Annotated in this window: 107 protein-coding genes and 1 pseudogene (1 of these 108 cut by a window edge); 58 read left to right on the top strand and 50 right to left on the bottom strand. The window is 57.0% G+C overall.

The genetic code is table 11. The features are described 5' to 3' along the window. From ACTRW9_RS01800 to ACTRW9_RS01760, 9 genes are all read right to left on the bottom strand, one after another. On the bottom strand, positions 1–1,270 hold the 5' portion of the coding sequence (locus tag ACTRW9_RS01800) for a FliI/YscN family ATPase (protein ID WP_442428073.1). It extends 74 nt beyond the left edge of the window; only the first 1,270 of its 1,344 coding nucleotides appear in the window; it begins with the start codon at positions 1,268–1,270; the stop codon falls past the left edge of the window. Positions 1,271–1,276: 6 nt separating this feature from the next. Continuing rightward, positions 1,277–2,239 carry a FliH/SctL family protein gene (locus ACTRW9_RS01795; protein ID WP_442428072.1) on the bottom strand — a complete coding sequence of 321 codons (963 nt, stop codon included), beginning with the start codon at positions 2,237–2,239 and terminating at the stop codon, positions 1,277–1,279. Continuing rightward, positions 2,232–3,263: a flagellar motor switch protein FliG gene (gene fliG, locus ACTRW9_RS01790; protein WP_442426683.1), complete on the bottom strand. Its 1,032-nt coding sequence runs from the start codon at positions 3,261–3,263 to the stop codon at positions 2,232–2,234. Before fliG ends, ACTRW9_RS01795 begins: the two co-directional genes overlap by 8 nt. A gap of 6 nt (positions 3,264–3,269) precedes the next feature. Continuing rightward, positions 3,270–4,856: a flagellar basal-body MS-ring/collar protein FliF gene (gene fliF / locus ACTRW9_RS01785; protein ID WP_442428071.1), complete on the bottom strand. Its 1,587-nt coding sequence runs from the start codon at positions 4,854–4,856 to the stop codon at positions 3,270–3,272. A 227-nt stretch (positions 4,857–5,083) separates the two neighbouring features. Then, complete coding sequence (flgC, locus tag ACTRW9_RS01780; protein WP_442426681.1) at positions 5,084–5,521, bottom strand: flagellar basal body rod protein FlgC; 438 nt, start codon at positions 5,519–5,521, stop codon at positions 5,084–5,086. A 677-nt stretch (positions 5,522–6,198) separates the two neighbouring features. Further along, positions 6,199–7,782 (bottom strand): hypothetical protein, encoded by a 1,584-nt coding sequence (locus ACTRW9_RS01775; RefSeq protein ID WP_442428070.1) that lies wholly within the window; start codon positions 7,780–7,782, stop codon positions 6,199–6,201. Positions 7,783–7,902: 120 nt separating this feature from the next. Next, on the bottom strand, positions 7,903–9,291 hold the full coding sequence (locus ACTRW9_RS01770; protein WP_442428069.1) for a sigma-54-dependent transcriptional regulator: 1,389 nt from the start codon (positions 9,289–9,291) through the stop codon (positions 7,903–7,905). After that, positions 9,288–10,553 carry a two-component system sensor histidine kinase NtrB gene (locus ACTRW9_RS01765; RefSeq protein ID WP_442428068.1) on the bottom strand — a complete coding sequence of 422 codons (1,266 nt, stop codon included), beginning with the start codon at positions 10,551–10,553 and terminating at the stop codon, positions 9,288–9,290. The genes ACTRW9_RS01770 and ACTRW9_RS01765 overlap by 4 nt, the downstream gene beginning before the upstream one ends. A gap of 57 nt (positions 10,554–10,610) precedes the next feature. Further along, on the bottom strand, positions 10,611–13,106 hold the full coding sequence (locus ACTRW9_RS01760) for a tetratricopeptide repeat protein (protein WP_442428067.1): 2,496 nt from the start codon (positions 13,104–13,106) through the stop codon (positions 10,611–10,613). A gap of 263 nt (positions 13,107–13,369) precedes the next feature. On the opposite strand from ACTRW9_RS01760, the gene ACTRW9_RS01755 reads away from it, so the two are divergent. Both ACTRW9_RS01755 and ACTRW9_RS01750 read left to right on the top strand, forming a co-directional pair. Next, entirely contained in the window at positions 13,370–14,446 is a 1,077-nt protein-coding gene (locus ACTRW9_RS01755) for a sensor domain-containing diguanylate cyclase (RefSeq protein WP_442428066.1), read from the top strand. Between the two features lies 1 nt (position 14,447). Continuing rightward, positions 14,448–15,311: an HDOD domain-containing protein gene (locus ACTRW9_RS01750; RefSeq protein ID WP_442428065.1), complete on the top strand. Its 864-nt coding sequence runs from the start codon at positions 14,448–14,450 to the stop codon at positions 15,309–15,311. On the opposite strand, the gene ACTRW9_RS01745 is transcribed toward ACTRW9_RS01750, so the two are convergent. The 3 genes and pseudogenes from ACTRW9_RS01745 to ACTRW9_RS01735 form a co-directional block, all read right to left on the bottom strand. Further along, entirely contained in the window at positions 15,295–16,752 is a 1,458-nt protein-coding gene (locus ACTRW9_RS01745) for a nicotinate phosphoribosyltransferase (protein WP_442428487.1), read from the bottom strand. The two genes, ACTRW9_RS01750 and ACTRW9_RS01745, sit on opposite strands and share 17 nt — an antisense overlap. Then, a pseudogene (locus ACTRW9_RS01740) lies at positions 16,729–17,286 on the bottom strand (nicotinamidase); the annotation flags it as partial. The pseudogene ACTRW9_RS01740 and the gene ACTRW9_RS01745, both read right to left, overlap by 24 nt. Positions 17,287–17,387: 101 nt before the next feature. Next, positions 17,388–19,253, bottom strand: coding sequence for a M20/M25/M40 family metallo-hydrolase (locus ACTRW9_RS01735; protein WP_442428064.1), 1,866 nt, complete (start codon positions 19,251–19,253; stop codon positions 17,388–17,390). Positions 19,254–19,379: 126 nt separating this feature from the next. On the opposite strand from ACTRW9_RS01735, the gene ACTRW9_RS01730 reads away from it, so the two are divergent. The 4 genes from ACTRW9_RS01730 to ACTRW9_RS01715 are packed head-to-tail and all read left to right on the top strand — an operon-like array spanning position 19,380 to position 22,517. Beyond that, on the top strand, positions 19,380–19,667 hold the full coding sequence (locus ACTRW9_RS01730) for a hypothetical protein (RefSeq protein ID WP_442428063.1): 288 nt from the start codon (positions 19,380–19,382) through the stop codon (positions 19,665–19,667). A 45-nt stretch (positions 19,668–19,712) separates the two neighbouring features. After that, a complete protein-coding gene (locus tag ACTRW9_RS01725) occupies positions 19,713–20,957 on the top strand; it encodes an O-antigen ligase family protein (protein ID WP_442428062.1) in 1,245 nt (414 codons plus the stop codon). After that, entirely contained in the window at positions 20,950–21,705 is a 756-nt protein-coding gene (locus ACTRW9_RS01720) for a glycosyltransferase family 2 protein (RefSeq protein WP_442428061.1), read from the top strand. Before ACTRW9_RS01725 ends, ACTRW9_RS01720 begins: the two co-directional genes overlap by 8 nt. Next, positions 21,702–22,517, top strand: coding sequence for a glycosyltransferase family 2 protein (locus ACTRW9_RS01715; protein WP_442428060.1), 816 nt, complete (start codon positions 21,702–21,704; stop codon positions 22,515–22,517). Before ACTRW9_RS01720 ends, ACTRW9_RS01715 begins: the two co-directional genes overlap by 4 nt. Before the next feature lie 146 nt (positions 22,518–22,663). On the opposite strand, the gene ACTRW9_RS01710 is transcribed toward ACTRW9_RS01715, so the two are convergent. Beyond that, positions 22,664–22,894, bottom strand: coding sequence for a CDGSH iron-sulfur domain-containing protein (locus ACTRW9_RS01710; protein WP_442426666.1), 231 nt, complete (start codon positions 22,892–22,894; stop codon positions 22,664–22,666). 115 nt (positions 22,895–23,009) lie between these two features. On the opposite strand from ACTRW9_RS01710, the gene ACTRW9_RS01705 reads away from it, so the two are divergent. Both ACTRW9_RS01705 and ACTRW9_RS01700 read left to right on the top strand, forming a co-directional pair. Beyond that, complete coding sequence (locus ACTRW9_RS01705) at positions 23,010–24,371, top strand: TIGR01777 family oxidoreductase (RefSeq protein WP_442428059.1); 1,362 nt, start codon at positions 23,010–23,012, stop codon at positions 24,369–24,371. Between the two features lie 101 nt (positions 24,372–24,472). After that, complete coding sequence (locus tag ACTRW9_RS01700) at positions 24,473–25,612, top strand: lipocalin-like domain-containing protein (RefSeq protein WP_442428058.1); 1,140 nt, start codon at positions 24,473–24,475, stop codon at positions 25,610–25,612. A gap of 6 nt (positions 25,613–25,618) precedes the next feature. Here the strand turns inward: ACTRW9_RS01700 and ACTRW9_RS01695 are convergent, their stop codons facing one another. Then, the gene (locus ACTRW9_RS01695) at positions 25,619–26,389 is read right to left on the bottom strand and encodes a dimethylarginine dimethylaminohydrolase family protein (RefSeq protein ID WP_442428057.1); all 771 of its coding nucleotides are present in this window, start codon (positions 26,387–26,389) and stop codon (positions 25,619–25,621) included. A gap of 37 nt (positions 26,390–26,426) precedes the next feature. Beyond that, positions 26,427–26,900, bottom strand: a complete 474-nt coding sequence (locus tag ACTRW9_RS01690; RefSeq protein ID WP_442426662.1) for a gamma-glutamylcyclotransferase family protein — start codon at positions 26,898–26,900, stop codon at positions 26,427–26,429. A 275-nt stretch (positions 26,901–27,175) separates the two neighbouring features. On the opposite strand from ACTRW9_RS01690, the gene trxA reads away from it, so the two are divergent. Then, positions 27,176–27,508, top strand: a complete 333-nt coding sequence (gene trxA, locus ACTRW9_RS01685; protein ID WP_005008235.1) for a thioredoxin — start codon at positions 27,176–27,178, stop codon at positions 27,506–27,508. A 55-nt stretch (positions 27,509–27,563) separates the two neighbouring features. Here trxA and bioB read toward each other — a convergent pair whose 3' ends face one another. The 3 genes from bioB to aroA form a co-directional block, all read right to left on the bottom strand. After that, positions 27,564–28,568: a biotin synthase BioB gene (bioB, locus tag ACTRW9_RS01680; protein ID WP_442426661.1), complete on the bottom strand. Its 1,005-nt coding sequence runs from the start codon at positions 28,566–28,568 to the stop codon at positions 27,564–27,566. A gap of 96 nt (positions 28,569–28,664) precedes the next feature. Further along, positions 28,665–30,758, bottom strand: coding sequence for a thioredoxin domain-containing protein (locus tag ACTRW9_RS01675; protein ID WP_442428056.1), 2,094 nt, complete (start codon positions 30,756–30,758; stop codon positions 28,665–28,667). Further along, positions 30,751–32,010 carry a 3-phosphoshikimate 1-carboxyvinyltransferase gene (gene aroA / locus ACTRW9_RS01670; RefSeq protein WP_442426659.1) on the bottom strand — a complete coding sequence of 420 codons (1,260 nt, stop codon included), beginning with the start codon at positions 32,008–32,010 and terminating at the stop codon, positions 30,751–30,753. Before aroA ends, ACTRW9_RS01675 begins: the two co-directional genes overlap by 8 nt. Before the next feature lie 200 nt (positions 32,011–32,210). Here aroA and ACTRW9_RS01665 point away from each other — a divergent pair, with 200 nt between their 5' ends. The 4 genes from ACTRW9_RS01665 (at position 32,211) to ACTRW9_RS01650 (ending at position 35,761) form a co-directional block, all read left to right on the top strand. Then, complete coding sequence (locus ACTRW9_RS01665) at positions 32,211–32,501, top strand: hypothetical protein (protein WP_442426658.1); 291 nt, start codon at positions 32,211–32,213, stop codon at positions 32,499–32,501. 40 nt (positions 32,502–32,541) lie between these two features. Further along, positions 32,542–33,099, top strand: a complete 558-nt coding sequence (locus ACTRW9_RS01660) for a DUF4149 domain-containing protein (protein ID WP_442426657.1) — start codon at positions 32,542–32,544, stop codon at positions 33,097–33,099. Positions 33,100–33,219: 120 nt separating this feature from the next. Continuing rightward, positions 33,220–34,116: a formylglycine-generating enzyme family protein gene (locus ACTRW9_RS01655; protein ID WP_442428055.1), complete on the top strand. Its 897-nt coding sequence runs from the start codon at positions 33,220–33,222 to the stop codon at positions 34,114–34,116. Then, complete coding sequence (locus ACTRW9_RS01650) at positions 34,097–35,761, top strand: FAD-dependent thymidylate synthase (RefSeq protein ID WP_442428054.1); 1,665 nt, start codon at positions 34,097–34,099, stop codon at positions 35,759–35,761. The genes ACTRW9_RS01655 and ACTRW9_RS01650 overlap by 20 nt, the downstream gene beginning before the upstream one ends. 4 nt (positions 35,762–35,765) lie before the next feature. On the opposite strand, the gene ACTRW9_RS01645 is transcribed toward ACTRW9_RS01650, so the two are convergent. The 3 genes from ACTRW9_RS01645 to ACTRW9_RS01635 form a co-directional block, all read right to left on the bottom strand. Beyond that, positions 35,766–36,830 (bottom strand): ADP-ribosylglycohydrolase family protein, encoded by a 1,065-nt coding sequence (locus ACTRW9_RS01645; RefSeq protein ID WP_442428053.1) that lies wholly within the window; start codon positions 36,828–36,830, stop codon positions 35,766–35,768. 34 nt (positions 36,831–36,864) lie between these two features. Continuing rightward, the gene (locus ACTRW9_RS01640; RefSeq protein WP_442428052.1) at positions 36,865–37,308 is read right to left on the bottom strand and encodes a hypothetical protein; all 444 of its coding nucleotides are present in this window, start codon (positions 37,306–37,308) and stop codon (positions 36,865–36,867) included. Positions 37,309–37,435: 127 nt separating this feature from the next. Next, a complete protein-coding gene (locus tag ACTRW9_RS01635; RefSeq protein WP_442428051.1) occupies positions 37,436–38,794 on the bottom strand; it encodes a sensor domain-containing diguanylate cyclase in 1,359 nt (452 codons plus the stop codon). Between the two features lie 489 nt (positions 38,795–39,283). Here ACTRW9_RS01635 and ACTRW9_RS01630 point away from each other — a divergent pair, with 489 nt between their 5' ends. Then, on the top strand, positions 39,284–40,840 hold the full coding sequence (locus ACTRW9_RS01630; protein WP_442426651.1) for a Re/Si-specific NAD(P)(+) transhydrogenase subunit alpha: 1,557 nt from the start codon (positions 39,284–39,286) through the stop codon (positions 40,838–40,840). An 11-nt stretch (positions 40,841–40,851) separates the two neighbouring features. Further along, positions 40,852–42,252, top strand: coding sequence for a Re/Si-specific NAD(P)(+) transhydrogenase subunit beta (pntB, locus tag ACTRW9_RS01625; protein WP_442426650.1), 1,401 nt, complete (start codon positions 40,852–40,854; stop codon positions 42,250–42,252). 36 nt (positions 42,253–42,288) lie between these two features. On the opposite strand, the gene ACTRW9_RS01620 is transcribed toward pntB, so the two are convergent. Next, positions 42,289–43,143, bottom strand: coding sequence for a hypothetical protein (locus tag ACTRW9_RS01620; RefSeq protein ID WP_442428050.1), 855 nt, complete (start codon positions 43,141–43,143; stop codon positions 42,289–42,291). Positions 43,144–43,203: 60 nt separating this feature from the next. Here ACTRW9_RS01620 and ACTRW9_RS01615 point away from each other — a divergent pair, with 60 nt between their 5' ends. Together ACTRW9_RS01615 and ACTRW9_RS01610 are read left to right on the top strand one after the other, a co-directional pair. After that, the gene (locus ACTRW9_RS01615; RefSeq protein ID WP_442426648.1) at positions 43,204–43,512 is read left to right on the top strand and encodes a hypothetical protein; all 309 of its coding nucleotides are present in this window, start codon (positions 43,204–43,206) and stop codon (positions 43,510–43,512) included. A 3-nt stretch (positions 43,513–43,515) separates the two neighbouring features. Next, positions 43,516–44,226: a formylglycine-generating enzyme family protein gene (locus ACTRW9_RS01610; RefSeq protein WP_442428049.1), complete on the top strand. Its 711-nt coding sequence runs from the start codon at positions 43,516–43,518 to the stop codon at positions 44,224–44,226. Between the two features lie 10 nt (positions 44,227–44,236). On the opposite strand, the gene msrP is transcribed toward ACTRW9_RS01610, so the two are convergent. Genes msrP through priA form a run of 4 tightly spaced genes read right to left on the bottom strand, consistent with a single transcriptional unit; the run spans position 44,237 to position 48,662 of the window. Beyond that, positions 44,237–45,208, bottom strand: a complete 972-nt coding sequence (gene msrP, locus ACTRW9_RS01605; RefSeq protein ID WP_442428048.1) for a protein-methionine-sulfoxide reductase catalytic subunit MsrP — start codon at positions 45,206–45,208, stop codon at positions 44,237–44,239. Positions 45,209–45,223: 15 nt separating this feature from the next. After that, positions 45,224–45,547, bottom strand: coding sequence for a divalent-cation tolerance protein CutA (gene cutA / locus ACTRW9_RS01600; RefSeq protein ID WP_442428047.1), 324 nt, complete (start codon positions 45,545–45,547; stop codon positions 45,224–45,226). Positions 45,548–45,557: 10 nt separating this feature from the next. Continuing rightward, positions 45,558–46,139, bottom strand: a complete 582-nt coding sequence (locus ACTRW9_RS01595; protein ID WP_442426644.1) for a YqaA family protein — start codon at positions 46,137–46,139, stop codon at positions 45,558–45,560. Positions 46,140–46,196: 57 nt separating this feature from the next. Further along, positions 46,197–48,662 (bottom strand): primosomal protein N', encoded by a 2,466-nt coding sequence (gene priA / locus ACTRW9_RS01590; protein WP_442428046.1) that lies wholly within the window; start codon positions 48,660–48,662, stop codon positions 46,197–46,199. 210 nt (positions 48,663–48,872) lie between these two features. Between priA and ACTRW9_RS01585 the strand changes: the two genes are divergently transcribed. Next, positions 48,873–49,061 (top strand): hypothetical protein, encoded by a 189-nt coding sequence (locus ACTRW9_RS01585; protein ID WP_442428045.1) that lies wholly within the window; start codon positions 48,873–48,875, stop codon positions 49,059–49,061. Positions 49,062–49,129: 68 nt separating this feature from the next. Here the strand turns inward: ACTRW9_RS01585 and ACTRW9_RS01580 are convergent, their stop codons facing one another. The 4 genes from ACTRW9_RS01580 to ACTRW9_RS01565 all read right to left on the bottom strand — a co-directional run bounded on the left by ACTRW9_RS01580 (position 49,130) and on the right by ACTRW9_RS01565 (position 52,134). Next, the gene (locus ACTRW9_RS01580; protein ID WP_442426642.1) at positions 49,130–50,146 is read right to left on the bottom strand and encodes a peptidylprolyl isomerase; all 1,017 of its coding nucleotides are present in this window, start codon (positions 50,144–50,146) and stop codon (positions 49,130–49,132) included. Between the two features lie 127 nt (positions 50,147–50,273). Continuing rightward, complete coding sequence (locus ACTRW9_RS01575; RefSeq protein WP_442426641.1) at positions 50,274–51,071, bottom strand: formylglycine-generating enzyme family protein; 798 nt, start codon at positions 51,069–51,071, stop codon at positions 50,274–50,276. After that, the gene (locus tag ACTRW9_RS01570; RefSeq protein ID WP_442428044.1) at positions 51,068–51,292 is read right to left on the bottom strand and encodes a hypothetical protein; all 225 of its coding nucleotides are present in this window, start codon (positions 51,290–51,292) and stop codon (positions 51,068–51,070) included. The genes ACTRW9_RS01575 and ACTRW9_RS01570 overlap by 4 nt, the downstream gene beginning before the upstream one ends. A gap of 230 nt (positions 51,293–51,522) precedes the next feature. Continuing rightward, positions 51,523–52,134 carry a Maf family protein gene (locus ACTRW9_RS01565; RefSeq protein ID WP_442428043.1) on the bottom strand — a complete coding sequence of 204 codons (612 nt, stop codon included), beginning with the start codon at positions 52,132–52,134 and terminating at the stop codon, positions 51,523–51,525. Between the two features lie 122 nt (positions 52,135–52,256). Between ACTRW9_RS01565 and ACTRW9_RS01560 the strand changes: the two genes are divergently transcribed. Further along, a complete protein-coding gene (locus ACTRW9_RS01560) occupies positions 52,257–52,661 on the top strand; it encodes a peptidylprolyl isomerase (RefSeq protein WP_442428042.1) in 405 nt (134 codons plus the stop codon). A 22-nt stretch (positions 52,662–52,683) separates the two neighbouring features. On the opposite strand, the gene ACTRW9_RS01555 is transcribed toward ACTRW9_RS01560, so the two are convergent. The 4 genes from ACTRW9_RS01555 to ACTRW9_RS01540 form a co-directional block, all read right to left on the bottom strand. Then, positions 52,684–53,751, bottom strand: a complete 1,068-nt coding sequence (locus ACTRW9_RS01555; protein ID WP_442428041.1) for a radical SAM protein — start codon at positions 53,749–53,751, stop codon at positions 52,684–52,686. 163 nt (positions 53,752–53,914) lie between these two features. Then, positions 53,915–54,196, bottom strand: coding sequence for a hypothetical protein (locus ACTRW9_RS01550; protein ID WP_442426637.1), 282 nt, complete (start codon positions 54,194–54,196; stop codon positions 53,915–53,917). Between the two features lie 70 nt (positions 54,197–54,266). Beyond that, positions 54,267–55,214 carry a bile acid:sodium symporter family protein gene (locus tag ACTRW9_RS01545; RefSeq protein WP_442428486.1) on the bottom strand — a complete coding sequence of 316 codons (948 nt, stop codon included), beginning with the start codon at positions 55,212–55,214 and terminating at the stop codon, positions 54,267–54,269. Between the two features lie 126 nt (positions 55,215–55,340). After that, positions 55,341–55,994: a class I SAM-dependent methyltransferase gene (locus tag ACTRW9_RS01540; RefSeq protein ID WP_442426636.1), complete on the bottom strand. Its 654-nt coding sequence runs from the start codon at positions 55,992–55,994 to the stop codon at positions 55,341–55,343. Between the two features lie 164 nt (positions 55,995–56,158). On the opposite strand from ACTRW9_RS01540, the gene ACTRW9_RS01535 reads away from it, so the two are divergent. The 9 genes from ACTRW9_RS01535 (at position 56,159) to ACTRW9_RS01495 (ending at position 63,326) form a co-directional block, all read left to right on the top strand. Next, positions 56,159–56,695: a DUF1566 domain-containing protein gene (locus ACTRW9_RS01535; RefSeq protein WP_442426635.1), complete on the top strand. Its 537-nt coding sequence runs from the start codon at positions 56,159–56,161 to the stop codon at positions 56,693–56,695. A 230-nt stretch (positions 56,696–56,925) separates the two neighbouring features. After that, a complete protein-coding gene (locus ACTRW9_RS01530) occupies positions 56,926–57,450 on the top strand; it encodes a DUF1264 domain-containing protein (protein WP_442428040.1) in 525 nt (174 codons plus the stop codon). 110 nt (positions 57,451–57,560) lie between these two features. Continuing rightward, on the top strand, positions 57,561–58,001 hold the full coding sequence (locus ACTRW9_RS01525) for a c-type cytochrome (RefSeq protein WP_442428039.1): 441 nt from the start codon (positions 57,561–57,563) through the stop codon (positions 57,999–58,001). Between the two features lie 48 nt (positions 58,002–58,049). Next, entirely contained in the window at positions 58,050–59,462 is a 1,413-nt protein-coding gene (locus ACTRW9_RS01520) for an MBL fold metallo-hydrolase (protein WP_442428038.1), read from the top strand. Positions 59,463–59,493: 31 nt separating this feature from the next. Beyond that, positions 59,494–60,498 (top strand): cytochrome-c peroxidase, encoded by a 1,005-nt coding sequence (locus ACTRW9_RS01515; RefSeq protein ID WP_442428037.1) that lies wholly within the window; start codon positions 59,494–59,496, stop codon positions 60,496–60,498. Between the two features lie 43 nt (positions 60,499–60,541). Then, a complete protein-coding gene (locus ACTRW9_RS01510) occupies positions 60,542–61,021 on the top strand; it encodes a c-type cytochrome (RefSeq protein ID WP_442428036.1) in 480 nt (159 codons plus the stop codon). After that, positions 61,018–61,584 (top strand): c-type cytochrome, encoded by a 567-nt coding sequence (locus ACTRW9_RS01505; RefSeq protein WP_442426629.1) that lies wholly within the window; start codon positions 61,018–61,020, stop codon positions 61,582–61,584. The genes ACTRW9_RS01510 and ACTRW9_RS01505 overlap by 4 nt, the downstream gene beginning before the upstream one ends. A gap of 145 nt (positions 61,585–61,729) precedes the next feature. Next, the gene (locus ACTRW9_RS01500; protein WP_442428035.1) at positions 61,730–62,746 is read left to right on the top strand and encodes a c-type cytochrome; all 1,017 of its coding nucleotides are present in this window, start codon (positions 61,730–61,732) and stop codon (positions 62,744–62,746) included. A 76-nt stretch (positions 62,747–62,822) separates the two neighbouring features. Next, a complete protein-coding gene (locus ACTRW9_RS01495) occupies positions 62,823–63,326 on the top strand; it encodes a c-type cytochrome (RefSeq protein WP_442428034.1) in 504 nt (167 codons plus the stop codon). Positions 63,327–63,330: 4 nt separating this feature from the next. Here ACTRW9_RS01495 and ACTRW9_RS01490 read toward each other — a convergent pair whose 3' ends face one another. From ACTRW9_RS01490 to ACTRW9_RS01480, 3 genes are all read right to left on the bottom strand, one after another. Then, positions 63,331–63,987, bottom strand: a complete 657-nt coding sequence (locus tag ACTRW9_RS01490) for a hypothetical protein (RefSeq protein ID WP_442426626.1) — start codon at positions 63,985–63,987, stop codon at positions 63,331–63,333. 11 nt (positions 63,988–63,998) lie between these two features. Continuing rightward, entirely contained in the window at positions 63,999–65,672 is a 1,674-nt protein-coding gene (ettA, locus tag ACTRW9_RS01485; RefSeq protein WP_442428033.1) for an energy-dependent translational throttle protein EttA, read from the bottom strand. Positions 65,673–65,761: 89 nt separating this feature from the next. Next, on the bottom strand, positions 65,762–66,424 hold the full coding sequence (locus tag ACTRW9_RS01480; RefSeq protein WP_442428032.1) for a class I SAM-dependent methyltransferase: 663 nt from the start codon (positions 66,422–66,424) through the stop codon (positions 65,762–65,764). Positions 66,425–66,649: 225 nt separating this feature from the next. Between ACTRW9_RS01480 and efp the strand changes: the two genes are divergently transcribed. The 12 genes from efp to ACTRW9_RS01420 all read left to right on the top strand — a co-directional run bounded on the left by efp (position 66,650) and on the right by ACTRW9_RS01420 (position 78,313). Next, entirely contained in the window at positions 66,650–67,225 is a 576-nt protein-coding gene (gene efp, locus ACTRW9_RS01475) for an elongation factor P (protein WP_442428031.1), read from the top strand. Between the two features lie 271 nt (positions 67,226–67,496). Then, positions 67,497–68,231 (top strand): protein TolQ, encoded by a 735-nt coding sequence (tolQ, locus tag ACTRW9_RS01470; RefSeq protein ID WP_442426622.1) that lies wholly within the window; start codon positions 67,497–67,499, stop codon positions 68,229–68,231. An 18-nt stretch (positions 68,232–68,249) separates the two neighbouring features. Beyond that, positions 68,250–68,651 (top strand): ExbD/TolR family protein, encoded by a 402-nt coding sequence (locus ACTRW9_RS01465; protein ID WP_237099306.1) that lies wholly within the window; start codon positions 68,250–68,252, stop codon positions 68,649–68,651. Beyond that, positions 68,648–70,045: an energy transducer TonB gene (locus ACTRW9_RS01460; RefSeq protein ID WP_442428030.1), complete on the top strand. Its 1,398-nt coding sequence runs from the start codon at positions 68,648–68,650 to the stop codon at positions 70,043–70,045. Before ACTRW9_RS01465 ends, ACTRW9_RS01460 begins: the two co-directional genes overlap by 4 nt. A gap of 1 nt (position 70,046) precedes the next feature. Next, positions 70,047–71,396: a hypothetical protein gene (locus ACTRW9_RS01455; RefSeq protein WP_442426620.1), complete on the top strand. Its 1,350-nt coding sequence runs from the start codon at positions 70,047–70,049 to the stop codon at positions 71,394–71,396. 321 nt (positions 71,397–71,717) lie between these two features. Then, positions 71,718–72,488 carry a peptidoglycan-associated lipoprotein Pal gene (pal, locus tag ACTRW9_RS01450; protein ID WP_442428029.1) on the top strand — a complete coding sequence of 257 codons (771 nt, stop codon included), beginning with the start codon at positions 71,718–71,720 and terminating at the stop codon, positions 72,486–72,488. Positions 72,489–72,653: 165 nt separating this feature from the next. After that, the gene (locus tag ACTRW9_RS01445; protein ID WP_442428028.1) at positions 72,654–74,129 is read left to right on the top strand and encodes a hypothetical protein; all 1,476 of its coding nucleotides are present in this window, start codon (positions 72,654–72,656) and stop codon (positions 74,127–74,129) included. Between the two features lie 57 nt (positions 74,130–74,186). Further along, a complete protein-coding gene (gene radA, locus ACTRW9_RS01440) occupies positions 74,187–75,557 on the top strand; it encodes a DNA repair protein RadA (protein ID WP_442428027.1) in 1,371 nt (456 codons plus the stop codon). Positions 75,558–75,597: 40 nt separating this feature from the next. After that, positions 75,598–76,287, top strand: coding sequence for a 2-C-methyl-D-erythritol 4-phosphate cytidylyltransferase (ispD, locus tag ACTRW9_RS01435; RefSeq protein WP_442428026.1), 690 nt, complete (start codon positions 75,598–75,600; stop codon positions 76,285–76,287). Between the two features lie 20 nt (positions 76,288–76,307). Beyond that, on the top strand, positions 76,308–76,553 hold the full coding sequence (locus ACTRW9_RS01430) for a DUF1232 domain-containing protein (protein WP_442426615.1): 246 nt from the start codon (positions 76,308–76,310) through the stop codon (positions 76,551–76,553). A gap of 115 nt (positions 76,554–76,668) precedes the next feature. Next, on the top strand, positions 76,669–77,106 hold the full coding sequence (locus tag ACTRW9_RS01425; protein WP_442428025.1) for a peroxiredoxin: 438 nt from the start codon (positions 76,669–76,671) through the stop codon (positions 77,104–77,106). Between the two features lie 106 nt (positions 77,107–77,212). Beyond that, on the top strand, positions 77,213–78,313 hold the full coding sequence (locus ACTRW9_RS01420) for a deoxyhypusine synthase family protein (RefSeq protein ID WP_442426613.1): 1,101 nt from the start codon (positions 77,213–77,215) through the stop codon (positions 78,311–78,313). Between the two features lie 6 nt (positions 78,314–78,319). Here ACTRW9_RS01420 and ACTRW9_RS01415 read toward each other — a convergent pair whose 3' ends face one another. From ACTRW9_RS01415 to ACTRW9_RS01400, 4 genes are all read right to left on the bottom strand, one after another. Next, entirely contained in the window at positions 78,320–78,646 is a 327-nt protein-coding gene (locus ACTRW9_RS01415; protein ID WP_442428024.1) for a putative quinol monooxygenase, read from the bottom strand. Positions 78,647–78,677: 31 nt separating this feature from the next. Then, complete coding sequence (locus ACTRW9_RS01410) at positions 78,678–79,814, bottom strand: cation diffusion facilitator family transporter (protein WP_442428023.1); 1,137 nt, start codon at positions 79,812–79,814, stop codon at positions 78,678–78,680. Continuing rightward, positions 79,811–80,926 (bottom strand): A/G-specific adenine glycosylase, encoded by a 1,116-nt coding sequence (gene mutY, locus ACTRW9_RS01405; protein WP_442428022.1) that lies wholly within the window; start codon positions 80,924–80,926, stop codon positions 79,811–79,813. The genes ACTRW9_RS01410 and mutY overlap by 4 nt, the downstream gene beginning before the upstream one ends. Positions 80,927–80,989: 63 nt before the next feature. Continuing rightward, positions 80,990–81,628, bottom strand: a complete 639-nt coding sequence (locus ACTRW9_RS01400; RefSeq protein WP_442428021.1) for a radical SAM protein — start codon at positions 81,626–81,628, stop codon at positions 80,990–80,992. Positions 81,629–81,785: 157 nt separating this feature from the next. On the opposite strand from ACTRW9_RS01400, the gene ACTRW9_RS01395 reads away from it, so the two are divergent. Next, positions 81,786–82,760, top strand: a complete 975-nt coding sequence (locus ACTRW9_RS01395; RefSeq protein ID WP_442428020.1) for a 2-hydroxyacid dehydrogenase — start codon at positions 81,786–81,788, stop codon at positions 82,758–82,760. 3 nt (positions 82,761–82,763) lie between these two features. Here the strand turns inward: ACTRW9_RS01395 and ACTRW9_RS01390 are convergent, their stop codons facing one another. From ACTRW9_RS01390 to ACTRW9_RS01365, 6 genes are all read right to left on the bottom strand, one after another. After that, entirely contained in the window at positions 82,764–83,762 is a 999-nt protein-coding gene (locus ACTRW9_RS01390) for a GHMP family kinase ATP-binding protein (RefSeq protein WP_442428019.1), read from the bottom strand. A 31-nt stretch (positions 83,763–83,793) separates the two neighbouring features. Beyond that, entirely contained in the window at positions 83,794–84,429 is a 636-nt protein-coding gene (locus ACTRW9_RS01385) for an MlaC/ttg2D family ABC transporter substrate-binding protein (RefSeq protein WP_442428018.1), read from the bottom strand. 26 nt (positions 84,430–84,455) lie between these two features. Beyond that, positions 84,456–84,896, bottom strand: a complete 441-nt coding sequence (gene mlaD / locus ACTRW9_RS01380) for an outer membrane lipid asymmetry maintenance protein MlaD (protein ID WP_442426605.1) — start codon at positions 84,894–84,896, stop codon at positions 84,456–84,458. Positions 84,897–84,966: 70 nt separating this feature from the next. Next, the gene (locus tag ACTRW9_RS01375; protein ID WP_442428017.1) at positions 84,967–85,713 is read right to left on the bottom strand and encodes an ABC transporter ATP-binding protein; all 747 of its coding nucleotides are present in this window, start codon (positions 85,711–85,713) and stop codon (positions 84,967–84,969) included. 4 nt (positions 85,714–85,717) lie between these two features. Continuing rightward, complete coding sequence (locus tag ACTRW9_RS01370; protein WP_442428016.1) at positions 85,718–86,497, bottom strand: MlaE family ABC transporter permease; 780 nt, start codon at positions 86,495–86,497, stop codon at positions 85,718–85,720. A 164-nt stretch (positions 86,498–86,661) separates the two neighbouring features. Further along, positions 86,662–87,348: a hypothetical protein gene (locus ACTRW9_RS01365; RefSeq protein WP_442428015.1), complete on the bottom strand. Its 687-nt coding sequence runs from the start codon at positions 87,346–87,348 to the stop codon at positions 86,662–86,664. Between the two features lie 290 nt (positions 87,349–87,638). Between ACTRW9_RS01365 and ACTRW9_RS01360 the strand changes: the two genes are divergently transcribed. The 6 genes from ACTRW9_RS01360 to ACTRW9_RS01335 all read left to right on the top strand — a co-directional run bounded on the left by ACTRW9_RS01360 (position 87,639) and on the right by ACTRW9_RS01335 (position 95,378). After that, on the top strand, positions 87,639–90,737 hold the full coding sequence (locus ACTRW9_RS01360) for an FG-GAP-like repeat-containing protein (protein ID WP_442428014.1): 3,099 nt from the start codon (positions 87,639–87,641) through the stop codon (positions 90,735–90,737). An 89-nt stretch (positions 90,738–90,826) separates the two neighbouring features. Then, on the top strand, positions 90,827–92,284 hold the full coding sequence (locus ACTRW9_RS01355) for a cryptochrome/photolyase family protein (protein ID WP_442428013.1): 1,458 nt from the start codon (positions 90,827–90,829) through the stop codon (positions 92,282–92,284). Positions 92,285–92,603: 319 nt separating this feature from the next. Beyond that, the gene (locus tag ACTRW9_RS01350) at positions 92,604–93,308 is read left to right on the top strand and encodes a hypothetical protein (RefSeq protein WP_442428012.1); all 705 of its coding nucleotides are present in this window, start codon (positions 92,604–92,606) and stop codon (positions 93,306–93,308) included. 61 nt (positions 93,309–93,369) lie between these two features. Continuing rightward, the gene (locus tag ACTRW9_RS01345) at positions 93,370–93,759 is read left to right on the top strand and encodes a hypothetical protein (protein ID WP_442428011.1); all 390 of its coding nucleotides are present in this window, start codon (positions 93,370–93,372) and stop codon (positions 93,757–93,759) included. A gap of 32 nt (positions 93,760–93,791) precedes the next feature. Next, on the top strand, positions 93,792–94,724 hold the full coding sequence (locus tag ACTRW9_RS01340) for a MerR family transcriptional regulator (RefSeq protein WP_442428010.1): 933 nt from the start codon (positions 93,792–93,794) through the stop codon (positions 94,722–94,724). 138 nt (positions 94,725–94,862) lie between these two features. After that, on the top strand, positions 94,863–95,378 hold the full coding sequence (locus tag ACTRW9_RS01335; protein ID WP_442428009.1) for a hypothetical protein: 516 nt from the start codon (positions 94,863–94,865) through the stop codon (positions 95,376–95,378). Between the two features lie 95 nt (positions 95,379–95,473). Here ACTRW9_RS01335 and ACTRW9_RS01330 read toward each other — a convergent pair whose 3' ends face one another. Continuing rightward, positions 95,474–95,902, bottom strand: a complete 429-nt coding sequence (locus ACTRW9_RS01330) for a hypothetical protein (RefSeq protein WP_442426595.1) — start codon at positions 95,900–95,902, stop codon at positions 95,474–95,476. Positions 95,903–96,344: 442 nt separating this feature from the next. Here ACTRW9_RS01330 and ACTRW9_RS01325 point away from each other — a divergent pair, with 442 nt between their 5' ends. From ACTRW9_RS01325 to ACTRW9_RS01315, 3 genes are all read left to right on the top strand, one after another. After that, positions 96,345–96,815: a hypothetical protein gene (locus ACTRW9_RS01325; protein WP_442428008.1), complete on the top strand. Its 471-nt coding sequence runs from the start codon at positions 96,345–96,347 to the stop codon at positions 96,813–96,815. Between the two features lie 127 nt (positions 96,816–96,942). Continuing rightward, positions 96,943–97,485: a DUF2059 domain-containing protein gene (locus ACTRW9_RS01320; protein WP_442428007.1), complete on the top strand. Its 543-nt coding sequence runs from the start codon at positions 96,943–96,945 to the stop codon at positions 97,483–97,485. Between the two features lie 55 nt (positions 97,486–97,540). Then, the gene (locus tag ACTRW9_RS01315; RefSeq protein ID WP_442428006.1) at positions 97,541–97,876 is read left to right on the top strand and encodes a hypothetical protein; all 336 of its coding nucleotides are present in this window, start codon (positions 97,541–97,543) and stop codon (positions 97,874–97,876) included. Between the two features lie 55 nt (positions 97,877–97,931). Here the strand turns inward: ACTRW9_RS01315 and ACTRW9_RS01310 are convergent, their stop codons facing one another. Continuing rightward, positions 97,932–99,578 carry an ArnT family glycosyltransferase gene (locus ACTRW9_RS01310; protein WP_442428005.1) on the bottom strand — a complete coding sequence of 549 codons (1,647 nt, stop codon included), beginning with the start codon at positions 99,576–99,578 and terminating at the stop codon, positions 97,932–97,934. 316 nt (positions 99,579–99,894) lie between these two features. Between ACTRW9_RS01310 and ACTRW9_RS01305 the strand changes: the two genes are divergently transcribed. Genes ACTRW9_RS01305 through ACTRW9_RS01280 form a run of 6 tightly spaced genes read left to right on the top strand, consistent with a single transcriptional unit; the run spans position 99,895 to position 106,899 of the window. After that, on the top strand, positions 99,895–101,025 hold the full coding sequence (locus tag ACTRW9_RS01305; protein ID WP_442428004.1) for a VOC family protein: 1,131 nt from the start codon (positions 99,895–99,897) through the stop codon (positions 101,023–101,025). Beyond that, the gene (locus ACTRW9_RS01300) at positions 101,022–101,873 is read left to right on the top strand and encodes a fumarylacetoacetate hydrolase family protein (protein ID WP_442428003.1); all 852 of its coding nucleotides are present in this window, start codon (positions 101,022–101,024) and stop codon (positions 101,871–101,873) included. Before ACTRW9_RS01305 ends, ACTRW9_RS01300 begins: the two co-directional genes overlap by 4 nt. A gap of 6 nt (positions 101,874–101,879) precedes the next feature. Further along, positions 101,880–103,049, top strand: coding sequence for a homogentisate 1,2-dioxygenase (locus ACTRW9_RS01295; RefSeq protein WP_442428002.1), 1,170 nt, complete (start codon positions 101,880–101,882; stop codon positions 103,047–103,049). Then, positions 103,046–103,690 (top strand): flavin reductase family protein, encoded by a 645-nt coding sequence (locus ACTRW9_RS01290; RefSeq protein ID WP_442428001.1) that lies wholly within the window; start codon positions 103,046–103,048, stop codon positions 103,688–103,690. Before ACTRW9_RS01295 ends, ACTRW9_RS01290 begins: the two co-directional genes overlap by 4 nt. Positions 103,691–103,715: 25 nt before the next feature. Further along, a complete protein-coding gene (locus ACTRW9_RS01285) occupies positions 103,716–104,894 on the top strand; it encodes a thiolase family protein (RefSeq protein ID WP_442428000.1) in 1,179 nt (392 codons plus the stop codon). 34 nt (positions 104,895–104,928) lie between these two features. Further along, complete coding sequence (locus tag ACTRW9_RS01280; protein WP_442427999.1) at positions 104,929–106,899, top strand: acetoacetate--CoA ligase; 1,971 nt, start codon at positions 104,929–104,931, stop codon at positions 106,897–106,899. A gap of 92 nt (positions 106,900–106,991) precedes the next feature. On the opposite strand, the gene ACTRW9_RS01275 is transcribed toward ACTRW9_RS01280, so the two are convergent. Next, positions 106,992–107,819, bottom strand: coding sequence for a hypothetical protein (locus ACTRW9_RS01275; RefSeq protein WP_442427998.1), 828 nt, complete (start codon positions 107,817–107,819; stop codon positions 106,992–106,994). 625 nt (positions 107,820–108,444) lie between these two features. Here ACTRW9_RS01275 and ACTRW9_RS01270 point away from each other — a divergent pair. Further along, positions 108,445–111,144: an ATP-binding protein gene (locus ACTRW9_RS01270; protein WP_442427997.1), complete on the top strand. Its 2,700-nt coding sequence runs from the start codon at positions 108,445–108,447 to the stop codon at positions 111,142–111,144. A gap of 253 nt (positions 111,145–111,397) precedes the next feature. Next, entirely contained in the window at positions 111,398–113,815 is a 2,418-nt protein-coding gene (locus ACTRW9_RS01265) for an ATP-binding protein (RefSeq protein ID WP_442427996.1), read from the top strand. Positions 113,816–113,963: the final 148 nt, after the last annotated feature.

Here is a 113,963-nt window from a genome sequence, read left to right as displayed (position 1 = left end):
ACTCGGTCATGCCCTGCCGCAGGTACTGGTTGAAGGCGTCGATTTTCTGAATGGCGCGATCGATTTTTGGGTTGCTTCCCTGCGCGTAGGCCCCAATGTTGATCAGCTCTTCCGCCTCGCGGTAGGTGGCGAGGATGTCCTTGAACTGCATCGATAACTGGTAATGTTCCGGTGTCACCACCTCGATCATCATGCGGCTGATGCTTTCCAGGATGTCGATCGCCGGATAATGATTGTGCGAAGACAAACGGCGCGACAGCACGATGTGACCGTCGAGAATGGCGCGGACGGCGTCGGATACCGGTTCGTTGAGATCGTCTCCCTCCACCAGCACGGTATAGAGGGCGGTGATCGACCCTGCGGCGGCGGAGGTGCCCGCACGTTCCAGAAGACGCGGCAGGAGCGAGAACACGGACGGGGTGAACCCCCGGGTGGTTGGCGGTTCGCCGACGGACAGGCCGATTTCCCGCTGCGCCAGGGCAAAGCGGGTCAGCGAATCCATCATCAGCAGCACGTCGTTCCCTTCGTCGCGAAAGTATTCCGCAATCGTGGTGGCCAGGTACGCGCCACGGATACGCACCAGCGGTGGCTGGTCTGAAGCGACGGCAACCACAACGGAACGTTTCATTCCTTCCGTCCCCAGGTTTTCCTCGATGAATTCTTTAACCTCACGGCCGCGCTCGCCTATGAGGCCGATGACGTTGATCTCCGCGCTGGTGTTGCGCGCGATCATTCCCAGGAGAACCGATTTGCCGACGCCGGTTCCGGCCATGATGCCCACACGCTGCCCCTTGCCGAGGGTGAGCAGGCCGTTGATCGCGCCGATACCGACATCCAGGGGCTCCGCAATACGGGTGCGGTCGAGCGGATTCACAGGTTTTCCCTGCACGGGATATTCCTTGCCCATCGGGATGGGCCCGAGACCGTCAATGGGGTTTCCGGTGCCGTCGATCACGCGGCCCAACAGGTGTTCGGAGACGTTGAAAGCGGGGGCTTCTTCCTTGGCGACGATCACGCTGCCGGGTTCGATGCCGGCCATGTCGCCCAGAGTCATCAGCAGTATTTTGTTGTCGCGGAAACCGACCACCTCCGCGTCCACGGAATTTTTGTTCTGGCGGGAATGGATGGTGCACAGTGCGCCCAGGGACACCGCGGGTCCGTTGCCTTCCACGATCAATCCGGTGATGCGCACGACGCGGCCCTGCTTGCGAACCATTGACACACTGTCGATGAAGCTGTCGTATTTTTGTAGATCGATGGTGTCGGGCATGGGGTATCAGCTCCCGTTTTTGGGATCGGTCTCGTTTTCGTCACCGGAATCGCGGGGTTCTTCCGTGGGTCCTTCTTCCGGTGCGGAGGCGGACGGGTCCATTTGTTCGTTCCCCCCGGTTTCCTTTTTTTCCTCATCGGATTCCGCGGTTGCGGGTTCCGGCTGGATGGATGGTTCCGGGTAGTCCTGCAACTCTTCAGGAAGTGGGGGTGCGCGATGCAGGAGTTTGTCGATTTCCGCCTTCAGGCGATCGATGTCCGCTTCCACGCTGCCGAAATTCGATTCCACCCGGCATCCGCCACGTGGTACGGAAGCATGGCCCTCCACCCGCACGTTGCGAATGTCGGGGAACAGGCGGTCGAGTTCGGGGGTGTAATTCTCCGCGTGTTCGCGGTCGCGTGGGTTGACTTTGATGACCAGCGTTTCGCGGTCGAGAATGGAGCCGACGGCGAGGCGGATGATGTCGCGCACGCTGTCCTCCCGGCTGGCAAGGTCGGTTTCGATGATTTTTTTTGCGATGCCGACCACCATGTTCACCATCTCGCGTTCCAGCTTGGCATACATGGAACTGCGGAACTTCCCAAGCTCTTCCACGCCTTCGGTGAGCGTCTCCAGAAACGGGGTGAATTCCTTGCGCGCCGCTTCCTCGCCCGCTCTGTAGCCTTCCTCGTAACCGGTTTTGTGCCCTTCCTCCCGCGCCTGGGCCTTGACTTCCTCCGCCTTGGCCTTGATTCGTTCGAAGGCGTCGGCGAACACCTCCTGCACACTCTGTTTGGCTTTTTCGATGTTGTGTTCGTCGAAGTTGCGGGATTTTTCCAGGTCGAACTTGAAGCCCCGCGGCAGGTCGCGCCGCACTCCAAAATCCTGGAATTGGAACGGAGCGTTCCCGGAAGTGGCGGGCGCATCGGGATCCTTGCCGGACCCTTCGACGTCTTCCTTTGAACGGAATGGTTTGAACGTTTCAGACAAGTTCTTCCGCGCCTCCACCGATGGCCAGTTTGCCTTCTTCCTCCAACCGCTTGATCACCTGCACCACCTTCTGCTGGGAGCGTTCCACTTCGCTGACTTTCGTCGGGCCCAGGGCATCGAGGTCTTCCTTCAGCATGTTGGCGGCACGGTCGGACATGTTGGAATAAATTTTGTCTTTCACTTCGTCGCTGGCGGTTTTGAGCGACATCAGCAGGTCCTCGGACTGCACTTCCTTGAGCACCATCTGCAGGCCGTTGTCGTCCAGCTTGAGGATGTCTTCGTACGTGAAACGCAGGTTGCGAATTTCGTTCGCCAGATCGGGGTCGATCTCGTCCAGGTTCGACAGCAGGGAGGTTTCCGTCGCGCGGTCGAGTTCACTGATCACCGTCACGGCCGTGTCGAGGCCGCCCATCTTGCTTCCGGATATCGCTCCGGAAGTGCGGAACTCGGACTGCAGCGCTTCATCGAGATCGCGGATGACCTGCGGCGACACGCGCTCCAGCGTGGCCAGGCGGTAAATGACCTCGGTGCGGAACTCTTCCTTCATTTCCTTCAGCGTGGAGCTCGCCAGGGCGGAGTCCATGTGCGCCATGACGATCGCCGCGGTCTGCGGATGCTCGTTGGACAGAAACTGCGCGATGGCCTTCGGCTCCAGCATGCGGATGGTGTCCAGTCCGCCGCCCAGGTCCTCGCCGGGCAGGGTGACGTTGTTCAGGATTTCCGTGGCCTTGTCGGCGGGCAGGGCCTGCAACAGCGTGCTCTTGAGAAAATCCAGACCGGACACACCCAGACCACCGCCGATGCCGGAGGTGATGTTGGTGAAAAACTCACGCGTGATCTGGTCGACCGTGGAGGTTTCCACGTCGCTCACAGCCGAGATGTAGTTGCCGATGCTTTGGATCTCGCGCTCGTCCATCTGCGCGAGGATCTTTGCGGCCTGTTCCTCGCCCATCGCCATGAGAAAGATGGCGGCCTTTTCGGGACCGGTCAGTTTCTGGTTGGTTTTGGGATTCATTGTGCCCATGGGTCTCTATGCTCCAGCGCTTCGTTCTCTCATCCATTTGCGAATCACGGACGCGGCGTAACGGGGATCGCGCCCGACCAGTTCTTCCACCGATTTGCGCATCTCGATGTTCTCCTGCGCCATCTGCGCCATGCGCCGTTCTTCTTCCTGCTTCAGGATCTCTTCGGGAGTGGGGCCTTCATCGATTTCTTCCACCACTTCCACGCTGGTGGTGATCCACCGCACCATCGGCAGGAGGACGCGCATGACAAGCAGTACCAACAGTATAGCACCGATCACGTATTCAGCGATTTTGAGGGCCAGCTCGAACTTCTGGGCCGAGACGACTTCCTCGCTCTGCAGGAAGCGGGTGGATTTGTCGAACTGCACGTTTTCCAACTGGATCTGGTCGCCCCGGGCTTCGTCATACCCAACCGCGGTGCGCACCAGTTGCAGTAATTTGGCCATCTCCTCCTGAGACCGGGCCTGGTATTCCGGCGGGTCGCCGACCATCTTGCCGTCCACCATCACGCTGACCGACAGCTTCTGGATTTCGCCCGTGGTCTCCTGCACGTGCTTGACCACCTTGTTGATCTCGTAATTGAGCGTCGATTTCTCGTTGTTGCGTTTCGAGCCCGTGCCCGTCGCCTGCTGGTTGTCGGTGCCCGGTGTCAGTGACTGCACCCCGGCGAGGCCGCCCGGAGGTGCCGCGCCGATCACCTGCTCGGTGGTGTTCTGCTCACTGCGGATCACCTGCGAATCGGGATCGAAAATCTCTTCCGTGCGCTCGACCTTGTCGAAGTTGATCTCCGCCGCGACCTTGGCGATGACCTTGCCCGGCCCCAGCGCGTCTTCCAGCATGCTGACGATGCTCGTCTCCAGTTCCTTTTCGACGTGACGCTTGTGCTTGTAATTGGATGCGGTCAACAGGGCCGCCTCGGACACTTCCTTGCCGCCCGACAGCATGTTGCCTTCGAGATCGACCACCACCACGTCGGCCACCTGCAATCCCTCGACACTGGCGGAGACGAGATGCACGATGCCCTGTACCTGCGTTTCAGACAGGTTCTGCCCGGATTTCAGTTTCACCATCACCGACGCCTTGCCGCGCGGTTTTTCCTTGGAAAAGACGTCCGTCTTCGGCAGCACCAGGTGCACGCGGGCGTGTTCCACCGCGGAGAGCGAAGTGATGGTGCGGACCAGCTCGCCCTGGAGCGCGCGCTGGAAGTTGAGTTTCTGCACGAACTCCGTCATGCCGAGCGGTGTGTCCTCGAACAGCTCGAGTCCCACCTCCGCGCCCGTCGGCAGGCCCTGGCTGGCCAGGTCGAGCCGCACTTCATGCACGCGGTTGGAAGGGATGCGGATGTTGTGTCCCTGGTTCGACAACTCGTAAGGGATGTTCTGCGTCTTGAGTTCCTCCACCACCGCCGCCGCGTCTTTCTCCGACAGGTTGGCGTACAGCAGTTGGTAGTCCGGTGCCTGCGCCCAGAACAGCATGGCGACCACCGCCGCGCCCATGCCGGCCAGCAGGCCCAGCGCCGCGACTTTCTGCACCGCCGGCAGTTCGTTGAACCGCCGTCCGAGATTTGTTAAGAATTCGAGAAACGCTTCCATGATCTTGTCCCGTCAATGGTTGTCGTTGTGTGCGTCATAAATTGAGATTACTTTTTAATTCCTTTTCCCCTTGTTGCTTTTTTCTTCCTGCCCTTTTCAAGGGGAGGATTGAGCAGGGGTTGCTCATGATCCCGTCCTCTTTGTTTCATTCCCCTCTATCTTTGCGCCTACCGACCTTCTTTCGCCTTCAACGCGTCAGCCCGTTTGCCGCGGGCCACGCCCGCCGCCTACCGGCCGAGATCGATCGCCCTCAGCGCCATGGTCTTCGCCGAGTTCATCGCCTGGATGTTGGCCTCGAAAGAGCGCGTGGCGTTCATCAGGTTCACCATCTCTTCCATCAGGTTGATGTTCGGCATGGCCACGTAACCCTGCTCGTTGGCGTCCGGGTGTTTCGGCTGGAACACCATCTGCGGTTCACTCTGGTCCTCAACGATCTCCGCGACCTGCGCCTGGCGGATGCTGTCGAACATCTGCTGGTGCAGGGTGGCGGCGAAGTCCTCGTTCATCGGGACGGCGGACACCACCACATCCTTGCGCTTGTAGGGGCCGCCTTCCGGCGTGCGGGTGGTCTCGATGTTCGCCAGGTTGCTGGCGATGGCGTCCATGCGCTGGCGCTGGACGTTCAGCCCGGAGGCGCTGACCTGGATCGACGTCAAAAAATCCATCGTGCGAATCCTTTACAGAATAAGGGTTTCCGGCCCGTCGGCCGCGATTTGGCGGGGACGGGCAATGTTTACAGGGATTTAAAGCAAGTTTGGTGCCAAACGCGCGGATTATCAACGATTTGGCCGGATTCGGCGGGCGGGGCGGAAAGGCTTTTAAAACAAAGGGGTTGGGGGCGTGGGGGAGGGGAGGGGAGCGGCGGCGCGGGGGAAAATCAGCCCGGATTTCCCCACCCGGCAAATCTTGCTGTCATCTTTTTGGCGACGGGCAAAAGATGCAGGGGGACCCCAGATGAACCCAGACCGGGCCCCGCCCGAAAGAAATAGAGAGGAACCACAGATGAAAACTGATGCATACAGATAAAACTTCCTCTCCCCTCGCGGGAGAGGACTGAGGTGAGGGGGAATAAATAATTCCTCCTCTTTTCAAGGGAAGGATTGAGGAGGGGCTACTGGTAACCTCCCCTGTATCCCCTCCTTGAAAAGGAGGGGAGGAAGTCGGGACACCCCCTTCTCCGAAGGGGGCCGGGGGGCTTTTTCCTTAGCGTGTCATTCTGAGCGTAAGCGAAGAATCTATGTTGTATTTTTAAGGATAGAGGGGAACAAAAAAGCGGCTACAGTGGCCGCCTAACCCAAATGCCCAACAGGGGCCACTGTCAGGCGAATACCACCACTGTGCATTAAAAGGGTTTTATCCCGTACCAAGTGGAATGCCATTTCCCGCATTTAATTGGGAAAGTAAAAATATCAAAATCTTCTCCTCTTTTGGGTAAGTATTCTCGTTTGAATAGCCATCTTATGGCCTTTTCCAATGAATTTGACTCCTTTATTTTATTTATCAAATGCCACAATTTAATAATTGGAATCTCTTTATCTTGCGCATCAGAATAGCCAATCCAATTTTGTGAACCTACGGCCACAAAAAAAGAATAACTTGAATCAATTTCTAGAATAGTTTGGATTAGCCTTGTATCACCTGCGTTATATAGTTCTAGGATTTTTTTTGCCTGAGAAACAGCAGTTTTAAGTTCATCAGTTCTTTCATCTACTTCCCTAATTTCTGCTGGTTCGATAAACCATTTTAATTCTAAACAAAGACAAAATTTCGTTTTTCTATCAATAATAGCAATATCTAAGTTGGTTCCTTCTATTTTGCCATCCTTAAAATCTAGATTTAGAAAGGATAAAAAGGCTTTAATTTCTTCTTTAAGAATTGATTCCTTTTGGTTTTTTAAGTCGGAATAAATTTTTCGTTGTTTGGGAATCTGGTTTAATAGAACACATAAATTTCTTTCGCAATCTGTGTTTATCCATATAAATGGCGCAAGAGCATAACAACCATTAGCCATGTCCACGAGAGGCTGTGTTGCGATATCAGGGTCTCGAATTCCAGCTGAACCAAATGTTATAAGTTTTAAAATTTCGTTTATTTTATTGACGTCTAAAGACGTATATCTTTTTAATCGATATAAAAGCTCGTCTTTCTGAGGCAACCAAACTGAAGATCTATATCCAAACTCAGCCATATTGTTTGAGGCTAAGTGTAACCTGGCAACAAACCAAGCAGACATCATTACCTGAATGGTTGTAAAAACTTTTTTGTATTCTTTTAAGCTGAATTGGTCAAATTCCCAGGATTCTGGTAGATGATGAATTTGGGAAAATACTGGTGATAGCCTTTCAGATAATTTTGAAACAAGTTTCGGGTTGAAGTTAACCTTAAATGAAGTAGCTTTTTTTGTTGTGTTTTGTAAAATTAATTCCGTAATATCTGGGTTTGCAGGCCATTCATAACTTTCCAACTTTCCTTCTTTAGTTATAAGCCTGTTATAGGCTTCATATTCATCCCCTCTGTCAGACATGTTGTTAATTTTTAATTCATCCCCCTCTATGTCTATTTCGATTGACCCTCTATGCCAAAGAGGGAAAATCGAATTAAAGTGGTAATAGTCCTGTTTTGAAAAATTGAGCCAATCCCAAGCAAGTTGATAATGATCATGTATCATGACTTTCTTAATGCGTCTTGGGCTTCCTTCGCAATCTTTATAGCAAGTTCTTAAGGGATAGGTTAGGGCGTTTAAGCTTAAATCTGCAAAAACCTTTCGGTCTTCTTCTTGTGAAGTTTTAAGGAAATTAAACAAATACAAGTCTTCATTTACCGAAAGTAAAGTCCAAGCTGCTTGCCCAAAATTTTCTTTTTTAAGGAAGTTTGTATTAAAAGAAGAATCAATCTCTTCCTCTATTTGTATTATTTGTCCTGGCAATTTGTGCTCTAAAATTAAGGTTGGATAAAGGGCTGGTGTTTTAGAAAGTTTAGGCGAGCAAGGAGGGTTTTGGCAATTAAGAGTTATCCTATTTTTAAACCCAAAACCAAAATTTGGGAGTTAAATCGAACTTTTATATTCAGTAAGCTTGTTGCGGAGGGTGCGGATGGAGATGCCGAGTTGCTCGGCGGCTTTGGTCTTGTTGCCTTCGGTTTCTTCCAGCGTCCTCAAAATCAGTTCCCGCTCCATCTCCTGGAGCGTGCCCCGGAAATTCCCCAAAGGACTCGACCCGTTCGCATTGGCGGGCTGGGCGGCGGTCGCGGCGTCGTCGTCCATGAACAGGTTGGAGGGCTGGATGGTGTCGGCGTTGCACAGTAGAACCGCGCGTTCCATGATGTTCTCGAACTCGCGCACGTTCCCCTGCCATTGATATTTCTGTAACAGTTTTTTCGTCTCGTCGGCCACGCCGGTGATGGCCTTGTTGTTCCTCTGCCCGTGCTTCTTTGCGAAATGGTCGGCCAGCACCGGGATGTCTTCCTTGCGCTCGCGCAAGGGCGGCAGTTTGAGCGGGATGACGTTCAGCCGGTAATACAGGTCCTCACGGAACTTCTGCTCGGCGATCAGCGCCTTCGGGTCGCGGTTGGTCGTGGCGATGACGCGCACGTTGACCGGGATGGGTTCCTTGCCGCCGACCTTGTCCACCTCGTGCTCCTGCAGAACGCGCAGGAGTTTCGCCTGCAGGGGAAGGGACATCTCGGTGACTTCGTCCAGCAGCAGCGTGCCGCCGTTGGCGAGCTCGAACTTGCCCTGCTTGGCGGTGATGGCGCCGGTGAACGATCCCTTTTCGTGCCCGAACAGTTCCGACTCCAGCAGTCCTTCCGGCAGGGCGGCGCAGTTGACGGCGAGGAACGGTTTGTCCGCGCGCGGACTGCACTGGTGGATGTAGCGCGCGAACAGTTCCTTGCCGGTGCCGGTCTCGCCGGAGATGAGCACCGTCGACTGGCTGTACGCCACGTTCTCGGCGAAGGTCAGCAATTCCTGCATGGTTTTGTTCTGCGTCACGATCTGGCGCGGGTCGATGGGCTCCGCGTCGTCGCCGCTCTCGGCGGCCGCATCCGAAGGCGCCGCGCTCGCGGCGGTGTCCGTCTGCAGGGCGCGGGTGACGGTGGAGACCAGCACGTCGGCGGAAAACGGTTTCAAGAGGTAATCGAAGGCGCCCTGCTTCATGCTTTCGACGGCGTTGTCGATGGTGCCGTAGGCGGTCATCATGATGACGCGCGTTTCGGGTTTGATTTCCTTGATGGCTTTCAGCAGTTCCGCGCCGGTCATCTTCGGCATCTTGACGTCGGAGATGACGAGGTCGAAGTCCTCGATCTCGACCAGGCCCAGCGCCTCCTTGCCGTTCTCGGCGGTTTTGAGGTCGTGCCCCTCGCGCTTGAGCGCGGCGGTGAGCGCGGCGCGCATGTCCGGTTCGTCGTCGACGATCAGGATGTGGCGTTTCGCTTTCATGATGCGGGCGTGTCCGAGCCGGGGAGGTTGATGGCGAAGGTGGTGCCGCGGCCGGGCTGGCTGTCCACGTCGATGGTGCCGTGGTGCGCCTTGATGATGTTGTGCGCGATGGCGAGGCCCAGGCCGGTGCCTTTTTCCTTGGTGCTGAAAAACGGGTTGAAGATGTGTTTCTGGTCCGACTGCGCGATGCCGACGCCGGTGTCGGCGATGGTGGTGCGGATGAAGTGACGGTGGAACGTCTCACCCGCGGGCGCGTCGCCGCGTTCGGTCTTGATGGTCAGCGTGCCGCCGACGGGCATGGCCTGTACGGCGTTGCGCAGGAAGTTGAGAAACACCTGCTTGAGCAGGTGCTCGTCCGCGTTGGCGGTCATCGTTCCCGCGCCGAAATCGCACACCACATTCACGTTGTCCGGCACCTGCAACTGCGATGGGTCGGCAAGCAGGGTTTCCAGTAACGGGTTGAGGTCGCACTGACTGCGCGACGGTTCCGGCGACTTGGCGAACAGGAGCAGGCTGGAGATGGTGCGGTCCATGTTGCGCACGCCGTTGATGATGTGGTCGGCGGGCGCGCGTTTTTCCTCGTCGTCGCCGAGGTCTTTTTTGAGGAGCGATGCGAACAGCTCGATGCTGGCGAGGGGGTTGCGGATTTCGTGGGCGATGCCCGCGGCCATCTCGCCCATCGCGCGCAGGCGGTCGTTGCGTTCGGCTTCCTCTTCTAGGCGTTTGAGTTCGGTGATGTCTTCGACCAGCAGCATGGTGCCGATGCGTGTGCCCTGTGCGTCGAGCACGGGAGAGGCGGCGGTGCGCAGACGCAGGTCGCGACCGTCGGTGGTCAGCACCGATTCCTGGAACACCGGCTGGGCGTCGGGCTGGTCTGCCGCGCGGGCGATCAGTTGCGCGAAGGGATCGACGTCGAACACCTCGCCCAGCGTTTTGCGGTGGACCGCGTTTTCCCTGAGGCCGGTGATGCGCTCGGCGGTTTTGTTGAAGGTGGTGATGCGTTGCGCGTCGTCCACCACGATGACGCCGGTGGTGAGGCTTTGCAGGATGTTGTCCAGGTAACTGCGGACCGCTTCCTTTTCCTTGAGGTTCTGTTCGAGTTCGGCGTTTTTCTTTTCCAGTTCGAGGTCGAGCGCGCGCACGTGAGCCTGCAGTTTCTCGTAGGACTCCTGCAGGTGCTGGGTGGTTTCGGTGAACGCCTGAAACGCGGCCTGAAGGGTTTCGAGATCCGGCACCTGCCGGTCCTGGGAATCATCCGTCATGGGCCACTCGAGAGGAAGTTTGCGTACGGCTTGCAAGGTCTTATTCATTATAGAAGATCACAACAGGTCTTTTAAACGATTTTCCCAGTCCATGACCTTGAGGCGGATCTCCGCCGCGTCCTGCACCAGGCTTGGTCCGTTGTCCTTCGTCTTGATCATCTCCTGCAACTCCGCCTGCGCCTGCTTGGGTTGCGACAAATGTTCCAGGTTGTCGGCGATGAGGAAATCCGCGTAGCTGCGGAGCGAGTGATCCGGGAAGCGCTTGCGTCCCGACTCCAGCATGTTGAGCGATTCCGAGTAGCGGCGCTGGAGGTGGTACACGATGCCCAGCTTGTAGTAGGTGGACTGGATGAACTCCGGCGGGTTGCGCAGGGTGCGGTCGGAGTGGTCGATCACCTTGCGGTAGGCGTTGCCCGCGCGGGTGAAGTCGTCCGATTCCATCCAGATTTCCGCCAGGCGGTACCAGGCCAGCGCGACGCGGCCGTTGCCGCGGGCGATGATGGATTCATACGTCTGCACCGCCTTGTCGATGCGTTTCTGTCCGCGGTAAGCCTGCGCGAGGAGCATCATCGCATCCGGCACCTCGGGGCTGTTCGGGTAATTGTTGAGGAACGTCTTGCTGACCAGTTCCGCATCCTGGAAGCGGTTCTGGGCGAGATGGATTTCGCCGAGGTTCAGAAACAGCCGGTCAGAATACAGACCCTGCACGTCCTTCAGTTTCACCTCCTCGAAAAACTTCAACGCCTCCACGTGCATGCCGATGGCCTGGTAGGCTTCGCCTATCTGGAGCTGGGTTTTCAGGTCATCGACGTCCCCGATGCCGAACGTCAGGAAATCGTTGTACGCATAGAGGATGGGCAGGTGGCCGCCCTGTTTGGAATACTGGTCGATCAGGTGGCTCATCGCGCGGTGGATGGCGCTTTTCGCGGTGCGGTAATAACGCGACGGCTTGTCGCGGTCGAGCAGGCGCTTGAATTCCTGGATGGCCTGCAGGAAGCGTTGTTCCTGGAAGAGGGCGGAGCCGCGGCTCAGCAACACTTCCGAGCGCACGTTGCGCGCTTCCGTTCCCGCAAAGATGGCGTTATAGGTTTCATAAGGTTTGAAGTACGACGGGTTGTCCATCACCAGGTCCGGCACGTCCAGACCCGGGTAGCGGATGCCGATGTCCGCCATGCGGATTTTGGCGTAGAGCGCGCGCGGGCCTTCGGGGTCGATTTTCATCGACCGCTCGAACACGGAATAGGCGGCCATCCCGTTTTTCTCCAGCAGGTAGGAATCGCCGATGCGGTTGAGCGCCTCGTGCGATTTCAACGTTTCCGGTTGCAGGTTGACCAGTTGAAAATAATACTGGCGTGCCTTTCCGTATTGCTGGCGGGAAAAATACAACTCGCCGATGGTGAAATTGAGTTCCGGTTCGTTGTTCAACTCTTTCGGCCAGCGTTCGACCGCGTCTTCGAATACCTGGAGAGCCTTGTCGTATTCCTTGCGGTCGTAATACGCCTGGGCGATCTGGTACACGCTGGCGCGGGCCTTGGGGTCTGCGGCCTGGTCTTTCAGGATGACGCGGAACGCACGGTATGCCTCGTCGAGGCGGCCTTCCTTGAACATCATGCGCGCGAGGCCCAGCTTGCGAGCATCGTTGTAACGGCTGCGCGGGTTGCGCTCGATGCCCTGTTCGTAATGCGTTTTGGCTTCGAGAATGAAATCGAGATCGTCGTAAATGGTCGCCAGCTTGTACAGGGCGTGGTCGTAGAATTTGGAGTCCGGGTATTTGCGGATGGCAAACCGGTAGGCGTCGATGACGGCCTCAAAATTCGGTTCCTGTTTCTGTATGGCCAGTTTCCATTCCGCCTCCGCGACCAGGTAAGCGGCGTTGGCGGCATAGGGGCTGCCTCCAAAATTCCGGATATACCCGCGAAGCGCGACGGACGCTTCCCTGTAATTCTGTTGCTGGAACAGGTTGAGCGCGAGGGTGTATTCGTTCCACCCGTGACGGAGTTTGTCCTCGCTTTCCGTCTGAACGGTTTTCTCGATTTCATTCAACGTCAGGCCTTTAACCCGTGGCGCTTTTTGACCCTCTTTCTTGGGAGCAGGAATGAGTTCCTTTTTTGACTTGAGAATTTTGAGGGGTGCTTTTTTGGCCAGATCGAAGACGATCCGGGGCGGATTGTTTTCGGAAAAGTGAATGAACTGCGTATTGGCCTGATGAAAATGAAGGGTGATCTTGACGATGCCTTCCAACTCGCGGGTTTCGATGCGTGTCAGGTTGACGTCTTTGAATGCCTGCGGTTTGATTCGCGGATGCAGAACCGCACCGCGCAGAAAGATTCCAATGCGTTTGTTGCCGAGATCGGGGATGACCCGGTATTCGGCAGGACGATTGAGCAGGATGACCACCCGCGTTTTGTCCGGGTGGGGACCCAGCTGGATGTCCTGGATTTTGATGGGACCGGACGGACTTTGTGCGTGTGCGAAATTCGCCAAAACGAAAATCAGGCACACCCCCAGCCCGAGAATCTGGCATCCGGTTTTGAATGAAGTTCTGCTCACCATATAAAAACACTCCGGTTGGCAACGCAGTTCATGAAGAGCAAAAATGATACCGAATGAATTCCATTATATCCCAGACTCCTTTAACCCATTATAATAAAAGGAAAAACTTTTGGTGTGTTGCTTGGGCGAAACAGTTGATGTCCTGTTGAAAATGGCGCGGTTGCTTGTCGTATATATGTTATCGTCAGAAAATTGACGTCAGTTGAGTGTGTTTATAGGTTTGACTTGAATTTTCTGACCGAATCTAAGATAACTTAAAGTCTATGGACCCGATCGATCAGAGCCAACTGAAAGAGACCCGGCAGGTCCTGGAACTGGTGAAAAACCAGAAAGCCATGCTGGGCGAGTCTCTGGTCAGCCTCGACCTGTTTCTATACCTTCATAAAAGCATCAGTCTCCTGCACCTGGATGACATCAAACCCGTCCTCCTGGAAAAGCTGCCGCACATCCTCGCCGTCCGTTACTTTTCGTTGTTCCTTTATAATCCGTCGCAGATGGAATTGACCCTGGCCTGCAGCAATCATCTCGACATGGAAAAACCGCTGAGCTTCAGCGTTTCCGAGTCGGGAGTCATGCAGGATGCCCTGAACCAGAAGCGGTACATCTTTGAATCGGACTTCACCACCTCAAAGTATTTCAAGGGCAGAAAAAATTCCCTGTTCAAAAACAATTTTTTCCTGTGCGTGCCCTTGATGATCGAAAACAAGATCATCGGGGTCATCAACATCAATGACAGCGACAAGGGGTTCCTGTCGGTGTCGGACATGGATTACATTCTGAACGTTTTGGAATTTGTCGCCCTGTCCGTGAGCAACGCCCTGTTGCACGAAAAGACGGAGATGCTGTCCATCACCGACGGCCTGACGCAGTTGAACGATCACCGGCAAATGCTGCACATTTTAGGCAAGGAGTTCGACCGTTCCCAGCGGTACCAGTCCTCGCTTTCCCTGTTAATGATGGACATAGATAATTTCAAAAGGATCAACGACACCTACGGGCACCAGAAGGGAGACGAGGTTCTGGTGGCATTGGCGACGGTGATGAACCGGCTGTGCCGGTCCAACGACACCGCAGCGCGGTATGGCGGGGAGGAGTTCGCGGTCATTCTGCCCGAGACGGACAAACAGGGCGCGATGGTCATTGCGGAACGCATTCGACAGGAAATGGCAAAGATCGCTTTTGATGTGGAAAACAAGGAATTTGGTGTGACGGTCAGTGGCGGTATCGCGGAGTTGAATTTGTCCACCATGGAGTCTGTTTCGGATCTGATTCACGCTGCGGACCGGGCCCTGTACAGGGCCAAGGAAGAGGGGCGGGACCGCGTTATTCTTGGAGATTGAGGTGTCTGTCACCCTGCTCGATGCATACAAAGATTTTCCCAGTCTGCCCAGCCATCCGGAGCAGATTGCAAAGGTCATCGACGTGCTCGGAAAAACGTCGTCGGCGGATTACGATCTCCTGCACCTGATTCAGTATGATCCCGCCATCGCCGCCCGCATTCTGGCGGTCGCCAATCTGCCCGTGTACGGGTACGAGCGCCGCGTCGAGTCCCTGCAACAGGCGGCGGGCCTGCTTTCTCCCAGCCTGGTGACCAGCGTCATCCTCACCACCCCGGTGTTTGAAATGTTCCGCGACGCCGATCACACGTATCACCGGAAATTCGATCACCTGCAACTTTGGGCGCATGGCGCGGTGACGGGCACTCTGGCGGCGCTTCTGGCGAACAAACTGGGTACGCTGGAAGAAGACGTGTGCCTGACGCTGGGGTTGCTGCACGACCTGGGAAAGATGGCGCTCATCATCAACCATCCCAGGGAGGTGCTGGAGGCCCTGGACCGGGCAAGGAAGGATTCCCTCCCATTTTCTCAGGCGCTTAAGAACGTCGCCGGATGCACACCCCAGGAAGTGGCGGGACGGCTGGCGGAGGAATGGCATTATCCAGCCAGCCTGATCGAATACATTCAGTCCCTGGAAAACGGCAAGGCCGCCCGGGAGACCGGTCCCGTAGCCATCGTGCGGCTGGCAAACCGGCTGGCGGAAGACTGGGGATACGGCGATGGGCTGCACCTGCCGGAAAACGAACCGCTTGACCCGTTGGTGGCGGCGCTTGGTATATCGCTTTCGGATCTTTCGCAATGGAAGGCGGACATGCAGTCCCGGGCGGAAAATCGAGCCCGACGGATCCTCTCTAAAACGCTTTCCTGAAAAAATCCGCTATCGTGCGGAACACGGAACCGTTCAACCCCAGACTGGAGACATGTGTTTGGCGGTCCACCTTCTGGGTCAATGCCTTTAAATTTTCGGAGATGGAAACCGGGTACGAAGGGTCCGCTCTGTCCAAAGATCGAAGCGGTTCAGGCAGGGCCATCAATTGCGCCTGCGCATGGGCGCGCAGGGTTTGCAGGGAGACGGGTGGATGCAGGCGGCGCCCGCCGCGCATCATGGGTGTGATCAGGGTTTCGCCTTCCAATTCTTCATTGGCCAGACCCAGTTGATCGCTTGCAAACCGACCTCCGGCATCCCGTAACCGGAACACCTGCTTGGCGCCGGGCAGGGTGGCTTTTCCCTTGGACCGCTTGCGCCGCGGCTTGCCGTCGTACTCCTGCAACTTGTAGGCGCATTCCAGAAACGGTGCGTCGTCGGAAACGACCAGCTTCGTGCCGATGCCGAATCCCTCCACCGGAATGTCGTGTGCCACGTATTCGGCAATGGCGTTTTCGTCGAGATTGCCGCTGACGAATATCTTGATGTGTTCCAGTCCCGCTTCATCCAGCCGCCTGCGCACTTCGCGCGCCTGTGCCTGCATGTCGCCGCTGTCGAGGCGCACTCCCTGAATGCGTATCCCTTTCTTTTCAAGTTTGCGGGAAAGCCTGATGACCGATTCAGTGGCCTCAAAAACGTCATACGTATCGAGCAGAAGAGTGGTGTTCTGCGGCCATGAACGACAGAACTCATAAAACGCCGCTTCCTCGCTGTCATGCGCCTGCACATAGGAATGCGCCATCGTGCCGTAAACCGGAATGCGGTCGGTGGCTTCAGCGAGCACGGTGGCGGTTCCGGCGAATCCGGCGAGGAACGATGACCGTGCCGCCAGCCATCCCGCTTCGGCGCCGTGGGCGCGTCGAAGACCGAAATCGACAAGGCGCCCCCGACCTTGTGCCGCCAGAACGCACCGCGCCGCCTTGCTGGCGACCAGAATGGAATAATGAAGCAGGTTGATAACGCGTGTTTCCACAAACTGCGCCTCCGGTAAAGGCGCGGTGATTCGCAGGACCGGTTCGTTGGCGAAGAACACCGTGCCTTCGGGCATGGCGTCCACATCTCCCGTGAAGCGAAACGTCCTCAACGAGTCCAGAAGCTCCTGGGGAAAACGCCCGCTTCGCTTCAGCACATCCAGTTCCTGCGGAGAAAAATGCAGGGCTTCCAGGTAACGCAGGACCGGCTCCACTCCCGCACACATCAGGAAGTTGCGGTGAGGCGGCAGGTCCCGCACAAAAAATTCGAACACCGCCTGCCGGGTCATCCCCTGGTCGATATAACTTTTAACCATGGTGAACTGGTAGAGATCGGTGAGAAGCGCGCTGGCCTGGGCGGGATCGAGACAGGTGTCATTCACCGTTGCGAAACGGCAACCGAGCTCCCGCATTTCGTTCAACGCGCGCGCTTCGTCCTCCGGGTTCACGTTGACGGCGCGGATGGCGTCCTCCAGCAAAACCACCTCGAAAGTGTTTTTCACCGCATCGCGCACGGTGTTGAGCACGCAATAGTCGGTGGCGAGTCCGCCGACGAACAGACGGCGCACGCCCAGGGATTTCAGTTCGGAATCGAGACCTGTTCCCTGAAAAGCGGAGTAGGCGTCGGCTTCTTCGGTTTGGGCTTTACTGATGACAACGGTGTCCGCAAGGTTCAGTTCGGCGGCGAAATCCGCACCCTCGGTGTCCTGGATGCAGTGCGGCGGCCAGGGGCCCCCCTGCTCTTCAAAGGAACAGTGCATTTCCGGATGCCAGTCCCGGCTGGCAAAGATCGGAAGGGATGCGGCGCGGAAAGAATCGGCGTACCGGTTGAGGGGTGCGATGACCCGGTCGCCATGGGGCACGGCCAGGCTGCCGCCGGGCAGAAAGTCGTTTTGCAGATCGACGATCAGCAGGGCGTCTCCGGATTGTGGCGTCAGGTCCTTCATGCAGGCACCCGAAGTGGAATGATGGTTCCATTCTAACGCACCCGCATGCAGGATCAACCCGACGCTGAGGTTGTGGGTGTAAAAAGAGGGGGGAGTTCGTATCAGCCCGTGCGGGCGAGGGCGGCTTCGCAATATAATAGAAAATGCACGATCGACCGCGCACAGCCGTTCAGATCGGCGACGCTGAGACTTTCACCGGGTTCGTGCATGCGGCATTCCTGATCGTAGGGCGCGATGACCAGTGGCGGAATGCCGTCCAGGGCTTTCATCAATTTGGCAACGAAGGGGATGGACCCGCCGCAGCCGAACAGGCAGGGTTTCACTCCATAACCGGCTTCCAGCGACTCCAGCATGAGGGTGAACGCCGGGTGCTCGATTCCCGTACTCCATGGAGATCCGCCTTTGTCATCCCCGAACTGCAGTTGCACTCCTGCTGGTGCGTTGGCCTGGAGGTGGGCCTTTACGTCTTCCGCCGTCTCGGTTTCGTTGTTGCCCGGCGCAAGACGAATTTCCACCATGGCTTTCGCCGCGTTGTCTGCAAACCGGCGGGTGGTGCCGTCGTTTTCGGCGTGCAGGGATTCGGAGGTGATCCGTTCTATGGGGCCTTCCGGCGCCATGTAAAGGTGTACGGGTCCGGCGGTGAGGCGGCCATTGCCGTCGATCAACCCGTCGATCATGCGCGCCAGTTGAATCTCCGCTACCGGGAACGGACCGCCGGAGACACCGGAATGCGGATCCTTGAGAGCAGCCTGCACAATGAGGTTCAGAGCCAGCGTTCCGGAGGCCGGGGCCTCGGCTTCTTCCACGGTGATTTTCAGGTTGAACGGGTTGAGCCGGTCCAACACCTCGGCAACAGCAGACCGGAAGGCGTTCGAGTCGAGCTGGCCTTTCAGGTGAAACGTCAGTCGTGCCGCTGCCGTCCCAAGCACCACCCCGCCCGCCACGCGGTGCCCCGGCCGCACATTGGCGTACGAGGTCCGCAGTTGGGCCTGGATCATGGCCGCCTGGTTTTCTTCCACGGTCAGCTTCACCTGGGGCAGGAGTCCGGCCATGCGGCGCTGGGTTTCGACGGTTAGAGGCACTGCCTCGTACCCTTTGCGTTCGTCGGGGGTGACGGGTATGTCGCGCCGGGCGATGGCATTGACGGCCAGTGAATGGTCCTCGTGCACGAGCGTTGCCAGGGTTTTGTAAAGGGCCGTCTGCGCGTCGAGGCCGCTTTCGTTTTCGGTCTGTGCGGTGACGTGCGTCTGTGAAATGCCGCGCAGGGAAGTGGTCAGGCCCGGTACCCCCGTCGCCGGATTGGTGACATCGGTGATGATCACGCAGTTCGCGTCGGTAAAAAAGTCCCGGTTCTGCAAAATCTGCTCGATCAGTGAGTAGGATCCGGACTCTTCTTCCGTCTCGAAGATGATTTTTAAATTGCAGGGGAGTTTCGCCAGCGTGTCTTTCGATGGGTTACGGGGATCGAATCCGATGGATTGCAGGGTGGCGTCCACCGCCATGCCAATGCCGATGACGCCGCTCAGGTCGTCGGCGGCGCCGCGCCCGAAGGCCCGGGTGCGGTCTTCGTTCCAGCGCAATTCCGTTGGCGGCACACCGTCCCATTTCAGGAAACGACCGTCGTCCATGTACGGTTGTTTGTCCAGGTGCGCGTACATGAGCACGGTGGGTTTGCCTTCCCCGGATGTGAGTGACGCCATGAGGATGGGCGTGGCACGCTGGGGACCTCTGGGCGGGGTGTTGATGTGCACGTAATCGAAGCCGATGTCGCGCAGGTAGCGTTCCGCCACCTCTAAAATTTCCTGCATGTCGGTCGGTTCGGTGCGATCGCCCTCGAATTCGTTGACGTTGAAACTGCGGCTGTCGATGCGCACCATCTCACGCATGACGTCCATGTGACGTGAAAACAGTTCGGTGTCCGTGTCGATGCGTCGCCGGGCGTCCCGGCTCCATTCCGCAAGATCCATGGCTGATATTTGGGATTCGGGTTCGTGAGGTGTTGACAACGTCGATTTCTTTACAAAAACTGACCCATCATATAATATAAAATCCGGTTAGCGGCAAATGGATTTGCCGTTTTTCAGGGGGTCCGCATGTCCCAGCGTGTTCTCAATTTTTTCCGTTTGATCCGTATTATAAAGGAACGAGGCAATTGGCCGCTCATTCGCCGGTCACGTCGGCAGTTGCTTGATTTTGTTCTGTGCCGGAACGACATACACCGCAAGCCCCTGTGGGCGGTTCCATTTTACTGGTTGGACTTGTTGAAAGGACTGGACATGCTGGTGTGGCGGCTGGAAACGTTCGGTTTCCTCTTCCAGAACGGAACGACTCCCGAAGAGCGGGCCCGCCTGAACCAGAACCTGAATGCCTCACATCCCTGATTCGCATTGTCTCCTTTTAAATAAACGCTGGAGACCAGGAGTGCCATGATTTCCCAGGCTCGGCCTGTCGACGCCCCGGTTTCCCTGCGAGCCTCACGCGCTCACAAAGCCGGTCTCTGGTTGACCGTTCTCACCGGCGCTGTCATTCCGGTGAGCACGTCCCTGACAGAAATCCTCACCACACTGGTGCTGGTGCTGTGGTTCGTTGCGGGTCACCACAAAACGTTTTGGACCCGTATGCGGTCGCACCCGGTGGCACGCTCGGCGGTGATATTGTACCTGATGCTCATCCTCGGGGTGCTGTACACTTCGGCGGATCTGCGTGACGCTTTCGGTATCCTGGGCAAGTACCGGGAACTGATTTTGATCGTGGCGTACCTTTCTTTTCTTGATAATGATAAAACCCGCCGCATGTGCCTTGTGGCATTCGGTGCGGCGATGGTGCTCACGCTGATGGGATCGTTTTTCCAGTACTACATCGCGTCTCCTTCCACGGATCCCAACCTGAGGGTCGGGTTGCCATTCAAAAACAGCATCACGCACAGCCTGTTGATGGCGGTTTTTGCTTTCGGCCTGATGGTGCATGTGTTTTCCCGCCGGGAAAACCGCAACAGAATTATTGCACTTTCCGTTTTGTTGGCAGTGGTTGTGTTCAACCTGTTTTTCATGGTGGACGGACGTACCGGGTACGTGTTGTTTTATCTTCTGGGATTCCTGTTCCTGTTTCAGAAATTCAAACTGCGTTATGCGATGATGGGTGTTGCGGTTTTGGTCGCATTTCATTTTACGCTCAGTTCGGTTTCTCCTTTGTACCAGACTCAATGGGATTTCCTGACGCGCGGCATCGCCAAGTACATGGATCGGGGCGATGCGGCTTCCTCCATCGGTATGCGCATCGAGTTTTCAACAAACAGCTATGAGATCATGATGGAACGCCCCTTGTTCGGTCACGGTACCGGGAGTTTCCGCCAACGGTACGCGGACCACGCTGCAACAAACCAGCTGGAGCGCGTCACCGACAATCCCCACAACGAATACCTCATGCTTGGCGTGCAGACCGGGTGGATGGGCATCGGTCTGTTTTTGTATTTCATTTTCACATTGTGGCGGTATTCGTTTTCGCTCGATCCGTATCACCGCAGCCTGGCGCAGGGACTGGCGGTGATGGTGACCTTCGGGGCTCTGGCCAATTCGCTTTTGATGGACCACACCGAAGGCATGCTGATTGGATGGCTGGCGGCGGTGCTGTACGCCCCGCTTGTGCACGACTCAAAAACAGAAAATGCTTAGCGTCATTCTCATCACCAAAAACGAAGCCGTGCGTATTCGGCAGTGCCTGGAGTCGGTGAAGTGGGCCGATGAAATCGTGGTGCTGGATTCGGGAAGCACCGACGGCACGCCGGACATCTGCCGCGAATACACCGACCAGGTGCACGATGTGGACTGGCCGGGATTCGGCCCGCAGAAAAACCGCGCCCTGGACATGGCAACAGGTGACTGGGTCCTCTCTGTAGACGCCGACGAGGTGGTGACCGATGCGCTCCGCGATGAAATCGAGCGGACATTGCGCAATCCCAAATACAATGGGTATAAGATCCCGCGCTCCTCGCATTATGTGGGGCGGCGCATCCGGCATAGCGGATGGACACCCGATTACGTGGTGCGGCTGATGAAGAAAGGCTCCGGCGCGTTCACCAATTCCCTGGTGCACGAAAAACTGGAAATCGCAGGCAAGGTGGGCCGGTTTAAAAATCCGCTCATCCATTACAGCTTCGACACCTTCGAGGACGTGCTCGACAAAATGAACCGTTACTCGACCTACAACGCGCAGATGCTGTACGAACAGGACCGCAACTCCAGCCTGGTGGAAGCTGTTGCGCGCGGCATGTGGGCGTTTTTCCGCGCTTATATTTTGAAGAGGGGATTCCTCGACGGCAGGCAGGGATTCCAGCTGGCGGTGTCGAACGCGGAAGGAACGTATTACAAGTATGTCAAACTCATGGAACTGTATCGAAATAAGAAGAGTGAGGAACCGTGACGGCGCTCAGCATCATATTGAGTACGTACAACCGTCCCGACGCGCTGGAGCGCGTGCTGACCAGCCTCGAAGCGCAAACCGACCGCGACTTCGAGGTCATTGTGGCGGATGACGGTTCGACGGAAAACACGCGCGCGCTGGTGGAAACGTTTTCACAAAGGAACACGCTGGTGCTCAAACATGTTTGGCACGAGGACAGGGGATTCCGCGCCGGTGCCATCCGCAACAAGGCGGTGGCGGCATGTGAGGGCGAACGGCTGGTGTTTCTCGACGGCGACTGCATGGTGTTCCCGGATTTCGTCGAGCACTATATTCAACTGATGGAGCCGGGATACTTTCTGGCGGGCAACCGCGTTCTTCTTGATGAATCGCTCACCCAGCGCGCGCTCGATAAGAAACTGCCTCTGCACAAATGGAGTCTTTTGAAGTGGATTTCAGTGCGGCTTCGGGGAGAGGTGAACCGGTTGGTTCCTTTTCTGCGTCTGCCGCTGGGCCCATTGCGCAAACTGTCGCGGAACAAGTGGCAGGGAGTCAAAACCTGCAACCTCGGCGTGTGGAGGCAGGATTTCGTGGAGATCAATGGCTTCGACGAGCACTACCAGGGCTGGGGGTATGAGGACTCGGATCTCGTCATCCGCCTGCTCAACAAAGGCATTGTGCGCAAGGAAGGTCGTTTTGCCCTGCCGGTCCTGCACCTGTGGCATCCGCTTGGAAAGTCACGCGAGACAGAGGAAAACTGGAAACGGCTGGAGGCGGTCATGCAGTCCAACACCACGCGTATCGACAACGGCCTGAGCAATCACCTTGCTTGACGGAAAAAGGCTGCCCACAAAGTTCAATTGGGAGGCCGGGCCCATTTATTGACTACCCTGTTCATAAAACGGGATGTTTTTTCTGCAGGAAAGGCCGCTCATCAGAGCGGCCTTTTTGATTGGTCAGTGGATTAAACTCATGACAATCAGCAGTTTTTGTGCGCCCCATCGCAGATGGGGGAGGTCTTGGTGAGACCGCAATCGCAGATGGTCAACCTGCGGGGCCGTTCCAGAGTTACTTCCACCGGACTTTTACCGGTTTCCTTCCGGTCGTGCGAGCCGTCACAGTACGGTTTATTTTCCGACTCGCCGCAAGTACAATAGTACTTGGTTCCCGGGGTCTCATTCACATAAAAAGGCTTGTTCTGGTACGCCATGCAAGTCTCCTGTTTGGTTTAATCGGTTTTCATCTGCTTCAAGTTCCGTAAGGGGATTCGGCCGGTCGCCTTCCTTTTAGATGGAAACAACGGCGGAAGGGTTTGGAATTTTTTCATGAAAATTCTCGTCACCGGTGCTACCGGGTTTGTCGGTCAACAACTGCTTCCCTTACTGAAAAACGCGGGCCACGAGATATCCGTTTTGACTCGCGATCCGGAAGGCGCGGTGGTGCGTCTGCCGGTCCTCTGCCGCCGTTACAAATGGGACCCTGCTCTCCTCGAGCCACCGAAGGAAGCACTGGAAGGTGTGGACGCGGTCATTCATCTCGCGGGGGAAAACATCGCCACGCGCTGGACCGATTCGAAAAAAATGGAACTGGAGCGCTCGCGCGTGCTTTCGACTCGTCAACTGGTCAAGGCGATGGAAGAGATGGATTCGCGGCCCGGTATTTTCATTTCCTGCTCGGGCATCGGTTATTACGGCGACCGCAAAAGCCTGGAACTGGACGAATCACAGACGCCCGGCAACAGCGTGCTCGCCGAGGTGTGCAAGAATTGGGAAGCGGAAGCGTTGAAAGCCGAGACGCTGGGGGTACGCACCGTGGTGTTGCGCATCGCCACCGTCCTGGGCACCGACGGCGGTGCAATGCGGTTCATGCTACCCGCCTTCCGCATGTGTGTGGGCGGCCGTGCCGGGAACGGCCGGCAGTGGATGAGCTGGATTCACGTCCGCGACCTGGCGCGTCTCATGCTCCACGCGCTCGACACCGACACCCTGCGCGGACCGGTGAACGCGTGCAGCCCGGAACCCGTCACCAACGCCGAGTTCACCCGCACGCTGGCGAAAGCGGTGGGACGCCCCGCCTTCATCCCCGCGCCCGCGTTTGCACTCAGGCTGGTATTGGGGGAGATGTCCGAGGTGCTCCTCGCCTCTCAGAAGGCTATGCCCAAAAAGGCGCAGTCGTGCGGATTCCAATTCGACTACCCGGACGTGGAATCGGCGCTCACCCAACTGGCCGATGTGCGAACGCACGAAATGCGGATGGAACAGTGGGTTCCAAAACCGATTGATACCATTTTCGAATTTTACAGCGACGCCAAAAACCTGGAAATATTGACCCCGCCCTTCCTGAATTTTTCCGTCACGGGTCAGTCGACCCGGGAGATGGAGGAAGGCACACGTATCAACTACCGTTTGAAACTGTACGGTATTCCCTTCCGCTGGCAGTCGATCATCATGGACTGGTCTCCAAACAACCGCTTTTCCGATATCCAGGTGGTGGGGCCCTACTGGCTGTGGCACCACACGCACGATTTTATCGAACAGGACGGCGGTACATTGATCCGCGACCGTGCTATCTATCGCGTCCCCATGTGGACGCCGGGTGATCTGTTCATCTACCCCATTGTGCGGCGTGACCTGGAAAAAATTTTTTCCTTCCGCTGGAAGAAAACCTGCGACCTGTTTGGGGAATGACCTGACTTCCTGTGGCACCTCTTGACGCAGACCGGCGATGCCGCACGTGTGTGACCTGTGGTACACTCCCCTCACTTTAATTCTTGATAATCCGATTTCCCATGCGTCCGTATTTGTTTTTCATTTTTTCAACCGCGTTTGTATTTTTATTGGCGGCGGGATCCGTTCATGCGCAACCCGATGCCCGGCAAAGCGTTAAACATCCGCTCACCGGATACGCGTTTTCGTTTCCACGTGACTTTTATTCGCACAACAACTACCAGGTGGAGTGGTGGTATTTTACCGGCAATCTTAAAGACGCCGCCGGACGCGAGTATGGTTACCAGTGCTCGTTCTTCCGCGTTTCGCTTGCCGGCATGAAGGCTCTCCAGCAGTATCAGGATACGCCGTCCGAATGGAGCAACGAACATATTTACTTTGCCCACATGACGGTGGTCGATTTGAAGAACGGCAAATTTCATTTTTACGAACGTATCAACCGTTCCGGTCTGGGGCTCGCCGGTGCAGCGGAGGATCGGCTGGAGGTGTGGAACGAAAACTGGAAGCTGACCGGAGCAGGCAACATGCGCAAGCTCACTGCGAAGGAAGAGGGCAACGGATTCGATTTGCAACTGGCTCCGGAAAAAGCCCCCGTCATCCACGGCACCGGTGACGACAAGCCGAAATGGGACATTCCGGAGAAAGCGCCGAACTACTACTCCTTCACACGTTTGAAAACCAAAGGCACGGTTTTCATCGACGGACAGCCGGTGGAAGTGACAGGGACGAGCTGGATGGACCACGTGTTTGCGGAGCGGTTGCTTGTGCCGAAGCAGGCGGGGTGGGACTGGTTTTTGCTCAAGCTGGACAACGGAGCCGAGGTCATGCTGTTCAGAATCCGCCTGCAGGACGGAAAATACGATCCCCGTTCCGGGGGCACGCTGGTGAGGGCCGACGGCACGCAGGTGCACCTGCCCTCTGAAAAACAATCGGTAAACGTGTTGAAGACATGGACCAGCCCGAAGTCAGACGTGACTTATCCCGCCGCGTGGAAAATTGATTTACCTGAACGCAACATTGCATTGAAGGTGATTCCGGACATGGCGTCGCAGGAATTGTTCCTGCTCCGGTCTGTCTCCAACTCGTACTGGGAAGGCAGCGTGACGGTGGAAGGCACCTACGATGGCAAGTCGGTGAGGGGCAAGGGCTACGTGGGACTGGTGGGTTACGGCGGAAACCTCTCCGCCACGTTCGGTCCATGAGCCTCGTCAGGTTCTTTTCGGAATCAAGATGCTCAGGCAGGTGAGGCCGCCGTCGGCCTTTTCGAACTCGCTCACCGGCATGGCGCGCACTTCCAATCCACGCTGTTCCACAAGCGCCCGTGTCCCGGGATTTCCTTTCGGCATCAACACGGTTCCATTGATGGTGAGGCAGTTGGCGGCATTGGACTCTCCGCGTGCGACTTCGATACGGGAATGGTTTTCGAATGGAGCGGGGTCGACGTGTTCCGGATCGATCAGCAACAACTCACCCGTCAGGCAACTGACCGCGCTTTTCAGGTGCAGCGCGCCGTCAACAGCGACCGGAACCACCGGGCGCTGGGTGAATTTCGCGATGGCCTCGACGGCGAGGGGATTGGTGCGCGTGGACTGGCCGACAAAAATGGTGGAACCCACCTGCAGCACATCCCCCCCATCGACGAATACCGGTGGCTCCAAAATCTCAATTTTGCGGTGCCGCTCCAGGACGGTTTTGAGATGAAGGGTTTCGCCCCGGCGGCTGGTCGCGTTCATCGAGGTCAGCAGGGCCACGTCATCGAGAACGATGGCGTTGTCCTCAATGAACGTGCTGTCGGGAAACGCGTCCAGGGGTTCCAGCGCCTCCACCTGCACACCCAGGCTGATCAATGTTTGTACGTAAAACCCGTGCTGGCGCAGGGCGAGCCGGAAGTCGATGGGAATCCGCTTTTCCCTGCGTGAAAGGGCCCGCAGGAACGTGGCGGCGGGAGGCCGCACCAGGGCGGTCAAAGGTGTGTTCATGGCGGTTGCGTTTTCAGAACCCTGAATGTTCTACGGGTCAATCCACTGTCGGTGTGTTCATGAGGCGCGACAGGTACAGCATGGTCAGGTTCTTTTTGCATTCGCGGAAACTCTTGAGCATCGCCTTGGAAGGCATGAGGTCGTCATTGGTCCGTTCGTTCTGCGCGATGTAAACAATCCCGTCCACGAGGGTGAAATCGTGCTTGGTCAGGCGCATCTTCTTTCGCAGGTATTCGTTTGGGTAAAGGTAAATTTCGTCCAGTTTGGGCAGAAACGACTCGTCCATTTCGTACATGATGCCTTCCATCATCCCCAGGTTGCTTGGCGCGGGGACGACATTGGCCATGCCCAGTTTTTCCACACCCTGGTTGTCGACCGGGATTTTGTTGAAAGCCAGTTTGTGAGCAGAGAGGGTGACACAGAAGGATGCGTTGGCCTCCAGGCCGTGCTCCTTGAAGACCCGCGGATTCATCAGTTCGTCGTAAGCAAACCAGTTGATGTAGTTTGGCATGGCAGGGTTCCGATTTCGGTTCGCGTTCAAAAAAGCGCCGGTTTGGAATCCAAACCGGCCGGATTGCATCTAAAAAGTCAAAAAGCAAATGGCAGAATACCCCCAATCATACGGGAAAATCGGCCTTGAAAAAAGGTGGTAAATTTATTTAAATAGGAATCCATCACAAAGAGTCAGGGTTGACTCCCATTAACGACTTACCAGCAAATTCCCGATTCGCCGCCATCGATTGTGTTTCGGGGATTCAACTTTGGTAAAGAAAAAAGGAGCTTGTTATGGCAGGCGGAAAAGTTGTTACGGTTTCGGATGACGAATTCGACCGTTCCATCCTTCAGTCGGACAAACCGGCTGTGATCGATTTCTGGGCGGAGTGGTGTCAGCCCTGCAAAATGCTGGCACCCACGGTGGAAGAGCTGGCTGGTGAGTATGACGGGAAGGTTGTGGTTGGCAAACTGAATGTGGATGACAACCCGCAAACAGCGACCAAGTACGGCATCCGCGGCATTCCCACGCTGCTGTTCTTCAAGGATGGACAGGTGGTTCAGCAGTTGGTTGGAGTGAAGTCCAAAGCCGAAATTCAAAAAGTGATCGACGAAACCCTCGCCTGAGTTTGACCCTGGCGGGGTGAAGGTCGAAGACAGATAGAGCGGGCTCGCCCCTGTTTCAGGGACGGGCCCCTTCTGTTTCCAGGACCGGGTGCAGGCCGAGGCGCTCGATCATTTCCATGTCGCGTTTCGGGTCCTGTCCCTTGGTGGTGAGGTAGTCGCCACCGAGAATGCCGTTGGCGCCGGCGGCGAACAGTTTTTCCTGGTGGTCGGTGAAAACCTCCTCGCGGCCGCCGCAGACGAACAAATCCATTTCCGGCATCACGAGTCTCAAGAGCGCGATGGTGCGGAGCGCATCGTACTCGTCCAGAACCTCCATGCCTTCCATTGCCGTGCCTTCCAGAGGTTTCAGGAAATTGATCGGGAACGACTGCGTTTTGAGTGCCTCGATGTCGAACGCCAGTTCCACGCGCTGGGCGAATGTCTCGCCCATGCCGAAGATGCCGCCGACACAGACCGGCAATCCCACCTCCTGCGCGTTGCGCACGGCGCTGACTTCATCTTCATAGGTGTGTGTGCTCACGATGTTTTCGAAATGGCTGCGCGCCGTCTCCAGGTTGTGGTGCACGCGGTCGAGTCCCGCGTCCTTCAACTCCTGCAGGTTTTCCTTGCTCATGAGTCCCAGCGAACAGCAGGTCTCGAGGCGCGTTTCCGCCTTGATGCGGCGAAGCGCTTCCTTGAGCGTGGCCATTTCTTTCGGATCGGTCATCGCCGTGCCGGAGACGACGATGGAAAACTCGTTGGAGCCAAAGGCTTCGGCCTTCTTGGCGTTGGCGACGATCTGGTCGACGTCCATCAGGCCGTATTCCGGCGACTCGGTCTCGAATTTCGAAGACTGGGCGCAGAAGCCGCAATCTTCCGGACAGCGGCCGGACTTGGCGTTGACGATGGAGCAGATCTTGACCGCGTTGCCTTTGAAATGGTCGCGGATGCGGTTCGTGCCTTCAAACAGGTAATCCAGCTCCTCCCGGTTGAGGCTTTCCAGTTCCAGCGCGTCTTTTCGGGTGATGCCCTTGCCGGACAACACGTTATCTATCAATGTATCGATGAATGCCGTTCTCATGGAACACCAGTTTTGTTGGATGAAGGGTTTATCTGGAAAAACAACCCAAAATACTAGCACAGCGCCGGGCAAAGGCAAACGGAAAAGGGGGTTGCTTCAATCGCGCACCTGCCGGTAATCGTCCACAAGGTTTTTGAGTTCCGTTACTTGCGTGACCGGCGGCAGGCACGAGCCGTGCTGGCAGACGTGGGCGGTGGTTTGGCCCTGCAGGGGTTCCTTGCCGGCCAGCAGAGGCACCCGCTGGGCGTCGGCGTCGCCGTCCAGCGCAAACGCGAACACCGTGTTGGGAAAAAACCGCCGGCGCATGAACGGCCAGAAGGCTTCCATTCCCTTGTCCGAGTTCACCCCGCGAACCGCCACCTGTTTGCAGCCGCCCAGGTAAAGGTGCAGGGCCTGCATCATGAACGAGGAGTTGATGCCGTATTCGGTGACCTCGTCGGAGAAGGCGAGGAAGATTTTTTCAGCGCGGCGTTCGTAGTCCACGTTCTGGGTGAGCGCGGCGAGTTTCAACAACGCCATGGCGGCACTGCTGTTGCCGGAAGGCTCGACGCCGTCGTAACCGGACACCTGGCGGACGATCAACTCCTCCGCGTCGCTTGCGGTTTCGTAATACGCGCCTTCGTTGCCGAATTTTTCCTCCACCGTTTTCATCAAGGCCTCGGCCTTTTCGATGTAATCCGGGTTGTACGTGGCTTCATACAGGTCACAGCAGGCGAGCGCGACGGAGGTGTAGTCGCACAGGTATCCGTCGTAGCGTGCCTCGCCCTCGCGCCAGCGGCGGAGCAGTTTGCCTTCCGGCGTGCGCAGGTTGTTCCAGATGAAGTGGAGCGCTTTTTCGGCTTTGGCGATGCGGTCGGCGTCGTCCAGCACCCGTCCCACCTGCGCCATGGCGCGGATCATGAGTCCGTTCCACGACGTTAAGATCTTGTCGTCGAGGAGCGGCCGGATGCGTTGGCTTCGCACCGCCAGCAGTTTTTCCCGCGCTTCGGCGATTCTGGTCTCAACATGGTCCAGCGGCAGGCCGAGGTCTTTGGCGATCTGTTCCGGCGGGCGTTTGACGTGCAGGATGTTCTTGCCTTCCCAGTTGCCGTTGGGCAGGACGTTGTAATAGGGGATGGCGATGCTCGCCGTCTCGCGGCCCAGCACCTTTTCAATTTCCTCCTGCGTCCACACGTAGAACTTGCCTTCGACGCCTTCGCTGTCCGCATCCTCCGCGCTGTAAAATGCCCCTTCCGCCGAGGTCATGTCGCGGTCGATGTATTGCAACACGTCGTTGGCGTAGTCGGCGAATTCCCGCTTGCCGGTCACCTGGTAAGTCTCGATGAGTGCGGTGACGAACAGGGCGTTGTCGTAAAGCATTTTTTCGAAATGCGGCACCAGCCATTGGTGATCGGTGCTGTAGCGGGCGAGGCCGCCGCCGATCTGGTCGTAGATGCCGCCGTGTTTCATGGCGCGCAGGGTGTTCTCCACCATCTCCAGGCTCAGTGCATCGCCGGTGCGGTGGTGATGACGCAACAGCAAGGACAGGCCCATGGAGGGCGGAAACTTGTTCTGCTGCTGAAACAGAAATCCGTGGTGGAGCCGGTCGTAGGACTGCGAGTAGAACTCGCGGGTTTTGTTTTCGCCGTGAAAGCCGAGGTCATCCGCCGTGGCTTCGGTGCTCTGCTCCTGTTTGGAGACGTCCTTGAGGTAATTGATGAGCGCGGTGCTCTGCTTCTCCACTTTCTCAGGTTCCTCGCGCCAGGTTTTGTCGAGAAAGGTGAGCACTTCCAGGAACGACGGCAGGCCGTAGCGTCCGACGGAGGGATAGTACGTACCGCCGTAAAACGGAATGCCGTCCGGCGTGACGAACACGTTCAGCGGCCAGCCGCCCTGCTGGCCGAAGGCCTGCACGGATTTCATGTAAATGCTGTCCACGTCCGGGCGCTCTTCGCGGTCCACCTTGATGGGAACGAAATGCGCGTTCAGGTATTCCGCGATTTCCGGGTCTTCGAACGATTCCCGTTCCATCACGTGGCACCAGTGGCAGGTGGCGTAGCCGATGCTGACCAGAAGCGGCTTGTTGGCTTTTTTTGCCAGCTCGAACGCCTCCGGTCCCCAGGGATGCCAGTCCACGGGATTGTGTGCGTGCTGAAGGAGGTACGGGCTTTTTTCGTGAATCAGTTTGTTGGTGTATTTGTGTTCAGTCATAAAAAATCTGGAAGCGTTCGAAAAAATCGGGAAACGATTTGTCGACGCATTTCGGGTTCTTGATCCGGATGCCGGGGATGCGGAGCCCGGCGACGGCGAAGCTCATCGCCATCCGGTGGTCGTTGTAGGTTTCAATGGCCGCCGGTTTCAACTCTCCGGGCTCGATGGAGATGAAATCGTCACCGGCCTCGACCTGTGCGCCCAGCCGCGTCAACTCCGTTTCCAGCGCCTGAATGCGGTCGGTTTCCTTGATGCGCAGATTGGCGATGCCGGTGACGGTGGTTTTGCCTTCGGCGAACAGCGCAACGACCGCCAAGGTCTGCACCACATCCGGCATGCTATTCATATTGATGGTGATTCCGCGAAGAGGTTTTCCCGTGACGGTGATTTTTTCATCGCCGATCTCCACTTCACACCCCATCTGTTCCAGCACGCGGGGGAACTGGATGTCGCCCTGCACGCTTCCGGGGTTGATGTGGGTGACGGTCACAGCCCCTCCCGTAACCGCCGCCGCAGCAAAGAAATAGGACGCGCTGGAGGCGTCGCCCTCCACCCGGTAAGTCTGCGCCCGGTAGCGCTGGCCCGCCGCGATGCGGAAGCGTTGATACGACTCATTGCGCACACTCACGCCGAAGGTCTTCATGATGTCGAGGGTGATGTCCACGTACGGCTTGGAAGTGAGCTCGCCTTCGATCTCGATGGTGGTGTCGTTCTGGAAATAGGGGGCGCAGATGAGGATCGACGTCAGGTACTGACTGCTCTTGTCTCCGGGTAGAGACAACGTGCCGCCACGTGGCGACCCTCCTTCAATGAGAAGCGGAGGGCACTGGTTGTTGCGCACGGATTCGGCGCGAATTCCCATTTGCCTTAAAGCTTGAAGAAGATCTTCAATGGGACGTTCCTGCATGCGTTCGTCCCCGGTGAGGCGGGTCTGCCCCGGTGCGAGCGTGGAGAAGGTCGTCAAAAAACGCATGGTGGTGCCCGCATTTCCGATAAAAATTTCATCTTTCGGCGTACGCAAGGTACCGCTTGTGCCGTTCACCGTCACGGCCTCTTTTTCTTCGTTGCAGGCGATGCCGAACTGCTCCAGGGCCTGTCTCATGTAACGCGTGTCGTCACTGAACAAGGGACGCTCCAGGCGCACCGTGCCCTCTGCCAGCGCGGCCAGCAGAAAAGCCCTGTTGGTGTAGCTTTTCGACGAGGGGGCCTCTACGGTCCCGCGGGCCACTTTGATCGGTTTGATTTCAATCAATTATTTTCTCCAGAGTCTTTACGGGCAGGTCCGAACAATGCGGCCAACTATATCACAAAGGCCGGCTGTCTCCCATGTTCCGACACGGGGGAGGCCGTCTTGTATCGAAAATGGGGTTTTGCTATGATTGCCCTACAGCTAGGCATAACAGGTAAAATCAGATAGGTTTTTTGCGTTAATCAAGGCTGTGGAGTTCGCCCATGCAATGGCTCAAATTCACTTACTGGAAAGAATGGTGGTTCAAAAAACCTGAAACCGAAAGAAAACGTCTCAAATCTTTTATTCCTCTGGTACTCTATACCTTCGGTTTCGTTTACTTTGTGATTTACCTGTCCATCCTCAATTCGGTGAACCGCTACAAGACCGGCGACACCGTCAAAAGCTGGTTCGGGGGCGACAGGCCGGAGCTGGTGAAATTGAAGGAAGAGCAGGAGCGGGAAATCGAAAAAAGTTACAAAGCCCTGCGCAAGCAGGTCTCCGGCGGCCGCTGATGGCGGCTCCCGGATTCATGACAGCAACCCCCTGGTTTCGATGAAACGACTCATTTATTTTGCAAACTGGTTGTACCTGTTTTCCCTTTCCCTTTGGGTTGGTGGCATGTTCCTGCTTGGCATTTTGGCCGAGATCGTGGTCCGCGTGAAATTGAAGGAACAACCGCAGATGGCGAGCAACGTCATGAATGGCCTGATGGATATTTTCAATGTCCATATCATATACTGGTGCATGGGCCTCATGATCGGTGCGGTTTTGATCCGTTTTTTTGCGGACCGTCTTGGTTGGGGAGGCTACGTGGAACCTGTGGTCACCAAAAGGCGTTATACCAGGCAGGTGTTTTTGGCGATCATGGTGGTTCTGGCGATTTACATCGGCAGTGTTTTGCGCCCCGAGATGCATGCGATGGACCAGAAGAAAAAAGCCAACCCGGAAAATATCCAACTGCAACGCCAATTCGACACTTATCACAGCCGGCTGACCTGGCTGTACACCGTCAACATGATTCTCGGCCTGGGACTGTTTTGGATTCATGGCAAGGAAATGGCCCGATTCCGGGAATCCGGCCAACCTGTGCCCCCGGCTTCCGCGTCCTGAAACCCGGTACGCTGCTTGATCCCGTGAGTGAAAACATATTTGAAGTTGAAGTGGATGGTTAAGCGGACTCAAAGATTTTGCCGTTTAGTGATCTTTGTGTCACTGTTGATTTGGGTTTGGGTGTCTTGCGCAGCGGCCGCTTCCGTGGACCATGAGGAAGAGTTGGCAACGCAGGAAGCGCTCAAGATGTATTCAGACATGGTGGAAATCCCCGCCAGCACCTTCCGCATGGGATTGGGATTTCATAAAATCACCGACATGCTGGAAATGTGCTGGCAGGTGGATGACCGTTGCAACCGCTGGTGGTTCAAGGATGAGTACCCGGACCACATGGTGTACCTGGATAAGTACTGGATCGACATTTACGAGGTCACGAACCAGAAGTACCTGGAGTTTGTGGAGGCCACCGGGCATCGGCCGGCCCTGGATGACACCTGCGAAACCAAAGCCTGCTGGGAAGGCAACCTGTGGAAAGGGAAGGGCTTTCCCAAGGAGATCAAAAACCAGCCGGTCACCCAGGTCAGCTGGCACGATGCAAAGGAATACTGTGAGTGGCGTGGCAAACGGCTGCCCACTGAGGCGGAATGGGAGAAAGCGGCACGCGGGCCGATGGGGAACCTGTATCCCTGGGGCAACGACCTGCCTCCGGGAAAAGCCACTTATCGCAGAAAGTGGCGTGGCATTCACACCATGACCGATGTCGGGTCCTACCCCAACGGCGTTTCCGTATACGGCGTCCACGACATGGCGGGCAACGTGTGGGAATGGGTGGCGGACTGGTATGACCGCAAGTATTACAAAAAAAGAGTTCGCAACAATCCCCAGGGACCCGAGCGGGGGGTCTTTAAAGTGATGCGCGGCGGTTCCTGGGTGAACTACGAGGACACCCTGCACAGCGCTTTCCGCCGCTGGGGCCGTCCTTACGTTCGGTTCAACGACACCGGGTTTCGCTGCGCCAAAGATCCCATCCCAATACCGTCCACGTCGGGACAAAATAATGAAGCCAAAACGGACTGACGACCTCACCGAAGCCGAACGCGACATTCTTCGCCGCTATGTCACCGATGTGGATGCCCGTGTTTTCTCCCTCCAAAACCTGAACCCGGAAGTCATCGGGGCGGCGCTGGCCCGTTACAGCCGGGCCCCCACCGGGCTCAAGGAAACCGTGGCACGGGAATTCCTCAATCCCGACGGCACTCCGAACGACGTCAAGGGAAGCGAGATGGTGGACCGCGTCGTCAACAAGTTCGGCGACGATTCGGTGGCGGAACTGGCGGTGGCTCCGATCTGCATCGAGGAAGTCTCCAACCTGATGACCAAGATCATTGAAGACTGCCGGATCGGCGGTTCTCCCATTGAGGAATCCACCCGCTACGTCCTGTATGACCAGCAGCGCGGTGGAAGCTGGCGTTACGTGCGCCCGCGCAACGTGATGGAATCGGGCCTGGGCGAGTCGTACGTCGCGGTCATGGATTTTCTGTTCGCCACCTACGCCGCCATGGTCGAGCCCATGCAGGAGCTGTTCCGCAAACGCCTTCCTGCCGATTCGTTCGCCATCGAGGTGGAACGCGGCAATGAGGTAGCGCGTGTGTATCCTAAGGACCTGAAGGGCGATAACGAGAAACGCGCGCACCGCATCGCCTACAACTTCACCATCCGCAGTGCGGCGTGTGACGTGATCCGCTGCATTCTTCCCGCCGCCACGCAGGCCAACGTCGGCATCGTCGGCAACGGCCGCTTTTTCTCCATGCTCATTTCGAAATTGCTGACGGAAGAACTGGTGGAGGCGCAGGATCTGGCAGTGCAGATCCGCAACGCGTTGAGTCACCAGATCCCGACGTTCATCAAACGCGCTGCCCGGCGGGAGCACCGGGCCGCCGTCCATAAAAAAATGCGCGCCCGCTGTGATGAACTGTTTGCCAGTGAACCCATCGAAACGGCGCCGGAAGTGGCTTTGCTGGAAGACCGGGACGAGGATTACTTCATCAATCTCGTGGCATCGATGATTTTCCCCTACGTGCAACATTCGACGGAACAGATCAGGCGCGTGGTGCGGTCGCTTTCCGAAGAAGCGCGGCTGGAAATTTTTCACCTGTACATGGGAGAGCGCAAAAGCAAACGCGACCGTGCGGGCCGTGCGCTGGAATACGGCTACCCCATTCAGTTCGACATCGTCGCCGGGTTCGCCGAGTACCGCGACCTGCAGCGCCACCGCATGCTCACCCAGCAGAGACAGGAGATGGGTGTCCTGCTTGGCTATTCCATTCCTGATGAGATCGAAGAGATCGGTATGATGGAGGAGGTGCATGAATGTTTTCAGCGCGCGGAGTCCCTGCACCATGACCTCAAGCGCGCGGGCCTGCGGGAAGAGGCGCAGTACGCGTCCCTGTTCAACCACTTCATCCGCTGGAACATGGGCATGAACCTGCGCGAGCTGGGTCATTTCACGGAACTGCGCACGCAGAAGGCGGGCCATCCCAAGTACCGCCGTGTATGCCAGACGATGGCCCGGCTTTACCTCAAGCGTCATCCGGAGATGGAGCCGGTCCTGCGCTACGTCGATTACAACGACTACGACCAGAGCATCACCCGCGCCGAACAGGAAGCACGCACCGCGCGCAAGAGTCTTGCAACCGGCGTGTTCGACGACATGGACGACTGAACCGTCAATAAGGCGGCAGGGTGCGGCGGAAGCCGTGAGCCAGAACCACCCCGAGAAAAAACAAGTTCCGCAACAGCATGGGCAGGTATCCTGTCTCCGGCGGAGAGTGCGCCTGTCCCGTTTCAAAAAAATCAGCCAGCGACTCACCCAGTCCTTCCATCCATTCCACCGTCTGCGGCCATTCGTTGAGATCCGTCAGCCAGGGTTCAGGGATGCCCTCCCTGCCGACCCCCGCCCCGACGATGCTGCCCAGGATGGCACCGGTGGTGTCCGTGTCGCCGCCACAGCGAATGACCGAGAGCAGGCCATCGAGGAAACGGGTGGGATGCCTCAGCCATGCATGCAACACCACCGGCAGGATGTGGTACATGTAACCACCGACGCCTTTTCCGAGTTCCATGGATTCCGCGAATGCCGGTGTGTCCTCGCCCCGTTGAATGCTTTCGAAGAGGAGTTCGATCAAATCGAAGAACCGGGAGTCCGCGCGGACATGCTGTTGCAGTGTCTTTCGATAGGAGGTTGCCTCGGCCTGTTGCCGTGCTGCGTGGTGGGCCGCCCAAGCGACAGCCAGCGCACCGTATTCGGCCTGGGGATCGGTGTGGGTGAGACGTGTGTTGCATCGCACCAGTTGGTGGAGGCGTTCCGGGTCATGGCCGTAACCGATGCCGATCAAGGCACTGCGCATGGCCGGTCCGTTGCCCGCGGAAAACACGCCGCTGCGGTGTGGCGAAAATCCGGCAGACGATTTGAGGATGGCCCGCAATGTGGCGAATCCCACCCCGGCGGGAAGCGCGGCCAGCCACTTTCGCATACGCCCGGCCATATCGCGCGCAAACCGTTCCGGATCGCCAGCCGACTGCAAGAGGGCCTGCGCGGTCATGACCTGGTGCTGGGTGTCGTCGGAGACCATGCCCCGGCCGAACACAAAATGATAGGCAACGGGATCGGGAAACAGACGCGATTGCCGCGTGCGCGACAATCCTTCCATCGGCAGTCCAAGCGCATCGCCCACAGCGGTTCCCAGCAGGCATCCGGTCACAGCGCGTTGCCGGTCGAACGATCCGGTCATGGTTGCCTCCTCCGGACTCAGGCCGGACGGGTTTTCAGGGACCTTCGTTAAAAATGGAGCGTTCCCGGAATACCACCGGTCGGTGGGTTTTCGGTATCGTCCACAGGTTGAGTTTTTTAGAGACGAAATCCGAGTGCACCACCTTGATGTGCGCCTCCAGCGCGTCTCCCTCTTCGCTCATCACCACCCGTTCCAGTTCCACGAAACTGGCCCCCGCACCGCGGTTGGAAAACCACAGCACCGTGTGGCGAGTGAAGTCCAGGGGTGGGGGATCGGGAATCAACCAGTTGAGCAGGCGTGGAAAATCGGACATCACGTTTTCCTGCAATTCCCATAGCGCAACGAAGGCTTCCCGCGTGTAAAGGACTCCTTTGTAATGCACGTCCTCTTCCGGCAGGCGGCGCAGTCCCAGTTCTGGCGGCACATCCACGGATTGGAAGGGGAGGGTCTCCTTTTCGGCAGCCGAGGCGGCCCCCAACCCAGAAATCCCTCCCAAAAACAGGAATGCGAAAAACGACAGAGTGCCGGCGATGATCTTTAAGGATTGATTTTGGATCAGGAAAACAGGGGCTTGGCGGGGAGTGGTCCTTTTGAGGCGGCCTGGGTTAGTTGGAACCCGTGCGTTTGCGCGCCACCGTGCGGTTCCGTCCGGCATTTTTGGCATCGTACAGGCAGTCATCCGCTTCTTTGATGTAGGATTCCAGGTCGCGGCTGTCATCATTCACGCAACTGAGGCCGAAGCTGGCGGTCACGCTCACCTGCTGACCCTTGTAATTGAATTTGGTTGAGGCCAGCTTGGCGCGCAGTTTTTCTGCGAAGACGTAGCCGTTTTCCAGGTTGGTTTCCGGGAGCAGGAAGAAAAACTCCTCTCCACCCCAGCGGCAGATGTGGTCCATGCGCCGGCAACTGTTTCGCAACAGTTCCCCGACCTGGACCAGGATGTAATCGCCGGCATCGTGTCCGTACTGGTCGTTGATGCTTTTGAATTTGTCGATGTCCACGATAAGCAGGGTGAATGGACGCTTGGTGCGTTCGAAACGCGCTTTCTCGTGGGCCAGCTTGTCGTTCAGGTCCCGGCGGTTGGGCAGGCCGGTGAGAGGATCGGTGCGGGTCGCCACCTCCAGTTTTTCCTTGAGTTGCAGTAACTCGTGAATCAACTGCTTTTGTTTTTCCCGGTCCGCCACCTGCTGATCAATGTTTTCCACCGTCGCGATCGTGATCTTGCCTGTGTCGTCGAAAAGAATCTGTGAGCGGATCTTGACCCAGATCATGGTGCCGTTGCGCCGGATCACCCGGCACTCGGCATCCACTTCCTCGCCCTTGTCGTTGCCCCGCCCCCATTTTCGGATGACGTCTTCCTGGTCGCCCGGGTGGATGCAATCCCACCAGACCTGGCCCAGGCTTTCGGAAATGGTCCTGCCGGTGATGACTTCCCAGGCCGGATTGACGTAGGCAATCAGGTTGTCATTGTCGGTCTGAAAAATGCCAATGGGTGAGGTTTGGCTCATTTCCCGGAACCGCTTCTCACCCAAACGCAACTGATTTTCCAGAACGCTCCGTTTGGTCAAATCCAGAGCGATGCCGATGATCTTGTCCGGCTTGCCATCTGCCATCTGCGGCGATTCAAACATTTCCAGCCAGATGGGCTCGTGCTGTTTATTGCTGAAAATGGTTTTGTAATTGATCGGCTCTTTCGCGAATCCTGCTTCCAGGCAAGCCCGCTGTTTGAATGTTTCGTTAACAGGGTGATTGGCGAGGTAGTCGGGCCAGCGCTGCATGAAATCCTCGGGGGCATGCCCGAGAACATGAGTGACCTTGTTGCTGACGGAGGTCAGGGGGCCTTCCGGATCCCGGGTGAACAGGAAAAAAGGAAACAACCCGTCAAACAATTTGAAGAACATTTCAGGATGATCCAGCAGAAACGTTTTTTCCTGAATGATCTGGTTGGCAATGTCCCGTTTCATTTCCATACCCGGGTGCACAAATGGCCTCTTCCCTGTTTTGCAACAGGGTGACGTGGGCGAAAAGCCTATTATGTTTTGAAGAATTTAAACAAAAATAGTGTAACACTAAATTTTTCAATCCCGAACAAAAAACCAACCAAATTGATTAAATCCGGGTAGCGGGTCCGGGACCGGTCTTTTGATTATGGAATGGGCCTTGTACTGGAGAAAAAATGGAGGTCAATTGGCCTCCTTGCTAAACGGGGGATGTTCAAATTTTTGCAACGGACGGGATGAAATTGAATCCAAACACCGTATTTTTTATTCGTACCCGTTTAATGAGACCGAAAATCCCGGTAAATGCCGAGAAAAAGGGTGAAATTGGGCGTGATTATGCTAGAGTTCCTGATTCTACGCCCGGATTTTAAAAAAATTTGGACAAGACCTCTGTTTTGGTTATCATTCGTGGGCATTTCTGAGAACCAATTATAAATAAAGGAACAATTGGCGATGAAAATTGGCATTCCCAAAGAAGTTCATCCCGGCGAGAGGCGGGTGGCCACAACCCCTGAGGTGGTGGTTCAGCTGTTGAAGCTCGGGTTTGAAGTCGCGATTGAGTCCGGTGCCGGTGCCGAAGCTAAGTTTTCCGATGAAGCGTACAAAGAGGCCGGGGCCACCGTGCTGGATGGTCCCAGGGCTGTTTGGGATCAAAGCGATATCATATTGAAAGTACGCGGACCGGAGCACCATCCGGATCTGAAGGTGGATGAAGTGGATTTGACGCACGAGGGCCAGGTGCTCATATCTTTCATCTGGCCTGCGCAAAACCAGGAGTTATTGAAACGGCTGGCCGCTAAAAAAGTCACGGTGATGGCGATGGACAGCGTTCCGCGCATCAGCCGTGCCCAGAAGCTCGATGCCTTGAGCTCCATGGCCAACATCGCGGGATACCGCGCGGTGGTGGAGGCGGCGCAGTTGTTCGGCCGGTTCTTCACCGGGCAGATCACCGCGGCGGGTAAAATCCCTCCGGCCAAGGTGCTGGTCATCGGTGCCGGCGTGGCGGGCCTTTCCGCTATTGGCGCAGCCAAGAGCATGGGCGCCATCGTGCGCTCGTTCGACACCCGCCCCGAGGTCAAGGAGCAGGTCGAGAGTATGGACGCGGAGTTCCTGATGCTCGACTTCGAGGAAGAGGGTTCCGGCGAAGGCGGCTATGCCAAAGTGATGAGTGAGGAGTTCATCAGGAAGGAAATGGAACTGTTTGCGGAACAGGCGAAGGAGGTGGACATCATCATCACCACCGCGCTGATTCCGGGCAAGCCGGCTCCGAAACTGATCGTCTCTGACACGGTGAAGCTGATGAAAAACGGCAGTGTCATCGTGGACCTCGCCGCCGAGCAGGGCGGCAACTGCGAGCTGACCGAGCCGGGCAAGGTGGCCAACGTGAGCGGCGTCTCCATCATCGGCTACCTGGATCTGCCGAGCCGTCTGGCCACGCAGGCCAGCCAGTTGTACGGCACCAACCTGCGGCACCTGCTCTCCGACATGTGTAAGGAGAAGGACGGCAACCTCAACATCGATATGGAGGACGAGGTCATCCGCGGTGTCACCGTGGTGAAGGACGGCGAGATCACCTGGCCGCCGCCCGCACCGAAACTCTCGGCGGCGCCGCCCAAACCGAAGGAGGAAGCAGCTCCTCCTGTGGTGAAGAAGGAAGAGGCCGAACCTTCCGCTACGGGCATGATCATGACTTTTGTCATCGGCGGCCTGATGCTGCTCGGGCTGGGCGCGGTGGCGCCGGCTTCGTTCATGGCGCACTTCACCGTGTTTGTACTGGCGTGTTTCGTCGGTTACATGGTCATCTGGAACGTGACCCCGGCACTCCACACGCCGCTGATGAGCGTCACCAACGCCATCAGCAGTATCATCGTCATCGGCGCCCTGCTGCAGATCAGTTCGGGCGAAAACCTGATCATGTGGCTTGCCGCCGCGGCGGTCCTGATCACATCCATCAACATAGCAGGCGGATTTGCCGTAACACGCCGCATGCTGGAAATGTTCCGTAAATAGGAGGCGAAAAGATGAGTCAAGGTATCGTAACCGCCTCTTATATCGGGGCGACCATTCTGTTCATTCTGGCGCTGGGCGGCCTGAGCCATCAGGAAACCGCCAGGCGCGGCAACATCTACGGCATCCTCGGCATGACGCTGGCTTTAATCGTGACCATCGCCGGGGTCACCGCCAACATGGCCCTGCTGGTCGGCGGGTTGCTGATCGGCGGCACCATCGGCATCATCCTCGCCAAGCGCGTGCAGATGACGGAGATGCCGGAGCTGGTGGCCATCCTGCACAGCCTCGTCGGTATGGCGGCGGTGCTGGTCGGCTACGCCAACTTCATGGACCCGAACGTGCATTTCGAGGGGGTCGAGCTGACCATCCATGATGTCGAAACCTATCTGGGCATCCTCATCGGTGCGGTCACGTTTTCCGGATCGGTCATTGCCTGGGGCAAGCTGTGCGGCAAGATCACCGGCAACCCCATGCTGATCCCCGGACGGCATCTGTTCAACCTCGGCCTGTTGATCGCCACCATCGTGCTCGGCAAAATGTTTGTCGATCAGTCGGCTGCGGGTGGGGGTTTGACACCGTTGTTGATCATGACCGGCATCGCTCTTTTGTTCGGCATCCACATGGTCATGGCCATCGGTGGCGCCGACATGCCGGTCGTCGTGTCGATGCTCAACAGTTATTCCGGCTGGGCGGCTTCCGCCACCGGTTTCATGCTGAGCAACGACCTGCTGATCGTCACCGGAGCGCTGGTGGGAAGCAGTGGCGCCATCCTGAGTTACATCATGTGCCGCGCCATGAACCGCAAGTTCCTGTCGGTCATTGCCGGCGGATTTGGCACCACCACAGGTGCGCCTGCGGCTGCCGCCGGAGAGCAGGGAGAAATCCAGGCTCTGGAAGCGCCGGAAGTGGCCGAGCTGCTCAAGGAATCGAAAGAGGTCATGATCATCCCGGGCTATGGCATGGCGGTGGCGCAGGCACAGCACATCGTGCGCGAAATCACCAAGAAACTCCGCGACAAGAAAATCAACGTGCGGTTCGGAATCCACCCCGTGGCGGGTCGTATGCCGGGTCACATGAACGTTCTGCTCGCGGAGGCGCAGGTGCCGTACGACATCGTTTACGAAATGGACGAGATCAACGACGATTTTCCGGACGTGGACGTGTCGATCATCGTCGGCGCCAATGACATCGTCAACCCCTCCGCGCAGGACGACCCGAACAGCCCCATCGCCGGCATGCCGGTCATGGAATGCTGGAAAGGCAAGTACACCATCGTGCTCAAACGCAGCATGGCAACCGGGTACGCAGGTGTGCAGAATCCCCTGTTCTTCAAGGAAAACACGCGCATGCTGTTTGGCGACGCGAAGAGCAGTCTGGACGCGGTTTACGCTGCCCTGCAGGACGGTCATTGAGCAACAAAGAATGCGTTCACCCTGTCGCCGGACCCGTCAGCGGTCCAGCGGCAGGGTGAAAACCGCATTGCCTTTCAGCGACGTCACCACCGCCCGGTGATGACCCAAGTCGTACTCTATCCCCGCAGGACTCAGCACGTTTTCCTTCAGCACCTCCACCTCGCTGTAATTCCTTATCCGGTAAACCCGCCCCTGTTGCGCGTCTGTTACAATCAGGTTGTATTCCCTGTCGAACACCACCCCGTACAAACTGCCGAACGATTTGCCCAGAAGCTGATGGACCGTGCCGTCGCCACGTACGCTTAAAAGCCGGCCTGTGTTGCGGGTGGCGACGATCAAAACCTGGTGACGCGGATCGTAGGCGAGTCCGGCGGGACCGTCCAGGCGCGGACCCTTTGCCAGCCGGGACACGGTGTGGCCTGCGGTGGTGTCGATGCGGTAAATCGCGTTGCCGGGGGTGTCGGTTGCATATAGAATCCCTTCCTCTCCGGCGGTGAGACCGGTGAGAGACCGCACGCCCAGGCCGGACAGATCGATGGTGCTCCGGGTTTTTCCCGTGGCGAGGTCGAAGCCGCGCACCGTATCGAGGTCGGCTGTGTACAGCACGCCGTTCATCATGGTCAGTCCTTTGGGTGCGTGCAGGGTGACGGCATTCCGGCCGGAAACGAGAAAACGTGGAACGATCATGTTGCCGTCGGCGTCGAGGCGGGTGATGAACCCGTTGTCGTCTTTCAGGTCCGCCCGGCCACCCATGTTGGCGATGAAGATGTGGCCGCTTCGGGGATCGACGGCGACTCCTGCCGGTGCGTCCAGACCGGTGGCGACAAATGCCGAAAGGGACAGGGGCAGGGCAAGCAAAATCAAAAATGGCAGGACAAGGAATCGTAGCATCGGACCTGTAAGAAAATGGGCGGACCATCGGGTGCGCTTCCTGTATTATGTTAGGCACACATGATGAAACGGAACAACAACATTTATGTCGGCGTTTTTCTGCTGGGGCTGACCGGAGTCCTCATCGGCGTGGTGGTGCACAGTCCCATGCTGGCGGTGGTGGCGGGGGTCCTGGGTTCGATCATCGGCGGTTTCATCGGCTGGCTGGGCGGACGTTTCTACCTGGTCACCATCTGTGTCGGCGTGCTGATCGGGACGTTCATCGGCTACCGGACCGGCGACCGCGACATCCTCATCATCGCCGCGGGATCCGGTGCCGCCATCTCCGGTTTCGTCGCCAACTTCATCCAACTCTTTCGGCGCAAATGAATCATGAAAACGGCAACGCGTTTTCTCCTGGTACTGAGTGCGTGGTTTTGCTTTGCGGGAATGGCCCTGGCAGAGTTCGACGATCCGTCGATGGTGCTCATTCCGGAAGGCGAGTTCGTCATGGGTTCCGGCAAGGCGGAGGACGAGCCGCCGCATACGGTGCACCTCTCGGCATTTTACATCGACCAGCATGAGGTGACGCAGTTGCAGTTCGAGGCGGTGATGGATGACAATCCGTCGAACTTCGAATCGCCAGACCGTCCCGTGGAGCAGGTCACCTGGTACGAGGCGCGCGACTACTGCAGGCAGGTCGGCAAGCGCCTGCCTACGGAAGCGGAATGGGAAAAGGCGGCGCGCGCCGGAACCGCGACAATTTATTACTGGGGCGATGCCATCGACGGCGACCACGCCTGGTACTGGGACAACTCCGGCAAGACCACCCACCCGGTGGGAGAGAAGAAACCGAATCCCTACGGCCTGTACGACACAGCGGGCAACGTGTGGGAGTGGGTTCTCGACAATTATTCGGACACGTATTACACGGAAAGCCCGAAACGCGATCCGCAAGGTCCGTTCGACAGCAAGTACCGCTCCATCCGCGGTGGATCGTGGCGCGATCTCGAACAGACCCTTCGCGCCACGCGGCGCAATTACGAGCTGGCAGCAGGCCGGTTCGACCACATCGGTTTCCGCTGTGTGCGGGATGTGGAGTGAGGCGTGAAATTCAAGTGTAGAGCGAGGCGACAAAATCGCCGTATCCGTTGTACTTCTTTGTGAGCCGCACTTCCTTGGTGCCGATCATCTCTTCTTTCGTCTGCGGCCAGCGCGGGTGCGGCACATTGGGATCGACGTTGGCTTCCCACCCGTACTCCAGCGGTTGCAGGGTATTCCAGAATGTGGACGGTTCGTAATCGACCACTTCGATCCGCTGGATCGACTTGATGCTCTTGAAGCCGTATTTCCACGGTACCACCAGGCGAATGGGTGCGCCATGCTGTTTCGGCAGAGGGTGACCGTAGATGCCGGTGGCGAGGATCGTCAATTCATTCATCGCTTCTTTCATGGTGAGCGCTTCCGAGTAGGGCCACGGCTGCCAGAAGGCAAACTGTCCCTGCGCCAGGAACGGTTTGTGAAACGACTCGAAACGCACATGCGTCGCGCCGGATTGCGGCTCCACTTCATCCAGCAGGGCTTTCAACGGAAACCCCGTCCACGGCACAGCCATCGCCCACGCCTCCACGCAGCGGAGACGGTAAAATCGTTCTTCCAGGATGAACTTTTTCAAAAAGTCGTCGAAGTCGTAGGTCTTCGGCTTGTTGACGAGCCCGGTCACCTCCACCTGCCAGGGACGCGTCTGCAGGCGTTGCGCGTGGTGGTCGACGTCTTCCTTCACCTCGCTGAACTCATAAAAATTGTTGTACGACGCGGCGATGGTTTCCGATGTCAGGCGGCGGTCGAGTTTGTACCTGGTGATGCGGTTGGCCGGGTACACGGTTTTTTCGAGATCGGTGAGGTTGATCTCCGGATGCGCGTCGATCACCTCCTGCGGCGGCGAGCACGCGGGGAGCGCGCCTGCGGCATATAGGGACACCACGCCCATGGCCTTCAACACCTCGCGCCGGTTCATGTAGATCGACTCCGGCGTGAGTTCGCCTTCCGGCATCTCCCAGCCTTTGGGAATGTGGATGTTGCTCATGACAGTATTACCTTTTTATTTTTTAGGCACCCAGTCGTCGATGCCCTGCAGGTAGGGTTTCAATCCTTTGACGATGGGCAGGGCGATGACTTCCGGCACGTCGTAGCTGTGGTTGGCGCACACCCATTTTTCGAGATCGTCGAAGCGGTCGCGGCGCGTCTTGATGATCATCAGCACTTCCGGGTCCACGTTCATTTTGCCGTCCCAGTAATAGTACGATTTGATGGAAGGAATCACGTTCACGCAGAAGGCGAGCTTTTCCGTCACCAGACCGTTCGCCAGTTTTTCGGCTTCGTCTTCCGAACCTGCGGTGACGTAAACCACCACATGCTCGTCCATACAACCTCCGTCAGAAAACGTATTTCAGCAGAACGAATCCCAGCACCAGGAGCACGAAAAACACGATGCTGAGCACGTTGAAATACCGCTCGATGAATACCTTGATGGGCGGACCGAACTTGTAGAGAAGCGCCGCCACGATAAAGAAACGCGCCGCGCGGCTGGCGAACGACGCGCCGACGAACACCGGAAAGTTGATCTGAAACGCCCCGGCGGCCAGCGTGAACACCTTGTAGGGCAGGGGAGTGAACCCCGCCGCAGCCACGGCCCACGCATTGTATTCCTGGTACCAGCCTCCTATTTTATCGAATTGCTCCTGGAAATGATAGAACTCCACGATGCGGTTGCCCACCAGGTCCATGAACTGCCAGCCCAGCAGGTAACCGAACATCCCCCCGAGCACCGAAGCGATGGAACACACCAGCGCGAAAGAAAACCATTTTGTGGGCACCGCCACCACCATGGCAATCAGCAGGACGTCCGGCGGAATCGGGAAGAACGAGGATTCGGCAAAGGATAGCACCGCCAGTGCCGGCACGGCGTGCTTGGTCGATGACCATTGCAGAACCCAATCGTACATTTTTCGGAGCATGGGGACCTTGAATCGGGTCAATAAGGAGGTAAAGGGTACCACAGGGTTGAACGAAACTTAAAGCATATTGACGGGATCGACATCGAGCGTGACCTTGCACTGCGTGCCCGGCGGTTTGGCAACGGCGTCGAGTCGTTTTACTTTGTGCAGGACGCTTTGCAAAACCTCCGCATCCCGCGCGCGGAAAATGAAGTGCCAGCGGAAAAGGTCGTGCAAACGGTACAGGGCGGCGCGGGCGGGCCCAAGCAGTTCCACTCCCTCCGCGCCACGCACCAGTGGTGCGAACTCGGCCTGCAGGCGGTCGGTGTACGCTTCGCCGTCTTTCTCGCTGGGATGCTCGATGAGAAGCGACGCCAGTCGGGAATACGGCGGGTAGTGCAGGCGTTGCCTTAAAGTGAGTTCCTTTTGGTAAAAGCCGTCGTAGTCATGCGACGCGACGTAATCGTACACGTAGTGATCCGGGTTGTGCGCCTGGATGACGACGCGGCCCGGAACCGTTCCGCGTCCGGCGCGCCCCGCCACCTGCGTCAGCAGTTGAAACGTTCGCTCGCAGGAACGGAAATCCGGTATGTGCAGGGACAGGTCGGCGTACACCACGCCGACCAGCGTCACACCGGGGAAGTCGTGTCCCTTGGTGATCATCTGCGTGCCGATGAGGATGTCGATGCGGCCTTCCCGCATGTCGCGGTACATGGCCTCGAACGCCGAACGTGTTCGGGTGGTATCGCGGTCGAGTCGCGCCGTCCGTGCGGCGGGGAACAGGGATCGCGTTTCTTCTTCCAGCTTTTGCGTGCCGAAACCACTGAAGCGGATCACCTCGCCGCCGCACTCGACGCAGTGGTCCGGCATCACGCGGGTCAGGTTGCAGTAGTGGCAGAGCAGGATTTTTGTCCGGCTGTGAAAGGTGAGGGACACACTGCAATGCGGGCATTCAAAAACAAACCCGCATTTGCGGCAGACGACGTAGTTGGCCGTGCCGCGCCGGTTGAGAAACAGAAACACCTGCTCGCCCAGGTCCATGCGCTCGAGGATGGCTTTCTTGAGTTCCAGCGAAAAAATGGAATAGTTCCTGCGTTCGTCGCGCTCCTTCCTCATGTCCACCAGGCGAACCGTCGGCATGAGCCGCGTGCCGATCCGTTTCGGCAACGTCAGGTAATGGTATTCCCCGCTTGCGGCCTTGTGGCGCGATTCGAGGGAGGGAGTGGCGGAGCCCAGCACCACCACGGCGCCCGCATTTTGTGCTCGTGCGATGGCGGTTTCCCGCGCGTGGTAACGCGGGGTCGAGTCCTGCTTGTACGAGCCGTCGTGCTCCTCGTCGATGATGATGATGCCCAGGTTGTTCAAGGGGGCGAACACCGCGGAGCGCGCACCGATGGCGATGCCCACTTCGCCCCTCCGGATTTTCTCCCACTCGAGGTAACGCTCCACCGGCGACAGGCCACTGTGCAGGATGGCGACGTTTTCCCCGAAGCGGCGGCGGAACAGGAATACCGTCTGCGGCGTCAACGAAATTTCCGGCACCATCATGATCGCGGTGCGCCCGGCATCGAGCGCCTGCTGGATGCACCGTATGTAAATTTCCGTCTTGCCGCTACCCGTTACGCCCTGCAGCAGAAACGTGTGGGCAACCTGGGTCTCGATCGCATCTTTCAATGCGCCGTACATCTGTTCCTGGTCCGGGGTGAACTTCAACGGACCGTCCAGCCCTTCGGTGGAAAGATCGACCTCCTCTCCACCGTATCGTGGAACCTCGACGCGGCGCGTTTCAGCCAGACCTTTTTTGCGCAGCTCGCGGAGCGGCCCGGCATGTCTGGGAAACCGTTTGGACAACTCGGTAAGCGTGAGTTCACCATTTCCAAGAAGAGCGTACAGTTCTTTCTGTTTCGGACTGCGGGCGAGAAGGGTTTCCGCCTCCGCGTGTTTGGCCACGTTGTCTGTCAGACTCGCTACCGTTTCGGTTTTGTAAGGGACGGAACTTTTCCGCAACCGGGTTTCGGTGAGAAGCAGGCCTTCCAGCTTGAGCGTGGCCAGCGTGTGCGACTTGTAGTTTTTCCTGAGCGCGTGACGGATCTGTTTTCGGGAAAGCTGTTTGCGTTTCTGGATGAGCTGCAGGATCGCGAGCCCCGAAGCCGAAACCGATTTGCCCTGCAAGGCGATTTCCCCTTCCGGCGATAACGAAAACAACTCATGTTCTTCATCGTCGAGTCCGGCGGGCAGGGCGGCGCGAATGGACTCACCCCAGCTTGCGTGGTAGCGGTCTGCGAGCCAGCGGGTGAGTGCAAGCATTTCCTGTGAAATGACCGGTTGGGTGTCCGGTGCGTCCTCGAGGTCCTTGAGTTTCAAGGATGGTTCGCACGTGTCCGCCAGTCCCACGATGTACCCGGTGATCTTTCGAGGGCCGAACGGCGCCAGCACGCGCATGCCAACCTGCACCCGGTCCTGCAGTGCGGGGGGGATGCGGTAGGTGAACGCGTCCGGGAGAGGCAGATTGAAAACCACCTGGGCGTAGGCTGGAAGGGTCATCGGCGATTCACATGGATTGAAGACGGCGAGACCGGGGTTCAATCCCTCCGGTCCCGCAAAGTGTACCAGAGTTCAGAGTGGTTTCCACGGTTCTGGATGGCCAATCGATTAAAGAATTGACAGCCTCCGGCAATTCCACTAGTCTTTTTCTTTTTTTGAAAGTCTGTTTGCAGGAACCCGACGAGGGGCGATAAAGCCCAAGGAGGTTGCATGAAGGTTGGAGACAAGATCAAATTCGATTTTGCCGGAAAAAAGAAAGACGCCGTGGTTCACAAGGTGCACGAGACCACCGTATACCTGAAGGTGGATTTTGACAAGGATCCCGGAAAAATCGTGAAACGCAAGCTCAGCCAGATTGATGGCGGCAAGGCAAAGAAAGAAAAAAAGAGCAAAAAATAACCCGCGGGAGGTCTTCCTCCGGCGGGTTTCCTTCCAAAGAGAAACGGGGCCGTCCGGCCCCGCAATTTTCAGAAATAAATTTTAACGTTGGCGTCCTGTTTCAAAGCTTCCAGGTAGGGCCGCGTCCGCTTTTTCAATTCCTGCTCCAGTAAAATTTTCCTTATGGTTTCGCGGCTGTTTTCAACGGTTGCCTGGAATCCTTTTTCGACGTCGGTGACCTTTAAAATCTGCAAGCCGTGCGCGGTTTTAAAGATGCCGCTGATTTCGCCTTTGCCCAGTTTGAACGCCTGTTCGCGGAATGGGGCGAACATATGACTGTTCCGGGTGAACCATCCCAGGTCGCCTCCGCGGCTGGCGAGGGAATCCTCGGAATGGGTTTTGGCCATCGTTTCGAATTCTTTTCCGTTTTGCAACTGCTTGACGATGTCCTCCAGTTTCTTGCGCGCTTTCAACGCTCCAGCCGAGCCGGTTTTGGGGTCGACCTTAATGAGAATGACGCTGGCCTTCCGTTTTTCCGGTTTGGTCAGGTTGTCTTTGTTCTTTTGAAAGTACTCCTGGATGGCGTTTTCCGGAATTGTGATTTTTCCGCTCAACTCCTTTTCAATGACCGCATCCATTAACAGGTCGTCGTGAAGTTTGGAGCGGTACTGCTCCATCGTCAGGTTGCGGAGTTTGAGTTGTTTCTTGAACAGATCTTCGCTTTTGAAGGTGCTTTTGATGGAAGCGACTTTCTCATCAACCTGCTTGTCCGAAATGGAAACACCGATGGCTTTGGCTTTTTCCAGAAGCAGGCTGCGATGGATTTCCTCTTCGAGCAGTTTTTTCGCGGCCACTTTCTGTTGTTGGGGAGAAAGCGCCATGCCTCGTTCCTTGTACCGTTCGACGTTTTTAACCAGCGTGGGCATGATGGTGCTTTTGGGAATTTCCTTTCCGTCCACCTGGGCCAAAACATCGGGGAGGGAGATATTGAGCCCGTCACCGTGATCGTGTCCGGAATGAGAATGAGCTGGAACCGAACCCGTGGCAAACCAGAGGACGGCGGCCACGGCCGGAAAGATTAACTGAAACCGTTTTCCTGAAATCATGAAAAACCCCGCATGCACTTGATTGAATTGATTGCAAACCTGTATTGTGAATGTAAAAAACTTACTGCGCGGTTTGGGGGATGTCAACCGAATTGTTCCCGGAGGGAACCGTTGCTGCCCATACGGATTACTGAACGGGCAGGACGGTGCGAAAACCATATATCATGTTTTTGGTGTTGGGGAAATTGCGTCCCCTCCTGACCAGGCGTGCACCGTCAATGGTATTGATCCACGATCCCCCGCGCACTACTTTCATCTTGGTCGGTTCCGGCCCTTCCGGATTCAGTTCCGGACTCTTGCGGTAGTAATCGTCGTCGTACCAGTCCAGACACCATTCCCACACGTTTCCGGCCATGTTGAATACGCCGAAGGGACTGATGCCCGCGGGATAGGCATCCACCGGGGCGGTGTGTCGGTACTTGTCTTCCACGCCAAACACATTGACAAAGTATAAAACGAATCCCTTGGCCCACTTGTCGCCCCAGGGATAGAGCCGGGTGTCGTTGCCGCGTGCGGCCTTCTCCCATTCCGCTTCCGTCGGCAGGCGGCGCCCTTTCCAGCGGGCGTAGGCCATGGCGTCGAACCAGCTGACGCCGACCACCGGATGGTTCGGCCGGTTGAAGCGTTCGTCTTCCCAGAAAAGCGGCTTGGGGTGGCCCGTATCCTTGACGAATTTCATGTATTCGGCATTGCTCACCTCATGGCGATCAATGAAGTATGCGGAAGTGTACACGTGGTGTTGCGGACCCTCTTCAGAGGCGTTGCCGGAATTGACCCCCATTGCAAAGTAACCTTCGGGAACGTACACCATGCCTTCCGGTGCCTCGGGCGGAGTTTCGGCGTGGATGGAGTTCACCTGCGGAAAAGCGAGGGTCAGAAACAGAAACAGGGAAGTGGGAAGAAGGGCAAACCGTTTTCGGTTCATGGAGCGTCGAAGAAGCCGATGTAGGTAACCAGGTTTTTTTCCGGCTCGATCTTGAATTCCTTGTCGATATCCTCGATCTCAATCCACTTGTAATGGCCGTTCCAGCAATTGAGCGAAAGCACCGTATTGCCGTACCAGTCCGTGCACTGGTTCAGGAAGATCGGCGCTTTGCAACGGTTGCAATGCCCGTGAATTTTCATCGAATCCTGGCTTGTAAACATTTGGATACCGACTCACCTAAGTGTCCCGTATTTGTGGATCAGGACTAAATGATATGTCCAAAAAGTAAAACTCTGCAAGAATTTTTTACCAAAAACTGTTTATTTAAATTTACATATTTGCATTTTTGTCAAGCGCTTTATTTTTATATGTCCGTTTGGGGTTATGGTTTGACGCCCGCTTTCTGTGCGGAAAAGCGGGCTTGCCTGCAAAGGAAAGGACACGGGTTTCCTCACAGGGTTTCTATGTTTTCGGTGTTGGGGCAATGCGGGAATCCCGCCTGTTTCAAGAGCCGCGAAACCGCTTCCACCGGGAGTCCGACTATGTTGGTCCACGAACCGGACCAGCTTTCGACCAGCTCTGCACCTACCCCCTGGATGGCGTACGCCCCGGCCTTGTCCATGGGTTCGCCACCTTCGATGTAACGGCGGATCGTCTCAAGGTCCAACTTTTTGATAAGCACGGTGGACACCTCGGCGTGGCCCGAGTGCACGCCTTCGGGATCGATCAGCGCGACGCCGGTGATCACCCGGTGTGCGCGTCCGCTCAGTTCATTCAACATCGCTTCGGCGTCTTTCACGTTTTGCGGTTTTCCGAGGAGCCGGTCCTCCAGCACCACAATCGTGTCCGCACCGAGCACGAAACTTCCGGGATGCGTGCGCGCCACGTGCTCGGCTTTCTGGTATGCCAGCGCTTTTACGTTTTCCTCCGGCGGCAGGGTGGGGTCGGTCACTTCGTCCACGGAAGCGGGAATGATTTCGAACTTCAGCTCCATCCGGCGGAGCAGGTCGATGCGCCGGGGCGATTGTGAGGCGAGGATCAGTTTTGGATTGGAGTCGGTCATGGTTCCCCTTCTGGAAATTTCAGGTCAGATAATTTAGTATAGGGGCCATTCAGCAGGCAACCGAAATCCCGAATGCGGGATTCGATGGATTATTATTTTTGACAAGTTTTTTGGGGGTTGCGATGGTAGGGTTTTCTCACCAGATTCAGGTTCGACATATTGTGGTGGACAAGCCCGAAGTGGCGGAATTGTTGAAGTCCACCATCAATGAAGTCAAAAACGCTGCGGGCCGCGTGAAGATGCTCATGCGGCTGGCGGAAAAGTACAGCCTGTGCCCGAGCAAGGAAGACGGTGGCAACCTGGGCTGGATCGTCCTTGCCGAGGACGACCCGCGCAAAAAAGCTCCCGATCCCGTCCTCGAGAACCGGGACCTGGAAGACCTCATCCGGGACGCGGTGAGGAAGATGCTCATCAACCGCGGTGAGCTTTACGGTCCCGTGAAAACCGGGCAGGGGCACCACCTCATCATCATCAGCAACGAGTTTGGCTCCGAGCGCTCCACCGAGTTCACCGGCTCCGCCCTGTGACGCTTCCTTCCACGGTATCCAATCAAATGAAGTTGTAGGCGAAACAGCCGCTGGAACACCGCACCATGTAATGCGGACAGGATCGGCAGGGTTCCTTCACGCTGGTGTGATCGAACACGTGGGACAGGAACTTCGATCCCATGCGCGCCTCGGCGATGGGATTGACCTCTTTGAACTCATCCACGTTTCCCAGCTTCAGGTTGTGGAAGGGAAAGCAGTTGAAGCAGTCGCCTTTCGCGTCGATGTCCATCGGGCTTCCATCCGCACAGCCGAAATAGAACTGGTGCGTTTTCCATTCCTCCAGTTCCGGAACCTGCTTGAAGCCGTGGTAATAAAACCGTTGTACCAGGTGCTCCTCGCCGCCTTGCAGGTCGTCGAGAAAACAGGGCGGAAACGAACAGTCGAACCGGAAACACATCTGCGGGTATTTTTTGAGTAACTCGAGCATGTGTCGTCCCACCCTGGGATAGTCGCGGATGGGCAGGTAGGTGTTGTCGATCTCCCCGACAATGGGAAACGCCGGGCTGACACGGATGCGGTACTTCTGATTGCGGGGCAGGCCCAATTCCTGATAGATGGCGTCGATCTCCCCGCATTGCGTATCCAGGTCCTGATCCCTTGAATAGAGGTTGATGCTGAAGGTCACGCCGAAGCCGTTCCGGCGCAGAAGGTGGCGTGCCACCTCGCCACAACGATGGTGGTTGGTATCCGAGATGTTGTCCCGCGTCTGCCAGTTCAGCAGGACGAAAGTCGAGATCTGTTGTTTGATGCTGCCGTGCACACTGAGTGCGGACTCCAGGAGTTCCAGGACCGGCTGTGGCATCAGCCCGTTGGTGAACAGGCCGAGGTGGGTGAAACGGGGCATCGCCCTCAGGGTGCGGGAGAAAATATCGGCGAAGCGTGGATGCAGGGTGGGCTCGCCGCCCATGAAGTTGATGACCGCGGCGTTGCGGATGCGCGGCAGCATCTCATCGATGAAGTAATCAAAATCCATGGACTTGCCGGGCGTCCGCACGGTCTCTTCCATGTACTCGTCGGCAAAACAGTAATTGCACTTCAGGTTGCAATAACTGTTCAGGATGATGTTCATGATGCGCCCTCCTGTCAGGAGGGGGGCTTGCATGCGGTCTTTAAAGGAACTGGGTCCTTGAGCGGGAAGTTCAACCGCACCGGCTAAAAACCGGCACGGGCAACCGTGGGATTGGGAATTTCAATCGGCCTGGGGAAAAAGCCTCCCGGAAAAATGAATCGGTTCAGGGTTCGAATTGTTTTTTTCTTCGGATCACCAGCCCCGTTCCGCTTTGCACCACAATGCGCAATTCGAAGGGGTTGGTCCGGCACACGTTGACGAACTTTTCGATGGCGTCGTTCTTGGCTTCTGCTTCGTCCGGGGCGTCCAGTTTGATTTCCCACGCGTGACTCAGGGTGGGGATGCGCTCGAAGCAGGCTTCTTCCAGGCGAAGGAACACTTCCTTCTCGGCTTCTTCGGCAATGCCATTGAATTCCGCTACAATTAGAACGTTGAAGGTAGCCAAAATGTCTCCTTTCTGAATCGAAAAACAACCCGATTGGATTGCAAAATCATACCACAGACAGGGTATGGAATTAAGCCCCCTGTTTCCGGATTTGCGGTTTGCCGGGGCTGTGCGGTACCAGCCGTGAGAGCCCGGCGGCCACGCTGCCCAGGATGCAGTGGGTGAGGGCGGACAAAGCCCCCGGTACTGTGGCCAGCCCGTACAGGGCAAAATTGCTCCGTGCCAGTTCTGTTGCCAGGCCGGAGTTCTGCATCCCCACCTCCACCGAAACCGTGCGCGCGTTGGTTTCATCGCCGCCGATCCACCTCGCCAGCGCGTATGCCGTAACAAACCCCAGCGCGTGCAGGGTGACCACCGCAGAAAGCAGCGTGCCTCCGCTTTCCAGAAGCTCGGTGCGCTTGGCGGCGAGGATGTAATCGACAATGAACACGATGGACAGCACCGCAAGGAGCGGGGTGTACGGGGTGATGTGTTCCACCTGGCGGTGAAAGAAATGGTTGATGGCAACGCCTGCCGCCACCGGCAGGATCACCACCTGGAACGTATCGAGCAGAAGCCCCAGCGTGTCCACCTGGATGACCGCGCCGGTGAGGTCGCGCGCCAGCATCTCCACCAGCCACGTGGTGAGCACGGGAGTCATGAGAACGGCGAGCAGGGTGGAGCAGGTGGTGAGCGTGACCGACAGTGCCACGTTCAGCCGGGCGATGAACACGACCACGTTGGAGGCGGTGCCGCCGGGCGAACATGCAACGAGGATGAGGCCGATCATGTAATCGAGCGGCAGGGCAAACGCGCGAGCGATGGCGAATCCCAGCAACGGCATGAGGCCGAACTGCAAACCGACGCCCATCAGGACCGGGCGCGGAAACTCCAGCACGCGGCGAAAATCCTTCCAGGTCAGCGTGAGCCCCATGCTCAGCATGATGATGCCCAGGAAAAACGGGATCCAGTGCGGCTGGAACCAGGTGGCGGTTTCCGGTTTCCACAAGGCCAGCGCCGCTCCCGCCACCACCCACAGGGGAAAGGCGTTGGCCAGCGTGATGAACGTTTTTGCGATCGGGTTCAGGGGCGCCTCACAGGTTGGGGCATCGGTGCGGAATGGGAAGGATGGACCGTCGAGGAGGACGGAAGCTCGGCGGTCGCATCACTCCATCGGTTTTTGCGCGATGATGCTGGAGTACGCTTCCTTGCCATCGTCATACGCCTGGTAGCGGATGATTTTGAAGTCCTTGAACGCTTCGAGAAGTTCGTTGGTCTGGAGCGCCCACTGCGGGCGGAAATCCTGGTACTTCAGGTAATCGACGTTGTAGGTTTCGATCACCGCCATGCCGCCGGGCTTGAGCGCTTCCTTGATCTGCGGGAACAGGTTGCGTTGCATGTAGTACATCATCAGGATGACGTCGTATTCGTTTTTGGGAAGCTCGGCGGATTCCAGGTCGACCACCTCCGTCTGGATGGAGACGTTGTGCTCTTTGGCGAGGTGGCGCGCTTTTTCCAGCCCGACCGGGGAGATGTCCCACCCCTCCACATCAAATCCCTGCGTGGCGAGGAACACGCCGTTCCGGCCCTCGCCCATGGCGATGTCCAGTGCCTTGCCCTTCGGCAGGAGGCCCACGTTGTTTTTGAGGAAGGGAACCGGTTGCTTGCCGAACAGGAAGGCATCGACTTCGTATTTCTTGTTCCAGCGTTCCTGGTCCTGGGGTTTGGCCCAAATGGGGCCGGTAGCGAAGAGGGCTCCCATCAGAATGGCAGCGATCAGGTGCCGGAATGCCGGATGGCGCCGGGTGGACGGGGTCATGCGCACCTCCGTAGGTGGTTGATGGAGACGATTCTACTTCAAGGCCTGAGGGGGTTCAAGGCCATTTCCCCGTTTACTTTGAGGGGGCGGGAATTGTACACTCTAGGCGATTTTTGAATCAAACCGGACCCACGAGACCTGCAACGCCCACCCGGAGGAACCCGATGCATGGCCGCAACTGGATAACTGTTTTCACCGTCACCCTGCTGGCGGGCCTGCTCCTGACTGGAAGCGTGGCCGCCGCAGACAAACCTCAGCGCGAACCTGTCGCCAAGTCCGCCGACCAGCGCTTCTGGGATATGGGCGACGGCACGGTGCTCGACACCGAAACCCGCCTCATGTGGATGAAGCGCGACTACTGGCAGACCCAGCGCGGGTGGGTGAACTGGTACACGGCCATGGAATTTGTCCAGCGCATGAACAACAAGAGCTTCGCCGGGTACGAGGACTGGCGCATGCCCACCCCGGAAGAGGCGAAAACGCTTTACAACCGCAGAAAACGAAACACCGACAAGGACGGCGACAAGATTTTCATCGATCCCATCTTTCCCGATGGCGCGGGCTGGGGCACGTGGACCAGCCAGGAACGCGGCGGCAAGGCCATCGTGGTGTCCTATAAAGACCGGGGCGGTGAGGATTACCAGGACAAGATCAACGGACCCGACGCCTTCCTCCGTCCTGTGCGCGGCCCGCTCCCCTGATTCGGCCCCGGCCGCAGGATTGCCGTTCTTTTTCTGGTTTCCTCCAGACACGGAACCCATTTTCCTTCCAAATAATCAAGCGACTGATCTAAAAGCCCCCCCTTTCCCACTTTAGGACTGATTTCTCACCTTGTATTCCGTTTCGCCGCTTCGGTAAACTAGGAATAACACTGAGTCATTTCAGGCCATATGGAAATCGGGGCCCCAACCTTCCTTTCAGGAGGCAGTCCATGAAACCAATCAAAGTTCTGGCAATGATTTTTGTGCTCACCATCTCCACCGCCGCCTGTGCCACGGCGGGTGACAACAAACCCGCCAGTCCGCTGGATGGCTACACCATCCACGTCACCGCACCTCACGTCATGGACGGCGAAGTGGTGGGACCCTTTCATCATTACTGCAAACCGATCAACGACCAGATCATCCAGTGCATCCTGTTCGAAAGCACAGAGCCCAACGCTCGCATGACGGAAGTGGAGTACATGGTTTCCAAGGACCTCGCCCGCAAGGTGATTCCGGAGTGGTCCCACAAGGCCAACTGGCATGACCACAAGCAGGAAATAGAAACCGGGCGGGTGCAGGTGAACTATCCGACGGACGAGGAAACGGTGAAGAACCTGGTGGAGCATGTTTCCAAAACCGATGGAATTATTTTTCACCTGTGGCCCAAAGACGCGCCGATCCCGGACGGCTCCGTGGGCATCGCCCAGTCCGTCGGGCACTGGGAAATGCTGCATGGTAAAATCGGGGAATGATTCCGGTTTCATTTCCATTTGAACGTTTTTGAAGGACGGACAGCTTCTGCGGCTCCTGACCGGTCACCGGGTCCGGCTGTAGAGGTGCCGTCCGTACAAGCCAGAGAATTATGAAAACACAGGGCCTTGTTGGCTTCGGTATCGGTTTTGTGGTTTCGGCCCTGTTATGGCAGGAAGCCGCCGCATTTCATCCCAGTATCTACGCACCCCGCGTGCCGGAAGAGGAACTGGAGCGCATCCAGGAAATGGAGAGTCCCTTCCGCTCGCGGCAGGAGTACGTGGACAAGGGCGCGGAGATTTATTTCGGCAAGGGCCAGTGCGTCACCTGCCACAGCAATAACGGCAAAGGCGTGAAACTGCCGGGCCACCAGCCACGTGACTTCACAAACGCCCAATGGCAGGACCTGCGCACCGACGGCGAGCTGATGTGGGTGCTGGAGAATGGAAGTCCCGGCACCGGCATGCCGATTCGGGTGGGGACGGTGATCTCCAAGGACGAGGGCTGGTGGGTGATCCAGTTCATCCGCACCTTCCGCGAGCCGGAGAAGTGAGCACGACGGGGATTTGGAAACTTCGCTTTGTTTGGAAGGGAATCGGTCATGATCTTCAAGCAATACTACCTCGGTTGCCTGGCTCACGCTTCATACCTCATCGCGGATGAGTCCACATGCACCGCCGTGGTGGTCGATCCCCAGCGCGACGTCGAGCAGTACATCGAAGACGCGCGTGCGATGAACCTCACCCTCCGTCATGTGTACCTCACGCATTTCCACGCCGACTTCGTGGCCGGGCACCTGGAGTTGCGCGACCGTTGCGGCGCTTCGATCCACCTCGGGGCCCGGGGCGATGCGGAATACGAATTCGTCCCGGAATCGGACGGCACCCGTCTGGAGATGGGGGACGTGCGGCTGGAATCCATGGAAACCCCCGGCCACACGCCGGAAGGCATCAGCCTCCTCGTTTATGATCTGAAGGAAAATAAAGACAAGCCGCAGATGGTATTGACCGGCGACACGTTGTTCATCGGCGATGTAGGCCGGCCGGACCTCATGGCGTCCGTCGGTATCACCGCCGAAGAACTGGCGTCGATGATGTACGACTCCCTGCGCGGCAAACTCATGAAATTGCCGGACGAAACGCTGGTGTACCCGGCGCACGGGGCGGGGTCGCTATGCGGCAAGAACCTGAGTGACGAAACGGTGAGCACCATCGGCGACCAGAAGCGGTTCAACTACGCTCTGCAACCCATGGACCGCGAGGCGTTCATTCACATGATGACGGAAAAACTTCCCACCGCTCCGGATTACTTTCCTTACGATGCGCAACTGAACCGCCAGGAGAGGCTCACGCTCGACCGTTCCCTCGAAACCGGGATGAAGGAATTGACGCTGGATGAACTTCTGGCTTTGCAAAAAGAGGGCGCCCAGATTTTGGACACGCGGCCGGAAACGGAATTCAACGCCGCCCATCTGAAAGGTTCGGTGCAGGTGGGACTGGGCGGCAAGTTCGCCACCTGGGCGGGCATCGTGTTGAAACCGGACATCCCCATTGTGCTCATCACCGAACCGGGAACCGAATACGAATCCGAAATGCGCCTGGGCCGCATCGGCTTCGACCGGGTATCCGGATTTTTAAAAGACGGCATGAAGGCTCTTGCGGGTCGATCGGACCTGGTGGAAAGCACGCCCGGGTGGACCCTGGAGGACTGGGACCGTGCCAAAGAGCAAGGTCAGAAGGTGCGGGTCCTGGATGTGCGGTCGCCCACGGAATACAACGAAGGCCATATCCGGGACGCCCTCAACGTGCCGTTGAACACGTTGCAGGAACGGATGGATGAGGTGCCGCGCGACGGAGACACACTGGTGCATTGCGCCGGGGGGTATCGGTCCACCATCGCCTGCAGCCTGTTGCAGAAGGCCGGTCGGACAGGTATCATCAATTTACTCGGAGGACTTGGAGCATTCCCGCTGAATCACCCCGTTAACCGCGATCTGGTGACAACTTCCGGCTAGTGTGGAGGTACGATCCAGGAGGAGCTGAGAGATGAAAGTTGTGCCCAACGCTGTTCTGCTGGCGGTGGCTCTTTTGTGGGTCGCCCAGCCGCGTGCCATACATGCTGAGGAGTCGTTTTACGAACCCCTTCCCAAGATGACCCATCCGAAGGACAATCCGTGGTCAAAGGAGAAGGAAGAACTGGGCAAGATGCTGTACTTCGACCCCCGGCTTTCGAGTAGTAATTTTATCAGTTGTGCGACTTGTCACAATCCCGGTCTCGGCTGGGGCGACGGCCTGCCCACGCCTATCGGTCACGACTTCAATCGCAAAGGGCCCCGGCATGTGCCGACCATCATCAACAGCGGTTACTTCGAAGCACAGTTCTGGGATGGTCGTGCGCCCTCGCTGGAAGAACAGGCGAAGGGACCCATCCCGAATCCGATCGAGATGAACCAGAATCCGGATGAGCTGGTGAAAAAGTTGAAAGCCATTCCGGGTTACGTAAAACGGTTCGAAACGGTGTTCGGCAAGGGCGGCCTGACATTTGACAACATTGCCAAGGCCATTGCCACGTTCGAACGTTCGGTGGTTTCGAAGAATTCTCCCTACGATAAGTACAACAACGGGGATAAAAGCGCGATGTCGAAGTCGGCAATCAACGGCATGAACCTTTTCTTCGGCAAGGCCAAGTGTTCCATCTGCCACAACGGACCCGCTTTCACCGACAGTAATTTCCACAACATCGGAGTGAAGGGGAACGATATGGGGCGCTATGGCGTCACCAAGGACGATTCTGACAAGGGCGCGTTCAAAACGCCGGGACTGCGTCATGTCAGCCGAACGGGACCCTACATGCACGATGGAAGCGAGAAGACACTCAAGGATGTGATCGAGTTTTACAACCGCGGCGGGGATGTCGATGAAAACAAAAGTCCTTTCATCACCCCGCTGGGACTGAGCAAGCAGGAAGTCAACGACCTGGTGGAGTTTATGAAGGCGCTCGAAGGCGAACCCATCGAAGTGGTCGCGCCGGAGCTGCCGCCGGAAAATTAACGGAGTTTTTCCGCTTTTGGGTGCGGGCGGAGAAGGGAGTGCCATGCAGGTTCTCGAACTGGTATTCACAGCTTTGTTGCTGGTCCCCGCCGCCCCGCCGGGTTTGACGGACATGCCGGGGCATTCGGGAATCTGTCCGCAAACCCGCCAGACGCCCACGGCGCCGCAGGAATACCTGGACCTGGAAAACCCGCTGGAGCCGACAGAGGCCAACATCCTGGCAGGCAAAACGCTGTTCCATTTCGATGCCGAACCGCATGCCTGCCGGGTGTGTCACGGGCTTTCGGGGAACGGACTGGGTATCATGTTCAAGGCTGTGCATCCGAAGCCGCGCAACTTCACCTGTTTTCAAACCATGAAGGACCTCCCGGACGGTCAACTGTTCTGGGTGATCCGCAACGGTTCACCGGGAACCGTCATGCCGGCGTTTGGATCGCTGGATGTGGATCAAATCTGGCAGTTGATTTTATATATACGAAACTTTTCAAAAGTAGATTCAACCAACGAACAAGGGGAACCATGAACCAACGTACTTTCTGGATGAGGGCTCTTTCCTTGTCCCTGTTCATTGCAGGTTTTGCGACGGGACCGCAGTTTTCGTACGCAGACACTCCGGGCTCCGGAGACAACGAAACAATCCAGCTCGCCATGCACCAGGGCAGTCCGCATGGCGGGGATCACGAACGACACGGTCTGCACCACGGAATGGGCCGCGGGGGCAAAGGCATCTGTCCGCAGACCCGCACCGCGCCTCAGGCTCCGAAGACGGTGTACAACCTGAAGAATCCATTGGAACCGACCAAGGAAAACATCGAGAAGGGCGAGTCCCTTTACCAATGGACGGCGGAACCCACCGCCTGCAAGGTGTGTCACGGTCCTTCGGGCAACGGCATGGGCATGATGGCCAACGGACTTCAAGCTTTGCCGCGCAATTTCACCTGCGGGGAAACCATGCAGGAGATCACCGACGGGCAGATGTACTGGATCATCAAAAACGGCACGCCCACCGGTATGCCGCCTTACCCGTTCATGGATGAGAACGAGGTGTGGAAGCTGATCCTCTACATCCGCCAGTTGTCAAAGTAAGGCCCGGATTTCAGCAGGCAGACAGGGTCCATTCACAACCGCCTACCGGGCTGGTCACACGATCCGTCCTTCAAATTCTTCCACATTGCAGGAACATGGGTTCCTGCAATGTGGAAGGTTTGCGGTTTTTGAAAGGAGCTGCCTTATGAATTGTCTGCCTGTATTCCGCATTTGTTTCCGCCTCGCCATCTCTGCTTTCCTGTTATTGCTGTTCCTGCCGGCTTCGCCTGCGAGCGCGGCGGATGAGTCGGTCGCCAGAAAGCTGATCGACCACAGTTGTTCCAATTGCCACCGGTTTGAAGGCGAGGCCAAATCCCGCTTTGAATTGCGGGCTCCTGACCTCATGTGGGCGGGCGTCAAGTTCCAGCGCCCGTGGCTGGTCCGCTGGCTGATGGGCCAGGAAGACAACGTTTATCAGAAAAATTACCGGTGGGACATCTCGCAAACGCCGGTCAATCACCCCGCCCTCACCAAAGAGCAGGCGGAAGCGATGGCAGACTACTTCGAAAAACATCTGCAGGATGCGCGCGTCAAGAAGGACGCCATCGACCTGTCCCAATTCACCGAGCTTCACGCCCAGTTCGGCCGCGAACTGTTCAAAAAACACTCCTGCATTGGATGCCACCAGATCATGGAGGACGATGAAAAGCTCGGCGGACCCCAGAGTGCCTCGTTTTTCAATCCCGGCAAGCGTCTGAACAAGGACTGGATTTACCGTTTCAATTCCAATCCGCCGGACTTCGTGCCGCACAGCGGCGAGTTCGTCGCCGATGTCAGCGGACTGGGCCTGTATTACATCACCGGATTCCTGGCGACGGAGGGCGATCCCGACTTTCAGTTTTATGAACCGTGGAAGAGCGAGCATTTCCAGAACGCCAGCGCTGAACGCGGGGCGACGATCTACAAGGAATACTGCGCGCAGTGCCACGGTGCGGAAGGCAAAGGCGACGGGCCGGCGGCTTCCGGACTGGACCCCAAACCCGCGGTGCATTGGGAGTTGCCTTTGAACGTCTATCCGGAGGACTACCTGTACAATGTTATTTACTACGGAGGCAAGTCGGTGGGCAAGTCGCCGTACATGCCTTACTGGGGGTTGACCCTGGGCGATCAGGGCGTGGCGGATGTCATCGCCTACCTCCGCGAAACGTTCAAGGGAAATTGAAACGCGAGCGGCAACGAGGGCCTTTCCAAGGATACGGCATAGAAAGGCCCTCCCTTTTGAAAATGGAATTCGAATCATGAAGAAATGGATAGGGATGGGGTTGGGATGCTGGATGGCGGCGTTGTCCGCCTGCGGCGGTACCACGGAAGTGGAGATGCCGGAATTTATGGAGGAGAAGCAGGAGGCCCAGGTCACTCGGGTCTCATCGTCGGGCGTCTGTCCGCAAAAACGCAGCACCCCGCGCGCACCGTCGGCGTTCTACAAACGCACCAACCCTCTTGAGGCGACCGGCGAAAACCTGGCGCAGGGCGAGGCACTGTATCAGCGTACGGCCAAACCCCTCACCTGCAAAACCTGTCACGGTGAGCGGGGGGATGGGTTGGGCGACCCGGATTTCGAAAGCACACCCCCGGCGCGCAATTTCACCTGCGCCGCCACCATGCAAGACCTTCCCGACGGGCAGTTGTTCTGGGTCATCCGGAACGGCTCGCCGGGCACGTCCATGCCGGCCCACCCGAACCTCTCGGAGACTGAAATCTGGCAGCTGGTTCTTTACCTGCGCACCTTCGCGGGCCAGTGAAGCGTCAGTAGTTTGAGCGGCGCTTTTCGTATTTGTGCGCGTGCAGGATGCGGCGGGCTTCGTCTTCCATCTGCTCCAGTAAAGAAAAGTAAATGCCGCCCAGCGTTTCTTCCGGGTGCGGCAAACCGTATTCCACGCCGTGCGAAACGTCGGAGAGGGCCAGCACCTTTTTCTGCTTCGCCAGGTAAAGCAGGCCCTGCAGGAGGATCTGCGGGTTGTCCGGATGCCACGCAAATCCGGCGCGGTAAACCAGCAGGATGTCTTCGTCGTACTGTTCGCCCAGCTTCAGAAGCGTACCGCGGTTGACGGGCCGGTGCAGGTCGTCGCCCAGGGTGAGCGGCGCGAGGCGTGCGGGATCGATCTTCATCAGCGTGCGTTTGACCGGAGCCTTGTCGGCAAACACCCGGTCCACGCCCACGGGGTCCAGACCGAGATCATCCGCATACGCTTTTTGCCCGCGGGTCACCTCCGGCGTGTGATGCAGGCAGAACTCCGCTGCCGTGCAACTCTGGATCACCTTCATCGACTTGGGAAAGACAAACGGCTTGATGTTGGCGTCGGATTTGGGGGTGTCGAGAAAATCGTCCGCGCCCGCCGGGCCGGGCATCATGAGCCAGCCCGCCAGGAGCAGGCCGCAGGCGATGACCGTCCGGTTCCGCATGGCGCGTCTCCTCAATGCAGGGTGAGTTTCTTGTACTTCGACCGGCGGTTCTCCTCGCGTCCCCCCAACTCCTGCCGGCGCGTTTCCTGGTAGGCCTCGAAGTTGCCCTCGAACCAGCGCACCTTGCTGTTGCCCTCGAACACGAGCAGGTGCGTGCAGATGCGGTCCAGGAAAAAACGGTCATGACTGATCACCACCACGCAGCCGGGAAAATCGAGGATGGCGTTTTCCAGGTTGCCCAGGGTGGTGACGTCGAGGTCGTTGGTCGGTTCGTCAAGCAGGAGTACGTTGCCGCCGCGCCGTAACAGTTTCGCCAGGTGCAGGCGGTTGCGCTCCCCTCCCGACAGGTTGCCGACCTTTTTCTGCTGGTCCCCGCCGCGGAAATTGAAACGCGCGACGTAGGCGCGGGAGTTCATGACGCGGTCGCCGACCTCGATCTGGTCGGTGCCGCCGGTGATCTCCTCGAACACGGTTTTATTGTCATCGAGTTCGTCGCGGTGCTGATCGACGTATGACAACTGCACGCTCGGTCCCACCTCCAATGAGCCACCATCGGGTTGTTCTTCCCCCACAATCATGCGGAACAGGGTGGTCTTGCCGGTGCCGTTGGGACCGATGACGCCGACGATGCCGCCGCGCGGAATGGAAAACGTGAGGTCCTCGATCAGGGGCGTGTCGCCGTAGCCTTTGCTGAGGCCGCGCGCCTCGATCACCTTGTCGCCCAACTGCGGACCGGGCGCGATCTGGATATCCAGGCTGTTGTCGCCGTTGTCTGCTTTCTTCTGCGACAGTTTTTCGAATTCCTTGATGCGGCTTTTGTTTTTCGTGCGGCGGGCGCCGGGATTGGTGTTGATCCATTCCAGTTCCTTCTCCAGCCGTTTGCGCAGGCTGGACTCGGACTTCTCCTTCTGCGCCAGGCGCGATGCCTTCTGCTGGAGCCACGAAGAATAGTTGCCTTCGAACGGAATGCCGCGTCCGCCCTGCAACTCCAGAATCCACTTGGTGATGTTGTCGAGGAAGTAGCGGTCGTGGGTGGAGACAATGACGTTGCCGGGGTATTCCTTCAACGTGTCTTCCAGCCAGGCGACGGTTTCCGCGTCGAGGTGGTTGGTGGGCTCGTCCATCAGGATGATGTCGGGCTTGAGGAGGAGCAGTCGGCACAGCGCGACGCGGCGTTTTTCCCCACCGGAGAGCGTGCCGGTTTTCTGGTCGTCGGGCGGCAGGACGAGCGCGTCCATCGCCACCTCGATCTGCCGGTCCAGTTCCCATCCGTCCACCGCGTCGATTTCATCCTGCAACTTGCCCATGCGCTCCATGGCGCGTTCCATCTCTTCTTCCGGCAGGGCTTCGGCCATGCTGGCGCTGACTTCATTGAACTCGTTGATGAGTTTCTGGATCGGCTCGAATGCCTCCTCCACCACCTCGCGCACGGTCTTGTCCGGATCGAGTTGCGGTTCCTGGTGCAGGATGCCGACCTTCGTGCCTTTCAGCGGTTGCGCCTTGCCCTCGAAATCCTGGTCCTCGCCTGCCATGATGCGGAGCAGGGTGGATTTTCCGGTGCCGTTCTCGCCGACGATGCCGATCTTCGCGCCGTGATAGAAAAATAGATTGATGTCCTCGAATACCGTTTTGGCGCCGTAGGTTTTGCGCAGTTGGGAAATGGAAAAGATATATTCGCCAGCCATGATGCTTTCTTTGGTTGAAGGAGTGGATAAAGATGTTTCGAACTAGATGATCCCTGATTTTAAGATTTTTTCAAGAGGGAACGGATAAATTAAACACCGCTCCGTTCCCTGCGCTGCAGAATGACGAAATCCTTGCCATTGTCGAACACGCGTTGGAAACCGCAGGTGCGGCCGATCCAGTCGAACGTTTCCAGCCGGTAAAAACAGACGTGGGTGGGATCGCGCTGGTAGTACCAGTTGAGAAACGACGAAGAATTCGGCTCCGGACTCATTTCCGTATAAAACCGTGTCATCACCGCAAGAAACCCCGCGGATTCCAACAGGCCGCCGATGCGCTCCATCTCGCGTGCCGGATTGTGAAAATGCTCAAAAGTTTCGGTGGAGACAACAACATCGAAGCGTCTGTCCTCAGGCAGGTCCGGGAAGAAAATGGAATCGTACTTTTCGGCGCGATAGCCCTCGCGTTCAAGCAGGGCGGCGAGCACCGGTTCGTAACCGCATCCGTAATCGAGTGCGGTTTTCGCCTGCGGGCAGTGTTCCTTGATATGGCGGATCTTGTCCATGAACATGGCAACGTAGCCGGGGTTGTCGAGGCTGTTTTCGTGTTCGCGGTAACGCATCTCCTCTTCCTCGCGGGAGGGATGCGATTTGGACGGCACGGAAATCAGGTGGCAGGTTTCACACAGGCGGTATTCGCGTTGCGGGTTGTGGGCAAACTCCCGGGTGGGAGACGTGCAGAGAGGGCAGTCCATGGACCGGATTGTGCCACAATTTCGCCGGTTTGGCGACGCACCCCGGCGCGCCGGTGGGGAATCTGGCACCCTTTATCCATTTTGTGGTATGATCGTGCCTCGATTCGGCTCGAATCCCACTCTTCCAGGTCCCGTAAACATCCATCAAACCAGTCGGCTTGCGGTCCGTAAGAACGCGGTGCGGGGCGGTTTTGGCAATCGTTGTGCATTCAGGAGATTTTTTAGATGGCAAACTACATCAGCGGCAACTCCATCCGTGCCGGTCACGTGATCGTTTACAACAAGGACCTGTACCGGGTGATGAAGGCCGAGCACCGCACCCCCGGCAACAAGCGCGCCTTCATGCAGGCCAAACTGCGCAGTTTGAAAGACGGCACCCAGACCGAGGTCAAGTTCCGCGCCGACGAGGAAATCGAACGCGCCACGCTCGAGCAGTCGGAGATGGAGTTTCTGTACGAGGATGCGACCAGCGGCTACTGCTTCATGAACAGCGAAACCTTTGAGCAGATTTTCATCGAGTCCGACGTGCTGGGCGACGTGAAGCTGTACCTGCTTCCCAACAGCCGCGTGACCGTGGAGTTTCATGACGGCCGGCCAATCGGCGTGCAACCGCCGGAGACGGTCGAGTTGAAAGTGGTCGATACCGAGCCACAATTGCGGGGCGCGACGGTATCCGGCTCCGGCAAACCCGCGACCCTGGAGACAGGGCTGGTTGTCACCGTGCCGCAGTTTGTGGACATCGGCGAAGTCGTGCGCGTGTCCACCTCCACCGGCGCCTACCAGGAACGCGTCAAAGGCTGAAACCGGCTCGACCCCTCCACGTTTCTTCTCTTTTCGCTTCTTTCTCACCTCTGTTACTGAATACAAAGTTCCTCCCCCCAGTGGGGGAAACAAAACCGCTGAATTTCCCACCCTTGTTTTTTTGCAGATTCCCCCGATTGAATTGCGCCTCCTGAATGCGGTAAACTAAAGGCGTTTTTTTTAATAGGTGATTGATTTTAAATAAATTAAGGCGTCCCTGCCCGGAAGTTCGCAAGCACGTTCCATTCATCACTCATAGGATTTTTCTTTCATGGAAACGCTCAATCCATCGACCATGCCCCTCAGCATCTTTGAAATGGTTTCCCGTTCCAGCACCATGGCGAAAGCGGTTCTGGTACTGCTTCTCATATTCAGCATCGTGTCCTGGGCCATCATCCTGACGAAGTTCATCGCTTACCGTAAGGCCAAGCAGGAGGACCAGAGTTTCCTGCGCGTGTTCAGCCAGAGTTCCAGCCTGGTCAACATCTACAATTTCTCGCAGAAGCTGAAGTACAGCCCCGTGGCGCGGGTGTTTTTGACCGGCTATTCGGAGCTGTACCGGTACAGCGGCAACAACGAACAGGGGCGCGAAGCCGGAATGGCACGGGAGGTGGCGCTCTCCGAGCAGGACCTCAAAGGCATCGGCCTGTCGTTGACCAAGGCGATCAACCACGAAATCGAAAGGCTGGCGCACCGCCTGGATTTTCTGGCCACCACCGGGAGCACGACGCCGTTCATCGGCCTGTTCGGCACCGTGTGGGGCATCATGCATTCGTTCCGCATGATCGGCGTGAAGGGTTCCGCCAGCATCGGCGGCGTCGCGCCGGGCATCGCCGAGGCGTTGATCGCTACGGCGGCGGGTTTGTTTGCGGCGATTCCGGCGGTCGTGTTCTACAACTACCTGAATGCCAAGATCCGCGGCTTCACCGCGCGCATGGACGACTTCTCCCGCGACTTCCTGTTCATGTCCGAAAAGGACTTCCTCCGCAAACCCGTCGATTACTGATCCCCCAGGAAACGCATTATGGATTACCGCAAAGACCCCCGCCTGATGGCGGACATCAACGTCACCCCGTTCGTGGACGTCATGCTGGTTCTGCTGGTCATTTTCATGATCACCGCTCCGCTCATGCAGCACGGCATGGATGTGGACCTGCCGGAAGAAAGCACCGAGACGGTAGAGGTGAAGGACGTGCCGACCATCTCGATCCGCAGTAACAAGAAGGTGTATTACGACAAGGAAGAACTGGTGACGCTGGTGCAGTTGGGCGAGAAACTGCAACGCTACCTTGAAAACAACGAAAAGGGATCGGTGTATTTCCGTGCCGACCGCAACCTGGATTACGGCTACGTGGTGAAGGTCATGGCCACCATCCGCCGCGCCGGCGTGAAAAACATCGGCATGATGACCGAGCCGGGAGAATGAGTTTGCATTCTTCGCAGTTTTACAACTTCAACCAGATGCTCGTCATCAGCGTGTTCGTGCACTGCCTGATGCTGACCCTCGTGCTGTTCATGCCGAAGTCCGAGTGGGTGCAGGAGAAAATCCGCCCGGTGTTCACGGTGGACCTCGTCGAAGTTCCCGCCATTCCCGGATCGCAACCCGGCGACCTGCCGGAGGAGGGCCAGCAGCAGAAGGCCGTGTCGCCATCCCAGGAGAGTGCGGTGGAGACCCCGGTGACGCAGAAGCCGCTCACCAAAAAACCGTCGGGCACCAAAGCGGAACCGAATCCGGTTCCCCAGCCCAAAAGCAAGTTCACCTCGGGGGATAAAAGCGTGAAGCTGGAAGACCTGCCGTTCACCGGTACGCCCACGCCGAAAACCAAACCGGGGCAGTCCTTGTCCACCCTGGAGGAACTGGAACAGATGGACAAACTGCCGCCGACGGTCAAGCAGCCCACGAATAAAAAGTCATCGCCGACATTGCTGGAAGATTCCCTGCGCGAGCTCGATGCGTTGAAAACGCCTGCGGAGTCTCCGGGTGAGAAAAAGAAACCGGGGCCCTCGCGCGTGACCGAGGCGTTGAAAGGATTCGACACCCTGCAGATGGAGAAGCACGTTCCCATTGAAATGCCGAAGCCCAATCCCGTTCCCAGGAAGGAAGACCTGAGCCTGGAGGAACTGGAATTCGCCATGCTGGCCAAACGCAAAATTCAAAGCGGCACGCCGGATACGACGGTGGCGGACCGGCGGGAGTTGCTGGAGAAACTGGAGGAGTTGCAGGAACTCAAAAAATCCAGCAAACCCGTGGTCATCCAGAAGAAAACCAGCACGCAGGAGTTTGAAACGCTTATTGTCCAGCAGATGGAATCGACCCAGCAGGTGCTGGACAAGATCGCGTCGCTCGACAAACAGCATGAGGTTGAAGTCAGCTTTGACCTGGGTGAAAGCACCCGGTCCCAGCCTGTAAAATTCAAGAGCCGCATCTGGGCGGTCAAGTCCGACACGCTGGGCAAGGGCATGAAGGGCAAGGCAACCGGCGCGGGCAGCAAGCAGACGTTTGTGTATCAGGGACCGGTCGGGCAGGCGCAGGCGGCGGATCCGCTTTCCCAGTACGTCGGGCGCGTGCACCAGCAGATTTACAAAAACTGGAGAAACCCCCTCGGTGCGGGGCACAATGAGGTGAAGGTTTCCTTTTATATTTACCGTGCAGGCAACATCGACCAGCCGGAACTGGTGGCCAGCTCCGGCGATTCGCAGTTGGATAAATTGGCGCTCATGGCGATCAAGGATTCGGCCCCGTTCCCGAAGTTTCCTTCCGCCCTGAAAGAGCCCAACCTGCATATCACCATCAACTTCAAATACATTGCGAAAAAATAATATGCGATTCGCCTTCACGATAATTGTGTGTTTCGGGCTGTTCCTGCTTCCCCTGCCGGCATTGGCCGAGTTGGACGTGGAGCTCGACCTTTATAAGGAAACGGCGACGGAAATTGAAATCGCCGTCCCTCCATTTTATGAAACCGAACCGGGACAGGATGCGGATCTTGCCAGGGAGGCGCGGGAGATTCTGCAAACCAACCTTCGCCTGTTCGAATTGTTCCGGCCCATGGAAACCGAAGTGTTTGCGGAACTGGCGGCAACCGAGGGCGGGCAGTCGCGTCCCCTGTTCCTCGAATGGAGCCGCATCGGCACGCAGTGGCTGGTGAAGACACAGTACCGCACTGAAGGACTGAACGGAGGCGTGCAGTTTGTCTTCCGTCTGTACGACGTGGTGCACAACCGTTACCTGATGGGAAAACGTTACCAGGGTGGTCGGCAGTATGTGCGCACCATCATGCAGAGGTTTGCCGACGAGTTGATGGACCAGCTGACCGGCAAACGCGGCGTGGCGGAGACGCAAATCGGTTTCCTCGCCACCAGCGATTTCGGCAAGGAATTGTATGCGGTTGATTTCGATGGCGAGAACCTGAAACAGATTTCGGACGAACAGTCGGTGGTGCTGTCGCCGAACTGGTCGCCTGACCGCCGCACGATCGTCTTCACCTCGTACCGTGACCGCAACCCGAATATGGTCCTCATGTCCACCAACGGGGAGAAACGCCGCACGCTTCTGGACATTCCCGGCCTCAATTCCGCGCCGGCGTGGTCGCCGGACGGATCGCGCATTGCGCTGTCGCTCAGCAAGGACGAGAACTCTGAAATCTACACGCTCAGCCGGTGGAACGAGTTGACGCGGCTGACCCGACACTTTAATATAGACACCTCACCCACCTGGTCGCCGGACGGAAAACGTATTGCGTTCACATCCGACCGCGCGGGAGCGGGACGTCCGCAGATTTACATCATGGACGCCGAGGACGGGGATCAACAGGGCGTGCGCCGCATTACCTTTGATTCCTGGTACAACGACAACCCCGCATGGTCGCCGGATGGCGATAAAATTGCCTACACTTCCCGGGTGGGGGATTACCATCAGATCCGGTTGTTCTTTCCAGAAACAGGAAAAACGGCACTTTTTACTCAGGGACCGAGTAACAAGGAAGAACCCTCCTGGTCCCCGGATGGCCGCTTTCTGGCTTACCGGGTGGCGCACGGGAGGTATTCTTCGGTTCATATCAAGGGATTCAACGGAAAACCCAGCCGCCAGCTGACGCACCTGCCCCAAGGCAGTTACAGCCCAACCTGGTCCCCTTATCCCAGACGGTATTTGCAGGGAGAAAACAATTGACCCTTCTCCAGGTTGCTCCGAATAGGGAAGAATCGGGTTTTCTGCGGGTCAAATCGGCTACAGGGATTTCCAATTGAAAAATGGTGAATTAAGGAACTGCCCCGGCGGAATTCCTTTAACTGGTTGTTTTTAAAAAATTTATTTAAAAACTCGATTTGGTTTTTGGGAAAAAATTGATTACAATGCTTAGAGTTATTTTCCCTGTAAATACGGCATAGTTAAAAAATTCAAGAATCGGTTTTATAATATAGCTACATCAACATGAGGGAGTCGTTAACAAGAGGTTGAAAAATTATGAACAATTTACTCAAGGCAAAAAAAATGCGTTTGATTTGTGGCATTGCCATTTTTATTTTGGCGGTAGGAGTTACAGGGTGTGCGAAGAAGCTCGCTCCTGAAGTGGAAAACCCTCCTGAGGAGCCCGTCGAAACCGTGTCGGTGGAGCCGGAACCCACTCCGGAACCGGAAACCCAGCCGGAAGAGGGTTTCGATATCCAGATTCAGGAAACCGAGGAAAGTGGAGCCTTCATTACCGAATCTCCTGAGGAAAATGTGGAATCGTCCACCATTCCTGATTTCCAGGTAGAGGCGCCGAAGGAAGAGGAAACCACGAAGGTCGAACAAATGGACATGAGCAACAACACGTTTGTCGCCGAACCTCAGGAAAATCCGGTCATCGAGGACACCGCCAAGGTGTTTGAGCAGCCGGAAGAGCCGGAAAAGATCGAGGAGGCACGCCTGCTTGCATTCGAACCTACGGCGCAGATCGAAGACGTTTACTTCGCCTTTGACAGCTTTGACCTCGATGAAAAAAGCAAGGACCGCCTGCGCGCCAACGTGCAATGGCTCAAGCAGAACCCCAATGCCAAAGTGGAAATTCAGGGGCACTGCGACGAGCGCGGCACCAACAACTACAACCTGGGTCTCGGCGAGCGCCGGGCTTTGGCCACCAAGAAGTTCCTGGCTTCCCAGGGTGTGGATGAAAGCCGCCTGCACACCATCAGCTACGGTGAAGAAAAACCGTTCTGCTTTGAAAGCAGTGAGAATTGCTGGTGGCGCAACCGCCGCGCGCATTTTCTGATTTCTGAATAAGGTTGACGATTCAGCAGTTGGAAAATTAGCTCTTCAAGGGATCGGCCGCAACAGGGTATACTTGTTGCGGTCGATTTTTTTTGTCTTCGACTTTTCAAAGCCTGTCATCGACTTTTTCTACAAAGTTGATCCACTTTCAACCCAATCTTTTCGCGGGAAGAAACCATGAAAACCAAGCCTCTGATTTTTTTCTTAACCGCTATTTTTGTTTTGTTTCTGTTTGGCAGCAACGGATTTGCGCAATTGTTCGGTGGAGGCGATGCCTCGGATGAACAAATCCACGCGGAACTCAAAAAACTGAATACCCGGCTGGTGGAAAACCTGTTCCCGGAACTGGCGGCAGTTAAAAAGGCCCAGAGTCAGTTGGTGGACCAAATGAACAGGCTCAATGATATCACGCTCAAACGGCACAACCGGATTGCCCGTCAGGTCGAACTGCTGAACAGCAGCCTGGCTTCTTTGCAGGGGTCCATCGAGCAGAACCAGGTGATCAATCAAAAAGCCAATGTGAAACTGGATGACGACATCACCCGCGTTAAAACCCAGATGAACAGTCTGGAAGCAAAACTGACCGGTGACCTGAAAAGCCAGTTCGCGGGGCAGATCGAAGCCCTGAACCGGCAGGCGGAACAGCAAAAAGCCGATCAGCAGGCCTTCATGAAAAATCTTGAGGCGAACTTTCATGGATTGCAGAAAGGGCTGGCCCAGGACATGGACCGGATCGGACAGGCACAGGAACAGCGTATCGGCCGCGCCGTTTCGGCGGTGACGGAGATGGCCAGCCTGCAAAAACAGAACAACCAGGTCATGACCAGCGGGTTCCAGACGCTCAACAAACATGATGAAAACATTCTCGCCGGTGTGATGCGCCTGGAAACCGTGCAGACAGGTAACCAGGAAAAAAACCAAAAGCTGATCGACATCCTCTCCGACAGCCTCAAGCAACAGCAGTTGGAACTGGTCAAGCTGGATGAGGTCTCCGCGCGCCAGCAGGGAAACAAGCAGGACATTGAGTTGACCCGCGAGACCATGAAAAAGTTGAAGGAAATCGTGGACAAGCGTCTCACCGAAACCGCGCAGGCGCAGGAGGCTTTGCGCGTCATGAACCAGCAGTTGCTCAAGCAGCAGGAAGTGATTCAGAGCAACCTGCTGGTCTCGGATGAGAAGATGAACAAACTCGCGGCGGGACTGCAATCGCTCGATTCGCAAAACGCCGCCGCAAAACAACAGATCGATACGGCGAACCAGAAGCTGGACCAGGTCCGGACTCTGGGCCAGCAGACGAATGACAAGTTTTCCAAGCTGGTGGACACCACCAAGGGTGTGCTTACCAGCACCGCCCAGATCAACGATAAGATGGATGCGGTGTCGCAAAAGATCGATGCCGGGCGCACTGAAGACAACTTGAGCAATGAGAAAATTTCAAGGCTGGTTGAGATATTGAAAACCATCGCGCAGGAGCAGGACAAGCTGGCGCAGGTCCTCGGCAACCAGAACAAGATCAACCAGAATATCCAGACCGTTACCGGTTCGCTCACAGAGACGCATAAGGAGTTCCGCGACCGTCTGGAAGACTTGCGGCGCAAGGGCAACGTGGCCATTGCGCGCGGTGACGACATTTTGAAAATCCTGAATAAATGATCGAGTGAAAATGAGGGATCAAACAAAACCTGCCGCTGAACCGGGAACGAATTCATCATGGCGAAGACCCTGACGGCATTTGTATGCCAGTCCTGCGGACACCGCGTTCCCAAGTGGATGGGAAAGTGTCCCGCGTGCGAAGACTGGAACACGCTGGTGGAAGAGGTGTCCCCACCCGCGGCCGATTCCAGACGCACTCCCCGCGCCAAAAAAGAAACACCGTCCCTGCAACCCATCACGCAGGTGCTGGAAGCTCCTTCCTCACGTCTTCCCACGGGCATTGAAGAGTTCGACCGTACCCTGGGGGGCGGGCTGGTCCCGGGGTCGCTTGTGTTGATCGGTGGCGACCCGGGTATCGGCAAGTCCACCCTGGTTTTGCAAAGCATGTGGCGGGTGGCCCGCTCTGGGAAAAAAGTGTTGTACGTTTCCGGCGAGGAGTCGCCGGAACAGATCAAGCTTCGCGCCCAGCGCCTGGGTTGTCTGGATGACGACCTCATCATCGGTGCTGAGATCTGTATCGAGGAGGTTTTGCGCCTGATTGATCAGGCGAAACCGGATGTCCTGGTGCTCGATTCCATCCAGACGTTTTACACGGTAGACCTGCAATCCGCCCCGGGGAGCATCGGCCAGGTGCGCGAGGTGGCGTTCAAGGTGTTTCAGGAATGCAAGACGCGTTCGCTCCCGGTGGTCATCATCGGTCACATCACCAAGGAAGGTGCCATCGCCGGTCCCAAGTCGCTCGAACACATCGTCGATGCGGTGCTGTACTTCGAAGGCGAGCGTGGCCATTCGTATCGCATCCTGCGCGCTATAAAAAACCGGTTCGGCGCGACGCCGGAGATGGGCGTGTTCGAAATGTCGCAGGAAGGACTGACGCCGGTCGGCAACCCGTCGGAAATTTTTCTGGCCGAGCGGCCGCAGGACACCACCGGTTCGGTCATTGTCGCCACCATGGAAGGCACGCGGCCCCTGCTGGTCGAAGTGCAGGCCCTGGTCAGCGGGTCATCCTCCATCGGCATGCCGCGCCGCATGGCGACCGGGGTCGATCCCAACCGCATGACGCTTTTGGTCGCGATCATGGAAAAGCGGCTGGGGCTGAACCTCGCGGGCGAAGATATTTTCGTCAACCTTGCAGGCGGCATCAAGGTATCGGAGCCGGCGGTGGACCTGGGCATTGCCGTCGCCATCGCCAGCAGTTTTCAGAACCGGCCTGTCGATCCGGGTGTGGTGGTGGTGGGCGAAGTCGGTCTCACCGGCGAAGTGCGCTCGGTGGTTCAACTGGAGCCGCGCCTGCTGGAGGCCGCCAGTCTCGGGTTCTCCCGTTGCGTGGTGCCGCACAGTTCGCGCAAATCGCCGGGCGGCACGTCTCCCTCCCTCGAGGTGGTGTGGGTGAAAACCCTTGCCGAAGCACTGGAAACGATTTTATAGTGAACGCCGTCCCATTCATTTACTTGCAACAGGAACCATCATGAAAGTGGCTGCCGTCATTCCCGCCGCCGGGCAGGGTGTGCGTATGGGGACGAACGTTCCCAAACAGTTTTTGACACTTTGCGGAAAACCCATTTTGCAGCACACACTCGAAGCGTTTGAACGGTGCGGGGTGGTGAATGAAGTCGTGCTGGCGGTTCCGGCGAGCGATCTTGACATGGTGCGCGAACTGGCGAAGTCGGTTTCCACCAAGGTAAAGAATGTGGTGGTTGGAGGCAAACAACGGCAGGATTCGGTCTGTAACGGTTTTCATGCGCTGGACGCGGATACGGATATCGTGGTCGTGCATGACGGTGTGCGGCCTTTCATTCAACCGGAACACATCGAAGCTTCCATCGCCGCGGCACGGGAAGACGGTGCCGCGATCGTTGCGATTCCTGTCAGCGACACGATTAAGAAAGTGGACAAGGAACAGTTCGTCGAGGGCACCGTGGACCGCAATGGATTGTGGCGAATGCAGACACCGCAGGCGTTTCGCTACGCGCTGCTAAAAGAAGCGTACGAAAACGCCGCTGCGGATGGTTATTACGGCACCGACGAAGGATCGCTCATCGAGCGGCTGGGCCGCCCTCTGAAAATCATTGCCGGGTCGGAGTACAACATCAAGATCACCCGGTCGGAGGACCTGGCGTTGGGAGAAAAAATCGCTGAGCTTCTCTTGAAAGGGTGACGAGGATGGAGGAGCGGAATTTGACCAAACGCATTCTCGTCGCCGCAGCGGGACTGCTTGGGCTGCTTTACCTCATCAACCCCACCGCCGGAATTTTTGAATTGATCCCGGACAACCTGCCTCTTGTGGGGAATTTGGACGAGGCCGCCGCCTGCGCTCTCGTCCTGGCCGCGCTTCGTTATTATGGCATTGATTTGACGGCGTTTCTGGGTCGTGGACTGAAACCCGGATCCGGGAATGAAAAGGACGGTCCCCGCGGTCCGTGAAGTTTTTAAACCTCAAGGCACCGGATCTGCATCCTATCCTGAAATGATCAAATGGTCGCTTGTCAAATTCATCGTCCAGACACTGTGGGACCGTATTCTCGGAAGGAGGAGACAGATGTTGCAAGTTGGAACCGAAGCGCCGGATTTTCTGGTCAACGATCATAACGGAAACCGGGTGACACTGAAAGACCTGCGGGGGCAGAAAGTGATCCTGTGGTTTTTTCCGAAAGCGGACACGCCGGGCTGCACCATGGAGGGGCAGGGGTTCCGGGATGCGTTCGACCAGTTCAAGCAAAAGAACACGGTGATCCTGGGCGTCAGCCTGGACAACGAAGCCGACAACAAGGCTTTCGCTGAAAAATTCAATTTCCCGTATCCCCTCTTGTGTGACGTTGGCCGCGAAATTTCCCTCGCCTACCAGGCCATCAAAAGCAAGGACGATCAGTATGCTTCGCGCATCACCTACGTCATCGATGAAAACGGAAAAATTGTGGAAGCGATCGACCAGGTGGATACGAAAAACCACGCCAACGACCTGTGCTCCCGCATTTGACGCGGTGTTCCGGTGGTATGGGGTATTGCCATTTCTTCTCCGGGCTTGATTTTGAAGGAATGGAAGGCTATGATTTCCATTTCATCAGCAAGCAACCGGAGTAGAAATGGCCTACAAAGATTTTCTGAAAAGTCTTCATCCCCTCGATTCCGAAGAAAAAAAGCTCAAAAAAAACCTCCTGAAAACCAAAATTTCGCCCATCGATTACACGCAGATCAAGAGCGTGGCCGACCTGGTGGACGCGTTCAAAGGCTCGTCGATCCAGGCCCGGAACGTGGGTATGTGCGCCAGCGTTTTTGAACGCATGCTGACCGACAAGGAGCGCCCGACCATCATGCTCGGGCTGGCGGGTCCGCTGATTGCGGCGGGATTGAGGAAGGTCATTCGCGATCTCATTCATTACAATATGGTCGATGTGGTGGTGTCCACCGGCGCAGTTTTGTACCAGGATTTTTACGCGGCCCAGGGCTCCGGCCATTACCGCGGAAGCCCGCATGCGGACGACCGGGTTCTGCGAGACCTGTTGATCAATCGTATCTATGACACGTATGTCGATGAGGAAAAGTTTGCGCAATACGATTCCTTGATTGGTGCCTTTGCCGACACGTTGAAACCGCGCTCCTACTCCAGCCGCGAGTTCCTGCATTACCTTTCGAAATCCATCGACGATCCGGAGTCCATTCTCGTTACCGCCCGCAAAAAAGGCGTGCCCATCTTCTGTCCCGCCATCAACGATTCCAGCATAGGGATCGGGTTGACGGAGCACTATTACGTGGCAAAACAGGAAGGCAGGAAGCCGATCACCATCGACTCCATCCGCGACAACTACGAGATCACACAGATCGTGTGCAAATCGAAACGCACCTCGGCGTTCTACGTGGCAGGGGGCGTGCCGAAAAACTACATCAACGATTCTATCGTGATGAGCTACATTTTCGGCAAAAACACCGGCGGGCACAAATACGCGATTCAGATGACTACGGATTCGCCCCACTGGGGAGGGTTGAGCGGCAGTACCCTGGCGGAGGCACAATCCTGGGGCAAGATCAACAAGGAAGCCAACCACTGCATGGCCTTTGTTGAACCGAGCGTGTCCCTGCCCCTCATCTTCGGCTCGGCTTTCCAGAAAAAAGCCTACAAAAACCGGCCGAAGCTTTCCATCAAGTGGTCCCGCGAAAACCTGAAAGAGTTCAAGGTGAAAAAGTAAACCGGATTACGGCTCTCCGGTTCTCTCATAGGACGCCTTGTATCCCAGTATATAAAATTGGCTGAACTCGAGCGGTTCCAGTGCGGCGGGGTAAACCACGTCCACGAACCGCTTGGTGGCCGGGGATCGTTGATGCCGTTCCACCGCTTTTTCATCCTCGAAGATCATCACGTGAAGAAACCGCGTCGGGTGCCCCATCTCCTGGTTTGCCATGTAGAACAGGGTGGTGGGTTCGTTGATACGGATGTACTTCACAAACTCCTTCACCGTATGTTTGATGTCCTCGACCATTTCCGGTTCCACCTGGTAACGTGCCGTCATGCAGATTGGCATGAAGCTCCTTTCCTGTCGTTTAGGTCATGATTCATTCGGTTTCGAGGTACACGCGCACCTCGTTCACGTGGTCCAATGCTGAGAGCCGCTCCTTCAGTCCCTTCACGGTTTGAATTTCCTGCTCCCGGTTCAGCGCCGCTTCCAGCCTGACATACACTTCCAGAATGATCCGGCCATAGTGAAAATGCGTGCGGATGCGCGTTCTCTCGGCGACCCCGGGGGTTCCGGCGATCACGGGATCGGCGAGACGGATCAAATCGCCTCGGTTCACCCGGTAGATCGGCTCGAAGTTGGTGTCGTCTTCGGTATCGACGTGGACCATCACATCCTGGATGTCGGGTTCCTCGCGGATCAACCGCCGCCGCACCGCTTCGGCGACCTGGTGACCCTCCGTGACCGACGCTTCCCGGTCCACCTGGATGTGGACGTCCAACAGGAAATCGCCCCCGACCTTGCGCGAACGCAGGTCGTGCGAACGAATGACACCGGGGACGCTGTTGATGAACTGTGTGATCTCCAGCGCCTTGGACTCGCTCATCCCTGCATCCATTAAATCCTGAATGCCGTCCCGCACAATGACGTATCCCACATGCAGAATGCCGATGGCGACGACGGCCGCGGCAATCGGGTCCAGAATCGGGTAACCCATCATGGCGCCGGAAATACCCACCAGTGTGGCGAGGGACAAACCCGCGTCGGCGCGATGATCCCATGCCTTGGCGACGACAGACGGACTGCTCTCCTTTTCCCCCATGAGATGGGTGTACTGGTACAGCCCTTCCTTGATAATGATGGTCAATCCGGCGACGATGGCCGCAACCAGTGTCGGCACCTGTTGCGTTTCGGCCTGGATGGATTTCCACGATTCGTAAATCAAGCCGCCCCCGACGGTAATGATCACAATGCCAATGATGGTGGAGCCTATGTTCTCCACCTTGCCGTGCCCGTAGGGGTGGTTGTCGTCTGCGGGGATCTGGCTGATGCGGTACGTGAACAGCACCACCGTATCGGTCAGCAGGTCGGACAAGGAATGCACACCGTCAGCGACGAGCGCGGTACTGCGTCCCACGATGCCGGCGATGATTTTCATCACAGACAATACGAAGTTGCCGAGTGCGCCGACCAGGATGGCTTTCGTCGCCGGGGTGAGTTTGATAATGGGTTTCACGTTTTGAGTGACCTTTTGGGTTTGGCGTTTGTCCCGCCGTTCTGCATGAGGTGATTCACGATTTTCACGTTGGCGGCGGGAAATGTGTACCTGTCCAGCTTGTTCAGCGGTACCCAGCGCCATTGTTCGCAATGCGTGGGACGCAGCCGGCCGGATTCCACCGTGCAGTCGAAAACGTGCAGGGTCACGCGGAACCGCGTGTAGGCGTGACGGATGGTCATCACCTTTTCGCGGATGGCCACATTCACGCCGAGTTCCTCGCGGATTTCCCGCACCAGGCAGGTTTCGGAATCTTCATGCGGTTCCCGCTTGCCGCCCGGGAATTCCCACAACCCCCCCATGAGGCCCTCACGCGGACGTTGCTGGATGAACACCTTGCCTTCTCTTTGGATGATGGCGGCACTCACTTCGATTTTTTTTGTTGCGGCGCGCTGTTTGGGTGGCGGAAATTTTTCCGGTTCGCCCTGCCGGTGGGCCTCGCAATGTCGAACGACAGGACACAGCAGGCACATGGGGTTCTGCGGCAGGCAGAGCGTGGCACCCAGCTCCATCAGCGACTGGTTGAAGTCGCCGGGGCGTTTTTGCGGGAGCAGGGATTCGGCATGTTCCCACAGGATGTTTTCGGATTGTTTCGTTGCGCCGTTTTCCATGAGACCAAACAGGCGCGAGAGCACGCGCTTGACGTTTCCGTCGAGTACGGGGAGAGGCTGATCGTAGGCGATGCTCAACACCGCGCCTGCGGTGTAACGGCCGATGCCGGGAAGGGACAGGATGCCCTCCAGCGTATCGGGTACGTTGCCGTTGTGTTCCCGTACGATCTGCCTGGCAGCCTTGTGCAGGTTGCGCGCGCGGGAGTAGTAACCGAGTCCTTCCCAGTGTTTCAGCACCGTGCTCTCGCGGGCGCGCGCCAGCTTCTCAACTGTGGGAAACGTTTTCACCCAGCGTTCGTAATAAGGGATCACCGTTTTCACCTGCGTCTGCTGGAGCATGATCTCCGAGACCCAGATGCGGTACGGGTCCCTGGTTTCGCGCCACGGCATGGCGCGCTGGTCGGTATCGAACCACGTGAGCAAAGCGCGCTGGATGGTTTTTGCGGAAGAGGACGTTTTCATGAAATCCGGAAACCTCCGGTAACGTTCCAACCGGAGGACGGTGACTGGAAAGGGTGAAGGGAGTCAGACGCCGATGGCGTCCTTGCCCCAGATCCATTTGTGCAGTTGTGTCTGGACGCGTATGGGCAGGCCGTCTTCCAGCACCCATTCGGTCAGGTCCTTTAAAGGCAGTTTGTCGTAAACGGGTGAAAACAACACCGGCACTTTTTGATCGATGGCGTACTTTTTCAGCGTGGCGCGGCTCCATTCGTAATCGGTGCGGTCGGCGATGACGAACTTCACCTCGTCGTGCGGTTGCAGACGGTCGAGGTTGTCGTAGCGGTTCTGCATCACCTCGCCGCTTCCCGGACATTTTAGATCGACGATCTTGATCACCGCCGCGGGCACGCGTTCGAGAGAAAGCGATCCGCCGGTCTCCAGCATCACCGTGTAGTTGCGGTCGAGGAGCGTCTGCATCAGGCCGAAAACCTCATCCTGCAGGAGCGGCTCGCCTCCGGTGATTTCCACCAGCGAAATCTTATGCGGGGTGAGCGCGTGGATGATTTCGTCCACGCTCATGGACTTGCCGCCGTAAAAGGCGTATTCCGTGTCGCACCAGCGGCAACGCAGGTTGCATCCCGTCAACCGGACGAACAGGCAGGGAAGCCCCGCGCGGGTCGATTCCCCCTGTACGCTTTTGAATATTTCGGTCACTTTCAACATAGGACGATTTTACCCCAACCCCCGGCCCGGTTCACGCTGAAAAACCGGGGAGAGAAGGGGCTCGTGCGGCGATGCCGCTTTGGGGTGGCGGGAGGTGAAAAATTTCCCTATCATTGAAAAACTTTTCTGCATTGCGAACTTTGAACTGAAGGAACTCATGAAACCCGTTGTCACCGTCACCAACATCTTTTCCGAAACCGCACTCGAACGGCTGCGCCAGCGTTGCCAGGTGGTTTATAACGATTCAGGGGCATCCCTGCATGTCTCCGATTTGAAACAGCGTGCCGCCGAGAGCGATGCCATGGTCACCTACTTGTCCGACCGGATCGACAGCGAAGTGTTGGGGGCCGGAAATAAATTGAAACTGGTCGCCAACTACGGTGCGGGTTTCAACAACATCGACGTCGCCCGGGCGCGGCAGAACAAAATCTGGGTGACGAACACCCCGGGGGTCCTGCACGAGACGACGGCGGACCTCACCTGGGCGCTGATGCTGGGGATCGCCCGCGCCATCGTGCCCGCCGACCGGTACACACGCGAGGGCCAATTTACGGGATGGCAGGCCAAGCTGTTTCTCGGTCATGATGTGTACGGCAAAACACTGGGGGTGATCGGCTGTGGGGAAATAGGACGCGCCGTGGCACGCCGTGCGTTGGGATTCGACATGAAGGTGCTTTACTGCCAGAGAAACCGCCTGCCGGAAGAAGAGGAGCAACGCCTGAATGCGACCTGGGTGCCCCTCGAGCGGCTGCTCAGGGAATCGGATTTCGTGACGCTCCATGTGCCGTTGACGGAAGAGACGCGGTACATGATCCGCGCCGAGCAGATCGCCATGATGAAGCCGACGGCATACCTCATCAACACCGCGCGCGGCAAGGTGATGGATGACCGGGCCCTGGTCGAGGCGCTGAAGAAGGGAACCATTGCGGGGGCGGCGCTCGACGTGTTCGAGAACGAACCGGAGCTCACCGAAGGCATGACGGAGCTGGACAACATCCTCATCCCGCCGCACATCGGCAGTGCCAGCCACGCCACGCGCGAAGTGATGGCGAACTTGGTGGTGGACAACGTGTTTGATGCGCTGGACGGCACCACCCCGCGCACCCTGGTGCCCGGCTGGAACGGCGATTGAGCTTCAGCCGGATTTCACCACCAGCCCGCGTTTGACGAAACGGAAATCCAGAACCCGCGCGTTCTGTTTTTGCAACACCTCCTGAACGGCGTGTTTCTTCTCCGGCGGAACGAAGAACGCCACGCACCCGCCGCCGCCCGCTCCGCACACCTTGGCGGCCAGCGCGCCTGCCTTGCCCGCCGCGCGGATCATCGTTTCCATTTCCCTGGTGCAGATGCCCGGCGCCAGGGCTTTGCGGGCTTTCCATTCCTCCGCAAACAATTTGGCGAAGCGGTTCCAGTTTTTGTTTTTGAGGACCGACTCCATCTCACGCGCGATGTCGGCTATGCGTTGCAGGTTGTTCTTGACCGATGCCTTGCCGTTGATCGATTCCTTGTACACCGTCCAGTTGTTGATTCCGGAGTTTCGGGGTTTGCCGGTGAAGCACAACACGAAACGCCGTGTGGCATCCTCCAATTCAAAGGGAATGGGGTTCGACGCCAGCCGATCGTAATACGGTTGCACTGCCTGCAGGCCGCCGTACATGGCGGCGAAGTAGTCCTGTGTTCCTGCGGGTACGTTGATGACCTGAGTTTCTATGTTCTTGGCGATCTCGATCATCTGATCGCGCCGGTAACCCCGGCCGGTGAAGCGGTTGAGTGCGCCGTTGAGCGCGATGTTGAGCGCCGACGAGCCGCCGATGCCGGAGCCTGCAGGGGCGGCGCAGTGCGTGACGATCTCCAGACCCTTCTTCGGTGCATACAATTTGACCAGGCGCAGAATCAGTTCCAGTGGGTGCTTTTTGTCGGGCAGGTGTTTGAGACTGGAGAAGGTGGCGCGGTGGTTTAGGTCGCGCGACTCGATGATAAGTTTGCGGTCACGGCGGGAACGGATCTCCACCCGCGCGTAAAGGTTGATGGCAGCATTCAGGGTCGGCGGGTTGCCGAAGAACAGGTGCAGGGGCCACAGGTCCAGCGTGCCGCCTGAAAGGTCGATGCGTGTCGGAGCGGAACTTGCAATCATGAGTCAGCCGGGGAGGGGAGGGCAGGGTGAATCAGAGTTCGTCCTTGTCGTCGTCGGTTCCCGCTTCCAGGTCCTTCACTTTTTTGCCCAGCTTGTTCATGAGCACGGGAAACGAGTCTTTCTTGATGATCTTGTTGAACTGCGACCGGTAGTTGCGGATGAGGCTCACGCCCTCGACGATGAAATCGTACACCTGCCAGTCACTTCCGTTCTGGATCAACTTGTAATCAACGCCGATGACATCGTTTTTGCGTTTGATCTCGGTTTTGACCATCGCGTACTTGCCCTTGATGACCTCATCGACGTACAGGATTTCTTCATTCTGGTAGGATTCGATTTTTTTGGCGTAGGAGTTTTCCAGAAGCTGGCCGAACAGGTCGATGAAATCCTTGCGCTCCTGCGGGCTCAGGTCGCGCCAGTTTCTGGCCAGCGAGCGTTTGCCCATTTCGATGTAATCGAACTTGGGATTGATGATGCCGCGCAGTTTGGCACGCCGCGCCTGCGGGTCGTTTTTGTACTTGTCGTCGGTGACAACGTTGATGACCCGATCGATGGTGGATTTAAGCCCGTCGGTCACCGCCGAAGCCCAGGCGCTGGAGACAAAGGTGAGGGTCAGTACCAAGGTCAGGGCCCCAAGAGACCGTTTGCAAACCAATGAATTTTTCATAAACGGATTCCGTGGAAATGGAATGATCAAACGTCGCCGAAAACCGCCTTGCTGATCAGGCTTTCGAGATCGAGTGCGGGTTCGGTTTCAAACAATACGCCTCCCGGCGGTACGGTTTCTTCCGAGCCGCCCATGGACAGGCTCAAAATCTTGTCACCGATCAGGCCGCGGGTTTTCACCGAAACGATGGTGTCTTCCGGCAAGGTGATGTCATTGCGGATTTTGAGTTCCACCCGTGCCATGCCCTTGTGCAGGCCGATGTTGCCGATGTTGCCGATGACCACGCCGGCGATTTCGATTTCCCCGTTCTGGCGCAGCCCGGACACGGTTTCGAAGTCGGCGTACACCGAGTAGTGGTCGGTGCCGAGAATTTCCTTCTTGCCGAGCTTGAACGACAGCCATCCGAGGCTGAGGATGCCCGCGACCACGAACAGGCCCACGACGATTTCAATGCGGCGGCTATTCATTTAAAGAAGTCTCCCGATTACCTTCCATTCGATTGTAAGGATACCCGATTTGAGCCGGGGTTGTCAGTTGTTAATTGATCTGGATGGGGCCGTCGAGGTCCCCGTTCAGAAACTGCCGCACGGCGGCGTTCTCAGATTGTTTCATCTCGTCCGGTGTGCCCGTTTCGTGAATGACGCCGTCGAACAGCATGGCCACCCGGTCCACGAAGTCGAACACCTCCGGGATGTCGTGGCTCACCATGATCGCGGTGAATCCGAACTGCCGCTGGGTGTCGAAGATCAATTGGTGGATGGCTTTTTTCATGATGGGGTCGAGGCCGGTGGTGGGTTCGTCGAACAGGATGATTTCCGGTTGCGTGACCAGCGCGCGGGCGAGCCCCACCCGTTTTTTCATGCCGCCGCTCAGTTCCGCGGGGAACTTGTGGTTCATGCCGACGATGCCGACGTTGGCCAGGCCTTTGTCGACACGTTCCCGGATTTCCGCTTCCTTCATCTTCGTTTTTTCGCGCAGAGGAAAGGCGACGTTGTCGTACACGCTCATCGAGTCCAGCAGGGCCGCGTTCTGAAACAGCATCCCGAACTTCTTGCGCAGTTCATTGAGGCGGTGGCCGTCGGCTTTCGTGATGTCGTCGCCGTTCACCGTCACCGTGCCGGCATCCGGTTTGAGCAGGCCGATGATGTGTTTGAGCAGAACGCTCTTGCCCGTACCGCTTCGGCCGATGACGGCAGTGATCTGTCCTTCCGGGATTTCGAGGTTCACCCCTCTCAGTACCTCCTGTGTGCCGAATTGTTTTTGCAGGTTGTGAATTCGAATCATGGGCTCAAATCATGAAGGAAGTGATGACGTAATCCCAGACGAGGATATTGACGGAAGACAGCACCACCGCGTGCGTGGTGGCCTGGCTCACGCCCTCCGCACCGTGGCCGCTGTAGCGTTCCACGAAATACCCTTCGAAACAGCAGATCCACACCATGAGGAGGGCGAAACAGATGGATTTGACGATGCCGCTGTACACGTCCTTCCATTCCACGCTGAGTTCCATGCCGCTGATGAACGACCCGGCGCTGACGTCGAACATGTGCACCCCCACCATATAACCGCCGAAGATGCCGACCACGTCGAAGATGGCGGTGAGCAGGGGAATGGCGATGAGCGCCGCGACGACCTTTGGCATGACCACGTACTTGAGCGGGCTGAGCGCCATGGTGTCCAGTGCGTCCAGCTGTTCGGAGATGCGCATGATGCCGATTTCCGCGGCGATGGCACTGCCGGCCCTGCCCGTGACCATGAGCGCGGCAAGCACGGGGCCGAGCTCGCGGATGATGGTCAAGGCTACAGCGGAGCCGAGCAGGCCTTCCGACCCAAATTTGCGCAGCGAGTAATAGCCCTGCATGCCGAGTACCATGCCGGTGAAGACGGCGGTGAGCAGGATGACGAACAGGGATTTGACGCCGATGAAATTGGTCTGTTTGACGATCTCGCGCAGTTTGAACGGCGGACGGAATGCCCAGCCCACCACCTGCATTAGAAAAATCAACCGCACTCCCAGTTTCTGGATGAAGTCGAGGGTGAAGCGTCCTGTCGTTTGCAGAAGGGTCATGTTTGGGGTGTGCCGTCTCCGGGAGCCGCGTTCCGGTTCCCGTCACTTGGAGGGATGCCTTGATTGCGGGTTGGGTGGTGATGCCGTCCGGCGAAGCGGCAGGTGGAACCCGGCGAATCCGCCGGGTCCGTACGTTTGCGGTAAGCCGTATCCGGTATCCCCGTTTATCCGGGTCCGGGATTGTTCTTTTTCTTAACTTCCAGTGTCAGCAGATGTTCCAGCTGCTTCATCTCTGCTTCCGGAATCTTCGCATGAAAACTCAGGTAATTGTCGGCGTCCTGCTTCATCTGGCGTAGGATTTCCACGTACTTGCCGAAGTTGATGGAAAGCTTTTCCATGACATCGGACAGGCCGGTGCGGCCCCCCTGCAGCGACTTCAGGCTGGTGGCGGCGGAAAAATAATAGGAACCGCCCTTGTCCAGGTAAGCGTCGCTGTCCCGGTACAGGTCGGACCGGAATAGACCCAGGTTCAGCAGAAGAAAGTCCGCGTTCACGCGAAACAGGGTGAAACGGTTCGATTTGCTGTTCAGCGACACGGCAATGCGTCCCGCGTCGGAATTGATATCGATGAGGTACTCGTTCAAGCAGGCGAGCGACCGGGGATTGGCCAGTTCGGAAAGCGTCAGCGTGATGTACTGGTTGACGTCTTCCTCGTACCTCAGGTCGTTGTCCTTGACCTCTTTCCAGTTGGTCTCCAGCCACTCTTCACTGCGTCCATCGGTGAAAATGGGATCGAACCCCTCGTTGGACTCGTACCCGGTTTTGATCCGGGCGCTCAGAAATTGGTGGGAGAAAAACGACTCGGTGGTGTCTTCCTCCCTCAGATCGACGTGTGTGAACTTGATCGGCATAGCATCACCCCCACAATCGACAGGTCGCTCGGTTTTCACTTCAACAGGATCTTGTGAATCCATCCAACCCTTTTATTTTAATGCGCCGCTGGTTGGAAGCCAACGGTTATTCAAAAGAATTTGAAAAATTTGATCCTGTGGGAAAACGGGTCCAGTATTTTTCCTTCCATGAGTAGGAATTTCAGATCTTTTTGGATACAATGCAACGTCATTCCTTTCTCAAAAACCGCAATCCCGCGAAGGCGGGTTTGCCGGGGGTATATGAGCATTCATCTCAACCCGAAATTCCGATGATCCGCAATCGTCGCGTCGTTTTTGTAGCCGTATTCTGCCTGTGCGTGGCGGTGGGCTTCTGGCTGATGTCGCGGTACCCGGCTCTCAGCAGCAAAGCCGCCATGTCCGGAACCGAGGCCTTCGAGGACAAGTTGTCGCACGAGGCGCACTTTCATGTTCCGCCGGGAGCGGACCTGACGACGCGCATTCTTTACACCACGCTCAACTGGTACGAGACGAACTGGAAGGGCATGAGTTTCGGCCTGGTGCTGGCGGGCGGGTTTCTGGCGCTGTTGTCCTACCTGCCGAAGAAACCCTCGCCCAACCGCTTCCGCAACAGCCTGCTGGGCATGCTGGTGGGAACGCCGCTTGGCGTGTGCGTGAACTGCGTCGCGCCGATCGCCAAGGGCATCTACGATGCAGGGAGCCGCATGGAAACGGCGCTGGCAGTGATGTTCAGCTCGCCCACATTGAACATCGTCGTGCTCACCATGTTGTTCTCCATTTTTCCGTTTTACATGGCGGTGTTGAAAATCGGCGCAACGTTTCTGCTGGTGTTGCTCATCGTGCCTTTCATCTCCAAGGACGCACCCATAAGAAAACAGGTGAACGATAAGAAGCCGAACCCGGTGTTCGACACCTGCGATGTGGAAGTGGTGCAGAAGGAAAGCTGGGGACAGGCGTTTGTCGGCGCGGTGAAGGATTTTTTCCGCTCCTTTAAATACATCTTTGTGCGGACGTTTCCGCTGATGCTCCTCGCCGGGCTGATGGGTGCGGTGTTGAGCCACCTCATCACTCTCGACCGCTTCATCGGCCTGCAGCCGGATATCCGCAACCTGAGCGTGCTCGCGGTGCTGGGAACGTTTCTGCCTTTGCCGATCGCGTTTGACATCATGTTGACGCAGGCGATGATGATGTCGAAACTGGCGGACGGATTCGTGATGACCCTGCTGTTCACGCTGGGGACATTCAGCGTGTATTCGGCCATGGTGGTGTCGCGCACGTTCTCGACGTGGGTGGCGGTGAAGCTGTTCGTCATTGTCGCCGCCGTAGGCATGGGCGTCGGCCTGGCGGCAGACAAATTTTCCTCCTACCGCCATATCCAGTGGCTGGAGCAGTATGACGCGTTCGTTGCCAGCACCCCGAATGAGCCTGTGGTGAAGATTTCGGCCTCGCTCCAGACCGGTGGTCCCCGACCTGAACGGATGGAGTTTGTTCCCACCAATCCGCGTTCTTCCGAATTGCTTTTTGAGCAGGACGGACTTCGGGTGGAGTTCACTCCGCACGCCCGGCGCAATGGCCACGATACCGGAAAGATGTTCCGCTCGGTTCCGGGACCGGAGATGGGTATTACGTATTCCAATGAACTGACGCCGCGCAATTTCATCGATCCCTTTTATTTCGGCCGGGGCGTGGCTTCCGGCGACCTCAACCGCGACGGCTGGGTGGACGTGGTGGCGGCCACCAACAACGGCTTTGAGGTTTATCAGAATTTGGATGGACGGCGGTTTGAAAAACTGGATGTGCCGCTGGGGGTGATTGCGGGGAAAGAAGCGATCAGTGTGGCGGCGGTGGACATGGACAACGATGGCTGGCTGGACGTGTTCGTCACCACCTTTGACGAGGGCAATTACCTGTGGCTGAATCCTGGAAAGCGCGGCAACGTGCCGCAGGTGGTGCGTGTTCCCAACGGGGATACGGTGCTGACCAGCGCCCTGGCATTCGCCGATGTCAACGGGGACGGCTTTCTCGACATTGCCAATGGCAATTACCACCTGGGCATCCTCACCCGCACGCCCGTGAACAACGCGGGCAATCAACTGGTGCTGAACGACAATCTGAAGTTTGAAGTGAAACCTCTTCCCGGCATCCCGGGTCAGACCCACACCGTGCTGTTCACCGATCTGAACGGAGATGCGGTGCAGGACCTAACGGTGGGCAACGACTACCGTGTGGCGGATACGTATTACTTCGGGGAAGGCGGCGGGGCGTTTCGCAAGATCAGACGGCAGGACGGCGTCATCCCCATCACCACCGAAAACACGATGAGCATGGATACCGGGGACATCGACAACGACCTGTTGCCGGACCTGTACCTTGCGAACATCGGCATGAGCCGGGGCATCGATGTGGTGTCGAACATTTTCGGAACGTTCATGCAGGAACGCGGCAGGACCTTCTGCGATGGAGGCACGCAGGTGCTGGGCCGCCGGGAGTGCGACACCCTGATGCAACTCGTCACCCTGCTCAATCCGGAAAAGCAGGACATCCACCAACGGTGCAGTTTGCTTGGCAACCGGCGCGACATCGGCGACTGCATGGTGACGCGCATGGCCCTCCTTGCCACTCGCAACGACGATCCCGCGCTCTGCGACAAGATCGATCCCGGCTACGTGCTGGGGTACAAGATGTGCGATTTGTATTTTGAGGCAGACTGGAAACAGTACAACCGCGACGAAGAGATTCGTTTCCGCAGTATGTCCAACGTCATGCTGAAAGGGAAAGAGGACCAGACCCTGGAAGATGTTTCTGAGGCGATGGGCGTGACCACGGCGGAATGGAGCTGGAACGCGCGCTGGGTGGACCTAGACAACGACGAGTGGCAGGATCTTTACGTGGTGAACGGCGTGTTGATCACGCAGGAATACACGTCCAATAATTTCTTCCACAACCAGCAGGGCAAAACCTTTCTCCCGGCGGAGGAGGAGTTCGGACTGCAGGACTTCGACCACAGCTCCACCTACACCTACCTCGATTTCGACCGCGACGGCGACCTGGATCTGGTGGTCAATACACTGTACGGACCTTTCAAAATTCACATCAACGGCGAGGACGAAAAGAACAGCATCAGCTTCCACCTCGAGGATGGTCAGGGCAACCGCAACTGCATCGGTTGCCGCATCACCCTCCATTACGGGCCGGAAGGCGGCCGCCACCAGATGCGGGAAATCCGTGCCGGGGGCGGGTTTCACTCGTTTGACGCGGCGTTCGCACATTTCGGACTGGGCGCGCACGATTCGGTCAGCCGGGTGGAAATCCGCTGGAACGACGGCACCACGTCCACGATATCCAGACCCCTTGCGGCCGGGCGGGACTACCTCATTTCCAGAAATTGAGCCTGACCGGGCGCTTCCCTTCAAATTATCCCCACAAACCCGGTCTTCACGGGATACAATGGGAAGATTGTGAAAAATTCGGAAATCCAATGATGGCCGTTTACCAAAGAGCCTTATGCTGGGTCCGGCGCGACCTTCGTATTCGGGATCACACCGCGCTTACAGCTGCCACCCGTCAGTCCCGCGAAGTGATCGTCGTGTTTGTGTTCGATACCAACATCCTGCGCAAACTGGAAGACAAGGATGACCGGCGGGTCACCTTCATTCATCATTCCTTGAAAGAAATGCAGGCGCGGCTGGTTAAAAAAGGGTCCGACCTGCTGGTGTGCCACGGCGATCCGGTGCTGGACATTCCCCGTCTTGCCCAGGAATTGAAAGTCGATGCGGTGTTCACCAACCGCGACTATGATCCTTACGCCAGAAAACGCGACCGCATAGTCGAACAGAAACTCAAGATCTGGGATGTGGCGTTTCATTCTTACATGGATCAGGTTGTGTTCGAATATCCGGACATCGCAACGCGGCAGGGGGAGCCGTTCAAGGTATTCACCCCGTATAAGAATGCCTGGCTGGGGACACTGCGCCCGGAACAGGTGGCGGAGGAAAAGGCAAACCTGAAACGGTTGGCACCGACAAAAGTTTTCAAGGAATGGACCGAACCCTGGGGCCTCGAATCCCTTGGTTTCAAGGAGAAGGACCTGTGGATTCAACCGGGGGAGGAGGGAGCCCGCGCCGCCTGGAGGAAATTTCAGAAACACATCCACCGATATCACAAAGACCGCGACTTCCCCGCCGCGAAGCACGGAACATCAGGCCTTTCCGTGCACCTGCGTTTCGGCACCATATCCATTCGGGAGCTCGTGCGCAATGCCATTGGCAGAAAAAATGAGGGCGCGCGAACCTGGTTGTCGGAATTGATCTGGCGTGATTTTTACCAGACCATACTCGACCGCTATTCCTATGTGGTTCGCGGCGCATTCCGCTCCGAATACGACAGCATCCGTTGGCCGGGAAAAGAATCCCATTTCAAAAAATGGTGCGCGGGAGAGACGGGTTATCCTTTGATCGATGCGGCGATGCGGCACTTCGCCCGGACCGGGTGGATGCACAATCGCCTGCGCATGGTGGTGGCGTCGTTTCTGGTCAAGGACCTGCTCGTTGACTGGCGTAAGGGCGAAGCCTGGTTTGCAAGAAATCTGCTCGATTTCGAACTCGCTTCCAACAACGGCGGCTGGCAGTGGTGCGCCTCCACCGGTTGCGACGCCCAGCCGTGGTTTCGCATCTTCAATCCGGTCACCCAATCCAAGAACTTCGACCCGGAAGGACGCTTCATCCGTGAAAACGTGCCGGAACTGGCCGCGTTCTCCAACACCCACATCCACTGGCCACACGACGCACCTGATTCCGAAAAGGAAAGAGCCGGATGCCGCCTGGGTAAGGACTACCCGGACCCGATTGTGGAACATGCCGTCCAGCGCGAAAAGGCTCTCAAATTGTTTCAGGACGTCGCCCAGGCCGCCGCCTTGACCCCCGCGGAAGAATCCTGACCTCATTTCTTCTTTTTCCCTATAATTTCTCCTCCTCTATCTCTGCGGTTTTTCCATCCCAGGTATTTGTCTAAGTTTTTAACTGATTTTTTTTGAATAAGCCCGCCGTTTACGTGAGAAATCCCGGTTTTCTCCTTATTTTTCAAAAATAATTATATTTAAATCAATTATTTATAATTTATTTAGACAAAAAATTTATTTTTGTTTAAATAAATATTGACAAAACTAATTATTTGTCTAATATTAAGGTTAGACAATCAATGAAAACGTGTGAATCGATTAAGACAGGTAAACGGGATTTTGAATTAGGAGGTACACCATGAAACGCTTCCACCAAATCAAAAAAACAGCAGCCCTTTTTTCCCTCGTTCTTTCCATGTCCGGTACCGCCTGGGCCTCTTCGGTGCACAACCATTCCACGGTTCCGGTGAAGTGGGAATTTTCCAAAACCATTCAGGCCAAAATAGACCGCAGTTTTCAGGCCGCGAAGTCTCTGGGAACGCTGGGTCTCTCCAAGTTCGAGCAACGAAAGTTCGATCATTACGGCATCAAGGTGAACAACCGTTTCAAAAGTCATTACAACGGGCACGTGTTGAACGTGGAGCGGACCACGATGGGTCTCCGTATCTTGAATATTGCCGACATGAGCCGCATCGCCGCAACCGAGACCATTCCGGTTCGTGAATTGGAAGGGGCTGCCTTCATGATGAAGAATGCAAGAAAGAGCCATGCCGGACATGATCATGCGGTCCGTCACATAGAGTGGATTTTCGCCAACACCACCCACGAAAAAATAATTGATCGTCTCAACAGCACATCCGGCCCGGCCTTCGTCGGGTTGAGTGAGTTCGAGCACACCCTTTTGGATGAGTATGGCATTCGCATCGGAAATGCGTTCCAGGCCGACATCATGAACCTGCCCTACATGGCCATGCGCACTTCCGGTGGGTTGTTGGTGCACCGGAAACTGCAAGGCGGGGTGGTCGCCGAGCGTACGGTATCCAACAACGCGGACCGGTTCTGACCGGTCCGCAAGGCAGGGAAGCAGCATGAATTCAACCAATTTTAACAAGAGGAGAACAGCCATGAATACGATTAGAAAAAGTTTTGCGATCATGATAATGTGCGCCCTGATTCTTGCCCCTTCGGTGAAAGCCCCCGCCAGCGAAACGAAAACCGGTGGTTACGAATGGATGCATGGACCCAACAGCACCGTGCTTCTCAAGCCCGGCTGGGTCACCAGCTGCCAGAATGATTTTGTGATTGAAAACGATTCAGAGACGGGAGCGACAGTGCGGGTTGATCTTGGCATCGAGAAGTTCAGCACCGATGCCATCACAAGCAACGGAAAGCGGTTGTATTCGATAAGGGAAAGCCTGTCTTTTGCCAAGCAGTTGGGAAAAACCGTGTACATGGATGACGTTGCCCAGGTCCGGAACGAGAGCAAGAATTCGACCGTGCGGGTGCATTGTTGAAGAACAAGGAAGGAACCGGAAAAATGAATGCCATGAGCGAAATTGCCCAATGGATACCGATCGGAGAACTGTCGCGACTGACAGGGATCAGCACCCACACCCTCCGCATCTGGGAAAAAAGGTACGGGACGCCCGAGGCGCACCGCCTTCCATCGGGGCACCGCCGCTATCCGCGGGATGAAGTTCCCCGGCTGAGGGCGGTGGCGCAGGCATTGGATTCCGGATTCCGCGCCGGACGAGTGGTGGGAGCTTCCCTGGAAGAACTGCAGGCCTTACTTGGGGTCGGGCCCAGCAGGGCTTCCAGGGTTTCTCCGGCTTTGGAGAATGCGACGTCCGGGCAGGCAAGCAGGAACCTCATTGTCGAAAAATGGATCCGGGCCGTGCATCTTTACGACGAAGCCAGCCTCACCCAGAGTTTGCACGAAGAGTGGGGGCGGCAGGGTCCCTTGTCATTCGTACTCGATTATGCGGGTCCTTTCCTGAAACGTCTGGGTCAGGGCTGGGCCATGGGAGAGCTCACGGTTTCCCAGGAGCACTTCGCGTCGGAAAGGTTATCGGATTTTCTTGCGGACAAATGGCGCACGCTCAATGACCGCAAGGAGGGATCCATTGTGGTGCTCACCACCCTGCCCGGGGAGACACACCGTCTGGGACTGTTGATGTGTGCGGTCATCACCGCGCTCACCCGCTTCAAGATTCTGTACCTGGGAGCCGACACGCCTGTGCAGGATATCAAAGATGCCACTCGAAAATCCGGAGCCCTCCTTCTGGCTGTCAGCGTATCTTCATGGATGCCCAAAAGCGAAGTGGAATCACAACTCACTGAATTGAGAAAAGACTTGTCCCCAAGCGTGGAACTGATCGTTGGGGGAACGGGGGCTCCAGAGGGCATGCCTGGGGTGAATCGATTTTCGCAGTTTGGTGAATACTTCGAGTGGTTGTCCGGAAAGGCACCTTCTTCCTGATCCGTTTCCCCGGTGCTGTTAAGAAGGTCCCCTTCCTTCCGGGGAAAAGCCATTAGACCTTTCCTGTGTTTTCTGCAAGAATAAAACAACGGGCCCTGCCGGGACAGTCTACTTCAAAAAATCACACCCTCCATACCCATGTTCCTGAACCGCTACCCAGGCTACAGTTTTCTGACTATCCTGCTCGCCACCTTCAACCTGTTCCATATGGGCGTCGTTCTGGCCTCGCTGGTGACGGGATTGATGAGTGGCATTCTCTGGGCTGCGGGTGACAAGTTATGGGCGCTGGTATTTCTGGTCATTGCCGCCTTCGGCCTTTCCCACCAGATCTTTTCCAGGCTGTTTCACCTGTGTTCCATCCGCGGGCTGCGGCGAAAAGGAGATGTCCTGCAGGTGAAAAACCCGCGTACCGGAGAGTGGTTGAGCTGGGATCGGGTGCTTTCCTTTGAGAAAGCCAACTTTCCATCGTCCGGAGTCAGGCGTTCCTACGCCAACTACCCGGGCATCCGTTTTGCCCTCAAACGCGATCCGGAGTCGGCAGAGGAATCATTATTGGTAGCGGAAGACCGCTTTGGCTGGGGAATGGAACCGGTGCGCGACCGGGTATTCGAGGACCTGCTTAAAAAATACCCTCAAAATGCAGTGGATGTATGACAAAGAAACCCGGTCCCGGCCCTTGTTTCCAGGGCCGGGACGAACAGGTTTCGGGGAAGGATTTTCCTGCTCACCCAGAACAGCGGAGCACCGGTTTATTTAAATACGGCCAGCTCATCCTTTTTAGGCTTGGGATTCTCCGGCAGTTGAATGCAGCGAAGCCGGATGTCAGATTTCGGCCCGAGATTGATAATGACTGCCTCATCCTCGTTTTTCGGGATATCGTGGCCATGAAATTTTGCCGTCAGCAAGGTTCCCGGCAGGCTGAATGCGCGGCGTTCCTGCGGGTTCAGTAATTCATCGACATAGACCTTGTGTCCTAGCACCACCTTGAGATCGGCGGTCTCTCCCGCCATGTTTTCCACGATGAAGTCCGTTTTGCATCGTTGCGCTTCTCCGGGTTTGATCACCGTCATTTTGACTGTAGCCGGCGTGGTGCTGCTTTCCTGAGCCGCCGCCAGGCCGGGAACCAGCAGGCATGCGGCCATTACGATCCCTGCAATCCAATTTGTTTTTGTATTCATAACCCAACTCCCTCCTGAGTGTGGTGGGTTGGTTTCTCCGCCCTGGCCCCTCTCCCTCGCCGGGCAACAGGTGGAATCCTGTGTATGCATACCCTTCAATATGTTCCCCCTTTGCGGTTTGGCAAGCGGCGAGGCCGTGGATTTTGTTTGGGAAAACGCCATCGGAACCCGTTTTCCAGGCTAGGAAGGCCAAATGGGCCGGGATCCGTGCAAAAAATCATAAAAATCTGACAAATTTTGTCAGAGGTTGTTACGGGATACCGATAAAAGTTATGCCGTTTTTTGCCTTATTAACCTAAAACAATTGAAAAATAACAGGAGCGAATGGGGGATGCCGAACTTGTCGAATTTTGGCACGAATCTGGAATAAACAGGGGTAAAGGAAATCAATTTGTAGAGTAAGGGTAAACCAGATTTCAAAAAGAAAACGGAGGAACCCCAAATGAAAAAAATCATCGCAAGCATGATGATCGCGTTTTTCGTCAGTTTCCTTGGAATGACTGGCACGGCCCTGGCCCACAAGTCGGACAGGGGTGACGATGCCAGCTGGAAATCCTTCAAGCACATGGTGGTGAAGGTGAAGGCCTGGGGAAATAAAATGTGGAACGACGCCCCTGAAGAAAAGAAGGTCAAACATAAAAAAGCCTGGAAGCGGATGGCGAACAAACTGAAAGCCGCCAAGAGCAAAGCCTGTGACAAGGCCAGTGACAAGGCCAAATCCAAGGCGAATCACAAATCCCGCCTGGCTGCCTGCGAACCTGGAAATACCGAACCGCCGCCCGCTCCGACTCCGGAACCTGTGGAAGAACCGGCCCCGACCATAACCGAGCCGGCTCCGACCGCTACGGAACCCGAGCCTCAGCCTTCGGCAACCTGCGATGGTTCGGATCCTTTCAATCCGGCTTGCATGTAATTTCAGGTAAAACGCAGTTACTTTATCTGCCCGGCGCCCTTTATGGGTGCCGGGTTTTTATTTTGGCCCGGCTGGTGACCCATCCCGTATAATGAAATTCCACTTGGAATGAAGCGGGAGACTCTCTATGCACTGGATCAGAAACGGAATCGGACTCATGGCGGGGGTGGCGTTTTGGGGTTTTTTTGGATTGGGCGCGGTGCAGGCGGAAATTGATCCGCAAAAAGAACGCGATATCCGCAAACTGCTCCGCGTCTCCGGAATCTACAAGCAACTGGACTACATGAAGGAAGGCGTTCTCGATGCCTACGGGACCATGATCGCCTCCGCTTATCCCAAAGTGCCGGACGCGTTCTGGAAGGATTATTACGGCCTTGTCGGCGACGAGGAAATGAAGGATCTCATCGACCGCGTGGTGCCGGTATACGACAGCCACATGTCCCATGAGGTGATCAAAAAACTCATAGGTATGTTCGAAAACCCGTTCTGGGAAGAATGGAAGCAGAAGATGCCCCTCATCAGCCGGGAAGCCGGGCTGGCCGGCAACGAGTGGAGCCAGGAACTGGTCAAGTCCGATGCATTCCGCAACCAGGTGGATGCGCTGATCGAAAAATACAAGCTGGAGACTTTGAACTCAAAACAGGAACCGCCTCCGGTTTCAACCGAATGAGTCCTCCCAGAGGACCTCAAGCCCGTATCATGGACACTTTTGCCAGGAGAAAACCATGAACGCCGCAACGGCCCGGAAAGTGAAGGTTTTTGTCATGGTGACCGCCCTGTTGTGTCTGGCCGTTTCACCCCTGTATGCCGATCCGAAATCGTCTGAAACCGATCCCACTCCGGAATGCCAGGAGATGGCGTCCTCAAAGATGGACCATCCTGAATCCGGTTCCACATGTGAGCCGGTGGCCGACCTCGAATCCAAGGGGGTGGAGGACCCATCCGATGCCAAGCCGGGCGCCGGGGAGGAATCCGGACAGAAAAACGAAACGCCCGGAAAACCGCTTCCCCAATGCTCGGACCCGCTTTTTGCCGAGGCCAACCCGGCCCTGTGTTTCTGATGCGGTAAGCGCAGAGCCCTGAACCGCACCTCCCCTTGCCGCCTGCCGGTTGGGATCAGGAACGGGAATTCAACTCTGCCATTGCAGAGGACACTCCGCCGGGCCATTCGAAAATGGCGAACGAAAACACCTCATACGGCCCCACATCGTCGTACAACTTCACCAGCCGCAATTCCGGGTTTTTCTCCACAACCCGGTCCAGCGGAAACATCCTCAAGCTGCCGACAAAGTAAAGCCGTTTGCCTTTCAATTCCTGAACGGGAACGACCCGCCGTTTCTTCGGCTGGTATTTGGAAGACACCGTGACGAATTCCCGCGCGCTCTTCAGCGAGTGGGGAAACGAGACCGGACGCCACGCTTCATAGAGATCGATCCCCGGCTGGTCCTTGAGATACATATAGAGCGCATCGCTTGGAATGCCCAGCTTGAACGTGGTGAATACGGCAATGGGTCCGTTGCGACTCTCGTTTTTGAGGAAGTGGACCGCATCGGTGACGGCATAGGGTCCCTGGGGATACCGGACGTATTGCCAGTGGTCGAGTTCGGTCCATGCGGCTGTTTCCGGTTCAATGAGGTAGTGCATGTTCCACTTCCAGGCCGGAATCAGGCAGGCCACTCCCAGTGCAATGGCTGCCGTCCCCGCCACAAGCGGAGAACGCGGCTTCAGGGTTTCATGGACATACCGCATGAGACAACGCAGGCCTTCCGCAGTCAGGATTGCGAGCGGCGGCAGGGCCACCAGGAAATAGCGCGGATAGGCCACTTCGGCCAAAATCAGGAACACAACCGTTGGCAGAAAAAGCCACAGAAGGAGAAACGCCGCGGTTCTGGGTTGAGTACGCAGGGACACTCCCGTTCCCATCACCGCGAGAATCATAACCGGAACCGTGATGTACAACAGCCCCACTTCAAACAGTTCTCTCAGGTGGGGCAGAAGCCGCGGATGATCGAAGGTGAGAACCGCAGCCAGAGTTTCCAGTAAAGGAACCTTGTGATGCAGGACCTTGCTTGCATGGGAAAAGAGGTAATCGGGTTCATGCAGAAGGAACGGCAGGGCCAGAAGTCCGAAAACCACACCGCTCACCGAAAGCCGTATCCAGAGTTCGAGGTTGCGGGGATGGTTGAACAAAAAAACCGCCATTACGGGCAATGCGAGAAACATCAACAACGGTGTTTTGGTGAGGAACCCCAGTCCCGCAAACATCCCCAGCGCAAACGCCCAGCGCCAGGAAGGCCTGTCATCTCTGGCCAGGCGCAACCCGGCATAAACCGTCCAGATGACGAATGCCGCAAGCAGGGCGTCGGTCAGGCCCAGCCGGTCGTGGGTCAAAACCAGGGGCAGCGACAGGTAAATGAACGCGGCCAGTCCCGCCGTGTGGCGGGAGAAAAGGAGCGCACCGATCCGCCACAGCCCCGCTACAGCCAGTCCCCCGGCCACCACTGAAATCATCCTCGACGAGGCGAGCAGGTCGTCGAACCAGCCCAGCGTGATTGCGTTCAGCCAGAAAAAGAAAGGCGGTTTGCCGTCCACCGCAGAGACAAACAGGGAAGCGGGGTCGTTCCGGATGATGTCGGCCCAGCGCAGGTAAATGGCTTCATCGAACACCATCGGCAGGCCCAGAAGGGAATAGAGGCGCGTGAGGGCATAGAGCCCGATCAAAGCCGCGGGCGCGCAAAATGGATGCGTTAAGTAGGATCTCATACAACGGCTGGCAAGGATTCGGTGTGAACCTTTCAAAACAGGTTCGGGCAATTGAAGCCAAATAGCAAATATTATCCTCAATGGACAAACCGTTCCCTGTCACGGTCACCCCGGCCGGATAAAACCTCCACGATGAAAGTTCCTCCGCCCCGTACAGAGGCATGCTGAAAATGATTTGTATAATCGCTTCTTAATCCGTGGATAATTGCGAATCCCTCCTGCATGGATCCTCATCTAAATATTAAGTGCCAAGCGGTTTTCCGGGACCTATATTCATAAGAAGGTTGTACGGGTTCACTTCCAACGGAGTCGCAACATGGACACAGCTTCCCAATTAGGCATCCGAAAGGTTTTTTCGGTGGAATTCGTGGTCGACTTCTTCGACCGCAGCCGTAACTTTTACATCGAGAAGATGGGCCTCGTGGAAACCCACCGGTCCACCCCTCAATGGGAGGAGCGGTTCAAAAGCAAGGCCATCTATTTTTCCGCCAATGACGTTCGCCTCATGGTCTCGACGCCTCTGTCGAACCACAGCTACACCGCGCAGTACCTCAAAATCCTCTGCCCCGGCATCCGCAACGTCACCCTGCAGGTGGAAGACCTCGACCGCGCCGTCGATTACCTGAAAGAGCATCACGCCACCTTCGTGCATCCGGAAAAGGTGGTGGAAGCGGGCCACAGCCGCCACCGCTTCGTGACCATCGCCACCCCCATCGGGTTTCTGGAAATCACGTTTCTCGAAGTCACGGGCAACGAGGAAGACATTCCCATGTTCGAAAAGGTGTCGCATCCCCCGGCGGAGCGGTCCCCCTTCAAGAATATCGACCACATGACCATCAACGCCCGTACGCTGTACCCGGTTTACAATTTTTTCGAGCATGTGCTGGACTTCAAAAAATTCTGGAGCGTGTCGTTCCACACACCGGACACCCGGTCCGGGCGCAAGGGCACGGGACTGTCGTCGCAGGTCATGTACGATCCGGGTTCGCAGGTGAAGTTCGCCACCAACGAACCGCTGTACCCGCACTTCAACGAGTCGCAGATCCAGACCTTCGTCGAGCGCAACCATGGCGCGGGCATCCAGCACATCGCGCTGGCGGTGGACAACCTGCTGGAAACGGTGGAGACGCTGAAGGGCCGCGGCATTGAATTTCTCGACACGCCGGATACCTATTACGACATGCTTCCGGAACGCATCGCCAAACAGAACATCGGTAAAATCAGGGAAGAGATCAGCGACCTGAAAAAAGCGGGCATCCTGGTGGACGGCGATAACGGCGACTACCTGCTTCAGATTTTCCTCAAGGACGCGTCAGGCCTGTACCACGAGGAAAACGCGGGTCCCTTTTTCTTCGAAATCATTCAGCGGTGCGGACATCCCGGGTTCGGTGAGGGCAACTTCCGCGCCCTGTTCGAGGCCATCGAAATGCAGGAGTCGGTTTCATGAAGCTGTTGCGCTATGTGGCACCGGGGCAGCCGTCTCACGACGGCCTGCTCCATGAAGGCCACGTGTTCCCGTTGATCGGCATGAATACCGTGGAGGCGCTCAACGCCCTGCACGCAGGCGATTCCCTGTTGCGCAAAATCGTGGAACAACCCGGCCTGCCGCTGGAAGTGGTCACGCTACTGCCGCCGGTGGAAAAACCCGGGGCGTTCATGGATTTCTACACGTTCGAACAGCATGTCAGGACCGCCCGGAGCAAGCGCGGATTGGAGATGGTGCCGGAATGGTACCAGTACCCGGTGTGGTACAACGGTTCGCCGCGCTGTTTCAGCGGACACAACACCACCGTCATCTTTCCCCCCGGTGAGAAGAAAAAGGATTTCGAGCTGGAACTGGGCGTGGTCCTCAAAAAGGAATGCCGCGGCGTTTCGGAGAAGGAGGCCACCGACTGCATCGGCGCGTACACCATCGTCAACGATTTTTCCGCGCGCGCGCTCCAGGCTGAAGTCATGAAAGTCGGGCTGGGCCCGGCGAAGGGCAAGGACTTCAACACGGGGCTCGGGCCGTGGATGGTGACGCCCGACGAAATTCCCGATCCGCGCAACCTCACCATGCGTGCCTGGGTGAACGGGGAATTGCTGACGGAAGCCAACAGCGGCTCGTCGCATTTCACTTTCGAGCAGGCCATCGCCTTCGCCTGCGAGTACCAGACGCTGTACCCCGGCGACGTGCTGGCCAGCGGTACCGTGGGCGGTGGATGCGGACTGGAACTCGACCGTTTTTTGAACAGCGGCGACGTGGTTGAACTGGAAATCGAACACATAGGGAGGCTGACCCACAGGGTCGGTTGAATCTTCATGTTCCGTTACATGCAGCTGGGCAACATCGCACCCATGCACCACACCGCGCACTACGCGGGATCGAAACTGCTCAACGAATACTGCTTCACGCGCGAAGGGTTTGAAGAGCCTTATTCAATCCTGTACATGCACCACCCGCCGACCGGCGAGTCGATGCGCGAGGTCTATACCGAGGCGGCGTGGGGGCGCCCCACACCGCGCGGCGAGGCGCTTCTGGAGCGACGGCATTTCCGCGGCTGGCAGGTTCAGCCGGAAAAGCATTTCATCACCGGCCGCACCCTGCTGGCATTCAACGACGACCTCACTTACGGGCTGTGTCATCCGGCAAAAGAAGAGAAAACCTTTTTCGCCAACAACGACGCCGACGAGCTGTTCTTCCTTTACGAGGGAGCAGCCACACTGCAAAGCCTGTTCGGCAAAATAACATTGCGCGCGGGCGACTACCTCGTCATCCCGCGGTCGTGTCCGTACCGCTTCCGCTTCGACACCCCTCCCGGTCTGCTGTACGTGGAGGGCAAACGCGACATCGACATCCCCCCGGAGTTCCGCCACGACGCGGGGCAGTTCAAGATGGACGCGCCGTATTCCGAGCGCAGTTTTCAACTGCCGGAATGGGATGCGGACCTGTTTGAGAACGAGGAGCCGGTGTCCATCGTGCGCAAGCGGCAGGGCGCATTCACGCGCACACATTATTCCGAGAACTATTTCCGCCTGGAAGGCTGGGACGGTTACGTGTACCCGTACGCGATCAACCTCGACGCCATCCAGCCCAAAACCGGCCGCGTGCACCTGCCTCCCACCTCGCACCTCACGTTTGCGGGTGGGGGATTCGCAGTGATGAGTTTCCTGCCTCGGCCTCTGGACTTCGATTCCAAAGCGGTGCCGTGTCCTTTCTACCATTCGTCGGTCAACTGCGACGAGTTGCTGTTCTACCATTCCGGAAACTTCACCAGCAGGAAGGGCATCGAGCGCGGCTCGATCAGCTACCATCCATCAGGCATTCCGCACGGACCCCATCCCGGCGCGTATGCGGGGTCCATCGGGGCGAAACAGACCGAGGAGCAGGCGGTGATGGTCGATACCTTCGCGCCGATGATATTGACGGCGGAAGGCGAAGCGCTGGAAGACCCGGATTATCCCAAAAGCTGGCAGGAGACCCGCAAATGACCCAACACAACGGCTATGCCGCCATCCGTCCGGCGGACCATTTCTGGGTGGATGTGTACCACCTGATGAATTCCATCGTGCAGCCGCGTCCCATCGCGTGGATTTCCAGCATCTCCGCCGACGGCAGACGCAATCTCGCGCCGTTCAGTTATTTCAACATCTGTTCGATGAACCCGCCGATGATCTCCAATTCCATTTTCTTCAACCGCGACGGATCGGAGAAGGACACGCTGAAAAACATCAGGGCCACGCGCGAGTACGTGGTGGGTGTGGTTTCGTACGAGGCGGCGGACAAGGCGAACCTGAGCTCCGCGCCGTTCGACTACGGCGTCAGCGAGTTCGAGGAAGCCAAGGTGGCGGTGATCGAGCGCGGGGAAGGCAAACCGCCGTTCATCGCCGAAAGCCCGGTGCAACTGGTGTGCGAACTCAACCGCACGGTGCCTTTGGGAAGCGGCGCGGGCACGGGCACGCTGGTGCTGGGCGACGTGCGTGAAATTTATCTTTCCGAATCCCTTTCCTCCATCGAGTGGAAAAAGGGAATCCCTCCCGAACTGCTCAACAACGTCGGCCGGATGGGCGCGGACTTTTATGCCAAGACCACCGACCGGTTCCGCATGGAACGCCCCACGGTCAAAAAATGACGGGCCAACCTGAAAGGTCACTCCAATGAGCCGGGAAAACTCCTTCACCTACATATACAGCGCCGTGCGCACGCCCATCGGGCGTTTCAACGGCGCCCTCGCGCCGGTGCCCGCACCGGAACTGGTGGCGTTCGCCATCCGCGAAGCCCTCAAACGTGGCGGGTTCGAGGGTGAGGACATCGATGAGGTGATCCTCGGCAACGTGTTGACCGCGGGCGTGGGCCAGGCCCCGGCGCGGCAGGCGGCATTGCATTCCGGCATCCCGGACAGCGTCGGCGCTACCACCGTCAACAAGGTGTGCGGTTCCGGCATGAAGGCGGTGATGATGGCGGATCAATCGATCCGGCTGAATCAATCCGATTTTGTTGTCGCCGGGGGGATGGAGAACATGAGCCGCGCGCCGTTCCTCGTGCCGCACATGCGGCGCGGCCACAAGCTGGGAAACGCCCACATGGTGGACGGCATGATCCACGACGGGCTGTGGGACCCGCATGAGAACCGGCACATGGGTGAGTTGAGCCAGATCCTCGCGCACCGTCTCGGTTACACTCGCGAGGCGCAGGACGCGTACGCAAAAGAAAGTTACACCCGCGCGCGCAAGGCGATGGACAAGGGCATCGTGGCGAAGGAACTGGTGACCGTTCCCGTATGGCACCGGACGTATACGCAGACCGTCGATCACGACGAGCAGCCGCACCTCGACAATCTGGACCAGTTCGACTCGATGCCGCCGGTGTTCGAAAAGCCGGGGGGCACCATCACCAAGGCCAACGGAGCGAAACTGAGCGACGGCGCGGCGGCGTTGATCGTCGGCAAGCCGTCTGCCAACCACAAACCGCTGGCGCGCATCCTGGGATATGCCACGCACGCGCAGTCGCCGGACACCTTCGCGCTGGCGCCGGTGGAGGCCATCCGGAAAGTGCTTGCGGCGGTGCGGCTGGAGATCCGGGACATCGACCTGTTCGAAATCAATGAAGCCTTCGCTCCGATGTCCCTTGCCGTGCACGACCAACTGGGTCTCGACCCGGAGAAGGTGAACGTGCATGGGGGATCGATTGCTCTGGGCCATCCTATCGGCGCGACGGGGGCACGCATCCTGGTTACGCTGCTCAATGCGCTCCAGACGCAGGGTAAGAAGCGTGGATGCGCCAGTCTGTGCATCGGCGGCGGCGAGGCCACGGCGATGGTGATCGAACTGGTGTGACGCGATTGATCCGACTTTTTTTAAGGAGACGGTGATGAACCCGATCCTTTGGCGGCCTTCTAAACAACGGGTACAGCATTCCCACATGGCCCGGTTCATGAAAGGTGTGAACCGGGAATTCGATCTCAATATCAAAACCTATTCCACCCTGCACCGCTGGTCGGTGAAGTGCCTCGAACAGTTCTGGGAATACTACCTGCGCCAGTCGGGAATCGATCTCACCCGCCCGCCGAAACAGACCCTTTCCTCGAAGACCCTGCCCGGTGCGGTGTGGTTCGACGGCGCGGAACTCAATTACGCGGCGAACCTGCTGAAAGGTCCGGGAAACAAAACGGCCATCATCAGCCGCTCGGAGACGCGCCCGACCACGCACATGACCTTCGACACACTCCGCCACCAGGTGGCGTGCTTCGCCTCGGCGCTGCGTCGCGCGGGAGTGGAGCAGGGCGACCGCGTGGCGGGTTACCTGCCGAACATTGTGGAGACGGTGATCGCCATGCTGGGCACGTCGGCGGTGGGCGGGGTGTGGACCTCGTGCTCGCCGGATTTCGGTTTGCAGGGCGTGCTCGACCGCTTCGGCCAGGTGGAGCCGAAGGTGCTGGTCACGGTGGACGGATACACTTACAACGGCAAGGCGCATTCCCTCGACGACCGTCTGCGGCAACTCGTGCCGAAGATAAACGGACTGCGCGATGTGGTTGTCGTGCCCTACCTCGATCCGGACTACGACCCGTCCAAGCTCGGTCTTCCGTCCACGGTTCTATGGAAAGAGTTTGCGCGCGAGGGCGGCGACGTGGAATTGCGGTTCGATCCGGTGGGCTTCAACGATCCCCTGTTCATCCTCTACTCCTCCGGCACCACCGGCCTGCCGAAAGGCATCGTGCACGGGGCCGGCGGCACGCTGTTGCAACACCATAAAGAGCACGCGCTTCATACCGACATCGGTCCCGACGACGTGGTGTTTTATTACACCACCTGCGGCTGGATGATGTGGAACTGGCTGGTCTCCGCACTGGCTCGTCATGCGACCATCGTCCTCTACGAAGGCTCGCCTGCGTACCCGTCGCTCGACTTACTGTGGCAGTTGGTGGAGGAGACGGGCATCACCGTGTTCGGCACCAGTCCGAAGTATCTCGCCATCAACCGGGAACAGGGCAAGGAGCCGGGAAAAGGGGCAAATCTCTCCAGCCTGAAAGCGATCCTGTCCACCGGATCGCCTCTCGACCGCGAAGGGTTCCGTTACGTGTACCGCGCCATCAAAAAAGATGTGCAGTTGTCGTCGATCTCCGGGGGCACCGACATCATCTCCTGCTTCATGCTGGGGAACCCCATGCTTCCGGTGCGCGAGGAAGAAATCCAGTGCCTGGGGCTGGGCATGGACGTGGCGGCGCTCGGCCCCGGGAACAAACCCGTAGTGGGTGAACAGGGAGAACTGGTGTGTCGCTCGCCCGTGCCTTCCATGCCGGTGGCGTTCTGGAACGACCCGGACGGGGCGCGCTATCGCAGTGCGTATTTCGAGAAAGTGCCCGGCGTGTGGGTGCATGGCGACTACATCAGCATCACCAAGGAAGGCGGCGTGATCGTGTACGGGCGGAGCGACGCCACGCTCAATCCGGGAGGGGTGCGCATCGGCACTGCGGAGATCTACCGTGTGGTGGAGAACCTTCCGGAGGTGCAGGACAGCGTGGTGATCGGCGTGGAGGAGGAGGGGGACATCCGCCTTCTCCTGTTCGTGGTGCTGGCGGAAGGGGTGGAACTCGACGATGCCCTGCAGGCGCGTATCCGTCATGCCCTCAAGACCGAAGAATCGCCGCGGCATGTGCCGCACGAAATGTTCCAGGTGCGGGAGGTGCCGAAAACCATGAACGGCAAGAAGGTGGAACTGGCCGTGCGCGGGATTTTTGCGGGCACCCCTCCGGCCAACCGGCACGTCATCGTCAATGCCGGGTGCCTCGCGGAATATGAAGAACTGTACGGCCGCAGGCTGGCGGTGCGGGGCGGGTGAGGCGCCCTTCAAAAAGTCCAAAAAACCGGCCCGTTGGGACACGTCCGCGGGCCGATTGATTTTCTTTGCTTACTTCGGTAGTCCTAACTGTTTCAGGCTCCCACCACGAGCGGATAATGGTTCCGCATGGCTTCCCGGTTGTGGCGGTCGCGGTCGAGCCCCATCCAGAATGTGTAGATCGCGTCCAGCGCCTTTTCTCCCGCCTGCAGGAACTTTTCGTTGTCAAAGTCCGGCTTGTGGAATGCCTGCTGCAGTTCCTCCAGCACGTTGTCGCCATGACCCTTCTCACTGTTGAAATGGAACTCGAAGAAGTCGAGCGGGATGGCGGGGTCGCCGTAAGCGTGACAGGTTTCGTTGTAGATTTCGAGTCCGCCGATCAGTTCTTTCCAGAAGTTGTTGGCCTCCTCGGAGGTGCCGATGCCCCAGGCCGCCCAGGTTTCGATGGCGTAACTGGCACCGCGTCCGACTTCCCCGTCCTTGCTTCCGTAGGTTTCCTCCAGGCCGCTGATGAAACGCCTTGTGGAAGGTGTGGCCGCGTCCCAGCTTCCCAGCAGTTCCGGGTTCAGGCCCAGTGGTTGAGCGGTGTCGCGCAACCAGTTGATGTGGGCCCAGCGGGTTTTGAACGGCTGGTTTTCGGTGGTGCCGTCGGGGTTGATGTGCACGCCCAGTTCGTTGGCCAGGATGTAACGTGCGTGCGCCTCCGCCTCCAGGTCCGGTGCGTGCATCATGCGCATCATCTGTACGAGCAGGAACCATTTTGAAAAAACGGCGAATTGCGTGAACAGGTGAATCAGATCCTCGAGGGTGAATGTTCCCTGCCGAAACCATTTGCAGTAAGGGTTGTATACGATGACAGGATGCTGGTGAATTCGCGTTTGAATGGTTGCCCAAAATTCGTCGAATTGCTTTTTGGAGTTCATGGCAAACCTCGATATTGTTATTTGTTACCCGCACGCACAACAAGGAACCTTTGATTTAAAAGGCTCCACCTATATAAAAGTAGGCCCCTCTCCGGGAAATTTCCATTTAAAGACGAACCTCTGGTCCCCTGGTTGGACCTCATCTTCACGATATCGGATAAACGAAACTGAATGATGGGCGAAATGAAGGTCGGCGGGAAGTCGATTTTGAGAAAGCGCTTGCGAAAAGGGCGGGTCCCCTGGAAAGCCATCGTGCAGAAAGTGCCGTATTAATTGAACTCCCGGATCAGCGGAAGTCCTTTTGGTTTTGGGTTTAGGGTCAAAACCATATTGCTATGAAGTAGGGTATATTAGGGGGTTTGTCTGATAAAAAATATTCTGTTTACCTTATTTTTGGAGAAAATTTGATGGTTTTCAGATAACATAAAGGTAAGGTTTGTAATTGAGAAAAGGCAGAAATCCGTTTGGAATACGGATTTGTGTGTGAACAGGTTCCGCCAATGCAAATGTGGTTCGGAGGTGGATCGAGAGCAAAGTGGTCGGAAAACGAAGAAGCCTCAGTTTTTTTTTGAGACGTTTGGGCAATCTCCGGTGTTCGTCGAATAAGGGGTGGGAACCATTGCCAATGAATACTTCCAGGAAGATCTTTGGTCTGATTGCGCTGGTGGGCGTTCTGGTTGGAATGCTCGGTTATTTTCTTCTCAATCATTCCCAGTCCATTATTAAGGAACGCATTGCGGGCGAAATTCAGAACTTGACCGAAAGCACGCTGGAGTCCGTAAACCGCATCCTTTTCATGCGTGGTGAGGAGCTCCAGATCCTGGCTCACAGCCTGCCCATAATGGAAATGGTCGAGCAATCCAACCGGGAGTTCGACGCCCTGCCGGACCGCGACGCCTTCATCCGCCAGACGGACGAGGCCTGGCTGGCTGGACAGGATACAGGGACGGTCCAAACTCTCCTGAACAATCCCCTGTCCCGAACCTTCACCGAAAAACGCCGGTTTCTGCAAAAGAAATACGGCGTGGAGGTGTTCAACGAAATCTTCGCCACCAACCGGTATGGTGCGCTGATAGCCGCCTCCCCCCGCACGACGGATTATTACCAGGCAGACGAAAGCTGGTACCAGGAAGCGCTGAAGTCGGAAGACGACGTGTATGTGGAAGACATTGCGTTCGATGAGAGCACCGATTCCTTTTCCACAACGCTGGCCGTACGCATGAGGGACGACGAGAACCGGTTTGTGGGAATGATCAAGGCCGGCCTTCACATTGTGATCATCCGCAATCTGCTGGATCAGTTTAAAAAAGAGGAATCCATCCAGTCCCTCAATTATTTCCTTGTCGATGGCAAGGGCTCGGTGATTTTAAGCAGTCTGGCCAATTCCATCACAGGCGGCAGGAGCCCGGCAAGGATCCATCCTTTTGGAAAAGACCTGTCCTCGTGGGAACCCGTGTCGCGGGTGCTTGCAGGAGAGAATGGTCATTATTTCCAGGAAAAAGGGGGGCAGACATCTCTGATCACCTACCAGCGGTCGCGGAACTTTGAAAATGTTTCCGGACTTCGCTGGTCCCTCATCCTCCAAATGGACGCGAAAGAAGTTCTGGAGCCGATATCCGTTTTGCGCATGGGTCTGGGAGGCATATGGGGGGTCCTGATTCTGCTTGCGCTGGTCGTGGGCGGGATTCTTATTTTCGCCTTCGTTCAGCCCGCGGAAAAACTCATGCGAACCACCCGGCCCCGTGTCCGTCCCGGTCGGGAAAGGGTTCCATCCGATTCGGTACGTGAAAGCCCGGTGGCAGAGACCGAGCCCATCCAGGACATCTCCCTGTCCTTCAAAAACATGACGGACGAGTTGGTGTTGCACCTGGAGGAACTGGAAAAACAGGTTTCGACCAAGGCCGAAGCACTTCTCGCTGCGAAAAAGGATGCGGAAAAAGCCAACCAGGCCAAAAGCCTGTTCATCTCCAACATGAGTCATGAGATCCGCACCCCTCTCAATGCGGTGCTCGGGTATGCGCAGATCCTGGACCGCGACCCCAAACTCGATTCCAAACAGAAGGCGAAGATCAAGGGGATTTACCATTCCGGATCGCGGCTGTTGCAATTGATCAACGATGTCCTGGATATTTCCAAGATCGAGGCGCGCAAGGAAGATTTGCATATTCATCCTTTCAATCTCAATGACCTGGTCTGGGAAGTGGACTCCCGTTACGGGGCCTTGTGTCGCGGCAAGGGACTGGAATGGGCGGTCACGGGCGATGTGGATCGCCCCCTTCCTGTGTTCGGGGACGAGCAGAAAATCCACCAGGTATTGAGCAACCTGCTCGACAACGCCTTCAAGTTCACGGAATCGGGCCGTGTGGAATTGCGGGTAACCCGGGCGGAGGGGGACGTTTACCGGTTCGAAGTGATCGACACCGGCCCCGGCATCGCCCCTGAAAACCAGGATGCCGTGTTCGGCATATTTGAGCAGGGCAAAGCGGGTGTGGAAAAGGGTGGGGTCGGCCTCGGACTGGCCATCTGCAGGCGACTGGTGGAACTGATGGGCGGGGACATGAAGCTGGAATCTAAAAATGGCGGCCCCACGCGGTTTTCTTTCGAACTGCCGCTGCTCCCCTCCGAGCGCCCACTGAGGGTGGGCCCGGCGGATCTGAAAAAACACGTCACCCTGGCACCCGGAATATCCCTGCGCACTCTCATTGTGGATGACGACCCCAACCATCTGGACATCATGCAGGAAATTCTCCAGCGCGCCGGCATGGAGGTCAGAATCGCCGTGAACGGGCGCGAGGGACTGGCCGTGCTTGAGGAATGGAACCCCGACCTTCTTCTTATTGATTACCGCATGCCGGAAATGGACGGATTGGAAATGCTTCGCCAGATCTCCCGCAGGCATGGGCCCGACCGGTACCGAATTGTCATGGTTTCAGCCTCCGCACTGGATCACGAAAAGAAAATGTTCCTGGATAACGGGGTGACCACGGTCATCTCCAAACCGCTGGTCCGGGAGGAGCTTCTGGAGGCCATCCGTCGTATCATGTCCGTGGAGTTTGTTGCCGGCTGCCAGGACAACGGGAACGGGAGCGAGCCGGAGGAGCCGGCCATTGAGTACACCCAACTCTCCATTCCCACCGTGGTGGTGGAGGAGATGCGGGAGGCGCTGTCGAAAGGGCTTTTCGATGAATTCGAAAAACTGCTCCCGGCGATGGCGCATATGGGTCCGGAGGAAGAAAAGCTTGCCGCCCGATTGCAGCGCATGGCGGAGGCGTGTGACAAAGCCTCCATCACCGCTGAACTGGACAAGATCCCCCCGCATCATTAAAAACCTCCTGTCTTTTGCTCCCGGCAAACCAGGCGGAATCTGCCCCGATGGTTGTTCTCTTTTCCCCGGTTTCATTTGAAAATTTGGGGTGAAACCAAACTTTTCTTGCCTTATAGTTAAATAGACTGCCGCCTATCGGCTCCCGATCCCTGACCATCGGCGGACTCTTCCCGTTGACCGGGTAGCCATCCAGCCCCGTACCGGGCCTGGCAAAAAGTTTCGACCGGCTCTTTTTTCAAAGGAGGCTGGAACCATGAAACTGGGTCAAAAGCTGTACACCTTCATTCTTCTGTTTGCCCTGGGTGTGGGCATTGTTGTTTACATTCAGTTCAGCTTTGCCCAGGAAACGTTTCGCAACCAGGCGGGCAAGGAAGCCAGCCGGCTGGCCCAGATTTATCTGGACTTTCTTGAAAGCCAAATTTCACTTCGTACAGAGGGAATTGAACGACTGGCCCATGACCGACGGGTGGTCGCCATGGCGCAGCAGTCCAATGAATATTTCGACTCCCTTCCCGATCCGGAATCCGAGATTGCGGAAATCGAGTCGGCCTGGGTGAGTGGACGTTCGCATCCCCACATCGACCTCATTTTAAAAAACGACCTCTCCAAAATCTTCTCCAGAAAAATCCGTTTCTTCCTTAAGAAATTTGAAGAAAGCCTGTATGGCGAGATTCTTGCCGCCAACCGCCATGGAGTCATTTTCGCTACCCACCCCAAGAGCAGTGATTTTTATCAGGCAGACGAGGAGTGGTTCCGGCAATCATTGAATCGCCCGGACGTCTGGATGAATGAAATCGGCTTTGACTCCAGTTCCAATACCTTTTCTCTATCCGTGGCGACCCGGATTAAGGAAGACGACCAGGTGCTGGGTGTGCTGAAGGTGGGCCTGAAACCCAATGTCCTTCGGGAAATCCTCGACCATTATAAGAACATTTCCACTTTCAAGAGTTTCCAGTATTACCTGGTGGATAGGGACGGACAGGGAATCTTGACCAGCCTGTCGAACGAGGAAACAGTAGGAATGCTTGCAGAGGGCGCCGGATTTTTCGGCACCCCTCTTGCCACGTGGACTCCCGTGGAGCGGTTGTTGAAAGGGCAGACGGGGTATATGTACCTGGACGAAGGCGGAGCCCAAACCCTGGTGGCTTTTGCACCTTCCCGCGACCCGCAGGACTCCGAAGGCTTGGGCTGGGGGCTGGTTTTGGAAATGGATGCCGGGGAAGTGCTGGCTCCTTCCCGTTATCTGGAAAAACGGCTGCAATGGATTTTTGCTTTGGCGCTGACCCTGTTTTTGATTCTGGGTGGGATCTTTGTGGTGTCGATCACCCGCCCGGTCCGGGCCCTCACGGAAGGGGCGCGAAAACTGGAGAGCGGGGATTGGGATGTGAATGTGGCCACTCAATCCGCAGATGAAATGGGGGAGTTGTCCCGCGCCTTCCAGAGCATGGCCCGGGAATTGTTGAAAAATAACAAGGAACTGGAAAACCGGGTTCGCGAACGAACGGCGGAATACCAGAGGGAGCAGGAAAAGGCGGAGAAAGCCAATCAAGCCAAAAGCGTTTTCCTGTCGACCATGAGCCATGAAATCCGCACGCCCTTGAACGCCGTGCTGGGTTATTCCCAGATCCTGGCGCGTGATATCCGGCTGGACCCTCTGCAAAAGAAAAAAATCCAGGCCATTTACCTTTCGGGCAAGCATCTGCTGGCCCTCATCAACGACGTACTGGACCTTTCCAAGATTGAAGCCGGCAAACTTGAAATTTACACGGAGGATTTCGATCTGGCCGAAATGATCCGGGAAGTGGTCAGGATGAACGTGGGGGTTTGCGAGCAAAAGGGTCTCAAACTCAAAGTCACGGGGATGAACCTCGGTGAAAAGGTTGGAGTGCGCGGGGACCAGGCAAAAATCCGGCAGGTGCTGATCAACCTGGTTGGGAATGCCATCAAATTCACGGAACAGGGAGAAGTTGAATTGAAGGTTGAGCAGGGGGAGGGGAACCGGTTCGACTTCACCGTCCGGGATTCCGGGCCGGGCATCTCGGCCGAATACCAGAAATTGATTTTCGAACCCTTTGGCCAGGTGGACCGCGAAAAAGGCAAGGGAGGTACGGGATTGGGACTCGCCATCTGCAAACGGTTGATAGATGGCATGGGCGGGAAACTGGAGGTGGTTTCGATGGAAGGGGAGGGATCGTGTTTTTACTATTCCCTTGACCTGCCGCCGGCAGAGGGTCCCTTGCCGCAAAAGGACGATACCCTGCATGCGGTCACCGGGCTGGCTGCCGGGTTTCAGGTGAAGGCGCTGGTCGTGGATGACAATGAGACCAATACGCAAATCCTCGTGGAAATGCTGGAAGCGCTCGAAGTGGAAACCCAGTCTGTGGAGAGTGGACGCAAGGCCATGGACCGGTTGCGGAAGTGGGTGCCGGACATCATTTTCCTGGATTACAGCATGCCGGACATGAACGGCCTGCAGGTGGTGGAGCAGATTCACCAGCGCTTCGGCAAGGACCAGATCAAAATTGTCATGGTGTCGGCCTACACGTTCACCCATTACCGGAAAATGTTTGAAATTGGCGGCAGCCATGCCGTGCTCAAAAAGCCTGTCCAAAGGGAAGAAATTCTTGAGGTCATCCAGAATCTTCTGGGTGTGGAATTTCAGCGGGCTTGATCGAAGAGGGCGCCTGAACGAACCCCTGCCTGCTTACGGCTTTTCCTGGTTATCCTTTCCCACTCTTGTATTTATTGAACCCAGCCTTTATGGTATTAAATTAAAACTTCAGTCCCTGTTTTGTTTTGGGGCCGCGACCTTTTGCATC

This window comes from Nitrospina sp. 32_T5 (assembly GCF_052156635.1).
Taxonomy (GTDB): Bacteria; Nitrospinota; Nitrospinia; order Nitrospinales; family Nitrospinaceae; genus Nitrospina.
Note: the sequence above shows the minus strand (reverse complement) of the source record. Positions and strands in the feature narration are given on the sequence as shown.

Coding starts and splice junctions, on each gene's coding strand:
- fliG (WP_442426683.1), bottom strand. CDS start 3,263: ATGGGCACAATGAATCCCAAAACCAACCAGAAACTGACCGGTCCCGAA.
- fliF (WP_442428071.1), bottom strand. CDS start 4,856: ATGGAAGCGTTTCTCGAATTCTTAACAAATCTCGGACGGCGGTTCAAC.
- flgC (WP_442426681.1), bottom strand. CDS start 5,521: ATGGATTTTTTGACGTCGATCCAGGTCAGCGCCTCCGGGCTGAACGTC.
- ACTRW9_RS01770 (WP_442428069.1), bottom strand. CDS start 9,291: ATGAAAGCGAAACGCCACATCCTGATCGTCGACGACGAACCGGACATG.
- ACTRW9_RS01765 (WP_442428068.1), bottom strand. CDS start 10,553: ATGACGGATGATTCCCAGGACCGGCAGGTGCCGGATCTCGAAACCCTT.
- ACTRW9_RS01760 (WP_442428067.1), bottom strand. CDS start 13,106: ATGGTGAGCAGAACTTCATTCAAAACCGGATGCCAGATTCTCGGGCTG.
- ACTRW9_RS01755 (WP_442428066.1), top strand. CDS start 13,370: ATGGACCCGATCGATCAGAGCCAACTGAAAGAGACCCGGCAGGTCCTG.
- ACTRW9_RS01745 (WP_442428487.1), bottom strand. CDS start 16,752: ATGCGGGAGCTCGGTTGCCGTTTCGCAACGGTGAATGACACCTGTCTC.
- ACTRW9_RS01735 (WP_442428064.1), bottom strand. CDS start 19,253: ATGGATCTTGCGGAATGGAGCCGGGACGCCCGGCGACGCATCGACACG.
- ACTRW9_RS01730 (WP_442428063.1), top strand. CDS start 19,380: ATGTCCCAGCGTGTTCTCAATTTTTTCCGTTTGATCCGTATTATAAAG.
- ACTRW9_RS01725 (WP_442428062.1), top strand. CDS start 19,713: ATGATTTCCCAGGCTCGGCCTGTCGACGCCCCGGTTTCCCTGCGAGCC.
- ACTRW9_RS01720 (WP_442428061.1), top strand. CDS start 20,950: ATGCTTAGCGTCATTCTCATCACCAAAAACGAAGCCGTGCGTATTCGG.
- ACTRW9_RS01710 (WP_442426666.1), bottom strand. CDS start 22,894: ATGGCGTACCAGAACAAGCCTTTTTATGTGAATGAGACCCCGGGAACC.
- ACTRW9_RS01705 (WP_442428059.1), top strand. CDS start 23,010: ATGAAAATTCTCGTCACCGGTGCTACCGGGTTTGTCGGTCAACAACTG.
- ACTRW9_RS01700 (WP_442428058.1), top strand. CDS start 24,473: ATGCGTCCGTATTTGTTTTTCATTTTTTCAACCGCGTTTGTATTTTTA.
- ACTRW9_RS01695 (WP_442428057.1), bottom strand. CDS start 26,389: ATGAACACACCTTTGACCGCCCTGGTGCGGCCTCCCGCCGCCACGTTC.
- ACTRW9_RS01690 (WP_442426662.1), bottom strand. CDS start 26,900: ATGCCAAACTACATCAACTGGTTTGCTTACGACGAACTGATGAATCCG.
- trxA (WP_005008235.1), top strand. CDS start 27,176: ATGGCAGGCGGAAAAGTTGTTACGGTTTCGGATGACGAATTCGACCGT.
- bioB (WP_442426661.1), bottom strand. CDS start 28,568: ATGAGAACGGCATTCATCGATACATTGATAGATAACGTGTTGTCCGGC.
- ACTRW9_RS01675 (WP_442428056.1), bottom strand. CDS start 30,758: ATGACTGAACACAAATACACCAACAAACTGATTCACGAAAAAAGCCCG.
- ACTRW9_RS01665 (WP_442426658.1), top strand. CDS start 32,211: ATGCAATGGCTCAAATTCACTTACTGGAAAGAATGGTGGTTCAAAAAA.
- ACTRW9_RS01660 (WP_442426657.1), top strand. CDS start 32,542: ATGAAACGACTCATTTATTTTGCAAACTGGTTGTACCTGTTTTCCCTT.
- ACTRW9_RS01650 (WP_442428054.1), top strand. CDS start 34,097: ATGAAGCCAAAACGGACTGACGACCTCACCGAAGCCGAACGCGACATT.
- ACTRW9_RS01645 (WP_442428053.1), bottom strand. CDS start 36,830: ATGACCGGATCGTTCGACCGGCAACGCGCTGTGACCGGATGCCTGCTG.
- ACTRW9_RS01635 (WP_442428051.1), bottom strand. CDS start 38,794: ATGAAACGGGACATTGCCAACCAGATCATTCAGGAAAAAACGTTTCTG.
- ACTRW9_RS01630 (WP_442426651.1), top strand. CDS start 39,284: ATGAAAATTGGCATTCCCAAAGAAGTTCATCCCGGCGAGAGGCGGGTG.
- pntB (WP_442426650.1), top strand. CDS start 40,852: ATGAGTCAAGGTATCGTAACCGCCTCTTATATCGGGGCGACCATTCTG.
- ACTRW9_RS01620 (WP_442428050.1), bottom strand. CDS start 43,143: ATGCTACGATTCCTTGTCCTGCCATTTTTGATTTTGCTTGCCCTGCCC.
- ACTRW9_RS01615 (WP_442426648.1), top strand. CDS start 43,204: ATGATGAAACGGAACAACAACATTTATGTCGGCGTTTTTCTGCTGGGG.
- ACTRW9_RS01610 (WP_442428049.1), top strand. CDS start 43,516: ATGAAAACGGCAACGCGTTTTCTCCTGGTACTGAGTGCGTGGTTTTGC.
- msrP (WP_442428048.1), bottom strand. CDS start 45,208: ATGAGCAACATCCACATTCCCAAAGGCTGGGAGATGCCGGAAGGCGAA.
- cutA (WP_442428047.1), bottom strand. CDS start 45,547: ATGGACGAGCATGTGGTGGTTTACGTCACCGCAGGTTCGGAAGACGAA.
- ACTRW9_RS01595 (WP_442426644.1), bottom strand. CDS start 46,139: ATGCTCCGAAAAATGTACGATTGGGTTCTGCAATGGTCATCGACCAAG.
- priA (WP_442428046.1), bottom strand. CDS start 48,662: ATGACCCTTCCAGCCTACGCCCAGGTGGTTTTCAATCTGCCTCTCCCG.
- ACTRW9_RS01585 (WP_442428045.1), top strand. CDS start 48,873: ATGAAGGTTGGAGACAAGATCAAATTCGATTTTGCCGGAAAAAAGAAA.
- ACTRW9_RS01580 (WP_442426642.1), bottom strand. CDS start 50,146: ATGATTTCAGGAAAACGGTTTCAGTTAATCTTTCCGGCCGTGGCCGCC.
- ACTRW9_RS01575 (WP_442426641.1), bottom strand. CDS start 51,071: ATGAACCGAAAACGGTTTGCCCTTCTTCCCACTTCCCTGTTTCTGTTT.
- ACTRW9_RS01570 (WP_442428044.1), bottom strand. CDS start 51,292: ATGTTTACAAGCCAGGATTCGATGAAAATTCACGGGCATTGCAACCGT.
- ACTRW9_RS01565 (WP_442428043.1), bottom strand. CDS start 52,134: ATGACCGACTCCAATCCAAAACTGATCCTCGCCTCACAATCGCCCCGG.
- ACTRW9_RS01560 (WP_442428042.1), top strand. CDS start 52,257: ATGGTAGGGTTTTCTCACCAGATTCAGGTTCGACATATTGTGGTGGAC.
- ACTRW9_RS01555 (WP_442428041.1), bottom strand. CDS start 53,751: ATGAACATCATCCTGAACAGTTATTGCAACCTGAAGTGCAATTACTGT.
- ACTRW9_RS01540 (WP_442426636.1), bottom strand. CDS start 55,994: ATGACCCCGTCCACCCGGCGCCATCCGGCATTCCGGCACCTGATCGCT.
- ACTRW9_RS01535 (WP_442426635.1), top strand. CDS start 56,159: ATGCATGGCCGCAACTGGATAACTGTTTTCACCGTCACCCTGCTGGCG.
- ACTRW9_RS01530 (WP_442428040.1), top strand. CDS start 56,926: ATGAAACCAATCAAAGTTCTGGCAATGATTTTTGTGCTCACCATCTCC.
- ACTRW9_RS01525 (WP_442428039.1), top strand. CDS start 57,561: ATGAAAACACAGGGCCTTGTTGGCTTCGGTATCGGTTTTGTGGTTTCG.
- ACTRW9_RS01520 (WP_442428038.1), top strand. CDS start 58,050: ATGATCTTCAAGCAATACTACCTCGGTTGCCTGGCTCACGCTTCATAC.
- ACTRW9_RS01515 (WP_442428037.1), top strand. CDS start 59,494: ATGAAAGTTGTGCCCAACGCTGTTCTGCTGGCGGTGGCTCTTTTGTGG.
- ACTRW9_RS01510 (WP_442428036.1), top strand. CDS start 60,542: ATGCAGGTTCTCGAACTGGTATTCACAGCTTTGTTGCTGGTCCCCGCC.
- ACTRW9_RS01505 (WP_442426629.1), top strand. CDS start 61,018: ATGAACCAACGTACTTTCTGGATGAGGGCTCTTTCCTTGTCCCTGTTC.
- ACTRW9_RS01500 (WP_442428035.1), top strand. CDS start 61,730: ATGAATTGTCTGCCTGTATTCCGCATTTGTTTCCGCCTCGCCATCTCT.
- ACTRW9_RS01495 (WP_442428034.1), top strand. CDS start 62,823: ATGAAGAAATGGATAGGGATGGGGTTGGGATGCTGGATGGCGGCGTTG.
- ACTRW9_RS01490 (WP_442426626.1), bottom strand. CDS start 63,987: ATGCGGAACCGGACGGTCATCGCCTGCGGCCTGCTCCTGGCGGGCTGG.
- ettA (WP_442428033.1), bottom strand. CDS start 65,672: ATGGCTGGCGAATATATCTTTTCCATTTCCCAACTGCGCAAAACCTAC.
- ACTRW9_RS01480 (WP_442428032.1), bottom strand. CDS start 66,424: ATGGACTGCCCTCTCTGCACGTCTCCCACCCGGGAGTTTGCCCACAAC.
- efp (WP_442428031.1), top strand. CDS start 66,650: ATGGCAAACTACATCAGCGGCAACTCCATCCGTGCCGGTCACGTGATC.
- tolQ (WP_442426622.1), top strand. CDS start 67,497: ATGGAAACGCTCAATCCATCGACCATGCCCCTCAGCATCTTTGAAATG.
- ACTRW9_RS01465 (WP_237099306.1), top strand. CDS start 68,250: ATGGATTACCGCAAAGACCCCCGCCTGATGGCGGACATCAACGTCACC.
- ACTRW9_RS01460 (WP_442428030.1), top strand. CDS start 68,648: ATGAGTTTGCATTCTTCGCAGTTTTACAACTTCAACCAGATGCTCGTC.
- ACTRW9_RS01455 (WP_442426620.1), top strand. CDS start 70,047: ATGCGATTCGCCTTCACGATAATTGTGTGTTTCGGGCTGTTCCTGCTT.
- pal (WP_442428029.1), top strand. CDS start 71,718: ATGCGTTTGATTTGTGGCATTGCCATTTTTATTTTGGCGGTAGGAGTT.
- ACTRW9_RS01445 (WP_442428028.1), top strand. CDS start 72,654: ATGAAAACCAAGCCTCTGATTTTTTTCTTAACCGCTATTTTTGTTTTG.
- radA (WP_442428027.1), top strand. CDS start 74,187: ATGGCGAAGACCCTGACGGCATTTGTATGCCAGTCCTGCGGACACCGC.
- ispD (WP_442428026.1), top strand. CDS start 75,598: ATGAAAGTGGCTGCCGTCATTCCCGCCGCCGGGCAGGGTGTGCGTATG.
- ACTRW9_RS01425 (WP_442428025.1), top strand. CDS start 76,669: ATGTTGCAAGTTGGAACCGAAGCGCCGGATTTTCTGGTCAACGATCAT.
- ACTRW9_RS01420 (WP_442426613.1), top strand. CDS start 77,213: ATGGCCTACAAAGATTTTCTGAAAAGTCTTCATCCCCTCGATTCCGAA.
- ACTRW9_RS01415 (WP_442428024.1), bottom strand. CDS start 78,646: ATGCCAATCTGCATGACGGCACGTTACCAGGTGGAACCGGAAATGGTC.
- mutY (WP_442428022.1), bottom strand. CDS start 80,926: ATGAAAACGTCCTCTTCCGCAAAAACCATCCAGCGCGCTTTGCTCACG.
- ACTRW9_RS01400 (WP_442428021.1), bottom strand. CDS start 81,628: ATGTTGAAAGTGACCGAAATATTCAAAAGCGTACAGGGGGAATCGACC.
- ACTRW9_RS01395 (WP_442428020.1), top strand. CDS start 81,786: ATGAAACCCGTTGTCACCGTCACCAACATCTTTTCCGAAACCGCACTC.
- ACTRW9_RS01390 (WP_442428019.1), bottom strand. CDS start 83,762: ATGATTGCAAGTTCCGCTCCGACACGCATCGACCTTTCAGGCGGCACG.
- ACTRW9_RS01385 (WP_442428018.1), bottom strand. CDS start 84,429: ATGAAAAATTCATTGGTTTGCAAACGGTCTCTTGGGGCCCTGACCTTG.
- mlaD (WP_442426605.1), bottom strand. CDS start 84,896: ATGAATAGCCGCCGCATTGAAATCGTCGTGGGCCTGTTCGTGGTCGCG.
- ACTRW9_RS01375 (WP_442428017.1), bottom strand. CDS start 85,713: ATGATTCGAATTCACAACCTGCAAAAACAATTCGGCACACAGGAGGTA.
- ACTRW9_RS01370 (WP_442428016.1), bottom strand. CDS start 86,497: ATGACCCTTCTGCAAACGACAGGACGCTTCACCCTCGACTTCATCCAG.
- ACTRW9_RS01365 (WP_442428015.1), bottom strand. CDS start 87,348: ATGCCGATCAAGTTCACACACGTCGATCTGAGGGAGGAAGACACCACC.
- ACTRW9_RS01360 (WP_442428014.1), top strand. CDS start 87,639: ATGATCCGCAATCGTCGCGTCGTTTTTGTAGCCGTATTCTGCCTGTGC.
- ACTRW9_RS01355 (WP_442428013.1), top strand. CDS start 90,827: ATGATGGCCGTTTACCAAAGAGCCTTATGCTGGGTCCGGCGCGACCTT.
- ACTRW9_RS01350 (WP_442428012.1), top strand. CDS start 92,604: ATGAAACGCTTCCACCAAATCAAAAAAACAGCAGCCCTTTTTTCCCTC.
- ACTRW9_RS01345 (WP_442428011.1), top strand. CDS start 93,370: ATGAATACGATTAGAAAAAGTTTTGCGATCATGATAATGTGCGCCCTG.
- ACTRW9_RS01340 (WP_442428010.1), top strand. CDS start 93,792: ATGAGCGAAATTGCCCAATGGATACCGATCGGAGAACTGTCGCGACTG.
- ACTRW9_RS01335 (WP_442428009.1), top strand. CDS start 94,863: ATGTTCCTGAACCGCTACCCAGGCTACAGTTTTCTGACTATCCTGCTC.
- ACTRW9_RS01330 (WP_442426595.1), bottom strand. CDS start 95,902: ATGAATACAAAAACAAATTGGATTGCAGGGATCGTAATGGCCGCATGC.
- ACTRW9_RS01325 (WP_442428008.1), top strand. CDS start 96,345: ATGAAAAAAATCATCGCAAGCATGATGATCGCGTTTTTCGTCAGTTTC.
- ACTRW9_RS01320 (WP_442428007.1), top strand. CDS start 96,943: ATGCACTGGATCAGAAACGGAATCGGACTCATGGCGGGGGTGGCGTTT.
- ACTRW9_RS01315 (WP_442428006.1), top strand. CDS start 97,541: ATGAACGCCGCAACGGCCCGGAAAGTGAAGGTTTTTGTCATGGTGACC.
- ACTRW9_RS01310 (WP_442428005.1), bottom strand. CDS start 99,578: ATGAGATCCTACTTAACGCATCCATTTTGCGCGCCCGCGGCTTTGATC.
- ACTRW9_RS01305 (WP_442428004.1), top strand. CDS start 99,895: ATGGACACAGCTTCCCAATTAGGCATCCGAAAGGTTTTTTCGGTGGAA.
- ACTRW9_RS01300 (WP_442428003.1), top strand. CDS start 101,022: ATGAAGCTGTTGCGCTATGTGGCACCGGGGCAGCCGTCTCACGACGGC.
- ACTRW9_RS01295 (WP_442428002.1), top strand. CDS start 101,880: ATGTTCCGTTACATGCAGCTGGGCAACATCGCACCCATGCACCACACC.
- ACTRW9_RS01290 (WP_442428001.1), top strand. CDS start 103,046: ATGACCCAACACAACGGCTATGCCGCCATCCGTCCGGCGGACCATTTC.
- ACTRW9_RS01285 (WP_442428000.1), top strand. CDS start 103,716: ATGAGCCGGGAAAACTCCTTCACCTACATATACAGCGCCGTGCGCACG.
- ACTRW9_RS01280 (WP_442427999.1), top strand. CDS start 104,929: ATGAACCCGATCCTTTGGCGGCCTTCTAAACAACGGGTACAGCATTCC.
- ACTRW9_RS01275 (WP_442427998.1), bottom strand. CDS start 107,819: ATGAACTCCAAAAAGCAATTCGACGAATTTTGGGCAACCATTCAAACG.
- ACTRW9_RS01270 (WP_442427997.1), top strand. CDS start 108,445: ATGAATACTTCCAGGAAGATCTTTGGTCTGATTGCGCTGGTGGGCGTT.
- ACTRW9_RS01265 (WP_442427996.1), top strand. CDS start 111,398: ATGAAACTGGGTCAAAAGCTGTACACCTTCATTCTTCTGTTTGCCCTG.